Origin of the sequence: Pectobacterium sp. A5351, from assembly GCF_028335745.1 — a bacterium.
In the GTDB taxonomy this organism is placed as follows: Bacteria; Pseudomonadota; Gammaproteobacteria; order Enterobacterales; family Enterobacteriaceae; genus Pectobacterium.
In genome coordinates this window covers 1,211,098-1,326,440 of the sequence record NZ_CP116477.1, presented here as the reverse complement: position 1 = coordinate 1,326,440, position 115,343 = coordinate 1,211,098, and the positions used below count along the sequence as shown (strand labels likewise).

Genomic DNA, 115,343 nt, shown 5'->3' with positions numbered 1-115,343 from the left:
ACCGAGGATATTCGCTGGCACCGCCGAGATATCAAAACCGTCAGCCTGCTCGCTGCCAGCCTGGCAAAAGAGTACGCCCATGCCAATCAGGCTGATGACGCCTTCTTTGTCGAAGAGGGTTTCATTACCGAAGGCAGTTCCTGCAACTGCTACATCGTCCTGCATGACAACACGGTTGTAACCCGCCCACTCAGCAACGATATTCTTCACGGTATTACCCGTCAGTCTCTGCTCAAGCTGGCAGAAAAGGATGGCATTACGCTGGAAGAACGGTGTTTTACACCGGAAGAGGCCTATCACGCCAAAGAGATGTTTGTCAGCTCAGCCACCATGCTGGTCCTCCCCGTCGTGATGCTGGATGGAAAAACGATCGGTGATGGCAAACCCGGAAAAATCACTCAGCGGTTGCGTGAAATCTATCTTGATATGATTAAACAGCAGGGAAAATAGCCGCGCGTCACATCCTGTAAGCACGGCTTCGATATTCATCCGTTACCCGTTCAATGCCGGATAACGGATGACTGAGCGAACTACTTATCGTCACCCGAAATGCTGTCAGGCAGCGCAAACCCCGAGTTCTCCAGCACCATCTTCTGCGGTACGGCCAGCGGAATATTAGATTCCCGCAGCCGCTTGATGATCGCAAACAACAGATCGCTTTTCGCTTCCGATACCATTCTCGGGCTGCTGACATAGCCCGTTACGCTCAGCACCATGCCCGTTGGGTTCAACTGGCTGAACTTCACTGACGGTGCTGGTGATTCCAGAATCGCATCGTGGTTGATATAGGCATCCAGTAGCAGTGCCCGGACTTCTTCAGGATCGATATCCAGCGGGAACGTCAGCGCCAGCGTGGCAACCCCAAACGGATTCCCCATCGTAATATTGCGCACATTCTGTGAGATAAATTGAGAGTTCGGCACGATCACCGTCGAACGGTCACCCAACTGAATTTCCGTCGCACGCACGTTAATCCGCCGGATATCCCCTTCAACCCCGCTGATGCTCACCGAGTCCCCCACTTTCACCGGGCGCTCCGTCAACAAAATCAGGCCGGAGATAAAGTTCTTCACTATCTCCTGTAAACCAAAACCGATACCCACCGACAGCGCGCTGACAATCCATGCCAGCTTGTTCCATTCAATCCCCAATGTCGCCAACGTCAACAGGATAATCAGGATGTAGCCGATGTTGCTGAACAGCGTCACCAACGACGCACGGATTCCGCGTTCTAACGTCGTTTTAGGAAGGAATTCATCTTCCAGCCAGCGTTTTGATGAGCGTAAAACATAAACCCCCACGACCAGAAATAGCACGGCATTGACCAGATGCGCAGGCACGATGCTCAGCGTTTCCAGCCCTTTTCCGCCCCAGATTTCAACGGCTTTTTGCACCAGTTCCAGAGGCGTAGTGGTACCAAATGTACCGTTAAGTAAGGCAACCGCCGCCATTAAGATTAAAAGCACTTTGCCGCTGGCAGACAGAATCAAAGTGGCCTGAGCCAGATGGCGGTCGTCCAGATTGAGCGAATTCTTCATCCGCTTGCCGCTGGCATTGTTAGGGGAAAAGAGACTTTCGCAGATATCAGTAATAAACGTTGAGAACAAATACAGGCAGGAAAACACCATACCAATCCACACCAGCTCGAACGCCAGAAAACGAGCCAGTGAAATATAACCGATGACCAGCGACACCAAAATCGAGAACGATGTCGCCAATACCGCAAGATGAATCACGCCGGATAACGTCGAACGGGCCTCCGGCTGCTCCCCTGAATGCACCATATGCCGACGAATCTGATCGCTTTTCAGCGTTATCGTCCCTGCGGTGAACGCGAGGAACAGCGCAGATAAGCCGTTCACCATAATAGTTGCCGCGACCGATGTCCCCACCGTCGCGGTCACTTGTTCAATAAAACCGAAGATCAGAATAATGCCTGCGGCAACCACAGGAAACGGCTTCATGGCTTTTGCTACAGGGTTAGCAATCGCAGGCAAACGCCAGGAAGGACGCTGATTCGAAAGAAACGCTCGCCCTAACCCTGCTACCATCGAGCAGAAAATGGCCTGTCTCACCAGCGCATCAAGGAATGACACGACGCGTTCAGAAGCCTCGCCGTGACGCGTAAACGTAAAGTCGATCAGATTTACCGCAATACCGATCGTGACCACGGTTGAAATAACCGACGCTATGGCTAAAAAACTCCGCCGCAGACGCCCTTCCGGCAGCCAGTGAATACCCGCCCAGGCCAGATATTTCTCCAGATACCGACGGCCTGCCGAACTCATGACTATGGCGATCAAAATCAGGAATGCAGAACCGTAACGCCAGTCAGGTTCCCAGGCGACAGTAAAGGCATCACTGATTTGATCCTGAAAGGCACTCAGGCGACGGGCATCTTCGGCCTGTGGAGTCACAACCGGTGCCCAGAAGCGCCCGCCCAGAATGCTGCCGGAATTCAATGCCAATTGCGTTTTCAGTGCATTACGACGTAGAGTGACAATTTGCGCTGATAGGTTGGCCGCACTGGTGCGTAACGCCTGAATCTGCTCGCTCTGCGCATCCATTTTTGCTTTTTGCGCATTCAAACTGTTTCGCTTACGCGTCACCTCACTGGTTTCAGTAATGCTAGAGCCGGGTTCTGGCGCTGGCCCTAAAACATCCAACTGAGCCTGAATTTGAGCGCGCTGCGGTGCCACTGCATTGGCAAGCTCATTGGCGTTATTCACCAGCTCTTGCGCGGTGTCATTCAACGCGCCAAATTTGCTGTCGTTATTGGTGCCTGAGACCTGCTGCTTAATGTTATCTAACTGTTTTTGCAGCTTGATCAACTCGGCATCAACATTGATTTTTACTGGTGCATCGGTCTGTGCAGGCTGTGGATCAGGATCCGCACTCGCCGCCGATGCATACCCAACAGGCAGCATCAACATTGCCAGCAAACAAACGCGCAAGAATGCGGATGAAAGAATATTCATAAATCAGAAGGTTCCAAAGTTCGACAAAATAGCGGATCCACAAATGACCGAGGATAAACCCGGTGCGTGAAAGCAGCCCACACTCATCCAAAACCCAACGAATGCGGGCATAGTGTACCAACAGCGCAGGATGCAGAATACGTCCGATCATAACTTGAAAAGAATTACTGAACGTGTCCAGCAGACAAAACTGAAATTTTCACTGCCCTATGTTGTTCATGTGGAGGATGCTCGCAATTGTGCAAAAAAATTACACCAGAAAAAGCGACATTCGCCAAAGTTGTACAGGGATTCACCGTATAGCGTAAATCCAGCGCCAACCCGTTGACTCATTGGGACGTGTGGGTATAATCCAGCCCACTGTTGTGACAAGCAGCAGCCACTTCTTTGCGCAATGCGCCCTTAGCTCAGTTGGATAGAGCAACGGCCTTCTAAGCCGTAGGTCACAGGTTCGAATCCTGTAGGGCGTACCATTTTAAGTTCTCCCAGACTCTACCGAATTCAACAAAACCCCGTTATATTCATTGATACCATTAGGATTTTCTGTCGCTGAGCTCCACCGAGGTCAACCCAGCCTACCGGAAATCAAGTCGATGTTGGGGGCCTCTATGGGGGCTCTTCTTGTTCAATGACTATTAGGGGCCCCCACCATGCCACTTAATGCTCGACAGATAGAAACCGCCAAGCCACAAGATAAAGAATACAAACTCACTGACGGCGCAGGCCTTTATCTTCTGATAAAGCCGAACGGAGCCAAATACTGGCGTTTGAAGTACCGCGTTGCAGGCAAAGAGAAAAAATTATCTATCGGCGTTTATCCCGATATCTCGCTAGCTGAAGCAAGACTAAAACGGGAAGAGGCTCGAAAAATCGTCGCTTCTGGTGGCGATCCTAGTGAACAAAAGCAGGTCGAAAGACAGGCAAAGAAAACCAATATCGATAACACCTTCAAGGCCATCGCATTGGAATGGCATGAATATAAACGCCCTAATTGGTCGAAGGGTTACGCTGAAGACCTGATGGAAGCGTTTGAGAACGACATCTTCCCTGATATCGGCAAACGCCCTGTCGCTGAGGTTAAGCCGCTGGAAATGCTAACCACGCTGCGCAAACTGGAAAAACGCGGCGTACTCGATAAGCTGCGCAAAATCCGCCAAGCCTGTAATCAAGTATTCCGCTACGCCATCGTCACTGGCAGAGCGGAGAACAACCCAGCATCAGAACTGGCAAGCGCCCTTCCTCCACCCAAAGCCACGCACTACCCTCACCTGTTATCGGATGAACTGCCGGATTTTCTACGTGCTTTATCAACTTATTCGGGTAGTAAGGTCACACAACTTGCTACACGTATCCTGATGCTTACCGGCGTTCGCACCATCGAATTACGGCAAGCAGAATGGAAGGAGTTTGATTTTGAAAAACAGCTCTGGGAAGTGCCGAAAGAACGCATGAAAATGCGCCGCCCTCACCTCGTTCCCCTTTCCGATCAAGTGATCGATGCGCTGCAACAACTCTATGCCGTTACCGGGCGCTACAATCTGGTTTTCCCTGGACGTAACGACATCACCAAACCGATGAGTGAAGCTAGTATTAATCAGGTACTGAAACGGATTGGTTATCATGGCAAAGCAACAGGACACGGCTTTCGCCACACAATGAGCACCATACTGCACGAACAAGGCTATAACACTGCCTGGATCGAATTGCAGCTTGCTCATGTGGACAAAAACACGATTCGTGGAACATATAACCATGCACAGTATTTGGAACAACGAAGGGGAATGTTGCAGTGGTATGGGGATTTTATTGATGGGCTGGAACATGGGGATGCAAGGAAGGTTGTGGTGATGGGTAAGCGAAAGTAGGTAGGAAAACAATTGTTCGTAAACCCCTCCGTACAGCAAGTGAAAAACTACCGCTGAAAATGTACTCGGAGCAGAATCAGGCGGTGGCACACCAGCGGCTAGCGGGTGGAGGAAGTCTGCAGATGGATGGGGATTCCAGAAGCCACCGTTTACAACTGGGAGAAAAGATTTGGAGGGAATGTCTGGCAATCCAGATAGATGTGGTAGCGGTGATGGAGCGCCTAAAGAAGTTACAGAAGCGGGTGCAGGGATGGCTGCAGACAGGCAATGGCAGCGAGTTTATTTCTAAGCTGCTGGATCACTGGGCCTATGAAAACAAGGTGACAATAGACTTCTCCCAGCCCGAAAATCGACAGATAATGCCATAATCAAGTCATTTAATAGCAGTGTTCGGGCCGAATATATGAATGTCCACTGGTTCCTGTCACTGGAAGATGCGCAGGAAAAGGTCGGATGTCAGCAACACTGATATAAGACCGGAAAACAGCATGAATTTTGTCCACTCCATCCAACATGGGCTTCTCTTAAGATTCCTACACCAGACGGATAAGCCACATGTTAAGCAGAGGGGACCTTCTCATGATAAAGCAGATGCGTATTCACGGCGCGCATATTATCGACATCGCTCACCATGTTGGATGCTCGGAGCGCTCGGTTCAACGGCATCTCACTGAAAAACTAGTTAACGCTCGACGGAGTGAACCGATGAGAAAACTTCGTCCGTTCATGGACTATGTTGATCTGCGCCTGCGCGAGCATGTCTGGAACACTGAAGTGATTTTTCAGGAGATAAAGCAACAGGGTTATGACGGCTGCCGCTCCACGTTACGTCAGTATGTGCATCCCAAACGCATACTGCGTGCGTCCAAACAGACCGTACGCTTCGAGACTCAGCCCGGCCAGCAACTCCAGCGCGACTGGGGTGAAATCGAGACGGTTGTCAACAGCCAGCGCTGCAAAGTGAACTTCGCCATTAACACCCTCGGTTACTCCCGGTACTTCCATGCATGGGTTACTGATAGCCAAGATGGACTGACCCCATAAAGTTGGACGGTTCATGTTACGCGGCTTTTAAGGCCTGATTCAGGTTTAGCCTCGGTTCTCTTCAATATAGCGAGCCAAGTCCGCCGGGGTCTTCAGGACGGTAGCGACTTCGGTCGGTGGGATCACACAACCGTAAACGTCCTGCACTTCCAGCACCAAGTCGACCGCCAGAATAGAGTCGAGAATATCAGACTCAATCAACTCATCGTTAAAGCCCACTTTACGGGATAAGATCTTTTCAAACAGCGCGAGTATTTCTTGTTCCATCATTTTTCCTAAGTCATTAGATCGTGCGGGCATGGGTGTCCAGCAGCTTACGGTCGATTTTGCCGTTAGGATTAAGCGGCAACGCATCTTTGATAATAATTTGGGAAGGTACCATATAGGGCGGAATCACCTTCGAGAGCGATGTTTTAATCACTTCTGGCGCTAAGTTCGTCACGCAGAACGCCGCGATACGCAGCACACCGCCGCCCGATTTCATCAGCGGCAGAACCACCGCTTCGCTGATATCAGACATCGCCAGCAGGCGGTTTTCAATCTCGTTGATTTCAATACGGTAGCCATTAAGTTTGATCTGGCTGTCATTGCGCCCCTGACAGTATAACAGCCCATCCTCGTAGCCCAGATCGCCGGTTCTGTAACCCCGATACGCTTCGCTTTCCCGATGCAGCAACTTCTCGGCATTCTCTTTCGCCAGCCCAAGGTAGCCGCGCATTACGTTCTTACCCCAAATGATCAGCTCACCTTCAGCGGTAATTTCCATTCTGGAGTCCGGCATCATCGCGCCGACCGGCAGCAGATCGTTGTCGCTGTGCAGGATTTCATCGGTGATTTCGATGACGGTGGTCGCGATAGTCGCCTCCGTTGGCCCATAGGAGTTGAGAATTTTGGCGTGCGGGAAACGGCGGCGTAGCTGTTTGACCAGCGCTTTATTCAGCACTTCACCAATGAACACAAAGACGTTGAGTTCAGGTAAATATTCACTGTTGAACTGGGGGGAAAGCAGCCTCTGGTAAGCGAAAGACGGCGTTGATACCCAGGCGGAGACGCCGTTGTCTTTCAGGCGATCGAGCCAGTTTTCTGCCGCGATATCCTCTTTCGCATTCAGAACGATATGTCCTCCGGTTGCCAGATTCGCCAGCAGCGGGATCAACGAGAGATCGAAGCTGAACACCGCATGGTTCATCAGCACTGGCACATCCGGTAGCGAAAAGTCCTGACGCACCCACTTCATGAAGTGCCACAGACTTTCACGTCCGATCTGCACCCCTTTCGGTTTTCCAGTGCTGCCGGAGGTGAACATAATATAGGCGAGATCCTGCTCGACCAACGGCTGTGCGGCTTCTCCGGTCGCAATGAACTGTCGGGTCGCGACATCGTAATAGTAAGAGGCGCTCGCCAGATGACAAATCTCGTTAAGCCTCTCCTGCGGATAGATGCAGTCCACCGGGATATACGGAATGTTATGCAGCAGGCAGCTATAGATCGCCACGGCAAACTCCGCCTGCTGGTGTCCATATAACACGACCGGCGGCCCCGCAGGTTGCCGACATTGCTGGTAGCGCTGCGCCCAGTCTGTCACCGCAACAGATAGCTGTTGCCAGGTCATCGCTTCATCGCTGCCACTAATCGCCAACCGATCTGGGTTAGCAGGGTTAAGCAATGCCGCACGGAGGAAATCTTGCAGTTCCTGAAGCTCACAGTGTTGGTTCATAGAGGAGACATTCCGCTAAAGATGTAGAGGGAGGCCGCAGCGCTTGCCAGCGTCAGAATGCGACCGATGAACGCAATAACCGGATGATGTAGACAATTGCTCAGCGCCGGGCTGCGTTTGGCTGACCACAGCAACATGTTATGAGCAACGGAAATGGCGCCAAACAGTGCGCCGCTGATGACATAGTGTCGTTCAAGCCCGTTCCATGCCCCCATACAAAACAGGGTGCAGAAGATGCCAATATTCTGCGCCAGCGTTTTGTTCTGTCGGAAAAAGTCGAGCTTCATCAGATTCATATAAATTGGCATAAAGACCACGTCCCTCAACCATTCAGACAGGCTGATGTGGAAGCGCCGCCAGAAATCCTGCGGATTTTTAGCCAGAATAGGCAGATTAAAGTTCGCTGGGATATTCAGGCCAAATAAGCGCCCTGCCCCAATAGCCATATTGCTGTAGCCGGCAAAATCAAAATAGAGATACGCGCTGTAGGCTAGCGACATCACGACGCCCACGCTTAACGTAAACGGGCGCTGGTTCCACGATTCAATCACCAGGTTATTGATCAGCATGGCAAATAAGAATTTCTGAATAATGCCGGTAAAAATTTGTTCCATCGCCACTAAAAACTGCTCACGGGTAATAATGAAAACCGGTTTAGCAATGTCATTAACCCATGTCCGCCAGCGATACATCGGGCCCGCCAAAATAATAAAAGGCATAAAGAGATAGCAGAAGTAATGCAGAAAATGCTGACCATCTTTTTTGCTGCGATAAAGCAGCACATCAATGGCGCGGAAAGTCATAAAGGACAGGCCGATCATGCCCCAGTGGTTGTTAAGGTGTAATTTCACCAAAAACAGCGGCAGCAGCGTCAGACTGACCGCCTGCCAGGTTTTTAACCAGCCTTTCTCTTTTAAGGTGACGAGAATATAAAAGCTCAGGAAAACCGCCACGGGAACAACATAATCCCCCTGGAAAATATATCCCCAGCCAAGTACCGCCAGCACGGAAAAAGCGGATAAATACGTCAGTCGATAACTGAATACGCGATTAACCAACGCAAACAGTAACGCTGATGAAAACAGAAGGAAAAAAAACATTCCGGAGCTGTACATCATTCATCCTTCAGAATTTTTGATATTCAAAATGCACTTTTAAACTCATGCTTTCATCAACAGAGGTCCATGCGACGATAGTGACTGCCAGAAAGAGATAAAGAAAAAAAAGGCGAATAGCGGTTTTCATCATTTAAAACTCTCAGCAATAAATTGATCTATCGCGACCCATGCCGGATCGGTTGGGTGCAGGCGATCCCAATTCCAGCCGTTCTGATAAGGCTGGGCATACATATCAAAATAGCGAACCTGATTTTCTTCCAGCATCGATCGGATCTGGCTGTCGACTGACTGGAATTTCTCGGAATTCTTAATCGCCCACGGATTAATAGGATCGACAATCACCACAAACTGGGCGTTACGCGCTTTCAGCAGTTGGATCGTCGCCCGCAATGCCTCCATCTGTGCAGGAACAATCGGCGCGTCGTCCCACTCTTCCCGCGTTGGATCGTCTGCAAAAACGGACTTATCCATCCACAATGTGTCTGCACTTTGCTCGCGGGATTGATTGAGCACGCGAGCCTGATCCAACTCGCGATTCCAGTCGGGGATCGTGTGGGCAATTGGCCGCTGGGGCCAAGGTTGTGCCGATTGAGGGGTAATGCCCAGCATCGCCAACCAGTCGTTTTTTATCAGCTCGCAGAAATTAGCAAATTGATAACTCACTTCCTGCCAGATAATTTGCGTATCCCAGCCATAGACTTTCATTTGGCCGAACGTTAAATGGCTGATCTCGTCTTTATCGATATCGTGTAAGTAATTGACCAAAAAGGAACGCGTCTGCTCATCCTGCATCAGGGGGTTAAAAATAGATGCCGGGAAATTGTTGGCAAAAATTGCAGGTGGAATACCGTCTGAATAAAAGCTATCAGGTGCCAACAGCAAAACAACTTTACTGTTCGCGTTAAGCTCATTTTTAAAACGTGAGAGCAGTAGAAAATGCGTAACGTTATCTACATAGCTATCGCCATAGGCCACGACAGGACGCTGTAGCTGATTATTAAAGTAATTATAGACAGCGTAAGGTTCATCTTCAGATGTGGAGACCTCGGACGCCCCGAGAAAGAAAATCGCATTGCCCTGCAACGCATGGGAAAGGGTGGCGATCTTTTCCTTTTGTTCTTTTGCCGTCCCTTCCATTGTTTTAATCAGCGGCTGGAATGTGAGTGCCGGATCAATACTCGTCACCACCGGGGGAACGCTAAGGAACAGGATAGCAAGGGTAGCCATCATGATATGTAGACAGAAAGTATTTTTGATTTTCATTATAAAGTAAGGCTACATGATATTTATTGTTTGAAATTCGTGAATTTTTATCTCCACGGTAAATAAATCCCTGCATTTTTTGGATTATATACCAGCCTTATCACCGATGATGAGCGTTGCTGTGTAACGGTATGTACAGTGTTTATGTCTATCACAATAATCAGGCTGGCGAGCAGTTCTCCACTATCTATGCTCGTTTATATCGTCTGCGGTATGGGGAAAAAAGCTCAGAGATTGCCACCTGACCAAGCGCTTTAGTTCCGATTTAGCTCCGGTTTAGCGCTGACCACCAACCGGTACGAAAAGGTTAAAAGGAGGAGTAATGAAGATTCAGGTACAGCATCGCTTTCGCTGGCAAAAATTTGCGGCGAACAGTACAGAAATAAACCATTATGACGGGGAAAAACGGCGATAAGGAAAAATAGTGGCGCACAAACAGCAAAGCCACTCAGCGTAAAGACTGAATGGCTTTTCTACTTGCTCTGCGATGCGGTTAGCGTATGTGGAGATTAACGCCAGAAACCTCTTTTCTAAGTTCAATAATCTCTTCAGCCAATTCACGGCACAACATCGCATTCATCAAGTGATCCTGTGCGTGCACCACGATAAGCTCGACAGTCGTTTTTTCCTTACTCTGGTTGCCAATGAATCCGGTCTGAATCAATTGCGCCCGGTTCAGCGCCACCGCAGCCATTTTTAATAGTTCATCGACATGATCCCATTCCCCTCGGCGAGCAGATCTCAGGGCTTCCATTGCGCAGGAACGTGTTTCGCCAGATTTAACGATAAGCTCAATCATCCGCGTTTCTACATCCATTTTTCCCTCCCCCGAATATCAGTTGCTGTGTCACCTTTTTACCGGTCAATTAACCCCAAATTGCAGACAAGCGCACGTGACACCTAAGAAATACGGTGCATTTATGGTATCGCTACTCACAGCCTGCACAGTAAATATAGATGATGAACCAGAATTTGTTACTGAAAATCATGACGTTATATCTCATTTCCGGTTAAATAAATTTCACAAACGCACCCGGTGGTCTTTTAAACGATGCATTTATACCATTTCACCCTGTGACACGTGCTGAAATAAAATAATGACCACCATGTTACACCCACCAGAACCTTAATTTAACCTTAAGAAATCGAAATAATAATAACTATCATTATTATTACCGACATGTAGAATCCTTCCTCGACTGCCACTACATATCGGCCGGTGTCGCTAAAATAGCGTGGCTATCGTGAGCGACACACGGGCTTACATGTAGGCCAGCAATACGCAAACACGACAGGTATTGATAAGGGTAAATATTATGAAGCTTGGTTTTGGATTACTGAGTTCAGCCGTTTTATTCGCTTCCGGTTTGGCTCTCAGCGCATCGGCAAATGCAGCAGAAAACGATGAAGGGATTGTGATTTACAACGCCCAACATGAAAACCTCGTGAAATCCTGGGTTGACGGTTTTACCAAAGAAACCGGCATCAAAGTGACGTTGCGCAATGGCAGTGACACCGAATTGGGCAACCAGTTGGTGCAGGAAGGGAAATCGTCCCCTGCCGATGTGTTCCTGACCGAAAACTCACCGTCGATGGTGCTGGTCGATAACGCCGATCTCTTTGCTCCACTGGATAAAGCCACCCTCGCGCAGGTACCGTCTGACTATCGTCCGTCCCACGGCCGCTGGATCGGGATTGCCGCGCGCTCCACCGTCTTTGTCTACAACCCAACCAAACTTACCGACGCGCAGTTGCCGAAATCCTTAGCCGATCTGGCGCAGCCAGAATGGAAAGGCCGCTGGGCCGCCTCCCCGTCTGGGGCAGATTTTCAGGCCATCGTCAGCGCCTATCTGGAGCTGAAAGGTGAGAAAGCCACGCAAGACTGGCTGAAAGGCATGAAAGAGAACTTCACCGCCTACAAAGGCAACAGTACGGTGATGAAAGCCGTGAATGCGGGTCAGATTGATAGCGGCGTGATCTATCACTATTACCGTTTTGTCGATCAGGCTAAAACCGGCGAAAACAGTAACAACACCAAGCTGTACTACTTCAAACATAAAGATCCGGGCGCGTTCGTCAGTATTTCCGGTGGCGGCGTACTGGCATCCAGCAAACATGCAAAAGACGCACAGGCCTTTATTAAGTGGATTACGGGCAAATCTGGTCAGGAAATCTTGCGCACCAACGATGCCTTTGAGTACGCTGTTGGCGTCAACGCGGCCTCAAATGACAAACTGGTTCCGCTGAAAGATCTGGATGCACCGAAAGTCGATGCTGCCAAGCTCAACAGCAAAAAAGTCGTGGATCTGATGACGCAAGCTGGCTTGCTGTAACGCATAGGTTTTAACGCGTAGTTTTTAACGCACAGATTGTCGCGCATGGGTTATAGCACATAGATGTCATGACCCACCTTTCGTCAGGGCGTTCGCGTCCTGACGAATCATCACCTGAATGTCCGCATATAGCGGCTTCACCGTTTTAACCTATCGTCCTGACGAGGCAGCTACAGGCCGTATGACAAACGTTAGCTACAGCGAAACGACCCCGTTCACCGCACCCTCTCCGCCATTACGCAAGCCAGCCGCGCTGCTTACCCTCATAGCCCTGACGCTATCCCTACTGGGGTTTGTTCCGCTCGGCTTTGTGATTGGCGTGAGTATTGATACCGGTTGGGAAACGGCGCGCGCCTTGCTCTTTCGCCCGCGCGTCGGCGAACTGCTGATTAACACGGTGCTGCTGATCGCCCTGACGCTGCCCATTTGCACCGTTTTAGGCGTGCTGCTAGCCTGGCTAACGGAACGTACCACCCTGCCCGCCCGGCGTCTGTGGTCACTGCTGCTCACCGCGCCGCTGGCGATCCCCGCATTTGTACAAAGCTATGCCTGGATCAGCACCGCTCCCGGTTTGCACGGTCTACCGGCCGGCGTGTTTTTATCTGTCGTCGCCTATTTACCGTTTCTGTATTTACCCTGTGCCGCGACGCTGCGACGGCTTAACCCCGCGCTGGAAGATGTCGCGGCTACGCTGGGCGTGCCTCCCGTGACCGTATTTTTCCGTGTGGTGCTACCGCAACTAAAGCTGGCTATCGGCGGCGGGCTGCTGCTGATTGCGCTGCATCTGTTGGCGGAGTACGGCCTGTTCGCCATGATCCGCTTCGATACCTTTACCACCGCGATTTTCGATCAGTTTCAGTCAACGTTTAATGGCCCGGCGGCCAACATGCTGGCTGGCGTACTGGCGCTGCTGTGTCTGTTTCTGCTGTGTGCGGATGCCCGCCTACGCGGCGTCACCCGCTATGCGCATGTCGGTTCCGGCGCGCCGCAGGCTGTCACACCGGTACATCTATCGCCGTTTCCGCTGTTACTGACTCTGCTGTTACTGACGACGCTGATACTGCTAACTCTCGGCGTGCCTTTTATTACACTGTTTCGCTGGCTGTGTTTTGGCGGCTGGGAAGTCTGGCAGCGCCGCGAGCTGCTCGATGCGTTTCGCCAGACCATGACGCTGGCGCTGAGCGGTGCCGTCCTGACGACGCTGGCGGCGATTCCGATGGCTTGGCTGACGATCCGCCACCCCAGTCGCCTGTATCGGTTTCTGGAAGGGTGCAATTACATCACCAGTTCTCTGCCGGGTATCGTCGTCGCGCTGGCGCTGGTGACCACCACGATTCACCTCATCAGGCCGCTCTACCAGACTGAATTCACCGTGCTGCTGGCTTACCTGTTGATGTTTATGCCACGGGCGCTGGTGAATCTACGCGCGGGTATCGCGCAGACACCCGTGGAACTGGAACAGGTCGCGGCCAGTCTGGGGCGTTCGCCGTTGCAGACGCTGATGACCGTGACCATTCGGCTGGCCGCGCCCGGCGTCGCCACCGGGGCAACGCTCGTCTTTCTGGCGATCGTTAACGAACTGACCGCCACGCTGCTGCTGGCTCCCAACGGCACCCGCACGCTGGCGACCGGATTTTGGGCGCTCACCAGCGAGATCGATTATCCGGCGGCGGCACCCTACGCGCTTATTCTGGTGTTACTGTCGCTGCCGTGGACCTGGTTTCTCTACACGCAATCACAAAAAATGGCGGGGCTGTAATCATGTTGGAACTTCATCGCGTCAGTAAAAGCTTTAACGGACGCACCGTGCTGTCTGACATTCATTTGACGTTGGAGAATAGCCGCCGCACGGCGATTGTCGGCCCGTCAGGCTCGGGAAAAACCACGCTGTTGCGCCTGATTGCCGGGTTTGAAAAACCGGATACCGGCGTCATCACGCTGAATGGACAAACGCTCTGCGATAACGGGCTTTCCGTCCCCGCCCATCAGCGTGGAATCGGCTATGTCCCGCAGGATGGCGCGTTGTTCCCGCATCTTTGCATCGCGGACAACATCGCTTTTGGGCTAAAAGGCTCGAAGGCGGAAAAGCAAAAGCGCGTGGATGAGTTGATGGCGCTGGTTTCCCTTCCCGCGCATTTACAGAAACACTCGCCGCATGAGATTTCCGGCGGACAGCAACAACGTGTCGCTCTGGCTCGCGCACTGGCACAGCGCCCTGCGTTGATGCTGCTGGACGAACCCTTTTCCGCGTTGGACACCGGCCTGCGTGCCACCACCCGTAAAGCGGTGATGGACGTATTACAACAGGCTAACGTGGCATCGATTCTGGTGACCCACGATCAGGGGGAAGCGCTGTCTTTTGCCGATCGGGTCGTCGTCATGCGTGACGGCCAACTGTCACAATCCGGCTCGCCGTGGACGCTTTACCATCAGCCCGCCAGCGAAGACATCGCGACCTTCCTCGGCGAAACGCTGATTCTCGATGCGCAGGTGACTGGCGGTCAGGCTGACTGCCTGCTTGGGCACATCGCGGTGGATCGCCCAACCGCAAGCGGTAAAGCCCGCATCATGCTCCGCCCGGAACAGATCGCGATTCACGATGCAGGGGTTGATAACGCTGAGGTTGATAGCACAGAGATAGGCCGAGCGGGGGAAAAGCGTGCAGCGACGATTCGCGCAACCATCCGTAAAGTTGATTTTTCCGGCTTCGTCTCTACGCTGACGCTGCACGTCCACCACGCAGAAGCTGAGATCATTGAACTGAAAACCGTCAGCCACGCCGCTTTCGCCGTCGGCCAACAGGTCAGCCTGAGCGTCACGGGTACCGCTCACGTCTTCAGTCAATGATCCCGCACTACCGCGCGCTCAGGCGGTTTATCGCGCCATCTGCGCGTGACGACTCACCAGCCAGACGCCCAGCATGATCATCAAGACACCGAGGTTTTTACGCAGACTCATCGGTTCATTTAGCCATGGTAAGAAAACCGCCGCCAGATAGACCACCGCATAGCTCAGGCTAATGAGCGGATAGGCGCGACTGAGCGACAGATAGCGCAGCACCATGAACCAGCACACCATCGACAGGCCGTAGCAAATCATTCCGCCGATCACTGCAACCACAGGCCAACCGCCCATTAAGGTACTCAGCGGCGGCCAGTGCGTCAGGGAAATGCTCGGCAGCCCCAGCATCCCGCTTTTCATTAACACCTGCGCGGCGCTGGCTAACACAATACTGCCAAGCGCCCAGACATAGCTTTTTTTCGCCATTATCCCCCCTGCATCAGATAGATACCGGTGACAATCAGCGCAATGCCCCACCAGTGGTGACGGTCCACACGTTCGCCAAACCAGTAGTGTGCCAGCAGCGTCACCAGAACAAAATTGATGCTCAGTAGCGGGTACGCCACGCCGAGCGGAATATGCTGCAACACCACCAGCCACAGCAATAGCCCGATACCCAGCAGCAACGCCGCCAGCATCAGCCACCCGAGCGTTACGCGCTGGCGTCGATCCGTCGGTAAACGCCGCCAGCACTCCGCCGCCTGTTTCTGGCACAGTTGTCCCAGGCTGGTCAGCAGGCAGACGATAGCCACCAGTAGATAACTCATGGCGCTATCTGCTTATAAAACAGCAGCACGTAGCGGTGCGATTTTTTCAACTGATCGGGGGCAGGCAGACTGCGGTACTCTTCATCGGTATCCCTATCGACCTTCAGCACCAGCGCGACATTTCCGCTACGCCGTTTCTCAGCCAGCCAGGCCGGAAAAGCCCCCTCATCTACAAAGCGGTCCGTAGAATCGGCGTAGTCCAGCCCATAGTTCAATTCGCCCCGCGCCTTGAATAAGGTGATATCGCTACGTTTGAGCTCCCACGCCAGTCCGGCAGCCAGCCCAACCTCATCGCTAAGCACATAGCGGCTGTCCTCCAGCAGTGGCTGGTGACTACGAATAAAGGTTTGAGGATTCTTTGAATCAACCACACTCGCCGGAATACTCCCGCCGACGAGCAGCGCCAGAAATAGCGGACAACCCGCGACCAGATACCCCCACGATCGCTGCTTTTTCAGGCTGACAGCGGCAAAGGCCACCCAGCCGATAAAACAGACGACACCTGATACGATGGTCAACCCTTCTCCCGGTTGATAGAGATGCGGCATGATAATACCGAGGCCCAGCGCCGCAACGGCGAGCGCCAGCAGGCTGCCAAACGCAATATTGAGCCAGCTATTGATGCGCAATAGACGCTCGCGTACCGCAGGAGCCAGCCCGGAAATCCATGCCGCCATCAGCAACGCCAGCGGGGCAAAGCACGGCAGAATATAAGTCAGCAGCTTGCCTTTAGCGATGCTGAAAAACAGCAACGGCATCACCATCCAGCACAACAGGAGGAACCGTTCCGGGTTCGCTTTTCGTTCCGTCCAACCGCTACGCAACGCGCCCGGCAGCAGCGCTAGCCAGGGGAATGCGCCGACAATCAGAACCGGCAGGTAATACCAGAACGGTGCTTTATGCTGCGCATCGTCTTCTGCAAAACGCTGGATATGCTCAATCCAAAAGAAGTAATGCCAGTAATCGGCTTCTCGCGCATGTACTGCCAGCGCCCACGGCGCACTCAGCAATACCGCGACGACAATCGCCAGCGGCCCGAACAGCAGCAATTCCTTCATCCGCTTTTGCGCCACCGCCACCGGCAGCACACTGATGACCGGTAAAGCCAGCGCCAGAAAACCTTTGGTCATAAACCCCATGCCACAGGCCAGCCCCATCAGCCCCCAGGCCATAAGCCGTTCACGCGTCAGCGTAGCACGCTGAATCAGCACGTGGCTGAACAGCGCCGCCGTCATCCAGAGCGTCACCATAGGATCGAGCACGCTGTACGTACCGATACCATACACAAGCAGCGATGTCAGATAGATCGTCGCCGCCAGTAGAGCAGTACGCCGGTTTTTCCACAGCAGCATCGCCAGCCAAAACACCAGCAGCGCGCTCATCGCAGTAGAAAATACCGAACCAAAGCGCACGGCAAAATTGGTATGACCCAATAACCCCTGGCTGATGTTGTTCAGCCAGTAGCCTGCAACGGGTTTCTCAAAGTAGCGGACGTCCAGCAAATGCGGCACGATCCAATCACCACGCTGAAGCATCTCGCGGCTGATTTCCGCATAGCGCGTTTCATCCGGTGACCACAGCCAGCGGCCGTTAAGCGGCAACAGGTAGAGCAAAGCAAATAACACCAGTATTACGGTACTTTTTAGCTTTATCATGCCTTTTTCCATGCTATCTCCTGCTTTATTTATTCTTCCGTTTGCACGCCAAGCCACCCTTCCCGTCCGGGAAACGGCGCACGGTCAATCCGCCCGACGGGCAGCGTGGCGCGGTCATCAGGCAGCAATGAGGAAAGCGGACAAAATTCGATGTGCTGCTGACGGGCACGAAGCAGCAATTGGCGGAACAGCGCCAGCTTCGCGCCCCCTTCTACCTCCGCATGGATGGTGTAGACCGGCACGCCGCGATCCTGTTGGATCGCCTCAAGAATAAAGTCGTTGAATTCACCGTCACTCACACGCTCACCGATAACTTCATCGTAGGTCGGCAACGTAACCGGAATCTGCACGGTACCCAACTCACCGTTTTTCAGGCGTGGTCGAAAAGGTCGGGTGCCGCGACAGTCGCTGTTATAGTCCAGATTCCAGCGCTGCTTCATCTCAACAACGCGCGAATCGGCTCGCCAGCCCGCCACCGCAGAACAGCGCACCGGTGATGGCAGCATCGGTGTCAGCGCATCTATTCCTTCACGGAACTGCGTGGCTAATTGCGCATCCGACCAGCGGGCGACATTCGCCTGCCAGCCGTGATGATCCCAGGCGTGTAACCCCACTTCATGCCCGGCATCGTGCGTCTGGCGGATTAACGAACCAAACCGTGCGCCGATATGGCGCCCCGGCCATGCCGTGCCAGCCAGCAAGATATCCCAGCCGTAGAGCGAGGCCGCGTTGGAGCGCAGCATCTTCCATAAAAAGCGCGGACGCAGCAGGCGCCACAGGTGACGCCCCATGTTGTCTGGCCCGACGCTAAAAAAGAAACTCGCCTGGATATCGAACTCCGCTAACACATCCAGCAGCGCGGGCACACCGTCCCGCGTACCACGCCAGGTATCGACATCAATTCGCAGGCCAACGCGCGTCATCCCTGCGTATCCGTGACGTCATCAGCGTGCTGGGGATCAACGGTACGCAGGAAATAGTCCAGCGTTTCCGCGACGGTTTGCTCCATCTTCACCGTCGGCTCCCATTCCAGCAGGCGTTTGGCGTTGCGAATGCTCGGCGTGCGGTGCGCCACATCCTGATAACCTTTGCCGTAATAGCTGCTGCTTTCCACTTCAATAAACCCGGCGAACGGCGGGAAGCGGTCACGCAGCGGATGGTCATTAAAGCTGGTCAGCAGCATTTCGCCCAGTTCGCGGATACTGGCTTCATTGTGCGGGTTGCCGATGTTGATAATCTGCCCGTCACACTGGCCATTGCGGTTTTCAATAATACGGAACAGGGCCTCGATGCCGTCGTGAATGTCGGTAAAGCAGCGTTTCTGCGCCCCACCGTCCACCAGTTTGATCGGCGATCCTTCCACCAGATTGAGGATCAACTGGGTAATCGCCCGGGAACTACCGATGCGCGCCGCGTCCAGCGTATCCAGACGTGGCCCCATCCAGTTAAACGGACGGAACAGCGTGAAACGCAGACCACTTTTCGCACCGTACGCCCAGATCACCCGATCCAGCAACTGCTTGGACACGGAGTAAATCCAGCGCTGCTTGTTGATCGGCCCGACAATCAGGCGTGAGTTATCTTCATCAAACTCTTTGTCATCACACATGCCGTACACTTCTGAGGTGGACGGGAAAACAATGCGTTTGTTGTAGCGCACGCAGTCGCGTACAATTTTCAGGTTCTCTTCAAAATCCAGCTCAAACACGCGCAGCGGGTTACGGGTGTATTCGATAGGCGTCGCAATCGCTACCAGCGGCAGAATGACATCGCATTTCTTGATGTGATATTCGATCCATTCGTTATGAATGCTGATATCGCCTTCCACAAAATGGAAACGCGGATCGCCAAGAAAACGGGCGATGGCATCCGAACTGATATCCAGCCCGTAGATTTCATAGCGATCGTCGCGCAGCAGGCGTTCAGTCAGGTGGTTACCGATAAAACCGTTCACGCCGAGGATCAGGACGCGCGTGCGGCGTCGTTGCACACGGCTGGCGAGGTTGCCCAGTTTCGCCTGTGGCACCATGCCCATTTCCGCTGCCAGTCGGCTACCCGACATATACAGCCCGGTCTCACTCTGTCCGCTGACGATCTCAAGCGCGTCTTCACCGCAGGCCACCACCAGCGGCGATGTCGAGATAATCGAGCCCGGTTTATGCTTCACGCCATTGGCGCTCATATCACTGTTTTTGAAACGATTAACCTTCACTACACGAGCACGCCAAATGATCACGTTGCGCTCACCGAGGAACGTAAACGCCCCTGGATACGGTTCCGTCACCGCGCGAATCAGGTTGTTGATCTCGCGGGCGCTTTTTTGCCAATCGATCAGCCCGTCTGCCGCCGTGCGGCGTCCGAAGTAGCTGGCCTGACTTTCATCCTGCGGCGTCAGCATAATCTCACGCGAGCGGATCAGGGGTAATTGCTGCGCCAGTAAAGCCGCCGCCGCGGTACGACATTTACCGTGCAGCGTCAGCGCGGTGTCTTCATCGTCAATCGCCACCACAGACTGAGCAACGATATCGCCAGCATCGGCGCGGGACACCATCTTGTGCAGCGTCACGCCCGTCTGCGTTTCGCCGTTCACCAGTACCCAGTTGACCGGTGCCCGTCCACGGTAGCGCGGCAGCAGCGACCCGTGCAGATTGAAAGCGCCAAACGACGGCAACTGAAGAATGTCGTCACTTAATAGCGTGCGGTAATAGAAGGAAAAAATAACATCCGGTGCCAGTTCGCGAATGCGGTTCACCCAAAGCGGGTGGTTAACGTCTTCCGGCGCAAACACCGGCACATCCATCCCGGCTGCCGCTTTCGCCACCGACGCATAGAAGTGATTCTCGCCCGGCGCATCGCTGTGCGTGAACACCGCCTGAATCTCATAGCCCGCGAGCTTTAACGCCTCAAGGCCGACGCAGCCGATATCATGGTAGGCAAATACGATCGCTTTCATTCTTCTTCATCCCGTAAACTGGTGGTCAGTGGCGTTGCCGCACTCACTGTTTTTTGTACAAAATAGCGTGGCCGGGCGCGCACATCGGTATAGATACGACCGATGTATTCCCCTAATAGCCCCATCCCGACGAACTGCGCGCCGATAAACATAAACAGCACGGCAAACAGCGTGAACACACCCTCGGCCGCCCATTCCGCTCCTAAGAACAAACGCAGGCCGATCAACAACAGCGCCAACAGGAAACCCGACAGCGCAACGACGCTGCCGATCAGGCTGAGTATGCGCAGCGGCGTCGTCGTCAGGCAGGTCAGCAGGTCGTACATCAGGTTAATCAGCTTCAGAAAGCTGTATTTGGACGTGCCGAATTCGCGCTCGGCATGCAGCACGTCGATCTCAATGGTTTTCCGCGCAAAGGTGTTGGCCAGAATAGGAATAAAGGTGCTGCGTTCATGGCAGTGCAGCATCGCGCTGACGATGTGGCGACGATAAGCACGCAGCATACAGCCGTAATCCGCCATAGATTTCCCGGTCGAACGCCGGATCATCAGGTTGATGGTTTTCGAGGCCACTTTGCGGAATAGTGAATCCTGCCGGTTGGCTCGCACAGTGCCGACCACGTCATAGCCTTGCGCGGCATACTCCACCAGCCGTGGAATTTCCTCCGGCGGGTTTTGCAAATCGGCATCCAGCGTAATGACCACATCGCCTACCGCTTGCTGGAATCCAGCCATGATGGCCGAGTGCTGACCATAGTTACGGTTCAGCAATACGGCAATAATGTGCTTTTCCGGGTCGCTCGCCGCCTCAGTCAGCAGTTCCGCCGAGCCATCGCTGCTACCGTCATCAACCAGAATAATTTCCCAGGGTTTACCGATCTGCCGACAGGCCGCCAGCGTGCGTTCAATCAGCACCGGCAGGCTCTCTTCTTCGTTATAAACGGGAATCACAACAGACACATTTTTGATGTCATCAATCACGAACAGACTCCAGAATCGAGGTTAGCGCCGCAACGACGCGATCGACATCGCTGTCCTGCATATCGGGGAACAGCGGCAGCGTCATAAGCGACGCCGAATTCCACTCCGTTTCCGGCAGGTGCAAATGGGGATAGCGCTCACGGTAATATTTCTGCGTATGCACCGCTCTGAAATGCAACCCGGTGCCAATGCCGCGCGCTTGCAGTGCCGCCATCAGGCTATCGCGCGATATGCCGCACCGCGTTTCATCCACACGCACCATAAACAGATGCCAGGCATGCAGGTGGGGATAATCAGGAACCGCCAGCGGCTGGAGCGGCAGCGCACGGAGTTGGGTGAGATAACGTGCGGCAAGCTGCTGACGGCGGGCGTTGATCGCCGAGAGTTTATCCAGTTGCACCAGCGCAATCGCCGCATTGATATCCGCCAGGTTGTATTTAAACCCCGGCGTCACCACCTCAGCCTGCGGCTTGCGTCCTTGTCGCTGCCTGTCGAACGCATCAACGCCCAGCCCGTGAAACTTCAGGCTGCGTAGTCGTTCAGCAAGAGCATTGTCGTCCGTCACCACCATGCCGCCTTCCGCACAGGTGATGTTTTTAATCGCGTGAAACGAGAAAATGGCGGTTCCACGTGCGCCGATCCACTCATCGCGATATTGCGTACCGACGGCGTGCGCCGCATCCTCAATCAGCGGGATGCCGTAGCGTTCACTGAGCGCACGCAGCGCATCCAGATCGGCAGGCGCACCGGCATAATGCACGGGAATAATGGCTTTTGTCTTCGGTGTGATGGCCGCTTCGATATCCTGCGGTCGCACCATCAGCGTATGCCGATCCACGTCAACCATCACTGGTTCCGCTCCCAGGAGCGTGATGATATTGACGGTTGAAACCCAGGTCTGGGACGGCGTAATCACTTCGTCACCGGGGCCAATGCCAAGCGCCATCAGCGTCACGTGCATCCCACCCGTCGCAGAGCTAACCGCAATCGCCTGTCGGCACCCTATCTGCTGGCAAAACGCCTGTTCTAATTGCTGACATTTCGGCCCTGTGGTTATCCAACCGGATCGTAATACTTCCGCCACGGCAGCAATTTCCTCTTCGCCCATATTCGGGCGGGAAAAAGGCAAAAAATCCGTCATAACGTATTCCCAAAATAAACAATGGTGACTAATCATCATTGAGCAGTCTAAATAACGAAGCCTTAAGCCAACCTTAATTTATTGCGACAACCATAAAACTACCGATAAACGATAAAACACGACAAGGCGGCACAAAGACATAATTAATTACAATGCCAAAATGAACTTTTAGCGAATAGCGAGATGTTGATTTATTGATTTACGAAAAGAAATCAATCTTCACCAAATAAGTCTCTGGTATAAACTTTCCCTATCACATCTTTTAATTCGTCGGCATAACGATTGGTAATAATAATGTCACACTGTTGTTTGAAACTATCGAGTTGGTGAATGACGGGAAAATCCAGAAAATCATCACCATCAATCCCTGGTTCATAAACCACGACATTGATTCCTTTCGCTTTTATCCTTTTCATAATGCCCTGAATGGAGGAAAAGCGAAAATTATCCGACCCCGCTTTCATGATAAGACGATGGACGCCGACCGTTTTCGGATGACGGCGGATAATCGTGTCGGCGATGAAGTCTTTCCGCGTATGGTTCGCGTCTACAATCGCCTTGATAAGATTATTCGGAACAGTGCGATAATTAGCCAAAAGCTGTCGGGTATCCTTCGGCAAACAGTAGCCACCGTAGCCAAAAGAAGGGTTGTTATAGTAGTTGCCAATACGCGGATCGAGGCACACGCCTTCAATAATCTGCCGGGTATTCAGCCCCAGCGATTCGGCATAGCTGTCCAGCTCGTTAAAGTAGGCGACGCGCATCGCCAGGAAGGTATTCGCAAACAGTTTTATCGCTTCAGCCTCTGTCGGGTCGGTAAACAGTACGCGAATATCTTTTTTTAATGCACATTCCATCAATAGGTTAGCGAAAAATCGGGCCCTTTCCGACCGTTCACCCACCACAATCCGCGACGGGTAAAGGTTGTCGTGCAGCGCCTTTCCTTCACGCAGAAACTCGGGGGAAAAAATGATGTTGTCCGTATCCAACTGCTGGCTGATTTTCTCGGTGAACCCCACAGGCACCGTCGATTTAATCACCATAATGGCCTGCGGATTAATCGCCAGCACATCGCGAATGACCGCCTCTACTGACGACGTGTTGAAATAGTTCGTCTGCGGATCGTAATCTGTTGGCGTCGCGATAATCACGAACTGCGCATCGACATACGCTTCATGTTTATCCAGCGTAGCGGAAAAATTCAGCGTTTCGTGTTGTAAAAAACGCTCAATCTCGGTGTCATTAATCGGCGATTTTCTTTGATTCAGCATCGCCACTTTCTCAGCCACAATATCTAACGCCACAACCTGATGCTGTTGTGCCAATAATAATCCATTCGATAAACCGACATATCCCGTTCCGCTAATCGCTATTTTCATGAAGGGCTCTTTATTTCATCACTGGCTGAAAACCATATTCCGCCGCAGTATCTTTCTTATTTTTCACTCTGAATAGCGGCGTTACATTTCAATTTATGTCTCTGTCTCACGATACCCCTCCACATTCACATAAAAACGTCACACCCATCAGCCAAACGTAAAAAACACAATAGCCTTATCATTAGCAATTCCAGTTAAACGCCAATTAAACATAGTGTATTTAATGCAAAATAAAAATTTCCTTACACCTTGTGACGATCTTTAATCATTAGCATAGAAACGAGCGTTCATGACATTATGTGACACAACGTCATTTATCTTAGAGGGTTTTCGTGAATAAACACGACAATACCGGTTTATTTTCGAGTTTTTATCAACGCAACATGGAGATAGTGTGTAGAGACGTTACTTTATTATCAAAGCGACTCATGATTCGATAAAACTCGCCAAAAAAGCATAAGCAATCCTCATCAATAACGGCGTAAATGGCAGAAACGTCTACACTTATCATCAGTCATCTCTCTGGCTAAGGATGGGAAGGACAATGAAGGTCAGCACGCGCGACAAGGCCAGCCACTATCAAATGCCGCTCCAAAAATTGATGATTGTTTTTATGCTATTCATCATCACCACTGTCGTGGCGCTGAACGGATGGGCAGTATTCAATTCTCACCAACAGCTTATCGATTCCACTGAGCGAAACGCCAAAAACCTGTCGTTGTCGCTGGCACGCCATGCCGAAGACACGTTTTTACAAGTCGATATCCTGTTACAGGACTTACAAGAGCGTATCGATAAAGATGGTTTATCATCTGCGCAAATCATTAGGCTAGGCGATATTTTAAAAAGCAGAAAAGCGACGCTGCCACAACTGCACGGCATCTTTATCTATGATGAGAAAGGTGAGTGGCTGGTCAATTCAGGGGTGACCAAACCAGCACAGGCGAACAACGCTGACAGAGAGTATTTCAAATATCACCAAAGCAACGTCGGCAAAGACATGCACATCGGCAGCGTGATCCAGAGCCGCTCCACGGGCGACTTGATCATTCCTGTCTCTATGCGTATCAACAAGCCCGACGGCAGCTTTAACGGCGTGTTGCTCGCCACCCTCTCGCTGAACTATTTCAAGCAGTATTACGGCTACTACGCCATGGGAAACATGGATGTGCTCGCCATTTTGCTTTCCGATGGTCGGATTCTGTACGGCCGCCCTTACGACGATTCATACGTCAACCGTAATGTGTCCAACGGCCCGCTGTTTTCAGAACATCTGAAACAGTCTGAAAGCGGAACAGCGACATTCGTCTCCACGCTCGATCACATCAAACGGATTTATGGCTATACCAAATTAAAGCGCTACCCCATCGTGATCGCCGCAGGCTACGACCTCAACTTAGTCCTCGAAAGATGGCGAACAGACAGTCTGATTTATGGCGCTATTACGCTCATCCTGCTGTTCACTATTACCCTGCTCGGCCTGATCGTTCTGAGACAGATTCGTATGAATCTGAAAAATCAGGTCGATTTAACCCTGGTGCGCGATGAACTCACGTCGGTTAACCATACCCTGCAAACGCTGGCGCTGTTCGATGGCCTGACGGGCTTAGCCAACCGCCGTCAGTTCGACATTTTCCTGCAACAAACCCTATTGCGGGCTGCGGAAATACGGCAGTGTATGGCGCTGATCATGATCGACATCGACGCCTTCAAGAAATATAACGACCATTATGGACACGTAGCTGGCGATGAATGCTTGCACAAGATTGGTAACATCCTGAACAGCATGCCGAGGTACAAAGAGGATTTGGTCGCCCGCTATGGCGGTGAGGAGTTCGCGATCATCATCACCGAGACGGATAAGCAAGGTGCCACCACGCTCGCTCAGCGTGCGCTGGATTTGGTACGAGCAGAAGAAATCCCTCATGAAATGACGCTGTTCCCGGAAAAAATCGTCACCATTAGCGCCGGTGTCTACGTGTTCTGTGCGGATAACCCACCGCCAACAGCGTCGTCCGTTATCGATATTGCCGATGCCGCACTGTATCGCGCCAAAAATGGCGGTAAAAACCGTATCGAGGTGAGTGAATAGCGAAAGCAATCTCAATAATATTGATGCAATACCTGACAGCACGCACAGCTTCTGACAGAATAGCGGCCATCTCCCCCCTATTTCAAACTGATGGGTCTCATCTCAGATGGCAGCAAAGATTATTGATGGTAAAACGATTGCGCAGCAGGTCAAAGACGAAGTTGCCGCACGAGTCACGCAGCGTTTAGCCGCAGGAAAACGCGCACCGGGTCTGGCTGTTGTGCTGGTCGGCGAAAATCCGGCATCACAGATTTATGTCGCCAGCAAACGTAAGGTGTGTGAAGAAGTCGGCTTTATCTCTCGCTCTTATGATTTGCCCATCACCACCACGGAACCCGAGCTGCTGGCGCTTATCGACCAGCTCAATGCCGACCAGACAATTGACGGTATTCTGGTTCAGCTTCCTTTACCGGAAGGCATTGATAACACCAAAGTGATCGAACGCATCGCGCCAAGTAAAGATGTTGATGGCTTCCATCCTTACAATGTGGGTCGGCTGTGCCAGCGTGCTCCGCTACTGCGCGCCTGTACGCCACGCGGCATCATCACCCTGCTGGAACGTTATAATATCGACACCTTCGGGCTGAATGCCGTGGTCGTCGGCGCATCTAATATTGTTGGCCGTCCGATGAGCCTGGAACTGCTGCTGGCAGGCTGCACTACGACCGTCACGCACCGTTTCACCAAAAATCTGCGTCACCATATTGAAAACGCCGATCTGCTGGTTGTCGCCGTGGGTAAACCGGGCTTCATCCCTGGCGAATGGATTAAACCGGGCGCGATTGTGCTGGACGTGGGTATCAACCGTCTGGAAAGTGGCAAAGTGGTCGGCGATGTGGAATTTGACACCGCGCAGGAAAGAGCGTCTTACATCAGCCCCGTACCGGGCGGCGTCGGCCCAATGACCGTTGCCACACTGATTCAAAACACGCTACAGGCGTGTGAAGAGTATCATGACCACGCCGAGTAACGCCGTGGGTAGAACACCGATAAGCAGGAATTTATGACAACGTTTCATCTTGAAAAACATCCGCACGTTGAACTGTGCGATCTCTTGAAATTGCTGGGCTGGAGTGAAAGCGGCGCAGCAGCCAAACTGTCTATCGCCGCTGGCGACGTGACCGTTGACGGCCAGACGGAAACGCGTAAGCGTTGCAAAATCGTCACGGGTCAAACCGTTCAGTTCGATGGTCAAACGGTAAAAATTGCCGACTAACGCTAAGACATCGATCATTTAAGACATCGATCATTGAAGATATCGACGATGGTGAAAAAAAGCCCGCAATGTAGACGTTTGGACTGCACCCCAAAAGTTGGACACCCAACTGAGTAAGGTGCAGTTTTTTATGGCAAAGCCAAAATATTCCCTCGAAACCAGATTAGCTGTAGTTAATCACTACCTCGCCGGAAAAGATGGAACACATCGTACAGCTGAACGCTTTGGTGTTGAGAGAACATCAGTGCGACGCTGGGTAAGAGCCTGGCAACTCCATGGTATTGATGGCATTACCTGGAAAAATGACCGCCATTCTCCGGCGTTCCGGATGACTGTTGTCCAGACTGTTCTCAATGAAGAACTTTCGATGCGTGAAGCTGCCGCACGGTTTAATATCTCAACTGAAACCGTTGTCCGGCACTGGGTGAATGTATACAAAGACGCAGGTGAGAAAGGACTTCTGAGCATAAAACCAGGCCGGAGCAAGGACATGACAAAACCCAAAAAAACACCTCCACTTACCGATGCTGCACTGGAAAAGTTATCTCCCGAAGAACTGCGGGCTGAACTTCGTTACCTGCGCGCAGAGAATGCCTATCTAAAAAAGCTGAAGGCCTTAGTTCAAAGCGAGAAAAGCGGCAGAAAGCCGGAATAATCAGTGAGCTAAGGCTGGAGTATGCGCTCGGTGATCTTCTGCGTGCAGCGGGTATGTCCCGTAGTACGTGGTATCACAATATGAATGCGCTGAAGCGAGTGGACAGGCATGCCGGGCTGAAAGATAAAATCAGAGAGATTTACCACTATCACAAAGGGCGTTATGGCTACCGCAGGATCACACTCTCACTGAGAAAACAGGGGTTGTTGGTAAACCATAAAACTGTGCAGAGACTGATGGCGGAGCTGTCACTCCGCTCTCTGATAAGGGTGAAGAAATATCGTGCCTGGAAAGGGGAAATGGGCAAGGCTGCGCCCAATATCCTGAGCCGGAACTTCAGTGCATCGAAAGCCAACGAAAAATGGGTCACGGATGTTACAGAGTTCTCGGTGCAGGGTAAAAAGCTGTACCTGTCGCCGGTTCTCGATCTGTTTAACCGGGAGATTATCTCCTACAGCCTGTCGGAAAGGCCGGTGATGGAGATGGTTAATACGATGCTGCACGATGCGTTCTCAGCGCTCGGACCGGAGGATACACCGCTGCTGCACACGGATCAGGGCTGGCAATACCGAATGGCAGGCTATCAGGCAAAGTTAAAGGCACAGGGTATGACGCAAAGCATGTCACGCAAGGGAAACTGCCTGGATAACGCGGTGATGGAGAACTTCTTCGGCACACTGAAATCGGAGTGTTTTTACCTGAACAGGTTCAGCGATCTGAATGAACTGAGGAAGGCGATAGAGGACTATATCCATTACTATAACAACGAGCGGATCAGCCTGAAATTAAAAGGCCTGAGTCCGGTAGAATACCGAACCCGGGCCCTGATAGCCGCTTAACATGAACTGTCCAACTTTATGGGGTCAGTCCAGTTGCGGGCTTTTTATTGACAGAAAGATCGGCGTTACTTACGGCGCCAGATGGTTCCTTGCGGGCCGTCTTCCAGCACGATCCCCATTTCATTCAGTCGATCGCGTGCCTGATCTGCCAGCGCCCAGTCTTTCGCCGCGCGTGCATCTTTACGCTGCTGGATTAACGCTTCGATTTCTTTCACTTCATCATTATCCACCTGCGCGCCGTTTTGCAGGAACTGCTCAGGATCCTGTTCCAGCAGACCAAGCACGCCAGACAGTTTACGCAGTGCCGACGCCAGCTGATTCGCCGCCTGCACGTCTTCCGCTTTCAGGCGGTTAACTTCACGCGCCATATCAAACAGCACTGAGTAGGCTTCCGGCGTGTTGAAATCGTCGTCCATCGCTTCGCGGAAACGGGCTTCAAACTCGTCACCACCGTGCGCCGTAACGCTAGCATCCGTCCCACGCAGCGCCGTATACAGACGTTCTAACGCCGCACGCGCCTGTTTCAGGTTGTCTTCGCTGTAGTTCAACTGGCTACGATAATGGCCTGACATCAGGAAGTAACGCACCGTTTCCGGGTCGTAATACGCCAGCACATCACGAACGGTGAAGAAATTGTTGAGCGACTTTGACATCTTCTCGCGGTCAACCATCACCATGCCGGAGTGCATCCAGTAATTCACATACGAACCGTCGTGTGCACAGCTGGACTGCGCGATCTCGTTTTCATGGTGCGGGAACATCAAATCGGAACCGCCGCCGTGGATATCAAAATGCGTGCCCAACTGTTTGCAGTTCATGGCAGAACATTCGATATGCCAGCCAGGGCGCCCCTCTCCCCACGGAGAAGACCAGTGCGGTTCACCCGGCTTGGACATTTTCCACAGTACGAAGTCCATCGGGTTACGCTTCACTTCGGTAATTTCAACGCGCGCGCCAGCCTGCAATTGCTCCAGATCCTGACGAGACAGCACACCATAGCCCGGCGCGGTATCAACGGAGAACATCACATCGCCATTACTCGCAACATAAGCGTGGCGACGGGCAATCAGCGTTTCTACCATTTCGATGATATCGGCAATATGGTGCGTCGCACGCGGCTCGGCATCCGGGCGCAGAATATTCAACGCATCAAAATCGGCGTGCATCTCTGCAATCATACGGGTCGTCAGTTGGTCGCTGGTTTCCCCGTTTTCGGCGGCACGTTTGATAATTTTGTCGTCAATATCGGTGACATTACGCACATATTTCAGTGAATATCCCAGATACCGCAAATACCGCGCCACCACATCAAACGCCACGAAAGTACGCCCGTGACCGATATGACACAGGTCATAAACGGTGATGCCACACACATACATTCCCACCTGACCGGCGTGGATGGGTTTAAATTCCTCTTTTTGGCGACTCAGCGTATTAAAAATCTTTAGCATCAGGGCGTTCCAGTGTTTTTATAAAAATGGTTTTCACAAAAAAATGGTTTTCAAAGAAATGGTTTGCACAACCGCACAACGTTCAAAAGGCATCGTGTTAAAAAACATAGCACTCAAAAACGTAGCATACACACGATAGGTCAATCACAGCCGCCGTTAGCGACAGTAACATCAATGCATTCAGGGTTGATACCCAACGGCGTATTGAAACCTGAACCCTACTGTATTGCAAGGTTAATAAGAAGAGGGAATCGGCGAGAAAGGATAAAAATGAAATGACCCGGAAAATCCGGGCCATTTCGCACCATTAGCGGCGACTGACAAAAAAGAATCCGCCGGCAGAAAACCATTAACGCCAGCGCGGATTCGACATCACAGAGTATTTACCGCTGCCGAGCAGGGCAATGGCGATGCCCGCAAAGAAGAACACCGCGGTGCCTTCAACACCCCAGGCACCGGTTTTTGCCAGCGTGACGAAACCATCTGGGTGAACCAGCAACGTCGCCACTACCATCGTGAAGGAGAAGATCAGCGCAGAAGGACGTGTAAGAATCCCGAGAATCATCAGAATCGGGGTGATGACTTCTCCGACATAGACGCCGTAACCAATAAAAGCAGGGAGCCCCGCCGAGGTCAGCATACCTTCAATAGCACCGATTCCACCGTGTACCTTATGCCAGCCATGAAACAGCATCAACACGCTGAAAGATACGCGCAAAAACAGTTTGCCAAAGTCCGGCTTGTCTAATAAACGGTTAACACCATCCAGAATACCCAGCATAGTTCACCTATCTCTTTAGAGTTATGTAGGAAGAATAAGAATTACTCTCAGATTAATCTGAGCCACAAAAAAAGAATACGTTGATTACGCAAAATATTGATCTGGGGCAACAAAAATCTCATTCAAATTAATTAACTTTCACTTGAAATTTTGATCAATTTATTTGTTTTTAAAAGTCCCTGTTGCCTGATTAACACCTTATTGCGCAATATTCTTCAGCACACATATTATTTGACACCTACCAAAATCAGAGTAGTAAACCTTTTTATACGATTTTCTCATCCATCCAACCACCAACAGTGGTGCGGTAAGCGCGAAGTACTGACTCAATCGACCAGTTATGCTATAACAGCGCTCTTGCTGTTCACCGCCTTTTGTGAGCAGCACTCTTATCACTAAGGCTATCTAGGGTTCATTATTATGATTACGCTTCATACCAATCACGGCGATATCGTTATTAATACGTTTGCAGACAAGGCGCCGGTTACCGTAGAAAACTTCCTGAACTACTGCCGCAGCGGTTTTTATGACAACACGATCTTCCACCGTGTGATTAATGGTTTCATGATCCAGGGCGGCGGCTTCGCTCCCGGTATGGATCAAAAAGAAACCAACGCGACAATCAAAAATGAAGCCAATAACGGCCTGAAAAACGCGCGTGGCACGCTGGCAATGGCTCGTACCAACGATCCACACTCTGCCACTGCCCAGTTCTTTATCAACGTTGTTGATAACGACTTCCTGAACTTCCGTTCAGAGCGCGCTGATGGCTGGGGCTACTGCGTTTTCGCTGAAGTTACCGAAGGTATGGACGTCGTTGATAAAATCAAAGGCGTGGCGACTGGCCGCAGCGGCATGCATCAGGACGTACCGAAAGAAGACGTGGTGATTACCCACGTAACGGTCAGCGAATAATCTGACTGGCATGGCAACGCTGTTCATTGCCGATCTGCATTTAAGTCTTCATGAACCGGCGATTACCGCCGGTTTTCTGCGTTTTTTACGCCATGATGCGATTCATGCCGATGCGCTTTACATTCTTGGCGATTTGTTCGATGCCTGGATCGGCGACGACGATCCCCAGCCGCTGCATGCGACCATTGCTGCGGAACTCTATGCCTTACATCAGCGCGGTATTCCCTGCTATTTCGTACACGGTAACCGTGATTTCCTGATCGGTAAGCGTTTTGCCAGACAAAGCGGAATGACGCTGCTACCAACGGAAACCGTGCTCGACCTCTACGGCCAGAAGATCCTTATTCTGCATGGTGATACGCTGTGTACCGACGATCATCACTACCAACAATTCCGTCACCGGGTCCATAACCCGTTTATTCAGCGACTCTTCCTGCTATTGCCTTTATCATTACGCATGAAAATCTCGGCGAAAATGCGTGCGACCAGCCAGCAGGAAAACCAGAAAAAATCGCAGCAGATTATGGATGTCAATCACGACGCCGTGCTTGAACGCCTACGGTATTATCAGGTGAAGACGATGATCCACGGCCACACACACCGCCCCGCCATTCATCAGGTCGATCTCGGTGAATCTTCTGGTCGGCGTGCCGTTCTGGGTGCCTGGCATGAAGAAGGGTCGATGATTAAGGTCACACCACAAAATATCGAACTGATTTCCTTCCCATTTTAATGCGTTTCCTGACATTGACTTAACGGCCTCTCACCTCATTCCCCCAGCATTTCCGCATACGCAACCGTTTTCCTCGCCATAATGGCGTGATATGCTCTACGCCCTCAACGCCAGACCCTCCCTGTCTGGCCGACGCGAACGCGTCACGAACACGTACAATCACAGGAGCGTTACAGGCATGTCATCCAACGTTGCCCCGGCTAAAATTGCCATCGTCATGGGTTCAAAGAGTGACTGGGCCACCATGCAGTTTGCTGCGGAAATCCTCACCACGCTGAACATTCCTTTTCATACCGAAGTCGTTTCCGCACACCGGACGCCGGATAAGCTGTTCAGCTTTGCAGAACAAGCGGCACAGAACGGTTTTGATGTGATTATCGCTGGCGCAGGCGGCGCAGCACACCTGCCGGGTATGCTGGCAGCGAAAACGCTGGTTCCCGTGCTTGGCGTACCGGTACAAAGCTCAACGCTGAGCGGTGTAGACAGCCTGTATTCTATCGTCCAAATGCCTCGCGGTATTCCGGTCGGCACGTTGGCCATTGGCAAAGCGGGCGCAGCGAATGCGGCTCTGCTGGCCGCACAAATTCTCGCCCTGCACGATCGTGGCATCGCCACCCGACTGACCGACTGGCGTCAGGCGCAAACCGATGATGTGCTCTCTCATCCCGATCCGCGGGAGGAGGCATGAAACCGGTCTGCGTATTAGGCAATGGTCAGTTGGGCAGAATGCTACGTCAGGCTGGCGAACCGTTAGGGATCGCCGTTTATCCCGTGGGGCTGGATGCTGAGCCGGAATCGGTGCCGTTTCATAACAGTGTGATTACCGCCGAGATTGAGCGCTGGCCGGAAACCGCCCTCACTCGTGAGTTGGCCGAACACACGGCGTTTGCGAACCGTGATATTTTCCCGCGTCTGGCCGATCGCCTGACGCAAAAACAACTGCTGGATTCGCTGAATCTGGCAACCGCACCCTGGCAATTGCTGGCCTGTGCCGATGAATGGCCACACGTCTTCGCCTCATTAGGTGAATTGGCTATCGTTAAACGCCGCGTTGGTGGTTACGACGGTCGCGGACAGTGGCGCTTGCGCGACGGCGAGCAACAGACGCTGCCCGCTGACTGCTACGGCGAATGCATCGTTGAGCAAGGCATTAATTTTTCAGGCGAAGTCTCGCTGGTTGGCGCGCGCAATACGCACGGTAAATGTGTGTTCTATCCGCTCACCCATAACCTGCATCAGGATGGCATTCTGCGTACCAGCGTCGCTTTCCCTCAGCCCAACCCGCAGTTGCAAGCACAGGCCGAGCAGATGTTGTCCGCGATTATGAATGCGCTGGGCTATGTGGGCGTGATGGCAATGGAATGCTTTATCGTCGGCAACCGTCTGCTCATTAACGAGCTGGCTCCACGCGTACACAATAGCGGACACTGGACGCAAAATGGTGCATCGATCAGCCAGTTTGAACTGCACCTGCGCGCCATTCTCGACCTGCCGCTGCCGGAACCGGTCGTCGAAACGCCTTCGGTGATGGTCAACCTGATTGGCACCGACGTGAATATCGACTGGCTGACGCTGCCGCTGGTACATCTGCACTGGTATGAGAAAGCCGTTCGCCCTGGTCGCAAAGTGGGGCATCTCAACCTATCATCGTCGAACGCCGCACAGTTAAGACACTCGCTGCAATCGCTGGCACCTCTCTTACCCGAGGAGTACCACAGCGGTCTGGAGTGGGCAGAAGAAAAACTCATCGCCTGACAGCTCGGTAACTGTTATCCGGCAGGTTACCGCCTGTCGGATAACCGCCTCGTGTGTTAATCGTCCACGGTGAATAACAACGCGATTCGATGCGTGCGCAGGAAGCACGCTCGCGATACCGCACCGTAAAAAAAGAGAAAAACCATCATTGCGCGTGACATCAGAAAAATTGCGTTTATTATTTTAGCTACCCTTTATTTTATTTATTGTTCATTTTTTATCATTCAGCAATGAAATAAAGTATCAATAACGAGCCGTTAAAAATATTTAAAATAAAGTATCAGGATTGATGTTTTAATTTTCGCGGAAATTTATTAAAATATTTCCCGTCAATTCATTTCTGTGATCGCCTCAATATTATTCGCTGACCACCACGATATAGAATGCCGCCACAAAACAGTATTGACCTGTTGACATAATTAGCAATATGTCTTGTTCGTTTTTCAAACTCTGTAACGGCAAGTTGCCGGTACTGTAATTTTTATACCCCTGTACGACGGGTATTAATGTGTTCACCGAGGAGAAATCAGTATATGAGCACAATTCAAGATAGCAGCCAGGTGTTAGAACAGACTTCAGGATGGCGTAAAAGCGATACCGTCTGGATGCTGGGCCTCTACGGCACAGCCATCGGCGCTGGTGTGTTATTCTTACCTATCAACGCGGGTATTGGTGGTTTAATTCCGTTAATTATCATGGCGCTGATTGCTTTCCCGATGACATATTATTCTCACCGTGCTTTATGCCGTTTTGTATTATCAGGCAAAAAAGGTGGCGAAGATATTACCGAAGTTGTTGAAGAACATTTCGGCGTTGGTGCAGGTAAATTAATCACTTTGCTTTATTTTTTCGCTATTTATCCGATCCTATTAGTTTATAGCGTCGCCATTACCAATACGGTAGATAGCTTTATTACTCACCAATTACATCTGCCTTCTCCACCGCGTGCCCTGCTGTCATTAATATTAATTCTCGGGCTAATGTTTATTGTTCGCTTCGGTGAAGCGATGATCGTTAAGGCAATGAGCATTCTGGTTTATCCTTTTGTTGCCGTGCTGATGTTGCTGGCGCTTTATTTAATTCCTAATTGGAATACCTCTGTTTTTGAAAACATTTCTCTGAGTTCCAGCGTCACGGGCAACGGTCTGTTGGCGACATTATGGCTGGCTATTCCGGTGATGGTTTTCTCCTTCAACCACTCGCCGATCATCTCTTCTTTCGCCGTTGCCAAACGGAAAGAATATGGCGATGACGCAGAGAAAAAATGCTCACGCATTTTGTCTTACAGCCACATCATGATGGTCCTGACCGTGATGTTCTTCGTCTTCAGTTGCGTACTGAGCCTGTCTCCGGCTGAGCTGATGGAAGCAAAAACACAGAACATTTCTATTCTGTCCTATCTGGCGAACCACTTTAACAACCCGGTCATGGGCTATCTGGCACCGGTTATTGCCACCATCGCGATCTCTAAATCGTTCCTGGGTCACTATCTGGGTGCAGGCGAAGGCTTTAACGGCATGATCGTGAAGTCCCTGCGCAGCAGAGGAAAAACCATTTCCCACACCAAATTGAACCGCATCACTGCGCTGTTCATGCTGATCACGACCTGGATTGTGGCAACACTGAACCCAAGCATTCTGGGTATGATCGAAACGTTAGGCGGCCCGATTATCGCATGCCTGCTGTTCCTGATGCCGATGTATGCTATTCAGAAAGTCCCGGCAATGAAGAAATACAGCGGCCACATCAGTAACGTCTTTGTCACCCTGATGGGACTGATCGCTATTTCCGCCATCGTTTACAGCCTGCGCGATCTGCTGTAACCCCCCCACTCGACTTTAACGCCGATACGTTATTTTCTAGTCATACCCTAAATAATTCGAGTTGTAGGACAAAACGTTAACGTTTTGAACAACGCGAAGTGTTGGCCCTTTAGGGCGATGCTCAGCAATGAGCATCGTAACGCGGCAACCACACGAATCCCCAGGAGCTTACTCAAGTAAGTGACTGGGGTGAGTGGGGACAAATCGGCTTAACTGATTTGAACGCCGCTTGCGGCGGCCCTGCAAGGCTGAGGGATCCCCACAAAATCATCGCTAATAAACCAGCACCATATTTCGGTAGGTGCTGGTGAGTTGGGCTAAAATACTCTCCAGCTTCACTCGCCTGATTATTCGCGGTGAATGCCGCAGTACATTTTCCGCCAGTGTCAAAAACGATATCACTCTTCGACTTTTAAGGCTGTTCGCCTGATAATGAAGATGAAGACCTTTATTTTCAAAATGATATCCTAATAACCAGAGAACAATTGATGCCAGTGTTGCCAGCAAACTCAGCACCCAAAGCCGCTCACCCGTTTTGCTTCCACAGGCGCGTAAGCCAAAGCCAAATCTCTCACTCTTTTCATCGCGAAAGTTTTGTTCAATCTGCATTCTCCTGCTGTAGAGTTTCATAATTTCATGGGGCTTGAATTCATCAGTACTGGTAAATAGCAGCCACGGCTCTTTAGCTGACGCACGCTGTTCTTTTTCTGTTGTGGGATGGCTCGGTTTCCCTTTGCGACGTTGGCTTTTTCGGCCTTTCGGCGCTTTTTTATAAAGATAAAAATGTCCGTTGCATTGCGCCTTTTTTGAACGCGCCAGCGTTCCGGCTCCCAGATATTCCGCGCGCGCCGTGCCAGTACAGTCTTTCACGTTCAGCCAGCGTTCCGGGCCATGATGAAGGCAAAATTTTACGTTTCCCCGGATGCGACCAATAAAGTCCCATCCCAGTGCTTTGATATGCCGAAACCATTCATTGTGGAAGCCCGCGTCGGTGATGAGGGTGACTTTCATTTGCGGGGCAATAGCACAGGCAAGCGCGTCAAGAAAGGCTTTCTGTATCAAAATATTGTTTTGCTTTTCTGACGGAACCACCTGACTCATCAAGGGGATAGCGCGGCCATCACAGACAAGGCTGGCACGCAGGACATGAAAATCCTGAGAGGGATAGCCACTCCAGTCGACGGCAATAACACACCACGGCATGTTTTTGGTCATCATGGATGTAATCTGATTAAATATTTTCGGGATATCGTGATGAAGCGCAGTGTTTCCCAAAAGGCGGTCAACCCGTTTTATTTTATCTTTCACGCGAGCAGGGCCGGGTAAATAACGCCCGATGCAGGTGAGTGAAAGCGTGGCACCGCTTATCAACGCAGCGGTGGAATCAATAAGCGCATGTTGTCGATATTGATGTGTTGAAGCTAAAGCGTGACGGAAAAAAGTCTGGCATACTTTACGGACAGGCATAGGGTGATCTCATTGAATTTTTTGGCGAAAATCAGTAGATCATAAAACTCTATGCCTGTCTTGTTTTCTGGGGATTCCTCAGCCTGCAAGGGTGAATCTCAGGGATGAGATTCATATCTGCGCAATCCGAGCGTACAGGGATGTATTTACAGCATCTTTACGATCTATCCGTTACTACCGCCATACGGACTTTGTTAGCAACCTCATTAACCCTTTATTTTTTATCGCTTTCAGGCAGTGACCAGACAATATTGTTTTCGGCCGCCGCGATGTACCAGTCCACGGTGCTGTTAGCTGGCCTCTTGATATTTTCATGCTTCGCGAGCGCCTTGGCGGGAAAGGCTGCGGCTTTCTTTCTGATACGCAGCGGCGTCTGTTTTTTCTCACCGCTGATCTGTGCATGGAAAGATTCCACTTCAGCATCGAAGAGCACGCCTTCAATCTGATGCAGACGATTCAACCCACGCAGGATGGAAAGCAGGCTGCTGAGCGTAATAGACTCGCCCATTTCAGCACGTTTGATCGTCGCAATCCCTAGCCCTGCTCTCTCGGCAAGATCGACCTGCGATAAGCGCTGCTGGATTCTGGCGTCTTTTATTCTCCGGCACAGCTCGGTAATAATTTCGCGTTCGTTCATGGTGCTAAATTTCATCTTACCCGCCACTTACCAGAGTCAAAAAATTTGCGCGCATTTTATCATCACTTTTTCAAATGGCACGGACAATTGATGAACGGTATCCATAATTTTTTTAAGCCCTTTCGCGCCGTGGCTTGATGAAATTTCAGCCAAATCGCCCAGTGATATAATCCTCAGTACGGCGCTGCGTCGGCGAGGTAAACAGATCGTCCGTACGGTTATACTCAATTAACTTACCCTGATTGATAAACGCGGTGTAATCCGACACGCGGGCCGCCTGCTGCATGTTGTGCGTCACTAGCACCAGCGTGAAATGCTGCTTTAGCGTTCCCATCAGCTCTTCAACAATCAACGTCGAAATCGGATCGAGCGCGGAGGTCGGCTCATCCAGCAACAACACTTCCGGCTCAATAGCGATCGCCCGGGCGATCACCAGACGCTGCTGCTGTCCGCTCGATAGCGTCAGCGCGTTGTCGCTCAGCCGATCCTTGACTTCATGCCACAGCGCGGCTGCCCGCAGCGCTCGCTCAACGGCATCATCCAGAAAACGGCGATCGCGCAGCCCCTGCAATCTCAGGCCATAAATCACGTTTTCATAGATCGATTTGGGAAACGGATTCGGTCGTTGAAAAACCATGCCGACCCGACGGCGCAACACGGCAACATCCAACTGCGGATCGTTAATGGGCATGCCGTTCAGCCAGATATCGCCCTCGGTACGGCAGTCTTCCACCAGATCGTTCATGCGATTAAAACAGCGTAACAGCGTGGATTTGCCACAGCCCGACGGCCCAATCAGCGCCGTGACCTGCTTCTTCGGAATACGAATCGAAATATCGTTCAGCGCCTGCTTGTTGCCATAGTACAAATTCAGATGTTCCACGGTTAACATCGTCTGTTCATCACTCAGTTGATGAACATCAGGTAGCGGTGCCATCTCCTTGTGTGTCATAAATCCCATAACTTCATCCTACTTTCAAAGTGATAACGAACGATATTTCTCACGCAGAACGTGGCGGATGCCAATCGCCGCAAGGTTCAACCCAACGACAATCAACACCAGCAGCAGCGCAGTAATGTATACCAGCGGCCTGGCGGCTTCCACGTCCGGGCTTTGGAACGCCAGATCGTAAATCTGGAATCCCAGATGCATAAATTTTCGCTCAAGATGCAGATAAGGGAAAATATCATCAACCGGTAAGACTGGCACCGACTTCACCACGCCGACCAACATCAGCGGTGCAGTTTCCCCTGCGGCACGCGCCACAGCGAGGATTAAACCGGTCATCATCGCGGGAACCGCCATCGGCAGCACGACGTGCCACAGCGTTTCAGCTTTGGTAGCGCCTAACGCCAGTGAGCCGTGGCGTACTGACATCGGGATACGTGAAAGTCCTTCCTCCGTCGCCACCACCACCACCGGCAGCGTCAGCAACGCCAGCGTCAGCGATGCCCACAACAGCCCCGGCGTACCAAATGTCGGATTCGGCAGCGCTTCAGCATAGAACAACTGATCCAGCGTGCCGCCGATGAGATAAACCAAAAAACCTAACCCAAACACCCCGTAAACAATGGAAGGTACCCCAGCCAGATTGACCACGGCAATCCGCACCCAGCGCGTTAGGCTATTTTTCCCTGCGTATTCATGCAGATAAACCGCAGCGATCACGCCCAGTGGCATCACCACAATAGACATCAGCACCACCATCAAAACGGTGCCAAAGATGGCAGGGAAAAGGTGGCCTGCGCTGTTGCTATCCGGCGAGTAGTGCGCCAGCATATATTTTGCCTGACTGCCCCAGTGGCTGACTTTTTTCCACAGGTTCATCGCATTCGGATACCAGGCCTGCTCAATGTCTCTGAGCGGAATAAGATGAATGTTGCCGTTCGCATCCCGTAGCTGGACGGTATCGCGATTAATGTCCAGATTGAGTGCAGTTAATTGACGCGACAGCTCATCAAAACGATGTTGCAGCTCAATACGTTCAGCCTGAAGACGAGCCAGCGCCTGATTATCCAACGTTCGGGTCTGCTGCCGCTTTTTCTCCTCCAGCCGTAGCGCTTCAAACTGCTGGTTGATCTTCGCCATTTCCCCCATACGGATGGCCTGCGCCTTCGTGAGCAACCCCTGCACCTGCTCGACGCGATGCTGTAAGGTCGCCGGGAGATCCGTCGCCACCAGCGGCTGTTCCCCCTCCAACATGCCGGCAAGGTAACCATAGGCGGTGCCGTTGTTGGTTCGCTTTAACACCAGAATGTCGGCAGGTTTATCAAAACGGACAATGTCGCGTGACAGCAACGAACGAAAACTTTGACCATGAATTTCACGCTGGCCAATCTTAATCAAATAGCGTGTTTCAGTTTCCCCAGACGCAGAGGTTAAATCAGCCTGTTCCAACTGTTGGGGTGAAAACGTCTGCTCGGCATAAATTTCCCCCATTAGCGCGCGCTGCACACCCTGTTCCGGCTGTAATGTCAGCAACCAGACAGGCTGCGGCCACAAATAGCGCATCCCCTGCCCCGCCAGCAGCACGATGATTGCCAGCATCGCCAGCAGGCTAATGGAAATGGACGATGCGGTCAGCCATACCCAGGGCCTTCCCGAACGGAACCAGCGCTTCACGCGTTTTCTCCTTCGTCACGGTAGCGTTGACGTAAACGCTGCCGGATAGTTTCAGCCAGCGTATTCACGATGAATGTGAACACAAACAGCGTTAATGCCGTTAAAAACAACACCCGATAGTGACCGCTATTCGTCACGGCTTCCGGCATTTCGATGGCAATATTCGCCGCCAGCGAACGCAAGCCCTGAAGCAGGCTTTCATCCATAATCGGCGTGTTGCCCGTCGCCATCAGCACAATCATGGTTTCCCCCACGGCACGGCCAAAACTTAGCATCAGCGCGGCGAAAATCCCGGCACTGGCAGACGGCAGCACGACGCGCCACAGGGTTTGCCACGCCGTCGCGCCCAGCGCTAACGATCCCTGACTTAAACGAGCCGGTACGCTGAACAAGGCATCCTCTGCCAACGAAAAAATCAGCGGGATCAGCGCGAAACCGAGAGCAACGCCCGCCACCAGCGTATTGCGTTGCACAAAATCATCACCCAGCCACTGGTACAGCGGCTGCCCCAGCACCCAGATCTCCATCCGTGGTGCAAGCCAACAGCCGATCACAAATGTCAGCAAGATCGTGGGGATGAGGAATAGCACGTCCCAGCCCGCAGGGAAACGGACGCGCCAGCGCGTCGGCAGGCACTCAATCAGCCAGCCGCAACCGAGCACCGCCAGCATCCATAACATCGGCATAATCAGAATGGCGGACAGATACGTCGCAAAATGCGGGGCCAGCCAGATGGCGGCAATCAAGCCAACGACGACCGTCGGCAGCGCGCCCATGATTTCCAGCGTGGGTTTTATCCAGCGTCGTAGCGTCGGCGACATAAAGCAGGCGGTGTAAATCGCGGCGGACAGCGCCAACGGCGTAGCAAACAGCATGGCGTAAATCGCCGCTTTCATCGTACCCAGCATCAGCGGCATCATACTGAATTTGGCCTGATAACTGTCATCCGCAGACGTGGATTGCCAGATATAGGCAGGCTCTGGGTAATTCTCATACCACAATTTTTGCCACAGCCCGCGCCAGCCGATATCGGGATACGGGTTATCAACCTGATAACGATGCCACCCCTGCGCCGTTTCAACCAGCATGGCAGATCCGTGCGGCGAAAATGCCAGTCCCTGCGCATGAGCCGGCAACGTCTGCGTCAGCAGCGCATGCGACTGCTTGCTGGCAAACAGCGACAGTTCACCCTGTGCATTCAATGTGGCGAAGACTCGCCGCTGCGCCTCCGTTGCCAACAGCACCGATTCCCCCGCAACATGCGGAAACTGGCGAATCTCTGTCAGCGTCGCGCCCTTGTCGCTCGGCACCTCAAACCATTGGCTAATCTGCCCGTCGGCGGTTTGTACCAACAACGACCGACCGCCGGACAGCAGCGCCAGATGCAACGGTTCCGCCAGCTGCAATTGCCGCTCTTCCCGCAGCGCCAGCGCGTTTGCTTCCATCTGCCACAGCGTTAATGTGTTGCCGCTGAGCAAATACACCTGCTGTCCGTCTGGCGTCAGCAGCAGTTGGCTAACCGCGCCAGCCGGAAGTGTAATCTGTGCCCGTTGCCGCACGCCGTTTTCATCAACATCGGCAATAATCAACGCATTTTCCTGCCCGATAGCCGCAACAACGGCATGCGTTTCGTCCACCGCCGCCACCGCCAGATGGCGCAACGGCTGCGCAGGCAACCCAAGCGAATAGGGCTGTTCACCGAGCGGATAAACCCAGACGGGAGAACGGTTTTCCGTACGCGATAACACGGGCTGCACGAAAACTAAGCGGCCATCGGGCTGGCTCAGGGCGTAAGTCTGTCGCTCTCCCTGACTTTGCGCCACTAAACTCAGCGCAGGAATCAGCCGAATGCGCGACATAGGCTGGTTTTCCGCAAACGGAATAAACTCCCCATAGCCCTGACGGTCGATACGAAATCCAATCTGCCCGTTGTCGCTAAGTCCCAACGCCAGCGACGGTTCTGTACCGTGGCGCTGCACCGTTTTTTGGCTGTTAACCGTGGGGGAGAGGAACAGTGGCGTCACCACATACAGGAGATAAAAGAAGATTAACAACAGCATAGCCAGCACCAGCAGCCCGCTGCCCGCCACAATGCGGTGAACCAAACGATCTACCCACGCTCGTCGACGATCCCGATACTGTGATGTGTTGACTGTTTTTACCATTATTCTCGCCGTTAGAGTGAAGCTGCCAGAGTCGTGTTGTTAAGGTATTGCGGGTAGCATATGTTGCCTTTACGCCCATAATATGACAATGGTAAGTCTGTCTATGAATTAGATTTTATACCCTAAATAGTTCCAGCCGTATGACAAAACGTTAGCGTTTTGAGCAACGCTTTAGCGTTGACCCTTTAGGGCAAGGCTCATGAATGAGCCTTGTAATGCGGCAACCGATGGAGTCCCCAGGAGCTTACTTTAGTAAGTGACTGGGGTGACAAATCTGCCGGGAGCAGATTTGAACGCTGCTTGCAGCGGCCCTTTAGGGCGAGGCCTAGGATGGGCCGAGTATTTTGGGGTAGCCAACGTACAGACGGCTCGAAATATGACGGGTATCGTCATCAACACGCCATAATGTTGTTGTACCCTATCTCCACAAAGGAAGGGTATGAATATTGGATGAACCTTCAGTACATGAGTTGAGCGGAGTGACAATGGGTCAGGACAAACTCTACATAGAGAAAGAATTAAGTTGGTTATCCTTTAATGAGCGAGTACTTCAGGAAGCAGCAGATAAAAGCAATCCGTTAATCGAACGCATGCGCTTTCTGGGCATCTACTCCAGCAACCTTGATGAATTTTATAAAGTCCGTTTTGCCGATTTGAAAAGACGCATTCTGATTAACGAAGAGCAAGGTCTGGACGGCAATCTGCGACATCTTTTAGGCAAAATTCAGGCGCGTGTTCTCAAAACCGATCAAATCTTTGATAGCCTGTACAACGAACTGCTGCTGGAGATGGCGCGTAACCAGATTTTTCTGGTCAATGAGCGTCAGGTTTCCCCTAATCAGCAAGAGTGGCTGAGAGATTACTTCCGGCAATATCTGCGCCCGCATATCACGCCAATACTGATCTTTGACGAAACCGATCTGGTGGAGTTCCTGAAAGATAACTATACCTATCTTGCCGTCGAAATTATTCGTGGCGATGAGATCAGTTACGCCCTGCTGGAAATTCCTTCGGATAAAATACCGCGCTTTGTCAACCTGCCAGCGGAAGCGCCGCGCCGTCGTAAGACCATGATCCTCATCGATAACATTCTGCGTTACTGTCTGGATGATATCTTCAAGGGCTTCTTTGATTATGATGCACTGAACGCGTACTCCATGAAGATGACGCGCGATGCGGAATACGATCTGGTGACGGAAATGGAATCCAGTCTGCTGGAGCTGATGTCTTCCAGCCTGAAGCAGCGTCTGACTGCCGAGCCGGTGAGATTCGTCTATCAGCGCGACATGCCGGATGCGATGGTCGCCATGCTACTCGATAAACTGGGGATCTCTTCTTATGATTCCGTTATCCCCGGCGGGCGTTATCATAATTTCAAAGACTTTATCTCTTTCCCGAACGTCGGCCGCGCCAATCTGGTCAACAAACCGTTGCCACGTCTGCGACACACCGGATTCAACCATTTTCGCAATGGGTTTGATGCGATCCGTGAGCGCGACGTGCTGCTCTATTATCCGTACCACACCTTCGAGCACGTATTGGAACTGCTGCGACAAGCCTCTTTCGACCCCAATGTGCTATCCATCAAAATCAATATTTACCGCGTCGCCAAAGACTCGCGCATCATTAATTCAATGATCCATGCGGCACACAACGGTAAGAAAGTGACGGTTGTGGTCGAGCTACAGGCACGCTTTGACGAAGAAGCCAACATTCATTGGGCCAAGCGCCTGACGGAAGCCGGCGTGCACGTGATTTTCTCGGTGCCAGGGTTGAAGATTCACGCCAAGCTGTTCCTGATTTCCCGCCGCGAGGGGGAAAACATTGTGCGTTACGCGCACATCGGTACCGGTAACTTCAACGAGAAAACCGCCCGCCTGTATACGGACTACTCGCTGCTGACCGCCGACGAACGTATTACCAACGAAGTGCGCCGCGTCTTCAACTTCATTGAAAACCCCTACCGTCCGGTTAGCTTCGAACATTTGCTGGTGTCGCCGCAAAACTCCCGCGACAAGCTCTACCAACTGATCGATATCGAGATCGAGAACGCGCTGGCGAACCGTGATGCAGGCATTACGCTTAAGGTAAATAATCTGGTGGATAAGGGGCTGGCGGAAAAGCTGTATCAGGCTTCCTCTGCGGGCGTGAAAATTAATCTGCTGGTGCGCGGCATGTGCTCACTCATTCCTAATTTACCGGGGATCAGTGAAAATATTCAGGTCATCAGTATTCTTGACCGCTATCTGGAACACGATCGGGTGTATGTCTTCAACAACGGCGGGGACAAGAAAGTCTACCTTTCTTCCGCAGACTGGATGACACGCAACATTGATTATCGCATTGAAGTTGCAGTGGAAATTCTCGACCCCACGTTGAAAAACCGCGTGCTGGAAACGCTGGATATCTTGTTCAGCGATACGGTGAAAGCCCGTGTCGTTGATAAAGAATCGAGCAACCGCTATGTATCCCGCGGCAACAAGCGTAAAGTACGCGCGCAAAATGCCATTTACGACTACATCAAGGCGTTGGAGCAACCTGGAGATAAGCCTGAATAATGCCGTTAACGAACAATGAAAAAACCGAGATGAAGCCGCAAGAATTCGCGGCCATCGACCTGGGTTCCAATAGTTTTCACATGGTGATCGCACGCGTGGTAAACGGTGCGCTTCAGGTATTGGGGCGTTTAAAACAGCGGGTACATCTGGCCGACGGGCTGGACAACAAAAATGTACTCAGCGAAGAGGCCATTCAACGCGGCCTGAGCTGTCTCGCGCTGTTTGCTGAACGCCTGCAAGGCTTCCCCGCCGTGAACGTGTCCATCGTCGGCACGCACGCGCTGCGTCAGGCGGTCAACGCGCAGGAATTTTTGCGCCGCGCGGCGGATATCATCCCCTATCCGATAGAGATCATTTCCGGCCACGAAGAAGCCCGTCTGATCTTTATGGGCGTGGAGCATACGCAGCCGGAAAAAGGCCGTAAGCTGGTCATCGATATCGGCGGCGGTTCTACCGAGCTGGTTATCGGTGAAGATTTCGAGCCGATGCTGGTGGAAAGCCGTCGTATGGGTTGCGTTAGCTTTGCACAGCAGTTTTTCCCGAACGGTGAAATCAGCGAAGCCAACTTCAAGCGCGCCCGACTGGCCGCGGCGCAAAAGCTGGAGACACTGTCCTGGGAATACCGTATATACGGCTGGAAATTCGCCCTCGGCGCGTCTGGGACGATCAAAGCCACGCACGAAATTCTCGTGGAGATGGGAGAAAAAGACGGTCTGATTACCCCCGAACGACTGGAAATGCTACGCACGCAGATCTTGCAGTTTAAGCATTTCAAATCACTGAGCCTACCGGGTCTGTCCGAAGATCGTCAGTCGGTGCTGGTGCCCGGTCTGGCTATTTTGTGTGGCATTTTCGATGCGCTGGCGATCAAAGAACTACGCCTGTCCGATGGTGCACTGCGCGAAGGCGTGCTGTACGAAATGGAAGGCCGTTTCCGCCATCAGGATATTCGCATCCGTACCGCGCAGAGTCTGGCGACCCATTACAATATCGACCGCGAGCAGGCGCGACGCGTGCGGGAAACCACGCAGCAGCTTTATGCGCAATGGGCAGAACAGAATCCTAATCTGGTGCACCCACAGTTGGAAGCCATCTTAAACTGGGCTTCCATGCTGCATGAGGTCGGATTGGGCATTAATCATAGCGGCATGCACCGCCATTCCGCCTACATTCTGCAAAATACCAACCTACCCGGCTTCAATCAGGAACAGCAGCTTGTGCTGTCGATGATCGTGCGGCTGCACCGTAAGGCGATCAAACTGGAAGAGTTGCCGCGGTTGAACCTGTTCAAAAAGAAACAGTATTTGCCACTGGTGCAACTTTTACGCCTTGCCACACTGTTGAACAACCAGCGTCAGGCGACGACAACGCCGGAATTCTTACGGTTGCATACCGATGATAACTACTGGACGTTGACCTTCCCACACGACTTCTTTACCAACAACACGCTGGTACAGCTCGATTTGGAACGGGAACAGGAATATTGGCAGGACGTCACCGGTTGGAAGTTGATGATTGAGGAAGAAAAAGCCTGATTGTTGGAAATGTTGTCGGGTAATGCAGGCACGAAATAGTAACGCAAAATCGTGTACTCAGGCTGGCCGCTGACATCCAGTTAACGTAAAGTTTACAGGGATAGCGCCGATACCAAAATGATGGCTGGCGAGAGTTTCACCAACATCATACCACTTCGGCGGGACGGCACGTTTGCTTTCCGTCGGATAGGAATCCCACTCAGCTATGAGGAGAGTAAAATGGATGTATCACAGATTGCATCACTCGCGACCGATCTCACTAACCTGCGAACCAGTAGTGAGGCCAGTACACTGGTGATGAAAAAAGCGCTCGATAACCAAGAAGCCGTTGCTGTTGGTCTTTTACAGGCGTTGCCGCCTCTGCCAGCTAATCCGGCGATTGGGCGTAACGTTAATACCACGGCGTGATACCTTTGCACCACACAACCCGCTTACCCGCTGTGGTTTGAGCGGGTTTTTGATGCCACTTGCTATCCCCTCTGACGCTCTCCCCCTCGTCACGCTTGTTCCTGCCCCCTCTTTCCTTGCACCGAACGTGCGAAAACCGGATCGGTCATCATTTTTTTCACTGCGACAGATTGACCTCTCCTACTGCTTGTGCCTAAATAAACAACAGCGAATGTTCGCTTTCACAAAGGATTCATCGGTAATGTCCACGCTTACCCACAGACGACGCTTATCAATACGCCCACGACGAAGTGGCTCCCGGATAGCACGTGCCGTTTTGCTCATCAGCTTCATGATTCTTTTAGGTCGCTTTGCTTACTCCACCATCACCGCGTTTGACCACCATCAAAACAAACAGCAGCAAGCTGAACAATTACTGCTCCCCACTAACGTACTCGTCAGTCAAAAAGAGTAGCATCTACCCCATCCGCTCTTCATAGTCGTCTACTTTTCTTTATCGGGCTTATTGTCTTTGTGTTCTCGTGCCTGTCATTCATGCCTGTGTCATCATCCATTCAGGCTATACCCGTCATACTTCAAGTTACACGTGCGTTGGCTACGTTACTCGGCCCACTCACGTAGTATCGCCCTATTGGGGCCGTTGTAAACAGCGTTCAAATCTGCCTCTGGCAGGTTTGCTAGTCACCCGAATATTTACCTGAGTAAGTTCATCAGGATGACATGAGAGCCCCCTGTCTCCACCGGAAGCCGGCCGTTGGCTGGTCAAATTTGTTCCCAACGAATTTGACTTTTGCTTCCCACATTACGAGTCACATAAATGAGCCTCGTCCTGGCGGGCCAACGCTTTGCGTTGTTCAACACGTTAACATTTTATCTTGAAACTCGAGTTGTTTAGGGTATCGACAGTACGAATATTCACAGCCACCGCTTTCATCAATCAGATGATATCAATACGTTTTTCAGACTGCGATTCGCCAGTAATCCTATTCTTAATCGACTGATTTTGCGCTACGTTTAATAAAATACGGACAAAAAACAGATCGAGCATAAAACATTATGTCGAGTGTAAAAAAACTTACCGACCTCCGGCGTCGCATCTCCCTTCTGCTGTTGGAAAATAAGGAACTGGTTGAAGACATCATCAACCGACAGCCGCGCGTGACAGAACGCGATGATACCCCGTTAAGCGACAACGCCGTATTAAGTAACAAAATCGGGCTGCGTGAAAAAAGCATCCTGCTCGACCAAACCGCAGAAATCAGCGAGCTTATCATCGGGCTGCACGCCGCTGACCTTGCCGATTTACTGGAATCTTTACCGCAAGATGAGCGTCTGGCGCTCTGGCGACTGATCCCCATAGAGAAGCGCGGTCGCGTGTTGATTGAGGCCTCCGACAGCATTTCCGACGACCTGATCGGCGATATGCAGGATAAAGAAATCCTGAGAGCCGTTCGAATACTGGATGTCGATGAACAGGCTCAGCTCTCTCGTCTCGTTCCGCGTCACCTGTTAGGCAGAATACTGACCTCGCTTGAGCCGAAGCAGCGTGCGCAGCTACGCGCCGCCATCAATTATGATGAAGACTGCCTCGGGCACATGATGGATTTCAAGCTCATCACCGTGCGCGCCGATGTCACGCTCGCAGCCGTACAGCGCTACCTGCGCTATCGCAAAACGATCCCTGAATCGACCGACAAACTGTTTGTTACCGATCGCAAAAATACGCTGATTGGCGAGCTGTCGCTGGCCAGTATTCTGCTCCACGCGCCTCAGACACAGGTTGGTGACGTCATGGACGATCAGCCGCTGAGGTTCCAGCCTGAAGATAAAGTCGAAGAAGCCGCGGGGGCGTTTGAGCGTTACGATTTAATCTCCAGCGCCGTGGTGGATAGCAAAGGAAAACTCATGGGACGCCTGACGATTGAGGATATCCTCGACGTCGTGAATCGGGAAAGCGATAGTAATCTACGGCGTTCAGGGGGGTTGACGCCCTCTGAAGATGTTTATGCTCCCGTGTATAAATCGTTCCGCAATCGTTGGGCATGGCTGGCCGTCAATCTCTGCACGGCGCTCATTGCCTCACGGGTTATCGGCCTGTTTGAGCACACATTATCTCATTTGGTGGCGCTGGCGACGTTGATGCCGATTGTCGCGGGAATTGGCGGGAATACCGGCAACCAGACGATCACCATGATTGTGCGTGCACTGGCGCTGCATCAGCTTGAACATGGTAAAAAATCGTACCTGCTGCTCAAAGAGCTCGGCGTCGCGCTGGTTAACGGGGTGATATGGGGCTCGATTATGGGTGTAGTGACCTTCCTGCTCTATGGTAGCCCCGCAATGGGAGGCGTGATGATGCTGGCGATTCTGCTGAATCTGCTGCTTGCTGCACTGATGGGGGTCGCGATTCCACTGATTATGATGAAACTCGGCCGCGATCCCGCCATCGGCTCCAGTGTCATGATTACCGCCATTACCGATACCGGCGGTTTCTTTATCTTTCTTGGGCTGGCAACCCTGTTTCTGCTGCCTTGAACGTATGCAGCGTAAAACGCATTCCATATAAAAAGGGCTTTAATCAAAGCCCTTTTTACTCACTTTCCCCAGCCAGAACTTAGCTTACGCGCCCGGCACCGCCGGATGCCTGACACAGATAGATGGACGGCTGAAGCCCGGTGCGCGCCGGATATTCACGTTCAATCACCTGTTTGACTTCGTCAGTCAGCGCTGAAGGGATAAGGGCGACAATGCAGCCGCCGAAACCACCGCCAGTCATGCGCACACCGCCCCGCTCGCCGACATAATCCTGAATCAGCGCGACCAGTGTATCGATCGGCGGCACGGTGATTTCAAAATCCTCGCGCATGGAGACATGGGATTCCGCCATCAGCGTGAACAAACGGTGCGCATCCTGACGCGCCAGTGCATCGGCCGCTTCCAGCGTGCGGCGGTTCTCGGTAATCACGTGGCGCGCGCGGCGAACCGCCACCGGATCCAGACCCGCGATTCCCGCTTCAAACTGCGACAGGGAAACATCACGCAGCGCCTTGACGTTAAAGTGACGCGCTGCCGTTTCACACTGCTGGCGTCGCGTATTGTATTCGCTGTCCACCAGCCCACGACGCACGTTGGAATTCACGATCAGAACATCAACGCCGTCGAGCATACGCACCGCACGCCCTTCCAGAGAGCGGCAGTCGATCAACATCGCTTGCCCCGCACGCCCTTGAGCGGAAATAAACTGATCCATAATGCCGCAGCTACAGCCGACAAAATCGTTTTCTGCCTGCTGCCCATTTAACGCGATATCCAACTGGCTGATGTCCAGATTATTCAGCTCTTTGAACGTTTGCCCGATCGCCACTTCCAGCGAGGCCGATGAGCTTAGCCCTGCGCCAGACGGCACGTTGCCGGAAACCACCATATCCATGCCGCTGAGCGGCAGGCCGCGCGCCAGCAAAAACTTCACCGTGCCGCGGATATAGTTAGCCCAGGTATATTCCGGGTGAGGCTCGATCGCTTTAGCAAGATCGAACTCATCCTGCTGGTTGTCAAAATCCACCGATACTACCCGCACGATGCCATCCTGACGCACCGCAGCGCTGACCACCGTCTGGTAATCGATAGCACACGGCAAAACAAAGCCATCATTATAGTCGGTGTGTTCACCAATCAGGTTGACCCGGCCGGGCGCCTGGATAGCGGCATGCGGCGCATAGCCAAATAATCGGACAAAAACAGACTCGGTTAACTGACGTAGAGAATCAATACGGCTCATAAAATGACCTCAAATTTGCTCACGAAAATGGATATCACTTACGCTGCGTAAACGTTCAGCGGCCTGCTCTGCCGTCAGATCACGCTGTGCCTCAGCCAGCATTTCATAGCCGACCATAAATTTGCGCACGCTGGCGGAACGTAATAGCGGAGGATAAAAATGGGCATGCAGTTGCCAGTGCGCAATGTCGTCATCTTTAAATGGCGCGCCATGCCACCCCATCGAATAGGGGAATGAGCACTGGAACAGGTTGTCATAACGGCTGGTCAGCTTTTTCAGGAGCAGCGCCAGATCGTCACGCTGAGCGTCATTCAACTGCGGTAACCGCTGTACGACGAACTTGGGCAACACCAGCGTTTCAAACGGCCACGACGCCCAATAAGGGACCACCGCTAACCAGTGATCCGTTTCCACCACGATGCGCGAGCCGTCAGCCTGTTCGCGGCGAACGTAGTCCAGCAGCAACGGCGAACCGTGACGGGAGAAATAGTCTCGCTGTTGCTCATCCTCACGCTGTACTTCGTTCGGCAGAAAATCGTTAGCCCAAACCTGCCCGTGCGGATGGGGATTAGAGCACCCCATCATCGTCCCTTTATTCTCAAAGACCTGAACCCACGGATATCGCTTGCCCAGTTCCTCGGTTTGATCGCTCCACGTATCAATCACCGCTTTCAACGCTGGCAGCGAAAGCTGCGGCAGGCTTTTACTGTGATCGGGAGAAAAGCAAATGACGCGGCTGACGCCACGGGCTTGCTGAACGCGGAAAAGCTCGTCGTCGCCCGACGGTGCATCCGGCGTATCTTCCATCAGTGCCGAAAAGTCATTCGTAAAAACAAAGGTGCCCTGATAGTGCGGGTTGATATCGCCAGTAATACGTTTGTTGCCCGCACACAGGTAACAGGTCGGATCGTAAGACGGCGGCGTGGAACGATCCGGTTCATCCTGCTGGCCCTGCCAGGGGCGCTTCGCACGATGCGGAGAAACCAGAATCCATTCGCCCTTCAGCGGGTTAAAACGACGATGCGGATGTTCAGTTGGCTCAAACTGCATAAGCTATTCCTCAATACAAAACACAAATTCGGTACAACGGCGTCGCCATCCGCGGCCAATTGTATGGCGCTAACAGCCCGTCAGCGGCCTGGAAGAGGCATCTGGCCAGCCTGTAAACACAGCCAGAAAACCCTCTAAATGTAATCAGTTTCACTATATGTTATGGATAAAATAGCTGTTATGAAGCCAAATATCGATAGTTAGCTATCGTTTAGTCATCGCACAAGTGTAATCGGTTACCCTAAATTTAAACCTCAGGATGGTATTTTGGAAGAGAGAAATGACCGATGATTGTTGATAGCGATCACATAAGTACGGTCTGGATCAAAAAGGCAAGGAGGTCGGATAGGTAACATCCCCCAAAAACCTGTACATTTATAAATATAAGTCATCGATTTTTTCTTTTAACTTCTGCGTTAGGCTGCGGTTCGCCTCACAGCGCATTTGACCGTTCAGGAATGCCAATGGCCACAATAAAGGATGTCGCTCGTCTATCAGGTGTATCAGTCGCTACGGTTTCGCGCGTAATTAATAATTCGCCCAAAGCCAGTACCGCCTCAAGGGAAGCCGTACACAAGGCCATGGCGGAACTGCAATATCATCCGAACGCCAATGCCAGAGCACTCGCGCACCAGAGTGCAGAAACCATGGGGCTGGTTGTTGCGGATGTCTCCGATCCCTTTTTTGGGACGATGGTTAAGTCTGTCGAACAAATTGCTCAGGCAACGGGCAACTTCTTACTGATTGGCAACGGCTATCACAATGCCGAGCAGGAAAAGAAAGCCATTGAGCAGTTGATTCGCCACCGCTGTGCGGGGCTGATCGTGCATGCCAAAATGCTGTCGGATGAAGAACTGGCCGCGTTGATGAGCCACATTCCTGATATGGTGCTTATCAACCGTACCTTACCCGGCTATGAAAGCCGCTGTGTTGCGCTCGATGACCGCTATGGTTCCTGGCTGGCAACGCGTCATTTAATTCAGGAAGGGCACCAAAAGATCGGTTTCCTCTGCTCTAATCACCAAATTTCCGACTCCGCCGATCGCCTGCAAGGTTATATGGATGCGCTGCAAGAGCACGGCATCCCACGGGATGAACGCCTCATTGCGCGTGCATCACCGGACGAAGTGGGCGGCGAGTCCGCCATGATGGAGCTCCTGAGCCGAGGCGGCAATATGACGGCGGTGGTGTGCTACAACGATTCCATGGCTGCTGGCGCCCTTTCCGTCCTAAGCGACAACAGCATCAGCGTACCGCAGGATATGTCAGTGGTCGGGTTTGATGACGTATTGATCGCCCGTTACCTTCGCCCTCGCCTGACAACCGTACACTATCCGGTTTCCGCCATGGCCATTCAGGCGGCAGAATTAGCCATCGCGTTATCCCACGGCAAACAACTTAGCGAAACCACGAATATGTTTAGCCCGACGCTGGTACGCCGCCATTCTGTCAGCCCCCCAACTCGTAAGAAGTAACCACCTCTTATCAACGCCGCTTGCCTGATGCAGTATCATTCGCATCAGGCAAATAAGGCTGCTGAATCCCCTTTTTTTCGATTTCTCTTCCTCAGGGATCCTTTCTCTCTTTTCCTGAAACGTTTCCTACTCCGCATCGCGTCACATCTTTTATGCAACGTTTCCGATTCTGCTATAAAAAAATTTTATGCTGCATTTGAGGCATACCGGCAAAACTTGTAACCAGTTACACACCATTACCTAGCGAGTAACATCACAATAAGACTAATAAATATGCAAAGCACTACCTGTAACATCGTTAATTCAGTGTAAATTTTGGTGTAACTCTTTTGTATTTTGTGAGAACAATCATGTCGCGCACCGTTTTATTCCCCCATAATCCCTCGCCATGAGTGGAAACGTTTTACCTCCGTTCACGTCATGTTATTTGGAACATCCACATTCTTACCCGAATAAGCGAAAGGTATATTATGAAAAGAAAACTGCTGACAACGTCCATTGCGCTGAGTTTGGCAATGCTGGCAACCCCTTCTTATTCCGTTGATTTTTCAGGATACTTCCGTTCTGGCGTGGGTGTATCAAACCACGGAAAACAACAGACCGCCGATAAGCAGTATGTAGGAAGATTGGGTAACGAAGATGACACCTACGGTGAAATTCAATTAGGACAGCAGCTGTATAACGAAAATGGGAAAACGTTTTACGTTGATAGCATGGTATCCATGTGGTCGAACAGTTCAAATGGTGACGAATCCACAAAAAATGATGATGCAGAATTCGGCTTGCAGCAGTTTAATTTGAAAGCGAAAGGCTTTGTACCTGGGTTGCCGGACGCCACAGTCTGGGCGGGGAAACGTTACTACCAGCGCCATGACTTGCACATCATCGATACCAAATACTGGAATATCTCCGGTGCGGGCGCCGGGATCGAAAACGTCAAAGCCGGTGAAGGCGCGTTCTCGTTTGCCTGGATCCGCGCCGATGCAGAAAACATGGACATTAACTTAGGCTGCGACACCAGCACTCAAGCATGTAAAGACAGAATAGACACCTACAACGACCTGAATATCAACTTCCTGGATGCACGCTATGCAGGCTGGAAGCCGTGGGACGGCGCGTGGACAGAATTCGGTATCTCCTACGCGATGCCGAATGAAGCGGACACACAGAAAAATATCTTCCTCGCAGAAGGCCAAAAATTCGATCCTAAAAACTCAATGATGATCACGGGTGAACTCAGCCATTACTTCTCTGGCCTCAAGTCCAATCAGAAACTGGTGCTGCAATATGCCGACAAAGGGCTGGCGCACAACATGGTCGATCAGGGCGGCGGCTGGTATGACGTCTGGAGCATCAATGACAGCGCCAAAGGCTACCGCGTCATTCAGGCCGGTGACCTGCCAATCACTGATAATATTTCCCTTAGCCATGTTCTGACCTACGGTAAAGCGGATGAAATCAGCCGCTGGCGCGACAGTACGGAATTACTGTCTGCGGTAGGGCGCGGTCAATATGCCTGGACCAAGAACCAGAAAACCTATCTGGAAGCGGGCGCTTATCAGAAAAAAGATAGCTGGACGAGCGGCACGGAAAGCAAATACAGCGGCCAAAAATACACGCTGGCGCACGCCTTCAGCGCTGATATTCCGATGCTGACCCGTCCAGAGCTGCGCTTCTTTGTTTCTTACCTGAACGGCGGGAACGAAAACAAAAACCGCTTCAACGACGATCGCAGCAATTCAGTGAACTTCGGTATTCAGGCAGAAGCCTGGTGGTAATACAGCACTAACCCTCAGCTCGGCGGGCTCATCATTCCCGTCGGGCATTTCCCAAAAGGCCTTCTACCGAAGGCCTTTTCCCGTTTCCGATATCTACGCACTCACTGTTTTTCTTATATCGGCGTAAAAAGTCGCGCTGAGGTGTACATGGCCGTCGGATGAGCGGCATGGACGCCGCGAAAGCCTGCGCCGTGCTGGGAGCACGTCGCAGGCGGTCCGAGCAGCGGACATGAACACCGAAGGAACCGCATAGCGGCGCGAATCACGCCGAAAAGCCAGTGGTCAAGGCGCTGCGGCGATTGAGCGCGCCTTGTCGGGCGTGTAACGATGTTACAGAGAAATAAGATGCCTAACACGCACGAAACACATACACCGCATCAGCATAAAGAAAAACAGTTTCTACAAGAGGCCGTAGACAGCGGAAGCAAAGCCAGCGCCCGCTAAGGGCGCTGTTTATGTTTAGAAGGGATTTTAGCTATTGAGATTCAGCGATGCAGCCGCTTACTACGCGCTGATGCGCAACCCATCGGCGTTAAACACCAGACAGTTACTGGGCGAGAAGAAGACCTCGATATGTTCATAAGGCTTGAAGGCGCTGTCGCCCGCCAGCAGCAGTTTGAAGTTATCAATCCCACAGCATTGGCCGAACAGATAGGTGCTGTTACCTAAACGCTCGACGACCTCACAGCCGAACGACAGGCGAATCCCCTCGCCTTCCGGTGACACATGTTCCGGCCGCAGCCCCAGCGTTACCGAGCTGCCAACACTCAGCTCGCCAGTACGAATCGGCAGTTCAAGCTGTAGCTGTTCGGCAATATTCACCGTTAGGCTCTCCGGCGTCCAGTCGATCACCTGCGCAGGCAGGAAGTTCATTTTCGGCGAACCGATAAAGCCCGCCACAAACTGGTTAACCGGATGATAATAAAGCGCCATCGGCGATCCAACCTGCTCGACTTTGCCATAGTTCATGACCACGATTTTATCCGCCAGCGTCATGGCCTCAACCTGATCGTGCGTCACGTAGATCATCGTCGTTTTCAATTCCTGATGCAGCTTGGCAATATGTAACCGCATATCCACACGCAGCTCGGCATCCAGGTTCGACAGCGGTTCATCAAACAGGAACACTTTCGGATTACGTACGATGGCGCGCCCGATCGCCACACGCTGGCGCTGGCCGCCGGACAGCTCTTTCGGCTTGCGCTCCAACAGGTGAGACAGTTGTAGCGTCTTCGCCACCATCTCGATCTGGTGCTTAATCTGGTCTTTCGGGACACCATTCACGCGCAGGCCGTAGCCCATATTCTCAGCGATGGTCATGTGCGGGTACAGCGCATAAGACTGGAACACCATCGCCACGCCACGGTGAGCAGGGGCAACATCATTCACCACGGCCTCATCAATCATGATTTCACCGCCTGTGACATCTTCCAGCCCGGCAATCATTCTCAGCAACGTCGACTTACCACAGCCAGACGGCCCGACAAAAACAGCAAACTCACCATCTGCAATCGTCAGATTCACATCGTGAAGCGTAATCGTTTTGCCAAAATGCTTACTCACTTTATCCAACTGGATAGATGCCATAACGGTAACCTCTTGATAATTTTACTTTTCAGTATATAAGCGTTGAGTCGAGATAGCCTGGTGCTCACCCACTCAAAATGGCTCGGCAGCCCTTCCAGACGCGTCCGCATCCGGCCAGGCTGACCTGCACGCTGGTCATAATCCCAATATAACAGCATGGTGTAACCGCTTGCACAAACAGGGGGTTACTTTTGTGCATGAGATCACAGCCTTTACATGTTTCGCTGGCAGACGTGGCGCACTCTGCTTAATGTAATCGCAACTGGTGTAACCGTTACCCTACATTGTGGAAAACGCGCAATAAAGCGCCAACCGCTATACAGAGACGATAACCAGAAAACGCGTACCGTCAGATGCCTCTCTTCCTGTTTTGTACTGCGGTGCGGTGTAACGTTACACCAACACCGCACAGAGACCGCAAAAAGGGCAAAAGAGAACAGAGTACGCGACGATTTCCGACCATGATGGGCCCACCAGGGCTTTGAGGACTAATGATGAAAATGAAAACACTGACCACCGTCATTATGATTTCACTGGGTATCACTGGCGTACTCAGCAAATCAGCGCTGGCAGCCGATAAAACACTTCTGGTATGGGAAGATATCAAGAAATCCGACGGTATCGCCGATGCGATCAAAGCCTTTGAAAAACAGAACAATGTCAAAATCAACGTGCTGGAAACGCCTTACGCTCAGCAAATTGAGAAACTCCGCCTGGACGGCCCGGCGGGTATCGGCCCGGACGTGATTGTCATGCCGCACGATCAGGTGGGTACCGCCGTCGTCCAGGGGTTGATTAGCGAACTGAAACTGGATCAGACGTTCCTATCAAGCTTCACCAAACCTGCTCTGGAAGCCCAGACCTATAACGGGAAGCTGTACGGCGTGCCGAAAGCCGTTGAAACCACCGTGCTGGTGTACAACAAAGATCTGATGCCACAGCCGCCGGAAAAATTCGACGACCTGTTTACCTTCTCCAAACAGCAACGTGCAGAAGGCCGCTATGGCCTGCTGGCGAAATTTGATGAAATTTATTACGCCTATGGCGTCATCGCCGGAATGGGCGGCTACATTTTCGGACAGAACAGCAACGGTTCACCGAATGTAAAAGATATCGGTCTGGATAAGCCAGCCACCATCGATGCGGTGAACTACATCAAGAAATTCTATGCCGATGGCCTGTTCCCACCGGGCATCGTCGGTGAAACCGGCGCTAACGCCATCGATTCCCTGTTTACCGAGAAAAAGGCCGCGGCGGTGATTACCGGCCCGTGGGCGTTCCAGCCGTACAAGAACGCCGGCGTAAACTATGGCGTGGCACCACTGCCGCTGCTGCCAAACGGTGAGCATCCACGTTCGCTGCTGGGCGTGAAAGGCTACAGCATTTCTACCTACTCCAAAAACAAAGAGCTAGCGCAGAAATTCATTGAATTCATCAATCAGCCTGAATACGCCAAAGTTCGCTTCCAACTGACAGGTGAAATCCCACCGATCGCCGCGCTGATTGACGATCCGCTGATTAAGGACGACGAAAAATCCCGCGCTGTCGCGATCCAATCCGGCTATGCCGTCCCTATGCCAAGCGTACCGGAAATGCAGGAAGTCTGGACGCCCGCTAACAGCGCGCTACAGCTGAGCGTGACCGGCAAGCAGGACACCAAAGCGGCGCTGGAATCCGCCGTGAAAGTCATAAAAATGCAGATCGAAGCTAACCACAGTAACCAGTAATCCCCCTGCTCCACCGTGGGTCAACATGGGTTTCCTCCTTTATCCCCCAATAAATTTCGGGGTGTGGGGATACCCATGTTTTTAAGAAAATGGAGGTAGATGTGACCGTCAACGCCAGCGGCCTTGCGCCACAAGAGAGAGAACGTCGCCATGCCAGAACAGCGGTATTGTTGGCGATCATCCCCGGCCTTGGGCAGATTTATAACCGCCAGATCGTCAAAGGCGCGTTTTTCTTTATCGTCATGGTCTGCTTCATCAGCGTATTCCATGATTTCCTGCGAGACGGCGCGTGGGGGCTGATTACGCTGGGCACCGAGCTGCCGCGCGATCACTCTATTTTTCTGCTGGCAAAAGGCATTATCAGCCTGATCGTCGCCGCTTTTGGCATCGGTGTTTACTATTGCAGCCTGCGCGATGCCTATGTGTGTGGCACCCGACGCGATAAAGGCCTGCCGCTGAACAGCGTGAAGAAGCAATATCAGATGCTGCTGAGCGAAGGCTTCCCTTATCTGATGATCACGCCTGGCTTCATCCTGCTGGTATTTGTCGTGGTGTTCCCGATTATTTTCGGTTTCTCCATCGCCTTTACCAATTACGATCTCTACCACACGCCCCCTGCCAAGCTGGTCGACTGGGTCGGGATAAAGAACTTTATCAACATCTTCCGGCTCGACCTCTGGCGATCGACGTTCTTTGACGTGCTGCAATGGACGGTTATTTGGACGCTGATTGCGACCACGCTTCAGTGCGCCGTAGGCATCCTGCTGGCGATTCTGGTGAACCAGAAAGGCCTGCGTTTCAAACCGCTCATCCGCACCATCCTGATCCTGCCGTGGGCAGTACCGGGTTTCGTCACCATTCTGGTCTTCGCGGGGATGTTTAATGAAACGTTTGGCGTGATTAATAACGGCATTCTGGCCGCGCTGGGGATTGAACCCAAGGCGTGGATGACCGATCCGTTCTGGACCAAGACCGCACTGATTTTGATGCAAACGTGGTTAGGCTTTCCGTTTGTGTTCGCCATGACCACCGGTGTCTTACAGGCGATTCCTGACGACTTGTACGAAGCCGCGACGATTGACGGCGCCAGCAGTTGGTACAAGCTGACCACCATCACGCTTCCGCTGGTGCTCTACTCCATTGCGCCCATCATCATCACGCAGTACACGTTCAACTTTAATAATTTCAACATCATCTATCTGTTCAACAACGGTGGACCGGCGGTAATCGGTTCCAACGCGGGCGGAACGGATATTCTGGTGTCCTGGATTTATAAACTGACTATGTCTTCTTCCCAATATGCGATCGCAGCCAGCATTACCATTCTGCTGTCGATCTTTGTCGTGGGAATCGCGCTGTGGCAGTTCCGCGCCACCAATTCCTTTAAACAAGACAACATGGCCTAGGAAAGCGCGCAGATGAAAAAACACAGCGTTAAACGCCAGAATTTTATCAAACTCGGCCTGACCTACCTGCTGCTGACGATAGTGGCCATCATCATTATTTATCCGCTGATCTGGACGGTAGGCGCGTCGTTGAATCCCGGCAGCAGTCTGCTCAACACGTCAATCATCCCGGATAACTTCTCCTTTATTCACTATGAGGAGCTGTTTAACGGCCAGATTGACTACGCCGCCTGGTACTGGAACTCGATGAAAATCAGCTTCCTGACCATGATTCTGACGCTCGTCAGCGTCAGTTTCACCGCGTATTCCTTCTCCCGCTTCCGCTTTCGCGGTCGCCAGAACGGGTTGATGCTGTTTCTGCTGTTGCAGATGATCCCGCAGTTCTCCGCACTGATCGCCATCTTCGTGCTGGCGCAGATGTTAGGGCTGGTGAACAGCCATATTGCGTTGGTGCTGGTTTACGTCGGCGGCATGATTCCGATGAATACCTACCTGATGAAAGGCTATCTGGATGCCATTCCCAAAGATCTGGATGAGTCCGCACGGATGGACGGCGCAGGCAACTTCCGCATTTTTATCGAGATCATTATGCCGCTGTCCAAGCCGATCATCGCGGTAATTGCCCTGTTCTCATTTACCGGTCCGCTGGGCGACTTCATTCTCTCCAGCACCATTCTGCGTACGCCGGATCAATACACGCTCCCCATCGGGCTGTACAACCTGGTCGCACAGAAAATGGGGGCGAGCTACACCACCTACGCCGCGGGCGCCGTGCTGATCGCGGTGCCGGTCGCCATTCTTTATCTTTCCTTGCAAAAGTACTTTGTCTCCGGCCTGACGTCAGGCGGGACCAAAGGGTAATTATTCAACATCTGTACAACTCCAGGAACGTAAAATGAAAATGAAAAAACGCGTACTGATGGCTGCCATGCTCGCAACGGGCCTGCTGACCTTCTCCCTGCCGCAAGCCCTGTATGCTGCTGAGAATGTGACAATCAATAAGTTGACGAACGTCCCTGCCGACTTCATTAAGGGCGCGGATATTTCCATGCTGAGCGAGGTGGAAAAGCACGGCGGAAAATTTTATGACGAGCATGGCAAACAGAAAGACGCCATGCTGATTCTGAAAGAGAACGGCATTAACTATATTCGCCTGCGCATCTGGAACGATCCGAAAGATGCGGCAGGCAACGGTTACGGCGGCGGTAACAACGATCTGGCGACCACGCTGGCGCTGGCTAAACGCGCCAAAGCGAACGGCATGAAAGTGCTGCTGGATTTCCACTACAGCGATTTCTGGACCGACCCGGCTCACCAAAACAAGCCTAAAGCCTGGTCTGGCCTAGACATGGCAAAGCTCACCACGGCCGTACATGACTTCACTAAAGCCACGATTAGCGAATTCCAGAAAGCGGGCATCATGCCGGATATGGTGCAAATCGGTAACGAACTGAACGGCGGCATGCTGTGGCCGGAAGGAAAAAGCTGGGGCCAGGGTGGCGGCGAGTTCGATCGCCTCGCGGCGCTGCTGAACGCCGGTATTCAGGGTGTTAAGGACGTACAAGGTTCGAACAACGTCAAAATCATGCTGCATCTGGCAGAAGGCACCAAAAACGACACCTTTATCTGGTGGTTCGATGAAATCGTCAAACGTAATGTGCCGTTTGATGTCATCGGTGCCTCGTTCTACACCTACTGGAACGGCCCCATCAGCGCGTTGCAGTACAACATGAACGACGTCACCAAACGCTACAATAAAGACATCATCGTGGTGGAAGCCGCCTATGCTTACACGTTGGAAAACTGCGATAACGCGGAAAACAGCTTCCAGCAAAAAGAGTTGGATGCTGGCGGTTACCCCGCTTCCGTTCAGGGTCAGGCCAATTACCTGCACGATTTGATGCAAAGCGTCATCAACGTCCCCAATCAGCGCGGCAAAGGCATCTTCTATTGGGAGCCCATCTGGCTGCCTACTCCCGGCGCAACCTGGGCGACGAAAGCCGGTATGAAATACAACAACGACGAATGGAAAGAAGGCAACGCGCGAGAAAATCAGGCGCTGTTCGACTGCAAAGGCAACGTCCTGCCTTCCATCAAAGCGTTTAAGTAAGCCGTATTCAACACGTTGACAACCCGTTTAGGAGAGAACGATGTTCAAATTCCCCCCGCTAAGCAGCAAAGTCCCTGTTCTGCTGCACGGTGCTGACTATAACCCTGACCAATGGCTGGATAACCCAGAAGTGCTGGAAAAAGACATTGAAATGATGAAGCAGACCCAGTGCAACGTCATGTCCGTGGGGATTTTCAGTTGGTCCGGGCTTGAGCCGGAAGAAGGTCGCTACGAATTTGGCTGGCTGGACAGCCTCCTCGACACGCTGTATGCCAACGGCATCTTCGTTTTTCTGGCCACGCCCAGCGGAGCGCGCCCGGCCTGGCTGTCGCAGAAATACCCCGACGTGCTGCGAGTGGGTAGCAACCGCGTACGGGCGCTGCACGGCGGTCGCCACAATCACTGCCTGAGCTCGCCGAATTATCGCGAAAAAGTAAAACAGATGAACACCCAGTTGGCAAAACGCTACTCGCACCATCCTGCGGTGATCGGCTGGCATATTTCCAACGAATACAGCGGCGAGTGCCACTGCGATACCTGTCGCAGCACCTTCCAAAGCTGGCTGAAAGCCCGCTACGGTACGATTGACGCGCTGAATAAAGCATGGTGGAGCACCTTCTGGAGCCACACCTATACCGACTGGTCACAGCTAGAACCCCCGTCGCCTATCGGTGAGGTGTCGATTCACGGCCTGAATCTGGACTGGAAACGCTTTAACACCTCACAGGTCAGTGATTTCTGTGCCGCAGAAATTGCCCCGCTCAAAGCCGAAAATCCGTCTCTGCCAACCACGACGAACTTCATGGAATACTTCTATGATTACGACTACTGGCAATTAGCGAAGGTGATCGACTTCATCTCCTGGGACAGCTACCCACTGTGGCATAACGCGGAAGATGACTGCACGCTGGGCGCCTATACCGCGATGTATCACGACCTGATGCGTACGCTGAAAGGCGGAAAGCCTTTCTACCTGATGGAGTCCACGCCGAGCCTGACCAACTGGCAGCCGATCAGCAAGCTGAAAAAACCGGGTATGCATATCCTGTCTTCCCTTCAGGCCGTCGCGCACGGTTCAGACTCGGTGCAGTATTTCCAGTGGCGTAAGAGCCGCGGTTCCGTCGAGAAATTCCACGGCGCCGTGGTCGATCATGTCGGGCATATTGATACCCGCGTCGGACGTGAAGTGCAGGAGTTGGGTGACATACTCAACAAACTCGCTCCCGTGGCAGGGAGTCGGGTTGACGCCAAGGTCGCCATCATTTTCGACTGGGAAAGCCGCTGGGCGATGGATAACGCCCAAGGGCCACGCAACGCGGGGCTGTTCTATGAAAAAACCGTCACCGAGCATTATCGAACGTTTTGGGAACAGGGCGTCGCGGTGGACATCATCAATGCTGATGCCGATCTCAGCGGCTATCAGCTTGTAATTGCCCCCATGCTCTACATGGTTCGTGATGGCTTTGCCGAACGCGTCGATGCCTTCGTCAAACAAGGCGGCCGCTTCGTCACCACCTACTGGTCTGGCGTCGTTAACGAAACCGATCTGTGTCATCTGAACGGTTTCCCTGGGCCGCTTCGCCCGATCATGGGTATTTGGGCGGAAGAGATCGACGGACTGTACGATCATGAAAGCAACAGCATCAGCGGCCTGAGCGGTAACGAGCAGCGTCTGGTCGGCCCGTATCAGGTCACGCACCTGTGCGAACTGATTCACCTTGAGGGCGCGAGAGCGCTGGCGGCCTATGACAGCGATTTCTATGCCGGGCGTCCCGCCGTTACAGTCAATGATTACGGCGAGGGTAAGGCCTATTACATCGCCTCACGCAACGACCTCGCCTTCCAGCGGGATTTCTTCACCACGCTAATACAGGCGCTGGATTTGCCGCGTGCGCTGCCGACCGACCTGCCTTACGGGATTGTCGCTCATCGTCGCGATGACGGGGAAAGTGAATTTATCTTCGTACAGAACTACACGGCAACGCCGCAGCAGGTCACGCTGCCTGCCACCTACGAAGAAATGACCACCGGTAGTACGCTTTCAGGGTCTATCGACCTGTCAGGCTATGGCTGTCGGATCCTACGCCGCGCGTTGCAGTAAATACGCCTGCTTGCCGGTTAAGCATCACGGGACTGGGCGGTCACGGTGATAGGTGTACTTACGAAACCTCATCACCGTGTGTCGCCTAACAGTAATGTCAGGTGAACGGCATTATCCTATGCACGCTGATAAACAAACGAAGAGGTGACTACGATGGGCAAGATTCACAATTTTCGGAAATTGTTCGCGTCAATGTTGGGTAAGCAAATTACCGAGATTGAAATCGCTTCACCGCTAGATAAAGAGAATTTGCAGCAGTTGGTGAGCGCCTTTGGCGGCAAAGAAAATATCGTCAGTCTGGATGCCTGCATCACCCGCCTGCGGGTCGAGGTGCACAGCCTGCGGTTGGTCAACAGCGACAGCCTGCAAAAACTGGGCGCTATCGGTGTGATCATCGTCGGTCATCAGGTACAGGCTATTTTCGGTACGCAGTCAGATAACCTGCGCCGCGAACTAGCCGCCTGGTTTGAGGATGATGGCGCAGAAGTGCGGTAGTGGTTTTAAGCATGGTCTCTTAGTCACTTTTCATGTCACTATTGAGGCAGTTTCGTGCGCGATAAATATTGTGAATGTATGAGTACCTTGCCGTTATCCGGCGTAAAAAATTATGCTGAGGAGATAGCAGGCTTAGGATGAGCCGCATGGACGCGGCGAGAGCTTGCGCCACGTATGGAACGTGTCGCAAGCGGTCCGTTAAGCCAGATATCGACGAAGGCACCGCGTCAGCGGCATAATTCCCGCCAAAAGCCGGGGTTCATAGGGGGCTGGCGAGCCCCCTATGTCGGGCGCATGCTACGAGGTAGCATGAAAATGGCGGTATGATGGCGCACGAAACCATCTTCACGTCTGCATAAAAATGCAACGAAATACCGCTGCAAAGATAGCAATTTCCTAATAGCGACTCGCACGATCCAGCAGCTCAATATCTTTTGCCGGCAGCACCAGCCGCGTGGCACTCGCGAGTTCGGCTACCTGCTCCAGCGATGTCGCACTGGCGATCGGGGCGGTAATACTCTGACGTGCAATCAACCAGGCCAGCGCCACCTGCGACGGCGTCGTCTGGTGTGCATTCGCCACGCTATCCAATGCCTCCAAAATGGTGCGGCCGCGCTCGTTGAGGTATTTCTCCACCACGCCCTGTCCGCGTGCACTTTTCGTTGCATCCTTCGGCTGACGATACTTGCCTGACAAGAACCCGCTCGCCAGCGAATAATAGTTAATGACCCCGATCCCTTGTTCGCGCACCAGCGGTTCCAGCGCCGCTTCATAGCCCTGCCGATCGTACAAGTTGTATTCCGGTTGTAGCGTTTCATAACGCGCCAGATGGTTGGCTTTACTGATCTTCAGCGCCTCAACCAGACGCGTCGCGCTGTAGTTAGACGCGCCAATCGCGCGCACTTTCCCCTCTTTAATCAACGCATCAAACGTGGCCAGCGTTTCTTCCAGCGGCGTATCTTTGTCGTCCGTGTGTGCCTGATAGAGATCGATATAGTCCGTTTGCAAACGCTGTAATGAAGCCTCGACCGCCTGACGAATATAGCGAGGAGACAGCCCTTTCTTGTCGTCCCCCAAGTCCATCCCCACCTTGGTCGCGATAATGACCTTGTCACGCTGGCCACTTTTTTTCAGCCAGTTACCGATGATCGTTTCAGACTCACCGCCCTGATTACCGGGTGCCCAGCGCGAATAAACATCAGCGGTATCAATGAAATTCAGCCGATGTGCCAGCAGCGCATCCAGCAGGCTGAATGATGTCGGCTGGTCAACCGTCCAGCCAAAGACATTACCGCCGAACGAGAAAGGTGGAACCACGATCCCAGAACGTCCAAGCTCACGTGTGGTATTTGATACTGACATAATCACTCTCCTTTTGAATCATGCAGAAAACATCATAAAAAAAACCCGCCTACCTGACATCTACGGTAGGACAATGCCACTTTCTGTTTGGGATAAGAATAATGAATGACCAGAAAAGTGCGAATAACGAGACGTAGCATTTAGTTTAGATAAAATCCCAAGGTATAATTGTTTTTTTGCGTTCTTCCTCTCACTTTTAATACACGCGTTACATAAAATGACGTGGAAAATTTGGCCTGCCTCATATTTGGAGCACACATGTCCTTGTCCCATATCGCGCAATTTATTCTGGCGCTGGTTGTTGTTACGGCGCTGGCGCTGCTTGTCTGCCGCGATCGTAAAAGCATTCGTATTCGTTTTATTATTCAGCTACTTGTCATCGAAATTTTGCTCGCTTACTTCTTCCTGTACTCAAACGTTGGGTTAGGGGTCGTCAAAGGGTTCGCAGCGGTATTCGACAAATTACTCGGATTTGCAGGCCAGGGGACGGACTTCGTATTCGGTGACATGGTAAATAGCGAGAAGAACCTGATTTCTTTCTTCTTTAAAGTGCTCTGCCCTATCGTCTTCATTTCCGCGCTGATCGGTATCCTGCAACACATTAGGGTGTTGCCGATCGTCATCCGCGCCATTGGTACGCTCCTGTCCAAAGTGAACGGCATGGGCAAACTGGAATCCTTTAACGCGGTCAGTTCACTGATTCTCGGCCAGTCCGAAAACTTCATTGCCTATAAAGATATTCTGGGCAAGATGTCTGAAAAGCGCATGTACACCATGTCTGCTACTGCCATGTCGACCGTGTCGATGTCTATCGTCGGGGCGTACATGTCGATGCTGGATGCCAAGTTCGTCGTTGCTGCGCTGATTCTGAACATGTTCAGTACCTTCATCGTGCTGTCGCTGATTAACCCCTACAAAGTCGGTGAAGAACCGGAGTTGCAGTTGGGTAATCTGCATGAAAATCAGAGCTTCTTTGAAATGCTGGGCGAATACATTCTGGCGGGCTTTAAAGTCGCCGTTATCGTTGCAGCCATGCTGATCGGTTTCATTGCACTGATTGCCGCGGTCAACGCCATTTTCAGCGCCATTTTTGGTATCAGCTTCCAGGAAGTGCTCGGCTACGCGTTCTACCCGTTTGCCTGGATCATGGGTATTCCGTCTCACGAAGCCCTGCAAGTTGGTAGCATCATGGCAACCAAACTGGTTTCTAACGAATTTGTGGCAATGCTGGAACTGCAAAAAGTCGCAGGCGAACTGTCTCCACGCAGCGTGGGCATTCTGTCTGTATTCCTGGTGTCCTTCGCTAACTTCTCGTCCATCGGGATTATCGCTGGCGCGATTAAAGGCCTGAACGAGCAACAGGGCAACGTGGTTTCCCGTTTCGGTCTGAAACTGGTTTACGGTTCTACGCTGGTGAGCATCCTTTCCGCCGCTATCGCGGGTCTGGTACTGTAACCTTCCATTGTGTTATAGAATTTTTATCCCTATCCGGCAGCCTTGTGCTGCCGGATTCTTTTCCTACAAACCCTGACATATCTTCCATATTTCCTTCATTTTTGTCCGGCATCCCTTGTTTAAACTAGTAAAATGCGGCCATTGGTCCAATAACGCGCTGGGTATGACAGCCAACGCACATGCAGCGTGAAGTATGCGGCTACGCCGTGCTTCCCGCGCAACCTGGAGAGAGTAATCCATTACTATGAATGCCAAACGTATCCGAGGCCTGCTGATACTTGCCGCCGTTATCGCTATTGCCGTGCTGATCTGGCACCACTTTACCCAGACGCCCCCTGCCGCCCCCGGCACGAGTGAACAGCACGCCGCCCGTACGTCACATTCGGGAAGCGGCAATGGCGGTGGACGCCGGGCGGCTATGCGCACGCTGGCTCCCGTGCAAGCGGCAGTAACGCAATCCGCATCCGTGCCCTACTATCTGTCCGGTTTAGGCACCGTCACCGCAGCCAATACCGTCACGTTGCGCAGCCGGGTGAACGGAGCACTGATGGCGCTGCACTTTCAGGAAGGGCAACAGGTTAAGGCTGGCGACCTGCTGGCGGAAATTGACCCGCGTCCTTTTCAGGTTGAACTGACGCAAGCACAAGGGCAGTTGGCAAAAGATCGGGCCGTGCTGGCTAATGCTCAACAGGATTTAGCGCGCTACCAACAACTGGTGAAAACCAATCTGATCTCCCGTCAGGAGCTGGATGCGCAAACTGCCGCCGTTCGTCAGGCGGAAGGCACGCTAAAAGCCGATGAAGGCGCCGTCGCCAGCGCACAGCTCCAGTTGGATTACAGCAAGATCACCGCGCCGATCAGCGGTCGGATCGGCTTAAAGCAGGTCGATGTCGGGAATTACATCACCAGCGGCGACACCAATGGCCTTGTCGTGATTACGCAGACCTACCCGATTGATGTCGTCTTTACCGTACCGGAAGCGGAAATCGCCACCATTCTGAGCGCGCAGAAATCAGGCCAGCCGCCTGTAGTGGAAGCCTGGGATCGTGCCAATCAAAAGAAACTCTCACAGGGCACGCTGTTGAGCATGGACAACCAGATCGACACCACCACAGGCACGATCAAACTCAAGGCGCGTTTTGATAATCTGGACGATGCCCTGTTCCCGAACCAGTTCGTGAATATCCGCATGAAGGTCGATACGCTGAAAAACGCGGTCGTCGCCCCTTCCGCTGCCGTGCAAATGGGGAATGAAGGCCGTTTCGTCTGGATTCTGAATGATAAAAACGAAGTCAGTAAACGTCAGGTTACCACCAGTATTCAGTACGGCCAGTTGGTTGTGGTGACGGCCGGATTAGACGCCGATGTGAAAGTCGTCACTGACGGTATCGACCGCCTGACCGAAGGGGCGAAAGTGGAAGTCGTGCCCTCAGCGCTGACGGAGAAAACGCCCGCCATCACTGGGGAGAAATCCTGATGCAGGATACCGTTCCAGCCAGCGGCGGTGGCCCGTCGCGCCTGTTTATTCTGCGTCCGGTCGCCACGACGCTGCTGATGATCGCCATTCTGCTGGCCGGAATCATCGGCTATCGGGCGCTGCCGGTATCCGCGTTGCCCGAAGTCGATTATCCGACGATTCAGGTTATTACCCTGTATCCCGGTGCCAGCCCCGATGTGGTGACCTCCGCAATTACCGCGCCGCTGGAGCGGCAGTTCGGCCAGATGTCCGGGCTGAAACAGATGTCGACGCAGAGCGCAGGCGGCGCATCCGTCATTACGCTTCAATTCCAGCTTGAGCTATCGCTGGACGTCGCCGAACAGGATGTGCAGGCCGCCATCAATGCGGCCAGCAACCTGCTGCCTAACGATCTGCCCTACCCGCCAACCTACAGCAAGGTGAATCCGGCGGATCCGCCGATTATGACGCTGGCCGTCACCTCCAGCGCCATGTCGATGACGCAGGTGCAGGACATGGTGGACAACCGCATCGCGCAGAAAATCTCTCAGGTGGCGGGCGTCGGTCTGGTGTCATTAGCCGGTGGGCAGCGTCCGGCCGTGCGGGTCAGGCTGAACGCGCCAGCGCTGGCGGCATACGGCTTGACCAGCGAAACAATCCGCACCGCGATTACCGCCGCCAACGTGAATTCTGCCAAGGGGAGTCTGGACGGTCCGACGCGCTCGGTCACGCTCTCCGCCAACGATCAAATGAAATCCGTTGATGATTACCGCAGGCTGATTGTCGCGTGGAAGAATGGCGCACCGATACGGCTTCAGGATGTCGCGACGATTGAACAGGCCGCCGAGAATATTCATCTCGGTGCCTGGGCGAATCGGCAGCAGGCGATCATTATCAACGTTCAGCGCCAGCCGGGTGCCAACGTCATCACGACCACGGACAGCATTAGCAAGATGCTGCCCGCGTTAAAAGCGAGCCTGCCAAACGCTGTCGAAGTCACCACGCTGACTGACCGCACCACCAGCATTCGCGCCTCGGTGAAAGACGTCCAGTTCGAACTGCTGCTGGCTATCGCGCTGGTCGTGATGGTGATTTACCTGTTCTTGCGTAACGCCGTCGCCACGCTGATCCCCAGCATTGCCGTGCCGCTGTCGCTGATTGGCACCTTTGCCGCGATGTACTTTCTCGGTTTCTCCATCAATAACCTGACGCTCATGGCGCTGACCATCGCCACCGGTTTCGTGGTGGACGATGCCATCGTGGTGATTGAAAACATCGCCCGCTATATCGAAAAAGGGGAAAAACCGCTTAACGCGGCGCTGAAGGGCGCAGGAGAAATTGGCTTCACCATTATCTCCCTGACCTTCTCACTCATCGCCGTGCTGATCCCGCTGCTGTTTATGGGCGATATCGTCGGACGCCTGTTCCGCGAATTCGCCGTCACGCTGGCGGTGTCTATCCTGATTTCCGCCGTCGTTTCGCTCACGCTGACACCCATGATGTGCGCCCGAATGCTGAGCCATCAGTCGCTGCGTAAACAGAACCGCTTTACCCGCGCCAGCGAACGTTTCTTCACTCGCCTGATTGATGCCTACGGCGTCTGGCTGCGCAAGGTGCTGAATCATCCGTGGCTGACGCTCAGCGTCGCACTTGGTACGCTGCTGCTGACAGTTTTGCTCTATATCTGGATCCCGAAAGGCTTCTTCCCAATACAGGATAACGGCATCATTCAGGGCACCGTGCAGGCTCCGCAGACGGTCTCGTTCAGCAATATGGCCGACCGCCAGCAGCGCGTTGCATCCATCATCATGAAAGATCCGACGGTGGAGAGCGTGTCCTCGTTCATCGGCGTTGACGGCACCAATGCCGCGCTGAACAGCGGCCGACTGCAAATAAACCTGAAACCGCTCAGTGAACGCAGCGAACGTATTCCAGAGATCATCAGTCGCCTGCAACAGCAAACCGCCCAGATCCCTGGCATCCAACTGTATCTGCAACCGGTGCAGGATCTCACCATCGACACCCAGATCAGCCGCACGCAATACCAGTTTACGTTGCAGGCGATGTCGCTGGACGAACTGAGCGAGTGGGTGCCCAAGCTGATGATTGAGTTGAAAAAGCTGCCGCAGCTAGAGGATGTCAGCAGCGACTGGCAAGACGGCGCAGCGGTCGCCTACGTCAACGTGAACCGCGACAGCGCCAGCCGTTTGGGTATTACAATGTCACAGGTCGATAGCGCGCTGTACAACGCCTTTGGTCAGCGACTGGTTTCCACCATCTATACGCAAGCTAGCCAGTACCGCGTGGTGCTGGAACACGATACGACCAACAACACCGGTCTGGACGCGCTGAACGACGTGCGCCTCATCAGCAGCGACGGCGGAACCATTCCGCTCAGCAGTATTGCCACCATTGAAGAGCGTCAGGGGCCGTTGGCGATCAACCATATTGACCAGTTCCCGTCGACGACGATCTCCTTCAACGTCGCTAAAGGCTATGCGCTGGGCGAAGCCGTTGATGCCATCACGCAGGCCGAGCAGCAGATGAACCTGCCTGCGGATATCACCACGCGTTTTCAGGGCAGTACGCTGGCGTTCCAGTCAGCGCTGAGCAGCACCGTATGGCTCATCGTCGCGGCGATTGTCGCGATGTACATCGTGCTCGGCGTGCTGTACGAGAGCGTTATTCACCCTATCACCATCTTGTCCACGCTGCCCACGGCGGGCGTCGGTGCGCTGCTGGCGCTGATGATGGCGGGGAATGAGCTGGATGTGATCGCCATTATCGGAATCATTTTGCTCATCGGGATCGTGAAGAAGAACGCCATCATGATGATCGACTTCGCGCTGGCGGCGGAGCGAGAACAGGGCATGAAACCATATGACGCGATTTATCAGGCCTGTCTGCTGCGTTTCCGGCCGATTTTGATGACCACTATGGCGGCGCTGCTGAGTGCGCTGCCGCTGATGCTGAGTACCGGCGTCGGCGCAGAACTGCGCCAGCCGCTGGGGATCTGTATGGTCGGTGGCCTAATCATGAGCCAAATTCTGACGCTGTTTACCACACCGGTGATTTATTTGCTGTTTGACCGTCTGGCGACGCGTTTCCGCCGTTTAGCGCGTCAGGAGGAAGAAACCGAGTGAAGTTCTTCGCCCTGTTCATTCACCGGCCCGTCGCCACCCTGCTGCTGACGCTGGCCATCGCGCTCTGTGGCGTACTGGGTTTCCGCCTGTTGCCAGTGTCACCGCTGCCGCAGGTGGATTTCCCGGTGATTTCGGTCAGCGCTTCGCTGCCCGGTGCCTCGCCGGAAACGATGGCCTCCGCCGTCGCGACGCCGCTGGAACGGGCGCTCGGCAGGATCGCAGGCGTCAGCGAAATGACCTCCACCAGTTCGCTCGGCAGCACGCGCGTTATTCTGGTGTTTAACCTCGACAGGGATATCAATGGCGCAGCGCGTGATGTGCAGGCGGCCATCAATGCGGCACAGAACCTGCTGCCGTCCGGTATGTCCAGCCGCCCGACCTACCGCAAAGTCAATCCGTCCGACGCCCCCGTCATGATTCTGACGCTGACCTCGGACACCTACAGTCAGGGACAGCTGTACGACTTTGCCTCTACCCAGCTGTCGCAAAAAATTTCGCAGATGGAAGGCGTTGGCGATGTCTCCATCGGCGGGAGTTCACTGCCCGCCGTGCGCGTCGCGCTGAATCCAGTTGCGCTGTTTAATCAGGGAATTTCCCTCGATGAGGTGCGGCAGGCCATCGCGCAGGCGAACGTGCGCCAGCCGCTGGGGAATGTGGAAAACAGCCAGAAAAGCTGGCAGATACAAACCAACGATGAACTCAAAACTGCCGATGCCTACGCGCCGCTGATTATCCACTACAACAACGGGGCCGCCGTCCGCCTGAGCGACGTCGCCACGGTAGAAGATTCGGTGCAGAACTCCCGTAACGCAGGGATGGCGAACTCGAAGCCTGCGATTCTGGTGATGATTCGCCGCGCGCCGGATGCCAACATTATTACCACGGTAGACAATATCCGCGCCGCCATGCCGGAACTGCGCGCCAGCCTGCCTGCCGAAATACAGTTGGATGTCGCACAGGATCGTTCTCCCACCATTCGCGCGTCACTGGCAGAAGTGGAACAATCACTGGTGGTCGCCGTCGCGCTGGTTATTTTGGTCGTCTTCCTGTTCCTACGTTCCGGCCGGGCAACCGCCATTCCGGCACTGGCCGTACCGGCATCGCTTATCGGCACCTTCGCAGCGATGTACCTGTGCGGCTTTAGCCTAAACAACCTGTCGCTGATGGCGCTGACCATTGCCACCGGTTTCGTGGTGGATGACGCCATCGTGGTGCTGGAGAATATTTCCCGCCACATCGAAGCTGGCATGAAGCCGCTACCGGCGTCGCTTCAGGGCGTGCGTGAAGTGGGGTTCACCGTCTTATCCATGAGCCTGTCGCTGGTGGCGGTGTTCATCCCCCTGCTGCTGATGGATGGCTTGCCGGGGCGGTTATTCCGCGAATTCGCCGTCACGCTGTCGGTGGCAATCATGATTTCGCTGCTGATCTCGCTGACGCTGACGCCGATGCTGTGCGCCCGCCTGCTACGTGCCGTTCCCAAGCGTAGCCAGCCACGCACCCGTGGTTTTAACCGCGTGCTGTTGGCGATGCAACAAGGCTACGGGCGCTCGCTGAAGTGGGTGCTCAACCATGCACGCTGGGTGTTGCTGCTCCTGCTGGGCACGATCGCGCTCAACGTCTGGCTGTATATCAGCATTCCCAAGACCTTCTTCCCAGAGCAGGACACGGGCAGGCTGATGGGCTTTATTCAGGCAGATCAGAGTATTTCTTTTCAGGCCATGACGGTAAAACTCCAGAACTTCATGACCATTGTCAGCAGCGACCCGGCGGTGGATAACGTGAACGGGTTTACTGGCGGATCGCGCACCAACAGCGGCTCAATGTTTATCTCGCTTAAGCCGCTGTCCGAGCGAGATGTATCGGCACAGCAGGTGATCAGCCGCCTGCGCATCAAGCTGGCAAAAGAACCCGGCGCTAACCTGTTTCTCATGCCGGTGCAGGATATTCGCATCGGCGGTCGGGAAGCGAATGCCGGGTATCAGTACACGCTGCTGTCTGACGATTTGAGCGAGCTGCGCATCTGGGAACCCAAGATTCGCACCGCTTTCAGCAAACTGCCTGAATTGGCCGACGTGAACTCCGATCAGCAAGATAAAGGCGCGGAAATGGCGCTCACCTACGATCGCGATGCGATGGCGCAGCTCGGCATCAGCGTTTCTGCCGCTAACGCACTGCTCAATAACGCCTTCGGACAGCGCCAGATTTCAACCATTTACCAGCCATTAAACCAATATAAGGTGGTGATGGAAGTGGACGATGCCTACACGCAGGACGTCAATTCACTGAACAAGATGTTCGTGATCAATAACGAAGGTAAGCCTATCCCGCTCTCTTATTTCGCCAGTTGGAAGCCGATCAACGCGCCACTATCGGTGAACCATCAGGGGTTGTCTGCCGCCTCGACCATCTCTTTCAACCTGCCGGAAGGCACCGATCTGTCCAGCGCCACGGCGGCGATAGAAAGAACCATGACGTCGCTGGGCGTGCCACCCGCAGTACGCGGAAAGTTCTCCGGTACGGCGCAGGCGTTCCAGCAATCACAGTCTTCCCAACTGTTGCTGATTCTGGCGGCGATTATCACCGTGTATATCGTGCTGGGTATGCTGTATGAGAGCTATGTGCATCCGCTGACGATTCTGTCTACCCTGCCCTCGGCGGGCGTGGGGGCGTTGCTGGCGCTGGAGTGGTTTGGCGCACCGTTTAGTCTGGTCGCGCTGATTGGCATCATGTTGCTGATTGGGATCGTGAAGAAGAATGCGATCATGATGGTGGATTTTGCGCTGGTGGCGCAGCGCAGCGGCGGGTTGAGCGCACAGGACGCCATTTTTCAGGCCTGCCTGCTGCGTTTCCGCCCGATTATGATGACCACGCTGGCCGCGCTGTTTGGTGCACTACCGCTGGTGCTGACCAGCGGTGATGGTGCCGAGCTGCGCCAGCCACTCGGCATCACGATTGTCGGCGGGCTGGTGATGAGCCAAATCCTCACGCTGTACACCACCCCGGTGGTGTATCTGTTTTTCGACAAGCTGAGGCATATTCGTCGCAAAGCCCCGGAGAAGGATTTGTCACTATCATGACTGAATATGAGCAACGGTAAAGATCTAATAACATGCTATTTCTGGGGAGGTTTCGTGCGCTTAACTCGCAACGTACTCCCACCTTGGCGTAAATTATGCTGAGGGAAAAGCATACTCTCGGATAAGCGGCATGGATGCCGCGCAAGCCGATGCCGCGTAGGGAACGCGTCAGCGGCGGTCCGCAAAGAGGATGCTTTTCCCGAAGGCACCGCATAGCGGCATAATTTCCCGCCAAAAGCCAGGGTTCCAAGGGCGACGGCAATTGAGCCGCCCTTGGTCGGGCGCGTTCGGAACGCTACTAGAAAAACGGTGATACTTGAGCGCACGAAACCTCGCCGAGATAAAAATATTCACAATGTGAGGACACCACCGACGATGCCGAATATATCCAACTATCCAGAGGGTCATGGAAGATGACCCAACCAGCCTCCGTCCGCTGGCAGCTCTGGATTGTTGCCTTTGGCTTTTTTATGCAAACGCTGGATACCACCATCGTGAATACCGCGCTGCCTTCAATGGCCGCGAGTCTAAATGAAAGCCCGCTGCATATGCATTCGGTGATTGTTTCCTATGTGCTGACCGTTGCGGTGATGCTGCCTGCCAGCGGCTGGCTGGCCGATCGTATCGGCGTGAAGAACATCTTTTTCACCGCGATTTTGCTGTTTACGCTCGGCTCACTGCTGTGCGCCCGTTCGGAAACGCTGAATGAGCTGCTGGCCTCACGCGTCATTCAGGGCGTCGGCGGTGCGATGATGGTGCCGGTAGGCCGCCTGACGGTGATAAAGATCGTCCCGCGCGATCAGTATATGGCGGCGATGACATTCGTGACGCTACCCGGCCAGATTGGCCCGTTAATGGGGCCCGCGCTCGGCGGCTTTCTGGTGGAATATGCCAGTTGGCACTGGATCTTCCTCATCAACCTGCCCGTTGGTATTATCGGCGCGCTGGCAACCTGGTTCCTGATGCCCAATTACACTATGCGGACGCAGCGTTTTGACATCAGCGGCTTCCTCTGGCTTGCAGTTGGCATGGCCACCTTAACGCTGGCGCTGGACGGCAACCGCAGCCTGGGCATCCCACCGATTGCCATTTTCGCGTTAATCGCCGTCGGGCTGATCGCGCTATTAAGCTACTGGCTGCACGCGCGCCACAACAAACGGGCGCTGTTTAACCTGCATCTGTTCGACACATCCACCTTTTCTATCGGCCTGACAGGTGGGCTCTTGGCGCGCATCGGCAGCGGCATGTTGCCGTTTATGACGCCGCTGTTTTTACAGTTGGGAATGGGGTTTTCTCCGTTCCACGCCGGGCTGATGATGGTGCCGATGGTACTAGGCAGCATGGGAATGAAGCGGATCGTGGTGCAGGTCGTCAACCGACTTGGCTACCGCCGCGTGCTGATTGTCTCCACGCTGCTGCTGGCGCTGGTCACGGCGCTGTTCGCACTGGTCGCGCTGATGCAATGGATCTGGATGATCCCAATTGTCTTGTTCTTCCTTGGGATGGTGAACGCCGTTCGTTTTTCCACCATGAACACACTGACGCTGAAAGATCTGCCGGATACGCTCGCCAGCGGCGGCAATAGCCTGCTGTCGATGACGATGCAGTTATCCACCAGCCTCGGCGTCAGCATCGCAGGCATTCTGCTGGGCATGTTTTCCCAACCGCATATGGCGGCGGGGAGCGGGGAAACCCATATGGTGTTTATTTACACCTATCTCAGCATGATCGTGATCATCGCCCTGCCCGTGTTGATTTTTAATCGCGTGCCAATGGACAGCGTCAAGCAGTCAACGCTGCCGCGCAAATCGTGAGGTCGTTATGAAATTCGGAATCACCGCCAAGCTGTTTCTCGCGATTTTCGCCACCTGCATGCTGGTACTGATTACCATGCATTGGGGTGTGCGCGTCAGCTTCGAACGCGGCTTTATCGACTACATTAAGCGCGGCAACGAACAGCGGGTCACGCAACTGCGCGATGCGCTGGCGGAACAATATCAGCAGCACGGCGACTGGTCATTCCTGCGCAACAATGACCGGCTGGTGTTCAAAATGCTGCACTCGCTGGATCAGAACAACGACACCGACAACAGTATGCAGGGGCTACGCGTGCGCCTGTGGGTGCTCGATACCGGCAAACGCAAGCTGTTTGGATCTCCCGCCCCCATCCCGAACGAAGGCACCTGGCAACCGATTGAGGTACAAAACCAAACGGTCGGCTGGATTGTCGCCTCGCCCGTTGAACGCCTGACCCGCAACGCCGATATCAGTTTCGATCAACAGCAGCAGCGTACCAGTTGGCTGATTGTCGCGCTCTCAACGCTGCTCGCGATCATCGCCACCTGGCTGACCGCGCGTGGCCTATTCGCCCCCGTCAAACGACTGGTCAACGGCATGCACAGTTTGGCATCGGGGGATTTCAGCACGCGGGTAGTGGCAAGCTCGCACGACGAACTGGGCAGGCTGGCGCAGGATTTCAACCAGCTTGCCATCACGCTGGAAAAAAACGAACAGTCTCGCCGTGCGTTTATGGCCGATGTCTCTCACGAGTTGAGAACGCCACTGGCGGTACTGCGCGGCGAGTTGGAAGCCTTGCAGGATGGCGTACGTAAACCCGACTCGAATTCCCTGCATTCGCTTCAGTCTGAAGTCGCGACGTTGACCAAACTGGTGGACGATCTGCATCAGCTTACGCTGTCCGATCGTGGGGCGCTGGCCTACCGCAAAACGTCTGTGGACGTGGTGCAAATTCTGCATATTGCTATCGCCGCGTTTCATGAGCGTTTCCAGAAAAAGCAGATTACGCTCACCACCGATTTACCGACTCAGGCTGGCGTCTTTGGTGACCCAGACCGGCTGAGCCAGCTATTTAACAATCTGCTGGAAAATAGCCTGCGCTACACTGACGAGCAGGGACAGTTGACCATTACCCTCATGCAGCAGCATAAACGCTGGGCTATTATCTGGCAGGACAGCGCCCCCGGCGTGACCGACGAGCAGCTCACGCTGATTTTCGAGCGCTTTTACCGTGCGGAAAGCTCACGCAACCGCGCCAGCGGCGGCTCTGGGCTGGGGTTGGCTATCTGCAATAATATCGTTGAGGCGCATAGCGGACGGCTGTATGCTGAGCATTCGCCGTTAGGGGGAGTGATGATTACCATCGAGTTCCCCTTGCACGAACCTGATTAAGATCCACTCCAAATAAGCAGAACTATGACAACCGCACCCGATTTCGCTATGGCATCACCTATTCTGATTGTCGAAGATGAGCCCAAGCTGGGGCAACTGCTGGTGGATTACCTTCAGGCGGCGGACTACGCGACGCATTGGCTGTGTGACGGTCACGATGTCGTCGAGTGGGTGCGACAGCACTCTCCTGCACTCATTTTGCTGGATTTAATGCTGCCGGGTTGCGATGGCCTGACGCTCTGCCGCACCATCCGTCAGTTCTCCAACGTGCCAATTATTATGGTCACCGCCCGTAGCGAGGAGATCGATCGCCTGCTGGGGCTGGAAATTGGTGCCGATGACTATATTTGTAAGCCCTTCAGCCCACGCGAAGTCGTCGTGCGCGTCAGAACGCTGCTGCGTCGCTGCGGCTGGCAGAACGACGGTATGAAAGCCATCGAGAAAACCGAAACGGCTCTGCTGATTGATAAAAGCGGCTTTCAGGCCAGCTATCTGGGGCAGAACCTTGACCTGACGCCAGCCGAGTTTCGCCTGCTCAAGACGCTTTCCACCGAGCCGGGTAAGGTGTTTTCCCGCGAGGCGCTGCTGGATAAGCTCTACGACGATTATCGCGTCGTGACCGACCGCACCATCGACAGCCACATCAAAAACCTGCGTCGCAAGCTAGAGCAGTTGGACGAAGAGACCTCATTTATCCGCACGGTATACGGCATCGGCTATCGCTGGGAAGCGGCACCCTGCAATGAGGTATAACGCCAATCGCGCGATGCTGTTATTGGCACTTATGCTCTTATGGAGGCCATGTTGAACGGACCCGATCCGGATAACCGCTACCCCATGGCCGGTTTTCCCCAAGTGTGTTTCATCAAAAATATTGTCACCAACCCGAATATCGAAATTGGCGACTACACCTATTATGACGATCCCGACGGCGTGGAAAATTTCGAGCAAAATGTGCTCTACCACTATCCGTTTCTCGGCGATAAATTAATCATCGGTAGGTTTTGCGCCATCGCGCATGGCGCAAAATTTATCATGAACGGCGCTAACCATCGGCTCTCCGGACTGTCGACTTACCCGTTTCAGATTTTTGGCAACGGCTGGGAAAAAGTGACACCCAAGCCTGGCGATCTGCCTTACAAAGGCGACACGATCATCGGCAATGATGTCTGGATTGGCTATGACGCCCTGATCATGCCCGGCATCCGCATTGGAAATGGTGCCATCATTGCGTCACGTGCCGTGGTCACCGCCGATGTGCCCGCTTATACGGTCGTTGGCGGCAATCCGGCCAAAATACTTAAATCCCGTTTTGCGCCGGACGTCATCCATGCACTGGAAACGCTGTGCTGGTGGGACTGGCCGATAGAAAAAATCACCCGTCATCTGGAAGCCCTCGCGGCTGGCGATATTGCGGCACTGCAAACCGGCCATCTGTCCGAATAACCGTCTTCTATTCCACACGAATCCGTTCCACACAGAAGAGGCTTTCACGATAATGACTGCATTTTCCGAAACCACCAAAATCGAGACACCTCGCCTGCTGCTGCGCCCGCTTTATCGTGATGATGCTCCAGCGCTGTTCGTCTTTATGTCCGATTCCGTCGTGATGCGCTTCTGGAACCATCCGCCCTGGCAGCACATCGAGCAGGCGCACGACGCGATTGACGAATACTGGAGCGCGCTATGCGCCGGGCAATACATGAAGCTGGGTCTGGAGGTGAAAACGAGCGGCGAACTGATCGGCACCTGCGTGCTGTTCAACCTTGAGATTGAGTCTAAGCGCGCCGAAATCGGCTACTGTCTGGCGGCGAGTGCGCAAGGCAAAGGCTATATGGCGGAAGCGCTCTCTGCCCTGCGGGATTTTGCCTTTGAAACGGCGGGACTAAGTCGATTGGAAGCCGAAATCGATCCCCGAAACGTGGCCTCAGCCCGCTCGCTGGAACGACTGGGATTCACGCAGGAAGGGCGGTTAAAGCAGCGTTGGATTGTGGACGGCGAGGTGTCAGATTCCGCGCTGTACGGCCTGCTGGCGGCTAAGCGTTAGCCTAATGTTGATCGTTTAAGGATCGAGATACCGGGGCGACCACGGTGTGAGGCATCCCTGCGGGAACCTCCTCACCGTGTTTCCCCTAAATCCATGCTTAAGTGACTGGTACTAGGCTCTAGCTCCCCAACCCCTTCCCATGCTGGTCAAAAATACTGTCTGACTTAATGAAAATTTTGTCATTTTCTCTTTTCCCAAGGCTGTTACTCTTTTAAGCCTACAATAATAACGGGTATCACCCCGCACACCGTGCGGGACATTGGTCACCTGCAACAGAACGGACAAGGGGAAAAGAGATGTCAGGCTTAGTGAATGGCAAATGGGTTAACGGCGATGTCGCGGCGGAAGAGATCAAAAACGGCGCATTCCACCGCGAAGAAACCAAATTTCGGCAAACCGAGCTGGTGCCAGAGGCGGGGCGTTACCAGCTTTTTGTCTCCTATCTCTGCCCGTGGGCGTCACGCACGCTGATTTTCCGCAAGCTGAAAGGGCTGGAGAACATCATTTCGCTTTCGGTTGCCAACCCACGCATTGCCGATAACGGCTGGGAATTTGCCACCCCGCAGGATGCGGGTGAGCATGTGGGGGAGATTCACTACCTGCACCAGTTGTACACCGCCAGCGTGCCCGACTATACCGGAAAGGTATCGGTCCCTGTGCTGTGGGATCGGGTGGAAGGCCGCATCGTGAATAACGAATCGGCGGATATCATCCGTATGCTGAACAGCGAATTTAACGACCTGACCGGCAACTCCCTCGATTTCTATCCGTCAGAGCTGCGCAGCGAGATCGACCGCTGGAATGAAACCGTGTATCGCAACGTCAACAACGGCGTGTATAAGACCGGGTTCGCCAAAACGCAGGAACACTATAACGCTGCCGTCACCACGCTCTTCACCACGTTGGACGAGCTGGACGATCATCTGGGCAGCCATCGCTATATGCTCGGTGACACGCTGACCGAAGCCGACTGGCGCCTGTTTGTGACACTGGTACGTTTTGACGTGGCCTACCACGGCGCGTTCAAATGCAACCTGAAGCGTATTGCCGACTACCCGAACCTGTCGAATTATCTGCGCGAGCTGTACCAGTGGCCAGGCGTCGCAGAGACGGTCAATATCGACCACATCAAAGCGGGCTATTACGGCATTGCCTGGCTGAACCCGACGCAAATTATACCGGTTGGCCCATTGGTCGATTTGTCTCAGCGCCACAACCGTGAAACGGTTGGAAAATCCCGTCTCGCGACGCGTTAATACGACGAGATCTGGCCTGCTCGATTAATGGCAGGCCATTCTTTATTTAGGTCAAAAAAATTGATTTGCATCAAACGATTGATTTACGTCAAACGATTGATTTATGTCAAACAAAGTCCCCACTTTTCGTGTGTCGTCTACTGCAATTTTCCCCTATTAGCGCTAGAATCCTCCGCCTTTACTGCTCCCGCCGCGGAGCAGCCTGACTTGTGATCAGAATCGAGAGATACCATGTTTAAACCGGAACTGCTTTCTCCGGCCGGTACGCTGAAAAATATGCGCTACGCCTTTGCCTATGGCGCGGACGCGATTTATGCCGGTCAACCCCGTTACAGCCTGCGCGTACGCAATAACGAATTCAACCATCAGACGCTGGCGCAAGCCATTAACGAAGCGCATGAACTGGGCAAGAAATTCTACGTGGTCGTTAACATCGCACCGCACAATGCCAAACTGAAAACCTTCCTGCGTGACCTGCAACCCGTGATCGAAATGGGGCCGGATGCGCTGATCATGTCCGATCCGGGCCTGATTATGCTGGTGCGGGAAAACTTCCCACAGATAGATATTCACCTTTCCGTTCAGGCCAACGCGGTCAACTGGGCGACGGTGAAATTCTGGCAGCAGATGGGGCTGACGCGTGTCATTTTGTCCCGCGAACTGTCGCTGGAAGAGATTGCAGAAATCCGCCAGAACGTGCCGGATATGGAACTGGAGATCTTCGTTCACGGCGCGCTGTGTATGGCCTACTCTGGCCGCTGCCTGCTGTCCGGTTACATCAATAAACGCGATCCGAATCAGGGTACCTGCACTAACGCCTGCCGCTGGGAATATAAGGTTCAGGAAGGTAAAGAGGACGATATCGGCAATATCGTTCATCAGCACGAACCTATCGCGGTGAAGAATGTTGAGCCTGCGTTGGGCATCGGCGAACCGACCGACAAAGTCTTTATGCTGGAAGAAAGCATGCGCCCCGGCGAATACATGAGCGCTTTTGAAGACGAGCACGGCACCTACATCATGAACTCCCGCGATCTGCGTGCCATCCAGCACGTTGAACGCCTGACGCAGATGCAGGTGCACTCGCTGAAAATCGAAGGCCGCACCAAGTCATTCTATTACTGTGCCCGTACTGCGCAGGTTTATCGCCGCGCCATCGACGATGCTGTCGCGGGTAAACCGTTCGACCCGACGCTGCTGGAAACGCTGGAGGGCTTAGCACACCGTGGCTACACCGAAGGCTTCCTGCGTCGCCACGTGCATGAAGATTACCAGAACTACGATTACGGCTATTCCGTTTCCGATCGTCAGCAGTTTGTCGGTGAATTCACCGGCGTGCGTCGCAATGGGCTGGCGGAAGTCGAGGTGAAGAACAAGTTTTCCTGCGGCGACAGCGTGGAGATGATGACGCCAAACGGCAATATTCAATTCACCATCGAATCCATGCAAAATATCAAAGGGCAACCCGCCGATGTGGCACCGGGTAACGGCCACATCGTCTATCTGCCCGTACCGGACGATGTCTCGCTGGATTATGCGCTACTGCTGCGCAATCTGCCGGGCACCACCACGCGTAACCCTAACGCGGAATAAACCGGTCATACCGCCGGATGTCCCGTACATCCGGCAATGCCTCCCACAAGGCGATCCCTTCCTTATAGTATGCTCCCCTATTATCGACCTTTCTCAACCGCGACTCGGTACGTCAACCGCCCGAAGGTATCGTTACAAAGCTCAGGGTTTTTTAACGAATATTAGAAACAGATCACATCAATTCGCCGGTCTTGTGGTTAGTATTGCGTCGCTGAGAAAACATAGAACGAAAAATAAGCGTAGTGATACTACTAGGAACCACCTCCTTGGCCAGCTCAATCTCCCTTGAGCTGGCTTTTCTTTTTCTCCCGCCCACGCATTTTCCCCACGAACACATTCACCGACTCTTCTGATGTCTAGCTATCGATTTAGTGACTATTATTAATCCCACGATCCTGCTTAGGAGAAATGGCCATGGAAAAAAATCCGGTGACACTGCTGATTCTGAATGGAAAGAGTGCGGGTAATGAAGAACTCCGCGAGGCCATTGATGCGTTGCGAAAGGACGGCTATACGCTGCATGTCCGCGTGACCTGGGAATACGGCGATGCTAAACGCTATGTGGAAGAGGCAATCCAGCTCAACGCGGATAACGTGATTGCCGCCGGTGGCGACGGCACCGTCAATGAAGTCGCCGCCGCGTTAGCGGTGCAGCCGGAAGCGGTGCGCCCGTGTTTGGGGATTGTCCCGCTGGGTACGGCCAACGATTTCGCCACCAGTTGTCAGATTCCGATGGAGATGCACAACGCGCTAACGCTGGCGATCAAAGGCCGCGCCACCGCCATTGATATCGCCAACGTGAACGACAGCCACTATTTCATCAACATGGCAACGGGCGGCTTCGCCACGCGCATTACCACCGAGACACCCGCCAAGATGAAGGCCGCACTGGGAAGTGCGTCTTACGTGCTACACGCGCTCTTTCGCATGGACATGCTGCAAGCCGAGTGCTGTGAGATTCGCGGGCCGGATTTTCACTGGTCAGGTGATACGCTGGTCATCGCGGTGGGAAATGGTCGTCAGGCTGGCGGCGGACAGGAACTTTGCCCAGAAGCCCTAATTAACGATGGGCTACTGGAACTGAGCGTGCTATCGGCAACCGAGCTGCTGCCGAATATGCTTCAGGCCTGGTTTACCGGCAGCGAAAACCAGAACATGATTTCCGCTACCTTGCCCTGGCTGGAGATCACCGCTCCGGATGATATGACATTTAACCTGGACGGCGAGCCGCTCACCGCCAAACGCTTCCGTATCGAGGTGCTTCCCGCCGCGATTCGCTGCCGCCTGCCGCCCCAGTGCTCGCTGCTGGAATAGCGGCGAATTTCGATTATTCCTGTTTCAACTATTCCCGTTTCAGGCGATTACTGTTTGCCAGATACAGTGTTACCACAAGCAGCAGAATCGCCGCGGAATAAATCAGCGTATCCGATGGGCTTTTGTGATCGACAATAATCAGGCGAATGATGGCCGTAATGCCGATGTAGATAAAATAGCGCAGCGGGAAGTGATAGCCGGACTGAAAATACTTCACGATCAGCGCAATGAATTCAAAATACAGGAAATAGATCACAATGCCTTCTATCAGTTGATAGGAGGAATCTTTCTCGTTGGAGATCAGCAACACTTTCGCCAGATGAAACGTTTCCTTGACCAAAAAAATCACCAGAATGGTCGCCAGCACCAGCAGGCCGATATTGAGTATCGTCTGAAGCGCCTTGGCAGCCATCGCACTGCGAGCAGAACCTGCCATATATTATCCCCACATCCTATTTCACATTAACGCCAAGAATTCACTGCAAAGTAACCGGATGCCCCCGCACTGTCACGCCCAAATACGCTTAATTTAGTTTGAAATTACTGGCAAATATGTCACGTAAAGTACAAGTCAATTTACTTATACCTGCCATACTTCAAGCTGCATGTGCGTTTTACCACCAGCGGTGGAAGTGATGAACGGGGCCGATGCCGTGCCCGACCTCCAGCGTGTCGGCCTGTTGTAATGCCTGCTGTAAATAGTCCTTCGCGGCGTAGACCGTCTCACTCCAGCTATCGTGGCGCGGTCGCAGCGCGGCCAACGCGGCAGACAGCGTGCAGCCGGTGCCGTGCGTATGGCGGGTATTCACGCGCGGGGAACTAAAGCGCTGCGGTTCGGCCTGTCGGCTGAACAGCCAGTCCGGGCTTTCCGCTTCGCTCAGGTGTCCGCCTTTCATCAGCACCGCCTGACAGCCCATAGCCAGCAGCGCTTCACCTTGTTCGCGCATTTCCCGCTCGTTGGTGGCCGGTGACGTATTCAGCAGCGCCGCGGCTTCCGGCAGATTGGGCGTAATCAGAGAAACCAGCGGCAGCAGTTCACGACGGATCGACTCCACCGCCTCCGGTGCCAATAACGGATCGCCACTTTTCGCCAGCATCACCGTATCCAACACCACGAAAGGCACGGCATAATGGCGCAGGCGTTCGGCAACCGCGTCAACAATATCGGTCTGCGCCAGCATGCCAATCTTGGCGCTGTCGATACGTACATCGCTCAGCACCGAATCCAGCTGCACCGCGACAAAATCCGGTTCAATCCGGTAGACAGACTGCACGCCGCGCGTATTTTGCGCCACCAGCGCAGTAATGACTGACGTCCCATAAGCCCCTAACGCGGAAAAGGCTTTTAAATCCGCCTGAATACCCGCACCGCCGCTCGGATCGGTGCCTGCAATCGTCAACGCATTGATACGCTTCATGCCAGATCCTCCGCGCGCAGGGTATAGAGCCTATCAAGGAAATTGGGTATAAAACTCCCCGTTCCTTGCGATGTCAAAGCTGCCTGCTGCCCCGCTAATGCCATGACATAGCACGCCGCCGCCACGTGGGATAATCGTTCCCCTTCCAGAGCACAGAAACCCGCGACGACCGCCGACAGCGCACAGCCCGTACCAACCACGCGCGTCATCATGCTATCGCCGCCGCTTACCGCAATATCACGTTCGCCGTCCGTGACATAATCCACCACGCCAGTCACCGCAACGATCGTCCCCACCTTTCTCGCCAGTTCACGCGCAGCAGGAAGCGCCGCCAGCGAATCGTCGGCGCTATCGACGCCACGCCCCTGTGCGGCTAACCCCGCCAGCGCCATGATTTCAGATGCATTGCCGCGAATCGCCTCGGGTTTCCATGCCAGCAATTCCCGACAAAATTCGCTCCGAAAGGTCAAGCCGCCTACGGCAACCGGATCGAGCACCCACGGTTTCCCCGCCAGATGCGCGCTGTTTACCGCCGTCCGCATCGCATCGGCACGTGTACGCTCCAACGTCCCGACATTAATCAGCAGCGCATCCGCCACCGCGCTGAACTGCGCGGCTTCTTCGGGATCGACCACCATCGCAGGCGACGCATTCAGAGCCAGCAGCACGTTAGCAGTAAAAGATTGCACCACATCGTTGGTCAGGCAGTGCACCAGCGGCGAGGCAGAACGGAATTGAGTAAGTGATGTTGCTGCCTGAGCGGCAGAAAAGTCGGCAGGTCGAGTGTTCATAGGTCTCCCAACCGGCGTGGAAGAAGGCGGCAACCGGTGGGGCATACCGTGACTTCCCTACGCTGGCATTATCCAGATCAGGTGGTACGGGTATTTCTCAGCCTTCACAAAGAAGGGCACCCCGAGTCATGTACTTAGACTTCGCAGCATAAGTAAGTGACGCCAGTAAAGCAAGCCATCGCCCGTACGACTCTCCCCGACACAAAATGAAAAACCACAGGCACGTTGTGACATAGAGAAAAACGCCATAACCCTTTAGACTGGTTAATCAAACCCATACTGAGGAGATTGTGATGACGATAATCAAGAGTTATGCCGCACCGGAAGCAGGCGCAGCGCTGGAGTTGTATGAGTTTGATGCGGGTGAACTGCATGCGGAAGACGTCGAAGTCGTGGTTGATTATTGCGGCGTATGCCATTCCGATCTGTCGATGATCGATAACGAATGGGGCATGTCGAGCTATCCGCTGGTTGCCGGGCATGAAGTGATTGGCCGCGTTCACGCACTGGGCGATGCGGCGAAAAACAAGGGACTAAAGATTGGTCAGCGCGTTGGTATTGGCTGGACGGCACGTAGCTGTGGGCACTGCGATGCCTGTATCAGCGGCAGCCAAACCAACTGCCAGCAAGGCAGCGTACCAACCATCCTGAATAAAGGCGGTTTCGCCGATAAGATTCGCGCAAACTGGCAGTGGGCGATCCCGCTTCCTGAGTCCATTGATATCGAATCAGCAGGTCCGTTGCTGTGTGGCGGCATCACCGTATTCAAACCGCTGTTAATGCACCATGTCACCGCAACCAGCCGCGTCGGTGTGATCGGCATCGGTGGACTGGGGCATATCGCGATTAAACTCCTGCACGCGATGGGTTGTGAAGTCACGGCATTCAGCTCGAATCCAGCCAAAGAGCAGGAAGTATTAGCGATGGGTGCCGATAAGGTCGTCAACAGTCGTGACCCGCAGGCGCTGACCGCACTGGCAGGCCAGTTCGATCTCATCATCAACACCGTGAGTGTCGATCTGGAATGGCAACCTTACTTCAACGCGCTCGCCTATAACGGCAAATTCCATACCGTCGGTGCAGTGATGAAGCCATTTAGCGTTCCAGCCTTTACGCTCATCGCAGGCGACCGCAGCGTTTCCGGCTCTTCTACTGGCTCGCCGCATGAGCTTCGTTCTCTGATGAAACTCGCCGCTCGTGCCAAAGTTAAACCGCAAACGGAGCTATTCCCGATGTCGAAAATCAATGAAGCTATCCAGCACGTGCGTGACGGCAAAGCCCGTTACCGCGTCGTACTGAAAGCCGATTTTTAATCGGTAAAGACGCCTGAGCGATCGGGCGTCGACTTTTGAGGTGATGCAAGAGGAGATCCGCAATGCCTTTCAAAGAATATAACCACGATTTTATTATCAATAACAAATATGTCGAAGCCAGAATACAGTCATTTAGCGGTGAACTGACTCAACGCCCTAATCATCGATTTTTATTAATGAATTAAAAAACTCGACGCGAAAACGCGCTATTTATTATCGACATCGATAATTTCAAAGTCATTAATGATAAATATGGCGATACAAAAAGCGATGACATATTAAGTAAGTTCGGCCATATTCTTTCCCGTTTCGATAACAGTGAGGTCGTGGCAACTCGAATCGGGGGCGAAGAGTTCACAATTATTCTGTATGCAGGAAGGCAAGACCGGTATTAAAAATACGCGAACAAAATCATTATCAAGAATATGAACCACCTTTCTGTCAGCATTGGCGCGGGTAAAAACACCACAGAGCACGTTATGAAACGCGTGGATATCGCACTTTAGCAGACTAAAAACACCGGTACAGGCAAAGTGGAATGGGCTACTGAGCCGAAAGAAAAACCCCTTTAGCCCGAACCAATACACGGTCGCACGAACGCACCGCTTTCTTAATCATCATAAAAGCTACTGAAAATGATATTCCCCTCACCATGACTCACTCGCCAACCATCTATCATTTTGTAACAAAATTAAACACTTCCTGATTAATCAACTCGTCGGCCAGCGTGTACCCTTTTATAGGTAGAACAAAATACATTACCCCCACAACACATTCAGTAAAAGGAAGACGAATGAAAGCAGCCATCGTAACGAAAGATCATTCCGTTGAAATTCAGGACAAAAAACTGCGCCCCCTCCAGCACGGAGAAGCCCTGCTGAAAATGGAATGTTGCGGCGTGTGCCATACCGATCTGCACGTCAAAGACGGGGACTTTGGCGATGTTACCGGCATTACACTGGGTCATGAAGGCATCGGTATCGTCAAAGAAGTGGGCCCTGGCGTAACATCACTGAAGCCCGGCGATCGTGCTAGCGTCGCCTGGTTCTATCAGGGCTGTGGCCACTGTGAATATTGTAATAGCGGTAATGAAACCCTGTGTCGCAAAGTAAAAAATGCGGGCTACTCCGTTGATGGCGGGATGGCTGAAGAATGTATCGTCGTTGCCGATTACGCGGTAAAAGTGCCGGATGGCCTGGATTCTGCTGCCGCCAGCAGCATTACCTGCGCGGGCGTGACAACCTACAAAGCGGTGAAGGTCTCGCAAATCAAGCCAGGACAGTGGATCGCCATTTATGGGCTGGGCGGGTTGGGCAACCTGGCGCTGCAATACGCCAAAAACGTCTTTAACGCGAAGGTCATCGCGATTGATGTCAACGACGCCCAACTGGCCTTTGCTAAAGAGATGGGCGCAGATCTGGTCATCAATCCAGCCAAAGACGATGCCGCCAAAATCATTCAGGAAAACGTAGGTGGTGCGCATGCGGCCGTGGTCACTGCCGTGGCGCGTGCGGCATTTAACTCCGCGGTCGATGCCGTTCGCGCGGGCGGGCGAATTGTCGCCGTCGGTCTGCCGCCGGAATCCATGGATCTGAATATTCCACGTCTGGTGCTGGATGGCATTCAGGTCTTGGGATCGCTGGTCGGTACGCGTGAAGATCTGAAAGAAGCGTTTCAGTTTGCAGCCGAAGGGAAAGTGAAACCGAAGGTGACGCGTCGCCCGCTGAAAGACATCAACGCCATTTTCGCTGAAATGAAAGGTGGGAAAATCACAGGTCGCATGGTGATTGATCTGTCAATGTAAACGACGTTCTGTATATAAACGGGATAGCACTACGCTATCCCGTTTTATTTTCTTTATATCAATGGAGAAAGCGCTGAAAACTTTAGGACGAATGCCTCTCTATTTAAAGGAATAAATAGGAATTAAGAGCGATAACGATGATGTCTCACGCCATTATCTCAGCACCAGCATAGTGATACCCACACCGACCAGCATAAGACAAAACGCGCGGCGCAAATAAGCGACCGGAAGTTTGTGAGCAACAGCGACCCCCCAGGACACACTGATGATCCCCCCCAGCGACAGTGGTAAACCGATACTCCAGTCAACATTACCCGCCTGCGAATAAGACAGTAGCGCCGCCAGCGCCCCCGGAATCACGAGAATCAACGCCATGCCCTGCGCCTGCGTTTGCGCAAAGGCAAAGAGTGTCACCAGCACTGGCACCACCACCAGACCACCGCCAACGGTAAAAATACCGGACATAAACCCACTCGCCACGCCAATCAACGGCAGATATTTGGGCGACAACACAATCTCAGGCTTTTTGCTGCGCTTCTTGTTATACCACTGCCACATATAGTACGCCGCCAGCACCAGCAGGAAAGTGGCGAAAGCGCGCTGGAGGTGGTGAACATCAATCGATGACGCAATGTGAGCGGCAAGGTAGGCAGACCCCGTCGCAAAAGCGCACATAGTTAATGCGACTCGCGTATCAATACGGTTACGTTGGCGATAGCGTAGAAAACCAATCAGCACGTTAGGCGTAATCATCACTAACGCAGTTCCCTGTGCCATATGCTGATCCATCCCAAAGAGCACACCCAGAATAGGAATCGCAATAAGCCCACCGCCGATCCCCAACATGCCTCCGCAAAACCCCAGCCCAATCCCCAAAAGCAAACACAACAACATATCGCTGAACATCATTAAGCTAAACATAACGTAACCAGGTAACCCGTAAGGTAAAAAGAGAGAGGACAACGTCATCCTAGGCGCAGAGCCGCATCTTGATAATCCCTGAATAGTCAATAACCCTTTCCTGTCAGGAAAACCTCCAACTGTGTTAACGTATAGATTGACATAAGACATGTGACGACATGCTGCGCGGAATCAAACTGCCAGCTATTGTGCTGGTTTCCCGCTCTGCTGAGGACTCTCAATACATCATGATTAATCCTGCGCATTTTGACCTTCAGTCGCTCCGCATCTTTTTGCAGGTTGCCCAGACGGCGAAATGGACGACTACGCCGTTGGCGTGCGCGGCCACGTACATATGTGGGCCAATACCTCGGCGGTTATTCAGTTTCTTCCACAGGATCTGGCATCATTCCTCCAGACCCGCCCACTCATCCGTATTAACCTGGAGGAAAAGCTCAGTAAAACCGTGGTGACAGCGCTGGCGATGGGGAAGCGGATATCGGCATCTTCGCGGACAACGTCGGCTCACAGGGCGTCGAGAAGATTCCTTACCGTCAGGACAAGCTGGTTGTTCTCGTTCCTCCTCAACATCCGCTTTCCGCACGGTCAGAAGTGAGCTTTAACGACACATTGCACTACGATTACGTCAGCCTCAATAGCGGCAGCTCTCTGCTGAAACAGCTGAGAGATGCGTCGGATGAACGAGGGAGAGTGCTGCGCCTGCGGGTTCAGCTCAGCAGCTTTGACGGTATTTGCCGGATGATAGAAGCGGGACTGGGGATCAGCGTCTTGCCGGAGGGCGCGATTCGCCCGGAAGTGCTGGGAACCGGGTTACGCGCCATCAATCTCACCGACGAGTGGGCTTCACGCCAGCTCTGGCTGGGCGTGAAATCCGGCGCGATTCTGCAACCCGAAGTCGCCAATCTGCTGACACACCTGCGACAATGCGGAACGTAAGGAAGAGATGCTACGCTTAGCCTTCTTCGCGGCCCGTTTTTTCATAGCCGAGACGGCCAACAAAAGGCAAGCGCAGCGCTGGCGGGTTCATATCCACGCCCATGTTCAGCCCCAAAATATTGGCTTCGATGCCCTCTTCAACCCCCATCGTGATACCCAGCACGCCTAACAGCGAGATCTGCACGCCGCTTCCCGATGGCGACAGTCCAACCGGACGCGTGATCGGGCGGTAATCCTTACCAATGGCATTAGCTGGCATGTCCAGCTTGAGAGCAGGCACTTCGCGGCCAATGTGTGCGAGAAACGTATTGCTATTCGGCCCCGGCCAAGCGTGGTAAGTCTTTGGCCACGGATAGCTTTTAATCGCAGCCTCAATCTGCGGAATCATGGCTTCCGCCTTGTCGCCACGGTGTTCCGCCAACAGTTTCGGCATCGCCCCGTACCAATATGCATCCGCCGCCGAACGGTTCAGGCGGACAACGTTATCGCTCCCCCAGCTCACCACTTCATAGCGACGATATTGGGTTTCCCCCGCGTTCTTGAAAATGATCCACGGATGCACGGCTACCAGTCCCCTCCAGCCGTAAGTCGGTGCAGCATAAACCTGCACGATAGCCGTTTGGCGAAATTGCACAGGGTTCGGCGCTAAGCCGGAAGAATCACGTTTGGCAGACCACCAGCTTTGCCCGCTAAACGTTTCACCGTTACGCGTTGACTGCGCCCAGCTTTGCCAAAAAGACAGCAACAGCACACAAATAAACCCAATCCCCAAGAATTTGAGGTACGTCATAGGCCAGCTAGCTCACAGAAAAGAGATGGAACGGAATCGATACGCCTGCGGACGAGCGCCCACAGTGAAAATCGGTCAAAAAAGCATTCCGTCAGTTTACTGCCAGTTGTCGGTAAGGTTAAGATAGCAGGTGAAATATTGACCTATTTTTACGTTGCGTGGGTACAGCAATCACCGTCTCAGCGTTCTATACAAAATTTGATCTACTGTGAGACGGTATTGCAAATAAAAAAACCACCAAAAAAATCGTATTCTCATTTAATTATTAGAAATAAATTAATCAGCACGTATCGTTATATTTATTTTTAGACCACCGCCTCCCATAAATAAATCACTGACTATAATCAGCACTAGGATTAGTGAATCTACGCCCCTCTGAGAATAAACGTGGAGAAATTAAATGATAAAAAATAATAAGCATCTTAAGTCTACGGTATGCGCGCTGTCATTAGCAGCATTAACGCTAGGGTCAGCGGTTTCACTCGCCTGCACACGGCTTGTTTATAAGGATCAAAATAACCCCGATTATCCCATTACCGCCCGTTCCATGGACTGGGCCGATGATACCGAGACCAACCTGTGGATTTTCCCTCGAGAATTAAAGCGCTCTGGTGCCGCAGGCCCACATTCTCTGGAATGGACGTCAAAATATGGCAGTGTGATTGCCTCTGCTTTTGATAGCAAAGAGAACATGGCTTCCACTACTGATGGCGTTAATGAAAAAGGGTTAGCAGCAAACGTACTCTGGCTGGCAGAGTCTGAATATCCCAAAACTGCACCGACAGCAAAAAAACCGGGCTTAAGCGTCGCCGCCTGGGCACAATACGTGCTGGATAATTTTGCCACCGTTGATGAGGCTGTAAAATCATTACAGCAGGAGAAATTCATTGTCGTCACTAAACCTGTAGAAGGGCAGCATCGGGATGCGACACTCCATCTTTCTTTATCTGATTCATCTGGCGACAGTGCGATTATTGAATATATCGATGGCAAACAAGTCATTCATCATAGTAAAGACTATCAGGTGATGACCAATTCTCCCACCTTCGATCAACAGTTAACGCTGAATGCCTATTGGGATCAGATCGGTGGCAATGTGATGCTACCGGGAACAAACCGCGCTGCCGATCGCTTTGTTCGCGCGTCATTCTATGTGGATAATGTTGCCCCTAATAAACTTATTCCTGGGGTCGCAGAGAAAAGTAAAATAGAGAAAGATAAAGCGGATTTAGCCACCGCATTCAGTATTATACGTAATGCCTCCGTTCCTTATGGTTATTCGTTACCGAACATGCCAAATATCGCTTCAACACGCTGGCGTACCGTTGTCGACCATAAATCGCTACAATATTTCTTTGAATCTGCCGTCTCCCCCAATATCTTTTGGGTTGATTTGAAAAAAATTGACTTTGCGCCGCGTGGAAACAACGCTAGCAAGTTAGAGTTAGGGCCAAACCAAAGCACCATCTATTCTGGTCAAGCTTCAGAGCACTTTAAGCCCGCTACACCGTTTAAATTCGCCGGACTGTAAATCGGGAAATTATTTTCCCGACATTCTGTTTATTTCACGATAATGTTAAAGCATGAATCTAGCCCATACGGTGGAAATAATAATCCCTATAAATGCGAGCTGAATTTCTCTATCAATACGAATAAATTAGGCGAAGTCGCCAATTTTCGCGCCACGCTGCGACTCAAAAATAGTGAAGGCGCTTCGGCCGAACAAACACTCGCCTTCCCGCCTTTTGGATCGAGTAGCCTTGATGTTGGAATGATGGGAGAAAAATTCATTTTTTCCCAGGAATCAGCCCTGCTCCCGCAGTACCAATCCGATTTTTGCCAGTTCCACGATTTGGAATATCAGGTCACCGCCGCTACCGCTACGATCAACGGCAAGGAGGTAGATGTGCTTAAGACGGAGATTTTGAAGCAACAGGAAAAGCGTTAGCACTCAAGATTAATAGCGTTAAAGTCGTGTTTGCGTGATTTCATTGCACGATAGGGCTTACGACTGACATGAAAAAGCGCCATCGATGAATGTAATGCCGATCGTTTAAAGATCGAGATACCGGGGGCTACCACGGTGCGAGGTATCCCTGCGGAAACCTCATCACCGCGTTTCCCCCTAAATCCATGTTTAAGTGAACAACATTACATCGAGGAATAGCGCTTTCACCTTTTTCTACCCTACTCCCCGCCCTCACTTCACGCCTGAATAACGCGACGGCCAAATCTCTTCCGGCCTTTTCCGCATCGCTTCGGCAATCAAGCGTTCTCCTTTCGGCCAATGTCTGGTGAGCGCATTCGCCAACGTAGATGACGCCAGCCCCGCCGCTCTGGAAACCGCCGCCAGCGTCGTCCCTTTCTTCCGTAATCCCGCGATGATATCCGCCGGGTGCCAATCAGTGTGATTCATTCCATTTCCCTCCACCTATCAAAAACCCTTTTTGATTTCCGTGTGGGCAGGATCGCGCTTTGTGATGAGTAAGACCACGGACGATGAGTCACATCTTTCAAGGCGTTAGACGAGCGTTATGACTCTGGCTATCTATTATGTGAATAGGTACAAAAGTTTCGTTCGTGATAACCGCCGTATTTCTCTGTCATTTCATCACACACCCGACAAGGCGTGCTTGTGCAACAGGGCATTCATTACCTATCACGCACGAAACCGCCCCCTATTCGTAAATAAAAAACTTAGTTCCAAAGCCTGATGTACCAATACGCTCGAAGGCATCCTTGCAGAACTGTCGTTTTTAAGTTACAAAAATTAAAGGACTAAGGACTTCGATAAGATGATTTTGCTCTTCACCGGTGGCGATAAATCAAGCCAAAGCAAAGATTTAGATAAAGCGGTGCGATACTGGCGGGATTATCAAAAGAGGTAACATTATGGCAATCATCACCCAATCCACTACATTCGAAAAAGCCATTAGCCACGATGATGCAATGGTTGCGGAACTACGAGAAAATCCTGAATACGCAGAAATATACCTCCAGACAGCACTAGAGGATATTTATGAGGAAGGTGGCATCGCGGCATTCCTGACAGCATTACGCCGTGTTGTTGAAGCGCGTGGCGGAGTGGGCGAAATAGCCAAAAAATCGGGACTGTCTCGCCAACAACTGTACAGAACATTGTCTGAAAATGGCAACCCGACGCTGACGACGCTCACCGAAATCACCAGAGCCGCAGGCGTTCGACTGATTCCCTATACTCACAATAACTAAAAATATCAGTCACTCAAGAGCGCAGAAAGACGTAAAAAAACCCGCAGTCACGCGGGTTTTTGCTGTTTAGCACAACACTATTTCAGCGCAGGATTATTCCCACTCAATCGTGGCCGGTGGCTTACCCGATACGTCGTAAACGACGCGGGAGATGCCGTCGACTTCGTTGATGATGCGGTTGGAGACGCGGCCTAAGAAATCGTATGGCAGGTGTGCCCAGTGCGCGGTCATAAAGTCGATGGTCTCTACCGCACGCAGCGAGACAACCCAATCGTATTTACGGCCATCGCCCATCACGCCCACGGAACGGACTGGCAGGAAGACGGTGAATGCCTGGCTAACCTTGTTGTATAGGTCAGCTTTGTGCAGTTCTTCGATGAAGATCGCATCCGCACGACGCAGCAGGTCGCAATATTCTTTCTTCACTTCACCCAGTACGCGCACGCCCAGACCAGGGCCCGGGAACGGATGGCGGTACAGCATGTTGTACGGCAGACCCAGTTCCAGACCGATCTTACGCACTTCGTCTTTGAACAGCTCTTTCAGCGGCTCAACCAGACCCAGCTTCATCTCTTTCGGCAAGCCACCTACGTTGTGGTGGGACTTGATCACGTGCGCTTTGCCCGTGGCAGATGCCGCGGATTCGATCACGTCTGGGTAGATGGTGCCTTGCGCCAGCCATTTCACTTCGGCTTGCTTGCTGGCTTCTTCATCGAACACTTCAACAAACACGCGACCGATGATCTTACGCTTGGCTTCTGGATCATTTTCGCCAGCCAGTTCGCTCAGGAAGCGATCTTCCGCTGCCACATGCACAATGTTCAGACCGAAATGATCGCCGAACATTTCCAGCACCTGATCGGCTTCATTCAGGCGCAGCAGGCCGTTATCGACAAACACGCAGGTCAGGCGGTCGCCAATCGCGCGGTGCAGCAGCATCGCGGTCACAGAAGAATCCACGCCGCCAGACAGACCCAGAATCACTTTGTCGTTGCCGACCTGCTCACGAATACGGGTCACCGCATCGTCGATAATCTTGGCGGGCGTCCATAGTGCTTCACACTGGCAGATGTCACGGACAAAACGCTCCAGCATGCGCTGGCCCTGGCGGGTGTGCGTCACTTCCGGGTGGAACTGCACGCCGTAAAAACGTTTTTCTTCGTTCGCCATGATGGCAAACGGACAGGTATCGGTACTCGCAACAGTCTCAAACCCTTCTGGGATTGCCGTCACTTTGTCGCCGTGGCTCATCCAGACATCCAGCAGCGGTGCACCTGCGGCGCTCAACGCATCCTGAATATCACGCACCAGCGCGCTCTCGGTCTTCACTTCTACCTGCGCATAACCAAACTCACGCTCGTTGGAACCTTCAACGTGGCCGCCCAGTTGCATCGCCATCGTCTGCATGCCGTAACACACGCCTAATACCGGTACGCCAGCGTTGAACACGTATTCTGGCGCACGTGGGCTGCCAAACTCGGTGGTGCTTTCCGGGCCGCCGGACAGGATGATCCCGTTCGGATTAAACCCGCGAATCTGCGCTTCCGTGACATCCCATGCCCACAGTTCACAGTAAACGCCCAGTTCACGCACGCGACGTGCCACCAGTTGCGTGTACTGCGAGCCGAAATCCAGAATAAGAATGCGGTGTTGATGAATGTTTTGAGTCATGAGGAGCATGTTCCAAAAAGCAAAAGACAAAAGCGAAAGAAAAAAGTAAACCCATCTGGCCGCTCGGCCTTACGCAAAGGCAGAGCGGCGCAAAATAGTACAGGGTTTATCGCGTTAAATCACCTTATGAACCCATACGGTAGTTCGGTGACTCTTTAGTAATGGTAACGTCGTGAACGTGGCTTTCCTGAATGCCCGCGCCGCTGATGCGTACAAACTCAGCCTGCGTGCGCAGCGCATCGATAGTCGCGCAGCCGGTCAGCCCCATACAGGAGCGCAAGCCGCCCATCTGCTGGTGAACGATCTCTTTCAGGCGACCTTTATAGGCTACGCGGCCTTCAATACCTTCCGGCACCAGTTTGTCGGCCGCGTTATCGGTCTGGAAGTAACGGTCTGATGAACCTTTGGACATCGCACCCAATGACCCCATACCGCGGTAAGATTTGAATGAACGCCCCTGATACAGTTCGATTTCGCCCGGGGATTCTTCCGTACCCGCCAGCATGGAACCGACCATGACACAGGCTGCGCCTGCGGCGATGGCTTTAGCGATGTCGCCAGAGAAACGGATACCACCGTCGGCGATGACCGGAATGCCCGTGCCTTCCAGCGCTTCAACCGCATCGGAGATCGCCGTAATCTGCGGTACACCTACGCCAGTCACGATACGCGTCGTACAGATAGAGCCCGGGCCGATACCCACTTTGACTGCACTAACGCCTGCTTCAACCAGCGCTTTCGCACCTGCGCCCGTCGCGACGTTACCGCCGATAATTTCGAGGTTCGGGTATTTCGCACGCGTTTCACGAATACGCTGCAATACGCCTTCGGAATGGCCGTGTGAGGAGTCGATCAGCAGAACGTCAACGCCTGCGGCAACCAACGCATCAACGCGCTCTTCGTTACCCGCACCTGCGCCAACCGCTGCGCCTACGCGCAGACGACCGTGTTCGTCTTTACAGGCGTTCGGTTTACGTTCTGCTTTCTGGAAATCTTTTACCGTGATCATGCCGATCAGGTGGAATTTGTCGTCAACGACCAAGGCTTTTTCGACACGTTTTTCGTGCATTTTTTGCAGCACGATATCGCGCGCTTCGCCTTCTTTGACAGTGACCAGACGCTCTTTCGGCGTCATGAACGCGCTAACCGGTTTTTCGAGATCGGTAACAAAACGCACGTCACGACCAGTGATGATACCGACCAGTTCGTTGTCTTTTGCCACGACAGGATAGCCAGCAAAGCCGTTACGCTCGGTCAGATCTTTCATTTCACGCAGCGTCGTTTCTGGAGTCACGGTCTGTGGATCAACCACAACGCCGCTTTCGTGTTTTTTCACGCGGCTCACTTCTTCAGCCTGGCGCTCAATCGACATATTTTTGTGAATAAAGCCCAGACCGCCTTCCTGCGCCAGCGCAATAGCCAGACCAGATTCGGTAACGGTATCCATCGCTGCGGACAGCATAGGAATGTTCAGGCGGATGTTTTTCGTCAACTGCGTGGACAGATCGGCAGTGTTAGGCAGAACAGTAGAATGAGCGGGAACCAGGAGGACGTCATCAAACGTCAGTGCTTCTTTAGCGATACGTAGCATGGGCAATATCTCACCAAGGTGGATGTAAGAATAGATAAAATATTGCCGTGGCATTATACAGAGCGTAATCGGTTGCCTCCAGCATTATTTTACTAAAATGCTTGATTACCTGTTTCAGGTAGGTAGTATCGATCAATTAAGTGACTGTTTTAAAATTTGATCTGGCTCACAATGTCTCAATTTCCCTCCTCTGCAATTTTTACCGTTAGCCGCCTGAATCAGACGGTTAGACAACTGTTGGAAATGGAAATGGGCCAGATTTGGCTCTCCGGCGAAATCTCCAACCTCTCTCAGCCCTCATCCGGCCACTGGTATTTCACGCTGAAAGACGAGCGTGCGCAGGTGCGCTGCGCGATGTTCCGCACCAGCAACCGCAGGGTGACGTTCCGTCCGCAAAACGGCCAACAGGTACTGATTCGCGCCACCATTACGCTGTATGAACCGCGTGGCGACTATCAGTTGCTGGCGGAAAGTATGCAGCCTGCCGGCGACGGTCTGTTGCAGCAGCAGTTTGAACAGCTCAAGCAGAAACTCACCGCAGAAGGGCTGTTCGACCAGCAGTTTAAGCAAGTGCTCCCCTCTCCCGCCAGACAGGTCGGCGTAATTACGTCAACCAGCGGTGCCGCCCTGCACGATATTTTACAGGTATTGCAGCGCCGCGATCCGTCGCTGCCGGTGATCGTGTATCCCACGTCAGTGCAAGGCGCGGACGCGCCGCTACAGATTGTTCGCGCCATCGAGCTGGCTAACCAGAGAGATGAGTGTGATGTGTTAATCGTCGGGCGCGGCGGCGGTTCGCTGGAAGATCTGTGGAGCTTTAATGATGAACGGGTGGCTCGTGCCATCTTCGCCAGCCACATTCCTATCGTCAGCGCCGTCGGCCATGAAACCGATGTCACCATCGCTGATTTCGTCGGCGACCTGCGCGCGCCCACGCCGTCCGCTGCTGCCGAGTTAGTGAGCCGTAACCAACTGGAGCTATTGCGCCAGATACAGTCCCAGCGTCAGCGTCTGGAAATGGCGATGGATTATTACCTTGCCCGGCGCAACCGAGACTTTACCCGTCTGCACCACCGTTTACAGCAGCAGCACCCGCAGTTGCGGCTGGCACGTCAGCAGGCACAGTTGGTCAAACTGCGTCAGCGGCTGGATGACGCCATGCAGCAGCAACTTCGACAGACCTCACGCCGAAGTGAACGCTTACAACAGCGTCTGATGCAACAACAACCGCAGGCCCGTATTCATCGGGCGCAGCAGCGTTTGCAGCAGTTGAGCTACCAAATGCAAAGCGCGGTGGAACGCCAGTTAAATCAAAACAAACAGAAGCTGGGTATCGCCAGTTCAAGGCTGGAGAGCGTAAGTCCGCTAGCAACGCTGGCACGCGGCTATAACGTCACCACCGCCTCAGACGGTAAGGTATTAAAAAACGTCACACAAATCACCCCCGGTGAAACGCTGAAAACCCGTTTGCAGGACGGCTGGGTAGAAAGTCAGGTCACGACGCTGGCACCGAATCCAGACTCCATGAAAAAGCAGAGAAAATCCTCATCCCGGACACCAAAATAGGGCGTTCGTCATCAAAAGCGTTGAATGGGGATTTATCCTAAAACGACGGTGCACCCCCATTCTTGCCCCCGGTATCTGAACTATACTCATTTCCAGTTCACTAATTTATATTAACCGTTTTCACCATACGGGTTCCGGCCTCTGCATGATGAAGCGGATTAGAGACAAGACAGTGAACTTTGTTGATCGTCTGTGTTACCCCTGATGAGCGTTTTCAAGGAGATGAGGTATGAAGTCCAGACCGATTTGTAGCGTAATTCCCCCTTATATTTTGCATCGCATTATTGCAAACGGCACAGACGAACAGCGCCACTGCGCGCAACAAACGCTGATGCACGTTCAGTCATTAATGGTCAGCCATAATCGTCGGCCAGAACCCCATGAGAAGTTACCCGCCGAACAGGCTAATCGCAGCATCCACGATGCCGAACAGCAGCAACAGTTGCCCGGCAAGCAGGTACGTGCGGAAGGCCAGCACAGCAACGGTGATATCGCCGTCGATGAAGCCTACAACTATCTGGGCATCACCTATGATTTTTTCTGGAAGATTTTCCAACGCAATTCGCTGGACGCTGAGGGGCTGTCTCTGACGGGCACGGTGCATTATGGTCAGGATTACCAGAACGCCTTCTGGAACGGGCAACAAATGGTATTCGGGGATGGTGACGGCAAAATATTTAATCGCTTCACGATTGCGCTTGATGTGATCGCACATGAACTCACTCACGGCATTACCGAAAACGAAGCCGGACTGATTTATTTCCGCCAGTCCGGTGCGTTAAATGAATCGCTGTCTGATGTCTTTGGTTCCATGGTCAAACAGTACCATTTAGGTCAAACCGCGGAGCAAGCCGATTGGCTCATCGGTGCCGAACTGCTGGCAGACGGCATTCGCGGCATGGCGCTACGCTCGATGTCTCAGCCGGGCACGGCGTATGATGATGAATTGTTGGGTATCGATCCTCAGCCCTCTCATATGAGCGAATATGTGAACACACGCGAAGACAACGGCGGCGTTCACCTGAACTCAGGCATTCCCAACCGGGCATTCTATCTGACATCCATCGCGCTGGGCGGGCATTCCTGGGAAAAAGCCGGTCGCATCTGGTACGACACACTCTGCGATAAAGCGCTGCCGCAAAATGCAGACTTCGAGATTTTCGCGCGCCATACCATTCAACATGCCGCCAAGCGTTTTAACCACACCGTTGCCGACATCGTCATGCAGTCGTGGGAAACCGTGGGCGTGGAGGTTCGTCAGGAGTTCTTATGAAGACGTTGCCGGAGCTCAACGAGGACGCCATCATTGAGCTGGCGCGTGAAGGGGGATTCGCCTGGATCCCCAAGCTGGCGGGGCCGCGACGCTTCGCGCTCGCCAGCGTGCCGCCATCCGAACGGGATCGCATTTGTCATGCGGTCCGTAATGCCTTTCCTCAGGCTCGCGAACCCGGCGAACCAGATGGCCCAGGTCGTGGCGACCAATTCTATTACCGTATCCACATCAGCTACCGTCACCCACAGCAGAATCAGTATGCCGATGTCATTTTGCTGATCCCCGAAGACCGCGCGCCACCAGAGCTGACCGAGCTGTGGCGCAATGGCGTACAGGAGTAGCCAATAGGCTTAATCAGCAGGTAAATAGCTAAACACAACCCGCCGTTTGGAAATCATCCCGTGCTGCTGGCAGAAGTAATCCACCGCCCCACAGGCTTTCAGCTCCTGAAGCAAGCGCTTACATTCAGGGCACGCAGTCTCACGCAGATAACGCTGTTGGCACTCTTCACATCGGAATGAACCATCAGGCTGCCACAGCATCACGTGGTGACAATCAGGACAATGTGCATCCATCTTTTCTCCTCCATTTTGCTATCAATAACGAACGGTGTCAGACGTTAAATCACACCGAGTGAACGCAGCACATACAGCCCAATGGCAATCATGAAAAACGCGCCAACTGTCGTCAATCCGATAATATTCGCTGCCAGCGTGGCGTTTCCGCCCATCGCGCGAGTCATGGCATAGCTACCTGCTGCGGTTGGCGTTGAAGAAAACAGAAAGATAATCCCCAGCTCAACACCGCGAAATCCAACCAGCCATCCACCCAACGTGAGCAACCCCGGCACCACCAATATCTTCGCCACCGAAGCCAGCACGGCAACATTGGACGAACGGAACATACTGCGCCACTCCAGACTGGCTCCGGCACATAGCAGCGCCAGCGGCAGCGCCATTGAAGAAATAAAGCCACCGGTCTGCTTAATGACGCCAGGCATCGGCAGTTGGCTTTGCCCATAGGCCGCGCCAAGAAGCAGACCGATAATCAGCGGATTGGTCACAATGCCCCGCAGCAATTGGCTTACCGGAATCTTCTGTTCAGGTGATTGCCGCTGCAAGCTGCGCGTCAGCGTAATGACAGACAGAGCGTTAAACATAATGACCGTCACCATCAAATACAGTGAGCCAATCGCGATGCCTTCATCGCCATAGGCGCTCATTGCAAACGCCAGCCCCATTACACCGGTATTCGAACGGAACCCACCTTGCACAAAGATGCCGCGTTCCTTTGGATCCTTGACCAACTTCACTGCTGCGATTTCCAACAGCAGAAATGTCGCCAATGTCCCTACCGTGCCATACACCACCAGCGGCCACTGACTCGCGAAAGACTGGTGATTGCCTGCAACACTAAAAAACAGCAGACAGGGAAGTAATGCTGATCAGTTAAGGATCAGTTGAACGATCCAATAGCTGTGTAAGAATCCGGAAATGTTCTTCATTTCCGGATTTTTTTATGCGTATTTCTCAGGCCATCGACCTCGTTTCACGTTACGACTCGACCCGTAACCCTTTGACTTCTCTTGGCGACTTTCTTGACCCAGAACTTATTGCTCGTTGCCTTGCTGAGTCCGGCGTGGTCACCCTGCGTAAACGCCGTCTTCCTCTCGAAATGATGGTCTGGTGCATTGTCGGCATGGCGCTTGAACGTAAGGAGCCGCTTCATCAGATTGTCAATCGGCTGGATATTATGCTGCCCGGTAACCGTCCCTTTGTTGCTCCCAGCGCGGTTATCCAGGCCCGCCAGCGACTCGGAAGTGATGCCGTTCGACGGGTGTTCACGCACACTGCTCACTTGTGGCACAACGCTGTGGCACATCCTCACTGGTGTGGATTGACGTTACTGGCGATGGATGGCGTCGTCTGGCGCACACAGGAAACACCTGAAAATGATGCCGCCTTCCCGCGCCAGACTTACTGCGGCCAACCTGGCCCCTACCCGCAGGTCAAAATGGTCTGTCAGATGGAGCTGACCAGCCATCTGATAACCGCCGCAGCCTTCGGTACGATGAAAGACAGCGAATATACCCTGGCTGAGCAACTGATAGACCAGACCGCAGATAATACGCTGACGCTGCTCGATAAAGGGTATTACTCATTAGGGTTACTGAATGCCTGGAAGCGTGCGGGAGAACACCGACACTGGATGATACCGCTTAAGAAAGGTACCCGTTACGAGGAGGTCCGGAAACTGGGAAAAGGCGATCATCTGGTACAGTTGAAAACGACGCCACAATCCCGCAAAAAATGGCCGGGACTGAGTACAGAAGTGACAGCCCGATTACTGACCTATAGCCGTAAAGGCAAAACCTATCAGTTACTGACCTCGATGACCGATGGCATGCGTTATCCGGGAGGTGAAATGGTTGAGCTTTACAGTCACCGTTGGGAAATCGAGTTGGGTTACCGTGAAATCAAACAGACAATGCAACTGAGCAGACTGACACTGAGAAGCAAAAAACCGGAACTTGTGGAGCAGGAGTTATGGGGTGTGCTGCTGGCGTATAATCTGGTGCGTTATCAGATGATTAAAATGGCCAGTCAACTGAAAGGTTACTGGCCAAATCAGCTGAGCTTCTCAGAATCCTGCGGGCTGGTCATGAGAATGTTGATGACGCTTCAGGGCGCATCGCCGGGTCGTATCCCTGAGCTACTGCGAGATCTGGAAAGTATGGGGCAGATGGTGAAGCTGCCGATAAGAAGGGAAAGAGCCTTTCCGAGAGTGGTGAAAGAGAGACCTTATAAATATCGAAAAGCTGAGAAAAAATGCCAGTCAGTTGCTTAACTGACTGGCATTACAGACAGGGAAGAGAAAGATTAAATACCACCCGCATTGCCGTATCACAAAACGCATCATTCAGCAGGTTGAGCTTGCGTAGCGCAATACCTATCAACAACATCAGCACATTAGGCATCGTGACGTTGAATGCAAAACTCCAGGTTTCCCAGGACATGACTTTCCTTGATGATTATTGGTTTTGTTAAGCAGGCTTCGTCTATGACAAAACGGGGCGAATATCACTATTCGCCCCGTTAATACATCACTTACCTTTTTTAATGTGTGACATCAAACGCTTACGCTTGCGTAACTGGTTTGGTGTCAGCGTGTTGCGCTTGTCTGCAAAAGGGTTTTCCCCTTCTTTAAACTGAATACGAATCGGCGTGCCCATTACATCCAGCGAACGACGATAGTAGTTCATCAGATAACGCTTGTAAGAATCCGGCAGGTCTTTCACCTGATTACCGTGGATCACCACAATCGGTGGATTGTAGCCACCGGCGTGCGCATATTTCAGCTTCACGCGACGGCCACGCACCAGTGGCGGCTGGTGATCGTCTGATGCCATTTGCATGATACGGGTCAACATTGCCGTGCTCACGCGACGGGTGGCGCATGCATAGGCTTCGGTGACGGACTCAAACAGGTTACCCACGCCGCTACCGTGTAGCGCGGAAATGAAGTGAATACGGGCAAAGTCGATAAAGCCGAGGCGTAGATCCAGCGTCTCTTTCACCTGTTCACGTACTTCCTGCGACAGGCCATCCCACTTGTTCACCACGATCACCAGTGAGCGCCCACTATTGAGGATAAAGCCCAGCAGCGAGAGATCCTGATCGGAAATACCTTCACGCGCGTCGATCACCAGCAGTACCACGTTGGCATCTTCAATCGCCTGCAACGTCTTGATGACGGAGAATTTTTCTACCGTTTCCGTCACTTTGCCGCGCTTACGAACCCCGGCAGTATCAATCAGAATGTATTCACGTTCGTCGCGTACCATCGGGATGTAGATACTGTCGCGCGTCGTGCCCGGCATGTCGAACACCACCACGCGCTCTTCGCCCAGAATACGGTTAGTCAGCGTGGACTTACCCACATTCGGACGCCCGACAATCGCCAGTTTGATCGGCAGATCTTCAGGATTGAAATCGTCTTCGGCTTCTTCTCCGCTGGCCTGCCCTTCCGCTTCTAATTCAGCCCAGTAAGCCGCGTTCTCTTCTTCTTCGGTCAACTCGACCGGCTCTTCGATGCCATCCTGTACAAACGGCAGCAGAACCGTTTCCAGCAATGAAGTCACTCCACGGCCGTGAGATGCCGCGATAGGGTACACTTCGCCCATTCCGAGCGAGTAGAAATCTGCCGTGACCATATCGGGGTCAAGGCCGTCGGTTTTGTTAGCCACCAGCACTGTCGTTTTTTCGCGGCTGCGCAAATGCTTGGCAATGCCTTCATCCGCAGGCATCAGTCCCGCGCGGGCATCCACCATGAACAGCACGATATCCGCTTCTTCAATCGCTACCAGCGATTGACCCGCCATGCGGGTTTCCACACCATCTTCCGTACCGTCGATCCCACCGGTATCAACGATAATAAATTCGTGCCCTTCCACTTCTGCACGACCATACTTGCGGTCACGAGTCAGCCCAGGGAAATCCGCCACCAATGCATCACGAGTGCGCGTTAAGCGGTTAAATAGCGTGGATTTCCCCACATTCGGGCGCCCGACCAGCGCGACGACAGGTATCATTGTTACAACCTCATTACTTATATTTCAATACGTTACAGCGAAACGCTCGCTGACGATAAAAAGACGAAACGGCCCCTGATAGTGTCAGGAGCCGTTATATGAGCACATCCAAAAATGCTGTGCTCCACATCAATCGGGGTTACCTAGCGGGTGAACGCGTAAACGTCACCGTTTTTCGCCTGAATCAGCAGCTTGTCGCTGGCAATCACAGGCTTGCTCAGGAAGCCAGAACTGTCCACTTTTTGCTGCGCGACGAAGCGACCATCCGCCGTATTCAGCCAGTGCAGATACCCTTCGGCATCACCCACCACCAGATAACCGTTATACAACGCCGGGGCCGTTAAGTTGCGGTGCAGCAGATCGCTTTGACGCCACAGGCTTACGCCACCGTTAGTATTCAATGCAACAACGCGATCGTCCTGATCGACCAGATAGATACGGTCGCCGTCAATGATGAAATCATGCACTGAGCCCAGTTCACGTTTCCACAGAATCTGACCGGAACGCAGATCCAGCGCGGTCATGTTGCCATTGTAGCCCAACGCGTAAACCACTTCGCCCGCGACAACCGGCGTCGTGTCGACATCGTTCAGACGATCGATTTCGGTCGCACCACTCGGCTGCGAAATACGCTGTTGCCAGATGAGCTGGCCCTGATTAATCATCACGGCGTTCACACGGCCGTTGTCACCGCCCACAATCGCCGCACCAAATGCGGTTGTCGGGGCTGATTCGCCGCGCAGAGACAGCGTTGGCATATCCAGGTTGACGCTCCATTTGATGGAGCCATCCGCTTCATTCAATGCCTGCAACATACCGTTGCCAGTGTGAATCAATACCACACCGTCGCTAACGACAGGGCGAGACAGCGCTTCACCTGCCACTTTCGTCTGCCATACCGACGTACCATCTTCTGCATTCAGCGCATAGACCTGCGCCTTTTCACTACCGACATAGACATGGTTGCCAGAAACCGTTACGCCGCCGGACAGCAGCGCTGGGTTATTGCGAGAGAAGAAGTTAGTCTTCTCCGACAGGTCGGCACGCCAAATTTCTTTGCCGTCATTCAGATCCATCGCTTTCACTGTGCCACGACGATCGGCAGCAAAAACGCGGTTATCCTGCCATGCGGGGTGAAGATTGGAATAAAACTCGCCAATACCACTCCCAACCGAGCTGTTCCACACCTTGGTTGGCGTGAACTGGTTTTCCACCTGCGGCAGTGGAGACATAGTGACGACATCTTCTTCGCTGTTAAACAACGAGCATCCGCTCAGCAGGGCAACAGAAACCAGTCCTACCAAAAGTGTTTTACGCAATTGCATGGAATTCCTCTTAGCTGGACAGGTTATTCAGTTTCATACGCAGTAACGCTTGCTGTGCCTGCGATGGATTGGAAGACAACCCTTTGTTGTAGGCATCACGCGCAGCCTGATTATCCCCTTTGCTCGCCAGAATATCGCCACGAACTTCAGCCGCCTGTGACGCCCAGCCTTCCAGCTTGATGGCATCCAATGTTTTCAGCGCGTCATCCGCTTTGTTTTCCTGTAACTGAATCCGCGCCAGACGCAGATTCACCACCGCCAGCAAGTCAGCGTCTTTCGTCTGCGACTGTGCTTGTACCAGTTGCTGTGCGGCTTTAGCAAAATCTTTCTGATCAACGTAATGACGAGCCAGTTCCAGAGAAGCCAGCGCGCCATAAGCGTTTTTATTCTCAGCCGTAAATTTCTCGGTTGCCGCAATTGCCTCGGCTTTGCCTTCGGCCAATTGCTCCGTCACCTGCTGATAAGATGCAGATGCCGCCATCACGCTGTCATTTTGGTGACTTTGCCAAAAACGCCAGCCAACCAGAGCGCCGACGCCCAACACAACACCGACAACTAACGCCTTTCCGTTCTCCGCGAGGAAACGACGTAGTGCATCAACCTGTTCATTCTCTGTGGTATAGACTTCCACGGTGTCTCTCTCCTCAATCCAGTAACGTTGCCAGCCGCGATGCGACGTCGGCCTGTGCCAATGTATCCTGCTCGCCATTGCTCAGGTTTTTAACCACAACCTGACCGGCCGCCACTTCATTTTCGCCTAATACCAATGCGACGCGTGCGCCCCATTTATCTGCACGGGCGAATTGCTTCTTAAAGTTGCCACCGCCGTAGTTGGTCATCAGTTTCAACTGCGGCAGCGCGTCACGTAATTTCTCCGCCAGTTGCATTGCGGCAACCTGCGTTCCAGCACCGGAAGAAATCAGATAAGCATCTACGCCTGACTGCGCGTTGAAATCCGGGTTCACCGACTGCACCAGCAGTACCAGACGCTCCAGCCCCATCGCAAAACCGACCGCCGGCGTCGCATGGCCGCCGAGTTGTTCCACCATACCATCATAACGCCCACCGGCACAGACCGTGCCCTGCGCGCCCAGACTGGTGGTGACCCATTCAAATACGGTGCGGTTATAGTAATCCAGACCACGAACCAGACGCGGATTAACGGTATATGGGATACCGGACTGCGTTAAAAGTTCACCCAACGCCTCAAAGTGTTCACGCGATTCGTCATCCAGATAGTCCGTCAGCACGGGTGCGTCGTTCAGCAGCACCTGAATTTGCGGATTTTTCGTATCCAGAACGCGCAACGGGTTGGTGTACATCCGGCGCAGGCAGTCTTCATCCAACTGATCTTTATGCTGTTCGAGGAACGCAACCAGCGCTTCGCGATAGCGCGCGCGCGCATCTAATGAACCGATCGAGTTCAGTTCCAGCTTCACGTGATCGGCAATCCCCAGCACACGCCACCAACGAGCCGTCATCAGGATCAGTTCGGCATCAATATCCGGCCCTTGCAGACCAAACACTTCACAGCCCAACTGATGGAACTGGCGATAGCGCCCTTTCTGCGGACGCTCGTAGCGGAACATCGGGCCGACATACCACAGGCGCTGTTCCTGATTATAGAGAATACCGTGCTCAATACCGGCACGGACGCAGCCTGCCGTCCCTTCCGGGCGCAGGGTCAGGCTGTCGCCATTGCGATCGTCAAAGGTATACATCTCTTTTTCGACGACATCAGTCACTTCGCCGATAGCGCGCTTAAACAGCGGCGTTTGCTCGACAATCGGCAAACGAATTTCATTGTAGCCGTAGCTGCTGAGCACCTGTTTCAGGCTGTTTTCAATACGCTGCCACAATGCCGTTTCGGCTGGCAGGTAATCGTTCATGCCGCGAATGGCTTGAATATTTTTTGCCACGTCAGTTCTCTATGCGTTTTTCAAAAAATAAACCCGATTATAGAGGGATTGTCGTCGCATCTTCAATGCGGGGCATCCCCATCGGGTTCAGGAATCGTGAATTAGGCGGGTGACGGCATGCCGCCACGCCGTCAGGGTTATTTATCCACCAGATTGACGGTAATACGCTGATTTTCGTCCATCATGGAGGCTTTCGCGCGGATCTTGGCTTCTAACTGATCGATCATCTGTTCGTTATCGAAGCGTTCTCTCTGCCGCACGCCGTCTTCATAGAAGCCGCTCTTGTTATGTCCACCGGTGACGCCAATGGTCGACACCAGCGCTTCACCAGGGCCATTCACCACGCAGCCGATAATCGACACATCCATCGGCGTGATGATGTCTTCCAATCGTTGTTCCAGCGCGTTCACCGTCCCGATCACGTCAAACTCCTGACGGGAGCAGGTCGGGCAAGCAATAAAGTTGATTCCGCGTGCACGAATACGCAGCGATTTCAGGATATCGAAGCCGACTTTCACTTCCTCAACCGGATCGGCCGCCAGCGAGATACGCAGCGTGTCGCCAATACCTTCCGACAGTAACAGTCCGAGGCCGATAGCCGACTTCACCGCACCACTACGCGCGCCACCCGCTTCGGTGATGCCGAGGTGCAACGGCTGATCGATACGGGCCGCCAACAGGCGATAAGACTGCACGGCAAGGAAAACGTCCGAGGCTTTGACGCTGACCTTAAACTGATCGAAGTTCAGGCGATCGAGAATATCGACATGGCGCATCGCCGATTCCAGCAGCGCTTCCGGCGTTGGTTCGCCGTATTTTTCCTGCAAATCTTTTTCCAGCGAACCGCCATTCACGCCAATACGGATCGGGATATTGTTGTAACGCGCACAATCGACAACCGAGCGGATACGCTCCTCGTTACCAATATTGCCAGGATTGATACGTAGACAGTCAACGCCGTACTCCGCGACTTTCAACGCGATGCGGTAGTCAAAATGGATGTCGGCGACGAGCGGAACATTCACCTGCTGTTTGATAAGCTTAAAGGCTTCCGCCGCGTCCATCGTTGGCACGGAAACGCGGACAATATCCACCCCCACGCGCTCCAGCGATCTGATTTGATTGACGGTAGCTTCAACGTCGGTGGTTCGGGTGTTGGTCATGGATTGCACTGCAATCGGCGCACCATCACCTACAGGCACCTTGCCGACGTAAATCCGTTTTGATTTTCGACGGGTTATGGGTGCAGCGTTATGCATTACTTCATCTCCAACATTGCAGTCTTACCTAAACAACACGTTATTCTGCGGTCAGCGTCAGGCGTGCAACCTGATTGCTGCGCACAAAGCGGCTTAAATCAACCGGCTTGCCTTGAAATTGAATCTGTACCGCAGCAGGTGCGCCAATTTTAAGTTTATAGGGTGACTGACCATCCAGATTCAGCGTGCCACCATTACGCTGCATACCGCTAAACAGTTTTTTGCCGCTGGCATCCGTCACTTCCAACCAGCAATCGGCCGTGAAAGTCATTACCAATGCATGCGTAGCAGAGACGGAATTGCTCTCCGCTACCGTACCCGTAGCGGGTGCCACTGCCCCGGCACCTAACAGCGCACTACCCGCAGCCTGAGACTGTGCGGCGTTCTCCTGTGAAGGCGATGGGCTAGAAGGTACCGTTGACGGCGTCGTTGCGGAAGCGGAAGAAGAAGGCGTTGAAGGTGTCGCCGCGACAGTCGCAGACAGGTCGACTGGCGTAGAAGTCGGTGCCGCAGCGGAATTCTGTGCCGCTGTTTCCTGCGAAGCGCTGTTGTCCACCAACGGGACGGGCTGTCCTTCCGTTTGCGCCTGCATAGAACTGGCGTGATCGACCATGCTGTTGATTTCCGCCTGCTGAGCCTGATGGTTTTGCCACCACCATGCGCCCGTTAGCCCCAGAACAACCAGCACGACCAGCCAGGTGATTGTCATCAACCAGCCATCACGCTTTTTGCGGCTTTTTTTCAGCGAAAAACTCTGCATCGGCGAGACAGAGATCGTTTTAGGTATGGCCTGTTTATCCACAATGGGAAGCAGCTCATCTTCGGGTAAATGAACCAGCTTGGCATAAGAACGGATATAGCCGCGCAGAAAGGTCGGCGCTAAATCGGCAGGCGTCGTACCGTCTTCAATATCACGAACGGTGGAGATTTTAAGGCACAAACGCTCGGCAATAGTTTGCTGGGTAAATCCAAGACGTTCACGCGCCTCACGCAGACGTTCGCCGGGTAGTTTTGCTTCTGTTGTATCTTGGGTGGCTTCAGTATTCATTAGCTAAGAAGTGCTGGTACTGTTTAGATTGTGGAAAACTTCGCGCCAGCACGTTGCCATAACGTTTTTTATCGCCATCATGGCCCGCCAACGCGGCGAAACGAATCTGTAACCATAAGCTTTCGGCACTGGCCGGAAGAGTATGCTGATAAACATCAAGCAGCAGCCGCGCTTGCTCATTTTTCCCGGCATCAAACTGTTTGTTTGCTTCCGCCAGCAAGGCACTGCCTTTCGTCGGGTCATATTTCAGCGCCCGACTTAATAAATTGCGCGCGTTTTCAGTCTGTCCGGCATGGAAAAAGCAGTATCCAGCATTTTCCAACGCATCAGCAACCTGACTGTAATCAGGAAGTTGTGCAGCCGCACTAAACTGTCGCTGCGCCGCTACATACTGCCCTAAACTACACAGAAACGCACCGTAATTATTCATGACGCTGCCATTTTCCGGCACCATGTTCAACACATGCTGATAACGCTGTTCAGCAAGACGGTTTTCACCTATCCGCTGCTCGTAAAGCGCCATCCCCAATTGTGTTCGATAATCCTGCGGAGCAATCGCCACCGCCTTTTCAAGATTCTGTCGAGCTGAATCCAGATTATTGTGCGCCAGATATGCCAAGCCCAGCTGCAAGCGGGTTTGAGCAACCGCTGGATTTGTCGCTTCCTGAGGCGAATGCACACATCCCGCCAACAACAGCACCGCGAACAGGCCACTCAGCCAGTACGTTCCCTGTAATAACGCTATTCTCCGTGATAGAGACGCCACCATCCCTGTTTCCTCGCCTTGTCATCCTTGCCAGACCAGAGAGGTTACCTGAATATGAACAGAGTGGCAGTCAGATCGGGCAACAACGCGGCGCGCCTCGCAATTTGCTCACGTTTGTTCTGCAAATTACCTCAGCGGCAGACAGCGGGTTAGCACTTCCACCGGGTTAGCAATTCCACGCTAACCCGCGCGCCATTCGATCTTAGACCGCTTTCACTGCGATAGGTTCACCGGCCATTTTCTTCTTCAGCGTACGTTTAGTTCTGTCCACGACTTCGCCCGCCAACTGGCCGCAGGCCGCATCAATGTCATCCCCACGGGTTTTACGTACGATCGTCGTGAAGCCATACTCCATCAGCACCTTGGAGAAACGGTCAACGCGGCTGTTTGAGCTGCGGCCATACGGCGCGCCCGGGAACGGGTTCCACGGAATTAGGTTGATCTTGCACGGTGTATCTTTCAGGCATTCAGCCAGTTGATGCGCGTGTTCGGTGCCGTCATTGATATGATCCAACATCACATACTCAACGGTAACACGTCCCTGATTCGCATTGGATTTTTCCAGATAGCGACGCACCGAGCTCAGAAACATCTCGATATTGTACTTTTTGTTGATCGGCATGATTTCGTTACGAATGTCGTCGGTCGGTGCATGCAGAGAAATCGCCAGCGCGACATCAATCATATCGCCCAGTTTATCCAACGCGGGCACCACGCCAGACGTAGACAGCGTTACGCGACGCTTGGACAGGCCGAAACCGAAGTCATCCAGCATGATTTCCATCGCTGGCACCACGTTAGTCAGGTTCAGCAATGGTTCGCCCATTCCCATCATCACCACGTTGGTAATGGGACGCTGGCCGGTGACTTTAAAAGCGCCGATAATTTTCGCCGCACGCCACACCTGGCCGATAATTTCCGATACACGCAGGTTGCGGTTAAAGCCCTGCTGCGCCGTTGAGCAGAACTTGCACTCCAGCGCGCAACCTACCTGAGACGATACGCACAGCGTGGCGCGATCTTCTTCGGGAATATAAACGGTTTCTACGCGCTGGCCGCCTACCAGAATCGCCCACTTAATCGTGCCGTCAGAAGAACGCTGTTCATCTACGACTTCAGGCGCGCGAATCTCAGCGACTTCCTGCAATTTGCTGCGGAAGACTTTGTTAATATCCGTCATCTGGTTGAAGTCATCACAGCAGTAGTGATAAATCCATTTCATAACCTGATCGGCGCGGAACGGTTTCTCTCCCATCGACATGAAGAGGTCACGCATTTGCTGGCGGTTAAGATCCAACAGGTTGATTTTTTCCGCACTGGCTTTGACGGATTGAGAGGCATCAACAGACGCCGGAGAGAATTCGGACACAGTTTGCTCGGATACGGTAGTGTTAGATGCGGTAGTGTTAGATGCCGTCGTTTCAGACACGACGGTTTCAGACGCGATTTGCTTAGACATTGTCAATCCTGGCCTCGTTATTACACGTTATGGCGCTAAAAAGAAGGTTGAATTCGATGGTTATGACCAAAGAAACGCCCCGGATAAGTGCAGGCTCATCCAGGGCGCAGCATTGTACAAAGTTTAAAACAGGTAAGCTACCATCACCGCTTTTTTTCTGTGTCATTGCTTCGACACTGCACACTAACACAACGAAAAAGAAGCAACATCACACGCGCTAACCTGTTTATCACACGCAACATTTTTATTACCCGCAAGATTACGCGCGCGGGCAGATTTCATCATCGCTGAAGAAATAAGCGATTTCACGCTGAGCGGATTCGATAGAATCAGAACCGTGTACCGCGTTCGCTGTGAAGCTATCCGCGTAATCAGCACGCAGCGTGCCCGCCAGTGCGTTTGCCGGGTTGGTAGCACCCATGATGTCACGGTTACGTTGAACGGCGTTTTCACCTTCCAGCACCTGCACCATAATTGGGCCAGACATCATGAATTCGACCAGGCCATCAAAGAACGGCTTGCCTTTATGCTCAGCGTAGAAACCTTCCGCTTGCTCACGGCTCAGACGCAGCATTTTAGCCGCAA

The 115,343-nt window shown here is 52.9% G+C and carries 94 protein-coding genes, 1 tRNA gene, 4 pseudogenes and 1 riboswitch (2 of these 100 only partly in view); of the genes and pseudogenes, 54 read left to right on the top strand and 45 right to left on the bottom strand.

The window, feature by feature from the left end; all coding sequences use genetic code 11:
• Positions 1-450 carry the 3' portion of a D-amino-acid transaminase gene (locus tag O1Q74_RS06220; protein ID WP_271877142.1) on the top strand. Its footprint begins 411 nt before the window's first position, so only the last 450 of its 861 coding nucleotides appear in the window; its start codon lies off the left edge, out of view; it ends in the stop codon at positions 448-450.
• Positions 451-530: 80 nt separating this feature from the next.
• Here O1Q74_RS06220 and O1Q74_RS06215 read toward each other — a convergent pair whose 3' ends face one another.
• The gene (locus O1Q74_RS06215) at positions 531-2,978 is read right to left on the bottom strand and encodes a DUF3772 domain-containing protein (RefSeq protein WP_271877140.1); all 2,448 of its coding nucleotides are present in this window, start codon (positions 2,976-2,978) and stop codon (positions 531-533) included.
• A 396-nt stretch (positions 2,979-3,374) separates the two neighbouring features.
• Here O1Q74_RS06215 and O1Q74_RS06210 point away from each other — a divergent pair.
• The 4 genes and pseudogenes from O1Q74_RS06210 to O1Q74_RS06195 form a co-directional block, all read left to right on the top strand.
• Positions 3,375-3,451 (top strand) — tRNA-Arg (locus O1Q74_RS06210).
• Between the two features lie 177 nt (positions 3,452-3,628).
• Entirely contained in the window at positions 3,629-4,843 is a 1,215-nt protein-coding gene (locus tag O1Q74_RS06205) for a tyrosine-type recombinase/integrase (RefSeq protein WP_271877138.1), read from the top strand.
• 137 nt (positions 4,844-4,980) lie between these two features.
• A pseudogene (locus tag O1Q74_RS06200) lies at positions 4,981-5,294 on the top strand (integrase core domain-containing protein); the annotation flags it as partial.
• Between the two features lie 104 nt (positions 5,295-5,398).
• Positions 5,399-5,872 (top strand): annotated as a pseudogene (locus tag O1Q74_RS06195) (hypothetical protein); the annotation flags it as partial.
• A gap of 60 nt (positions 5,873-5,932) precedes the next feature.
• Here the strand turns inward: O1Q74_RS06195 and O1Q74_RS06190 are convergent.
• The 5 genes from O1Q74_RS06190 to O1Q74_RS06170 all read right to left on the bottom strand — a co-directional run bounded on the left by O1Q74_RS06190 (position 5,933) and on the right by O1Q74_RS06170 (position 10,802).
• Entirely contained in the window at positions 5,933-6,154 is a 222-nt protein-coding gene (locus O1Q74_RS06190) for an acyl carrier protein (RefSeq protein ID WP_010300175.1), read from the bottom strand.
• Between the two features lie 16 nt (positions 6,155-6,170).
• Positions 6,171-7,604: an AMP-binding protein gene (locus O1Q74_RS06185; protein ID WP_271877130.1), complete on the bottom strand. Its 1,434-nt coding sequence runs from the start codon at positions 7,602-7,604 to the stop codon at positions 6,171-6,173.
• Positions 7,601-8,719, bottom strand: a complete 1,119-nt coding sequence (locus O1Q74_RS06180) for a membrane-bound O-acyltransferase (RefSeq protein ID WP_271878783.1) — start codon at positions 8,717-8,719, stop codon at positions 7,601-7,603. Before O1Q74_RS06180 ends, O1Q74_RS06185 begins: the two co-directional genes overlap by 4 nt.
• Positions 8,720-8,848: 129 nt before the next feature.
• Entirely contained in the window at positions 8,849-9,985 is a 1,137-nt protein-coding gene (locus O1Q74_RS06175; protein WP_271877128.1) for a D-alanyl-lipoteichoic acid biosynthesis protein DltD, read from the bottom strand.
• A 493-nt stretch (positions 9,986-10,478) separates the two neighbouring features.
• Positions 10,479-10,802, bottom strand: a complete 324-nt coding sequence (locus tag O1Q74_RS06170; protein ID WP_271877125.1) for a PTS lactose/cellobiose transporter subunit IIA — start codon at positions 10,800-10,802, stop codon at positions 10,479-10,481.
• 499 nt (positions 10,803-11,301) lie between these two features.
• Here O1Q74_RS06170 and O1Q74_RS06165 point away from each other — a divergent pair, with 499 nt between their 5' ends.
• The 3 genes from O1Q74_RS06165 (at position 11,302) to O1Q74_RS06155 (ending at position 15,165) form a co-directional block, all read left to right on the top strand.
• Entirely contained in the window at positions 11,302-12,318 is a 1,017-nt protein-coding gene (locus tag O1Q74_RS06165) for an iron ABC transporter substrate-binding protein (RefSeq protein ID WP_271877123.1), read from the top strand.
• Positions 12,319-12,499: 181 nt separating this feature from the next.
• Positions 12,500-14,077, top strand: a complete 1,578-nt coding sequence (locus tag O1Q74_RS06160) for an ABC transporter permease (RefSeq protein ID WP_271878781.1) — start codon at positions 12,500-12,502, stop codon at positions 14,075-14,077.
• Between the two features lie 2 nt (positions 14,078-14,079).
• Positions 14,080-15,165 carry an ABC transporter ATP-binding protein gene (locus O1Q74_RS06155; protein WP_271877121.1) on the top strand — a complete coding sequence of 362 codons (1,086 nt, stop codon included), beginning with the start codon at positions 14,080-14,082 and terminating at the stop codon, positions 15,163-15,165.
• Positions 15,166-15,192: 27 nt separating this feature from the next.
• On the opposite strand, the gene arnF is transcribed toward O1Q74_RS06155, so the two are convergent.
• The 8 genes from arnF to O1Q74_RS06115 all read right to left on the bottom strand — a co-directional run bounded on the left by arnF (position 15,193) and on the right by O1Q74_RS06115 (position 24,034).
• Complete coding sequence (gene arnF / locus O1Q74_RS06150) at positions 15,193-15,585, bottom strand: 4-amino-4-deoxy-L-arabinose-phosphoundecaprenol flippase subunit ArnF (RefSeq protein ID WP_271877118.1); 393 nt, start codon at positions 15,583-15,585, stop codon at positions 15,193-15,195.
• Positions 15,585-15,926 (bottom strand): 4-amino-4-deoxy-L-arabinose-phosphoundecaprenol flippase subunit ArnE, encoded by a 342-nt coding sequence (gene arnE / locus O1Q74_RS06145; RefSeq protein WP_271877115.1) that lies wholly within the window; start codon positions 15,924-15,926, stop codon positions 15,585-15,587. Before arnE ends, arnF begins: the two co-directional genes overlap by 1 nt.
• Positions 15,923-17,593 (bottom strand): lipid IV(A) 4-amino-4-deoxy-L-arabinosyltransferase, encoded by a 1,671-nt coding sequence (gene arnT / locus O1Q74_RS06140; RefSeq protein ID WP_271877112.1) that lies wholly within the window; start codon positions 17,591-17,593, stop codon positions 15,923-15,925. The genes arnE and arnT overlap by 4 nt, the downstream gene beginning before the upstream one ends.
• A 17-nt stretch (positions 17,594-17,610) precedes the next feature.
• Positions 17,611-18,504: a 4-deoxy-4-formamido-L-arabinose-phosphoundecaprenol deformylase gene (gene arnD / locus O1Q74_RS06135; RefSeq protein ID WP_263057766.1), complete on the bottom strand. Its 894-nt coding sequence runs from the start codon at positions 18,502-18,504 to the stop codon at positions 17,611-17,613.
• Positions 18,501-20,534, bottom strand: coding sequence for a bifunctional UDP-4-amino-4-deoxy-L-arabinose formyltransferase/UDP-glucuronic acid oxidase ArnA (gene arnA / locus O1Q74_RS06130; RefSeq protein ID WP_271877109.1), 2,034 nt, complete (start codon positions 20,532-20,534; stop codon positions 18,501-18,503). The genes arnD and arnA overlap by 4 nt, the downstream gene beginning before the upstream one ends.
• Entirely contained in the window at positions 20,531-21,514 is a 984-nt protein-coding gene (gene arnC / locus O1Q74_RS06125) for an undecaprenyl-phosphate 4-deoxy-4-formamido-L-arabinose transferase (protein WP_271877107.1), read from the bottom strand. Before arnC ends, arnA begins: the two co-directional genes overlap by 4 nt.
• A complete protein-coding gene (arnB, locus tag O1Q74_RS06120) occupies positions 21,507-22,655 on the bottom strand; it encodes a UDP-4-amino-4-deoxy-L-arabinose aminotransferase (RefSeq protein ID WP_271877105.1) in 1,149 nt (382 codons plus the stop codon). The genes arnC and arnB overlap by 8 nt, the downstream gene beginning before the upstream one ends.
• A 212-nt stretch (positions 22,656-22,867) precedes the next feature.
• A complete protein-coding gene (locus O1Q74_RS06115) occupies positions 22,868-24,034 on the bottom strand; it encodes a nucleotide sugar dehydrogenase (RefSeq protein WP_271877103.1) in 1,167 nt (388 codons plus the stop codon).
• 544 nt (positions 24,035-24,578) lie between these two features.
• Here O1Q74_RS06115 and O1Q74_RS06110 point away from each other — a divergent pair.
• The 4 genes from O1Q74_RS06110 (at position 24,579) to O1Q74_RS06095 (ending at position 28,836) form a co-directional block, all read left to right on the top strand.
• Entirely contained in the window at positions 24,579-26,126 is a 1,548-nt protein-coding gene (locus O1Q74_RS06110) for a sensor domain-containing diguanylate cyclase (protein WP_271877100.1), read from the top strand.
• A gap of 106 nt (positions 26,127-26,232) precedes the next feature.
• Entirely contained in the window at positions 26,233-27,096 is an 864-nt protein-coding gene (folD, locus tag O1Q74_RS06105; protein ID WP_271877097.1) for a bifunctional methylenetetrahydrofolate dehydrogenase/methenyltetrahydrofolate cyclohydrolase FolD, read from the top strand.
• A gap of 33 nt (positions 27,097-27,129) precedes the next feature.
• A complete protein-coding gene (ybcJ, locus tag O1Q74_RS06100) occupies positions 27,130-27,342 on the top strand; it encodes a ribosome-associated protein YbcJ (RefSeq protein ID WP_263057771.1) in 213 nt (70 codons plus the stop codon).
• Between the two features lie 130 nt (positions 27,343-27,472).
• A protein-coding gene (locus tag O1Q74_RS06095) for an IS3 family transposase (RefSeq protein WP_271873361.1) occupies positions 27,473-28,836 on the top strand; the annotation gives its coding sequence in 2 pieces (ribosomal slippage) (positions 27,473-27,950 and positions 27,950-28,836; 1,365 coding nt in all).
• A gap of 65 nt (positions 28,837-28,901) precedes the next feature.
• On the opposite strand, the gene cysS is transcribed toward O1Q74_RS06095, so the two are convergent.
• Positions 28,902-30,287 (bottom strand): cysteine--tRNA ligase, encoded by a 1,386-nt coding sequence (gene cysS, locus O1Q74_RS06090; protein ID WP_271877094.1) that lies wholly within the window; start codon positions 30,285-30,287, stop codon positions 28,902-28,904.
• A gap of 349 nt (positions 30,288-30,636) precedes the next feature.
• Positions 30,637-31,068, bottom strand: coding sequence for a DoxX family protein (locus O1Q74_RS06085; protein WP_271877091.1), 432 nt, complete (start codon positions 31,066-31,068; stop codon positions 30,637-30,639).
• A gap of 420 nt (positions 31,069-31,488) precedes the next feature.
• Here O1Q74_RS06085 and ppiB point away from each other — a divergent pair, with 420 nt between their 5' ends.
• From ppiB to O1Q74_RS06060, 5 genes are all read left to right on the top strand, one after another.
• Entirely contained in the window at positions 31,489-31,983 is a 495-nt protein-coding gene (gene ppiB, locus O1Q74_RS06080) for a peptidylprolyl isomerase B (protein ID WP_180741836.1), read from the top strand.
• Positions 31,984-31,993: 10 nt separating this feature from the next.
• Entirely contained in the window at positions 31,994-32,716 is a 723-nt protein-coding gene (lpxH, locus tag O1Q74_RS06075; RefSeq protein WP_271877087.1) for a UDP-2,3-diacylglucosamine diphosphatase, read from the top strand.
• Positions 32,717-32,894: 178 nt separating this feature from the next.
• On the top strand, positions 32,895-33,404 hold the full coding sequence (gene purE, locus O1Q74_RS06070; protein ID WP_271877085.1) for a 5-(carboxyamino)imidazole ribonucleotide mutase: 510 nt from the start codon (positions 32,895-32,897) through the stop codon (positions 33,402-33,404).
• A complete protein-coding gene (gene purK / locus O1Q74_RS06065; protein ID WP_271877082.1) occupies positions 33,401-34,471 on the top strand; it encodes a 5-(carboxyamino)imidazole ribonucleotide synthase in 1,071 nt (356 codons plus the stop codon). The genes purE and purK overlap by 4 nt, the downstream gene beginning before the upstream one ends.
• Positions 34,472-35,004: 533 nt before the next feature.
• On the top strand, positions 35,005-36,294 hold the full coding sequence (locus O1Q74_RS06060) for an HAAAP family serine/threonine permease (RefSeq protein WP_271877079.1): 1,290 nt from the start codon (positions 35,005-35,007) through the stop codon (positions 36,292-36,294).
• 273 nt (positions 36,295-36,567) lie between these two features.
• Here O1Q74_RS06060 and O1Q74_RS06055 read toward each other — a convergent pair whose 3' ends face one another.
• From O1Q74_RS06055 to O1Q74_RS06035, 5 genes are all read right to left on the bottom strand, one after another.
• On the bottom strand, positions 36,568-37,761 hold the full coding sequence (locus O1Q74_RS06055) for an IS4 family transposase (protein WP_271874016.1): 1,194 nt from the start codon (positions 37,759-37,761) through the stop codon (positions 36,568-36,570).
• Positions 37,762-37,975: 214 nt separating this feature from the next.
• Positions 37,976-38,413: a helix-turn-helix domain-containing protein gene (locus tag O1Q74_RS06050; RefSeq protein ID WP_271877076.1), complete on the bottom strand. Its 438-nt coding sequence runs from the start codon at positions 38,411-38,413 to the stop codon at positions 37,976-37,978.
• 130 nt (positions 38,414-38,543) lie between these two features.
• Complete coding sequence (gene pstB / locus O1Q74_RS06045; RefSeq protein WP_271877074.1) at positions 38,544-39,359, bottom strand: phosphate ABC transporter ATP-binding protein PstB; 816 nt, start codon at positions 39,357-39,359, stop codon at positions 38,544-38,546.
• A gap of 15 nt (positions 39,360-39,374) precedes the next feature.
• Positions 39,375-41,021: a phosphate ABC transporter permease PstA gene (pstA, locus tag O1Q74_RS06040; protein ID WP_271877071.1), complete on the bottom strand. Its 1,647-nt coding sequence runs from the start codon at positions 41,019-41,021 to the stop codon at positions 39,375-39,377.
• Positions 41,018-43,186, bottom strand: coding sequence for an ABC transporter permease subunit (locus O1Q74_RS06035; protein ID WP_271877069.1), 2,169 nt, complete (start codon positions 43,184-43,186; stop codon positions 41,018-41,020). The genes pstA and O1Q74_RS06035 overlap by 4 nt, the downstream gene beginning before the upstream one ends.
• A 485-nt stretch (positions 43,187-43,671) precedes the next feature.
• On the opposite strand from O1Q74_RS06035, the gene ppk1 reads away from it, so the two are divergent.
• The 5 genes from ppk1 (at position 43,672) to mgtE (ending at position 50,222) form a co-directional block, all read left to right on the top strand.
• Positions 43,672-45,744 (top strand): polyphosphate kinase 1, encoded by a 2,073-nt coding sequence (ppk1, locus tag O1Q74_RS06030; protein WP_271878779.1) that lies wholly within the window; start codon positions 43,672-43,674, stop codon positions 45,742-45,744.
• Positions 45,744-47,279, top strand: a complete 1,536-nt coding sequence (ppx, locus tag O1Q74_RS06025) for an exopolyphosphatase (protein ID WP_271877066.1) — start codon at positions 45,744-45,746, stop codon at positions 47,277-47,279. The genes ppk1 and ppx overlap by 1 nt, the downstream gene beginning before the upstream one ends.
• A gap of 219 nt (positions 47,280-47,498) precedes the next feature.
• Positions 47,499-47,687, top strand: a complete 189-nt coding sequence (locus tag O1Q74_RS06020; protein WP_271877064.1) for a YjfB family protein — start codon at positions 47,499-47,501, stop codon at positions 47,685-47,687.
• 241 nt (positions 47,688-47,928) lie between these two features.
• Positions 47,929-48,141: a YfgG family protein gene (locus O1Q74_RS06015; protein ID WP_271877061.1), complete on the top strand. Its 213-nt coding sequence runs from the start codon at positions 47,929-47,931 to the stop codon at positions 48,139-48,141.
• A 602-nt stretch (positions 48,142-48,743) separates the two neighbouring features.
• Positions 48,744-50,222 (top strand): magnesium transporter, encoded by a 1,479-nt coding sequence (mgtE, locus tag O1Q74_RS06010; protein WP_271877058.1) that lies wholly within the window; start codon positions 48,744-48,746, stop codon positions 50,220-50,222.
• A gap of 79 nt (positions 50,223-50,301) precedes the next feature.
• Here the strand turns inward: mgtE and galK are convergent, their stop codons facing one another.
• Together galK and galT are read right to left on the bottom strand one after the other, a co-directional pair.
• Positions 50,302-51,465, bottom strand: coding sequence for a galactokinase (gene galK, locus O1Q74_RS06005; protein ID WP_271877055.1), 1,164 nt, complete (start codon positions 51,463-51,465; stop codon positions 50,302-50,304).
• 9 nt (positions 51,466-51,474) lie between these two features.
• Positions 51,475-52,515, bottom strand: coding sequence for a galactose-1-phosphate uridylyltransferase (gene galT / locus O1Q74_RS06000; RefSeq protein ID WP_271877052.1), 1,041 nt, complete (start codon positions 52,513-52,515; stop codon positions 51,475-51,477).
• 464 nt (positions 52,516-52,979) lie between these two features.
• On the opposite strand from galT, the gene galR reads away from it, so the two are divergent.
• Positions 52,980-53,990 (top strand): HTH-type transcriptional regulator GalR, encoded by a 1,011-nt coding sequence (galR, locus tag O1Q74_RS05995; protein ID WP_271877049.1) that lies wholly within the window; start codon positions 52,980-52,982, stop codon positions 53,988-53,990.
• Between the two features lie 470 nt (positions 53,991-54,460).
• A complete protein-coding gene (locus tag O1Q74_RS05990; RefSeq protein WP_271877046.1) occupies positions 54,461-55,768 on the top strand; it encodes a maltoporin in 1,308 nt (435 codons plus the stop codon).
• 504 nt (positions 55,769-56,272) lie between these two features.
• Here the strand turns inward: O1Q74_RS05990 and O1Q74_RS05985 are convergent.
• Positions 56,273-57,355 carry an ABC transporter ATP-binding protein gene (locus O1Q74_RS05985; protein ID WP_271877043.1) on the bottom strand — a complete coding sequence of 361 codons (1,083 nt, stop codon included), beginning with the start codon at positions 57,353-57,355 and terminating at the stop codon, positions 56,273-56,275.
• Between the two features lie 494 nt (positions 57,356-57,849).
• On the opposite strand from O1Q74_RS05985, the gene O1Q74_RS05980 reads away from it, so the two are divergent.
• The 6 genes from O1Q74_RS05980 to O1Q74_RS05955 all read left to right on the top strand — a co-directional run bounded on the left by O1Q74_RS05980 (position 57,850) and on the right by O1Q74_RS05955 (position 65,194).
• Positions 57,850-59,082: an extracellular solute-binding protein gene (locus O1Q74_RS05980; RefSeq protein WP_271878778.1), complete on the top strand. Its 1,233-nt coding sequence runs from the start codon at positions 57,850-57,852 to the stop codon at positions 59,080-59,082.
• An 89-nt stretch (positions 59,083-59,171) separates the two neighbouring features.
• A complete protein-coding gene (locus O1Q74_RS05975; RefSeq protein WP_271877041.1) occupies positions 59,172-60,488 on the top strand; it encodes a carbohydrate ABC transporter permease in 1,317 nt (438 codons plus the stop codon).
• 12 nt (positions 60,489-60,500) lie between these two features.
• Positions 60,501-61,349 (top strand): sugar ABC transporter permease, encoded by an 849-nt coding sequence (locus tag O1Q74_RS05970; RefSeq protein ID WP_181829074.1) that lies wholly within the window; start codon positions 60,501-60,503, stop codon positions 61,347-61,349.
• Positions 61,350-61,383: 34 nt separating this feature from the next.
• Positions 61,384-62,598: a glycoside hydrolase family 53 protein gene (locus tag O1Q74_RS05965; protein WP_442953128.1), complete on the top strand. Its 1,215-nt coding sequence runs from the start codon at positions 61,384-61,386 to the stop codon at positions 62,596-62,598.
• 40 nt (positions 62,599-62,638) lie between these two features.
• A complete protein-coding gene (locus O1Q74_RS05960; protein WP_271877035.1) occupies positions 62,639-64,699 on the top strand; it encodes a beta-galactosidase in 2,061 nt (686 codons plus the stop codon).
• 153 nt (positions 64,700-64,852) lie between these two features.
• A complete protein-coding gene (locus O1Q74_RS05955; RefSeq protein WP_271877032.1) occupies positions 64,853-65,194 on the top strand; it encodes a glucose PTS transporter subunit EIIB in 342 nt (113 codons plus the stop codon).
• Between the two features lie 396 nt (positions 65,195-65,590).
• Here the strand turns inward: O1Q74_RS05955 and O1Q74_RS05950 are convergent, their stop codons facing one another.
• On the bottom strand, positions 65,591-66,556 hold the full coding sequence (locus O1Q74_RS05950; RefSeq protein ID WP_271877029.1) for an aldo/keto reductase: 966 nt from the start codon (positions 66,554-66,556) through the stop codon (positions 65,591-65,593).
• Positions 66,557-66,820: 264 nt separating this feature from the next.
• On the opposite strand from O1Q74_RS05950, the gene O1Q74_RS05945 reads away from it, so the two are divergent.
• The 12 genes from O1Q74_RS05945 to yegS all read left to right on the top strand — a co-directional run bounded on the left by O1Q74_RS05945 (position 66,821) and on the right by yegS (position 85,086).
• Positions 66,821-68,011 (top strand): NupC/NupG family nucleoside CNT transporter, encoded by a 1,191-nt coding sequence (locus tag O1Q74_RS05945; RefSeq protein ID WP_271878774.1) that lies wholly within the window; start codon positions 66,821-66,823, stop codon positions 68,009-68,011.
• A gap of 244 nt (positions 68,012-68,255) precedes the next feature.
• A complete protein-coding gene (locus tag O1Q74_RS05940; RefSeq protein WP_271877026.1) occupies positions 68,256-69,488 on the top strand; it encodes an MdtA/MuxA family multidrug efflux RND transporter periplasmic adaptor subunit in 1,233 nt (410 codons plus the stop codon).
• Complete coding sequence (locus tag O1Q74_RS05935; RefSeq protein ID WP_271877024.1) at positions 69,488-72,610, top strand: MdtB/MuxB family multidrug efflux RND transporter permease subunit; 3,123 nt, start codon at positions 69,488-69,490, stop codon at positions 72,608-72,610. Before O1Q74_RS05940 ends, O1Q74_RS05935 begins: the two co-directional genes overlap by 1 nt.
• Positions 72,607-75,687 carry a multidrug efflux RND transporter permease subunit MdtC gene (mdtC, locus tag O1Q74_RS05930; protein ID WP_271877021.1) on the top strand — a complete coding sequence of 1,027 codons (3,081 nt, stop codon included), beginning with the start codon at positions 72,607-72,609 and terminating at the stop codon, positions 75,685-75,687. The genes O1Q74_RS05935 and mdtC overlap by 4 nt, the downstream gene beginning before the upstream one ends.
• Positions 75,688-76,100: 413 nt before the next feature.
• Positions 76,101-77,501 (top strand): MFS transporter, encoded by a 1,401-nt coding sequence (locus tag O1Q74_RS05925; RefSeq protein ID WP_271877018.1) that lies wholly within the window; start codon positions 76,101-76,103, stop codon positions 77,499-77,501.
• Positions 77,502-77,508: 7 nt separating this feature from the next.
• On the top strand, positions 77,509-78,876 hold the full coding sequence (gene baeS, locus O1Q74_RS05920; RefSeq protein ID WP_271877015.1) for a two-component system sensor histidine kinase BaeS: 1,368 nt from the start codon (positions 77,509-77,511) through the stop codon (positions 78,874-78,876).
• Between the two features lie 24 nt (positions 78,877-78,900).
• Positions 78,901-79,629: a two-component system response regulator BaeR gene (baeR, locus tag O1Q74_RS05915; RefSeq protein ID WP_271877012.1), complete on the top strand. Its 729-nt coding sequence runs from the start codon at positions 78,901-78,903 to the stop codon at positions 79,627-79,629.
• 48 nt (positions 79,630-79,677) lie between these two features.
• Entirely contained in the window at positions 79,678-80,322 is a 645-nt protein-coding gene (locus O1Q74_RS05910; protein ID WP_442953127.1) for a Vat family streptogramin A O-acetyltransferase, read from the top strand.
• Between the two features lie 52 nt (positions 80,323-80,374).
• Positions 80,375-80,923 carry a GNAT family N-acetyltransferase gene (locus O1Q74_RS05905; protein WP_271877006.1) on the top strand — a complete coding sequence of 183 codons (549 nt, stop codon included), beginning with the start codon at positions 80,375-80,377 and terminating at the stop codon, positions 80,921-80,923.
• A gap of 296 nt (positions 80,924-81,219) precedes the next feature.
• Positions 81,220-82,179: a glutathione S-transferase family protein gene (locus tag O1Q74_RS05900; RefSeq protein ID WP_271877003.1), complete on the top strand. Its 960-nt coding sequence runs from the start codon at positions 81,220-81,222 to the stop codon at positions 82,177-82,179.
• A gap of 231 nt (positions 82,180-82,410) precedes the next feature.
• Complete coding sequence (gene trhP, locus O1Q74_RS05895; RefSeq protein ID WP_271877001.1) at positions 82,411-83,772, top strand: prephenate-dependent tRNA uridine(34) hydroxylase TrhP; 1,362 nt, start codon at positions 82,411-82,413, stop codon at positions 83,770-83,772.
• A gap of 414 nt (positions 83,773-84,186) precedes the next feature.
• Positions 84,187-85,086 carry a lipid kinase YegS gene (gene yegS, locus O1Q74_RS05890; protein WP_271876999.1) on the top strand — a complete coding sequence of 300 codons (900 nt, stop codon included), beginning with the start codon at positions 84,187-84,189 and terminating at the stop codon, positions 85,084-85,086.
• 28 nt (positions 85,087-85,114) lie between these two features.
• On the opposite strand, the gene psiE is transcribed toward yegS, so the two are convergent.
• The 3 genes from psiE to thiM form a co-directional block, all read right to left on the bottom strand.
• Positions 85,115-85,522 carry a phosphate-starvation-inducible protein PsiE gene (gene psiE, locus O1Q74_RS05885; protein ID WP_010305490.1) on the bottom strand — a complete coding sequence of 136 codons (408 nt, stop codon included), beginning with the start codon at positions 85,520-85,522 and terminating at the stop codon, positions 85,115-85,117.
• Between the two features lie 178 nt (positions 85,523-85,700).
• Positions 85,701-86,504, bottom strand: coding sequence for a bifunctional hydroxymethylpyrimidine kinase/phosphomethylpyrimidine kinase (thiD, locus tag O1Q74_RS05880; RefSeq protein ID WP_271876993.1), 804 nt, complete (start codon positions 86,502-86,504; stop codon positions 85,701-85,703).
• Positions 86,501-87,295 carry a hydroxyethylthiazole kinase gene (gene thiM, locus O1Q74_RS05875; RefSeq protein WP_271876991.1) on the bottom strand — a complete coding sequence of 265 codons (795 nt, stop codon included), beginning with the start codon at positions 87,293-87,295 and terminating at the stop codon, positions 86,501-86,503. Before thiM ends, thiD begins: the two co-directional genes overlap by 4 nt.
• A 37-nt stretch (positions 87,296-87,332) precedes the next feature.
• Positions 87,333-87,429: riboswitch (TPP riboswitch) on the bottom strand.
• A 159-nt stretch (positions 87,430-87,588) separates the two neighbouring features.
• Between thiM and ahr the strand changes: the two genes are divergently transcribed.
• The 3 genes from ahr to adhP all read left to right on the top strand — a co-directional run bounded on the left by ahr (position 87,589) and on the right by adhP (position 90,412).
• On the top strand, positions 87,589-88,608 hold the full coding sequence (ahr, locus tag O1Q74_RS05870; RefSeq protein ID WP_271876988.1) for an NADPH-dependent aldehyde reductase Ahr: 1,020 nt from the start codon (positions 87,589-87,591) through the stop codon (positions 88,606-88,608).
• Between the two features lie 212 nt (positions 88,609-88,820).
• Complete coding sequence (locus O1Q74_RS05865; RefSeq protein WP_334311405.1) at positions 88,821-89,003, top strand: diguanylate cyclase domain-containing protein; 183 nt, start codon at positions 88,821-88,823, stop codon at positions 89,001-89,003.
• Between the two features lie 398 nt (positions 89,004-89,401).
• A complete protein-coding gene (adhP, locus tag O1Q74_RS05860; RefSeq protein WP_271876986.1) occupies positions 89,402-90,412 on the top strand; it encodes an alcohol dehydrogenase AdhP in 1,011 nt (336 codons plus the stop codon).
• A 153-nt stretch (positions 90,413-90,565) separates the two neighbouring features.
• Here the strand turns inward: adhP and O1Q74_RS05855 are convergent, their stop codons facing one another.
• On the bottom strand, positions 90,566-91,333 hold the full coding sequence (locus O1Q74_RS05855; RefSeq protein ID WP_271876984.1) for a sulfite exporter TauE/SafE family protein: 768 nt from the start codon (positions 91,331-91,333) through the stop codon (positions 90,566-90,568).
• A gap of 295 nt (positions 91,334-91,628) precedes the next feature.
• On the opposite strand from O1Q74_RS05855, the gene O1Q74_RS05850 reads away from it, so the two are divergent.
• Positions 91,629-91,928, top strand: coding sequence for a hypothetical protein (locus O1Q74_RS05850; RefSeq protein WP_271876981.1), 300 nt, complete (start codon positions 91,629-91,631; stop codon positions 91,926-91,928).
• Positions 91,811-92,269: a LysR substrate-binding domain-containing protein gene (locus O1Q74_RS05845; RefSeq protein ID WP_334311404.1), complete on the top strand. Its 459-nt coding sequence runs from the start codon at positions 91,811-91,813 to the stop codon at positions 92,267-92,269. The genes O1Q74_RS05850 and O1Q74_RS05845 overlap by 118 nt, the downstream gene beginning before the upstream one ends.
• Before the next feature lie 16 nt (positions 92,270-92,285).
• Here the strand turns inward: O1Q74_RS05845 and O1Q74_RS05840 are convergent, their stop codons facing one another.
• Positions 92,286-93,059 (bottom strand): DUF3750 domain-containing protein, encoded by a 774-nt coding sequence (locus O1Q74_RS05840; protein ID WP_271876979.1) that lies wholly within the window; start codon positions 93,057-93,059, stop codon positions 92,286-92,288.
• A 400-nt stretch (positions 93,060-93,459) separates the two neighbouring features.
• On the opposite strand from O1Q74_RS05840, the gene O1Q74_RS05835 reads away from it, so the two are divergent.
• On the top strand, positions 93,460-94,590 hold the full coding sequence (locus tag O1Q74_RS05835) for a linear amide C-N hydrolase (protein ID WP_271876976.1): 1,131 nt from the start codon (positions 93,460-93,462) through the stop codon (positions 94,588-94,590).
• Between the two features lie 42 nt (positions 94,591-94,632).
• Positions 94,633-95,007 (top strand): hypothetical protein, encoded by a 375-nt coding sequence (locus tag O1Q74_RS05830; RefSeq protein ID WP_271876974.1) that lies wholly within the window; start codon positions 94,633-94,635, stop codon positions 95,005-95,007.
• Between the two features lie 252 nt (positions 95,008-95,259).
• On the opposite strand, the gene O1Q74_RS05825 is transcribed toward O1Q74_RS05830, so the two are convergent.
• Positions 95,260-95,475: a helix-turn-helix domain-containing protein gene (locus O1Q74_RS05825; protein ID WP_271876972.1), complete on the bottom strand. Its 216-nt coding sequence runs from the start codon at positions 95,473-95,475 to the stop codon at positions 95,260-95,262.
• A gap of 476 nt (positions 95,476-95,951) precedes the next feature.
• Between O1Q74_RS05825 and O1Q74_RS05820 the strand changes: the two genes are divergently transcribed.
• Positions 95,952-96,290 carry an addiction module antidote protein gene (locus O1Q74_RS05820; protein WP_109224869.1) on the top strand — a complete coding sequence of 113 codons (339 nt, stop codon included), beginning with the start codon at positions 95,952-95,954 and terminating at the stop codon, positions 96,288-96,290.
• Between the two features lie 93 nt (positions 96,291-96,383).
• Here the strand turns inward: O1Q74_RS05820 and guaA are convergent, their stop codons facing one another.
• Positions 96,384-97,961 (bottom strand): glutamine-hydrolyzing GMP synthase, encoded by a 1,578-nt coding sequence (guaA, locus tag O1Q74_RS05815; RefSeq protein WP_271876967.1) that lies wholly within the window; start codon positions 97,959-97,961, stop codon positions 96,384-96,386.
• 124 nt (positions 97,962-98,085) lie between these two features.
• Positions 98,086-99,552, bottom strand: coding sequence for an IMP dehydrogenase (gene guaB, locus O1Q74_RS05810; protein ID WP_271876965.1), 1,467 nt, complete (start codon positions 99,550-99,552; stop codon positions 98,086-98,088).
• A 171-nt stretch (positions 99,553-99,723) separates the two neighbouring features.
• On the opposite strand from guaB, the gene xseA reads away from it, so the two are divergent.
• From xseA to O1Q74_RS05795, 3 genes are all read left to right on the top strand, one after another.
• Positions 99,724-101,118, top strand: coding sequence for an exodeoxyribonuclease VII large subunit (gene xseA / locus O1Q74_RS05805; RefSeq protein WP_271876962.1), 1,395 nt, complete (start codon positions 99,724-99,726; stop codon positions 101,116-101,118).
• Positions 101,119-101,347: 229 nt separating this feature from the next.
• Positions 101,348-102,391 (top strand): M4 family metallopeptidase, encoded by a 1,044-nt coding sequence (locus O1Q74_RS05800; protein ID WP_271876959.1) that lies wholly within the window; start codon positions 101,348-101,350, stop codon positions 102,389-102,391.
• Positions 102,388-102,732, top strand: a complete 345-nt coding sequence (locus O1Q74_RS05795; RefSeq protein ID WP_271876956.1) for a protealysin inhibitor emfourin — start codon at positions 102,388-102,390, stop codon at positions 102,730-102,732. Before O1Q74_RS05800 ends, O1Q74_RS05795 begins: the two co-directional genes overlap by 4 nt.
• Before the next feature lie 9 nt (positions 102,733-102,741).
• Here the strand turns inward: O1Q74_RS05795 and O1Q74_RS05790 are convergent, their stop codons facing one another.
• On the bottom strand, positions 102,742-102,966 hold the full coding sequence (locus O1Q74_RS05790; protein ID WP_271876953.1) for a zinc ribbon domain-containing protein: 225 nt from the start codon (positions 102,964-102,966) through the stop codon (positions 102,742-102,744).
• Between the two features lie 44 nt (positions 102,967-103,010).
• Positions 103,011-103,826: pseudogene (locus tag O1Q74_RS05785) on the bottom strand (AEC family transporter); the annotation flags it as partial.
• A gap of 83 nt (positions 103,827-103,909) precedes the next feature.
• Between O1Q74_RS05785 and O1Q74_RS05780 the strand changes: the two are divergent.
• A complete protein-coding gene (locus O1Q74_RS05780) occupies positions 103,910-105,238 on the top strand; it encodes an IS4 family transposase (protein ID WP_271874802.1) in 1,329 nt (442 codons plus the stop codon).
• 13 nt (positions 105,239-105,251) lie between these two features.
• Here O1Q74_RS05780 and O1Q74_RS05775 read toward each other — a convergent pair.
• From O1Q74_RS05775 to ndk, 10 genes and pseudogenes are all read right to left on the bottom strand, one after another.
• Positions 105,252-105,407: pseudogene (locus O1Q74_RS05775) on the bottom strand (AEC family transporter); the annotation flags it as partial.
• Between the two features lie 87 nt (positions 105,408-105,494).
• A complete protein-coding gene (gene der, locus O1Q74_RS05770; protein WP_271876950.1) occupies positions 105,495-106,982 on the bottom strand; it encodes a ribosome biogenesis GTPase Der in 1,488 nt (495 codons plus the stop codon).
• 143 nt (positions 106,983-107,125) lie between these two features.
• Positions 107,126-108,307 (bottom strand): outer membrane protein assembly factor BamB, encoded by a 1,182-nt coding sequence (gene bamB / locus O1Q74_RS05765; protein WP_271876947.1) that lies wholly within the window; start codon positions 108,305-108,307, stop codon positions 107,126-107,128.
• Positions 108,308-108,317: 10 nt separating this feature from the next.
• Positions 108,318-108,938: a YfgM family protein gene (locus O1Q74_RS05760; protein ID WP_271876945.1), complete on the bottom strand. Its 621-nt coding sequence runs from the start codon at positions 108,936-108,938 to the stop codon at positions 108,318-108,320.
• Between the two features lie 13 nt (positions 108,939-108,951).
• Positions 108,952-110,226 (bottom strand): histidine--tRNA ligase, encoded by a 1,275-nt coding sequence (gene hisS / locus O1Q74_RS05755; RefSeq protein ID WP_271876942.1) that lies wholly within the window; start codon positions 110,224-110,226, stop codon positions 108,952-108,954.
• Positions 110,227-110,363: 137 nt separating this feature from the next.
• Positions 110,364-111,485 (bottom strand): flavodoxin-dependent (E)-4-hydroxy-3-methylbut-2-enyl-diphosphate synthase, encoded by a 1,122-nt coding sequence (gene ispG / locus O1Q74_RS05750; protein WP_271876940.1) that lies wholly within the window; start codon positions 111,483-111,485, stop codon positions 110,364-110,366.
• A 40-nt stretch (positions 111,486-111,525) separates the two neighbouring features.
• Complete coding sequence (gene rodZ / locus O1Q74_RS05745; RefSeq protein ID WP_271876937.1) at positions 111,526-112,533, bottom strand: cytoskeleton protein RodZ; 1,008 nt, start codon at positions 112,531-112,533, stop codon at positions 111,526-111,528.
• Positions 112,523-113,302 carry a type IV pilus biogenesis/stability protein PilW gene (gene pilW / locus O1Q74_RS05740; RefSeq protein WP_271876935.1) on the bottom strand — a complete coding sequence of 260 codons (780 nt, stop codon included), beginning with the start codon at positions 113,300-113,302 and terminating at the stop codon, positions 112,523-112,525. The genes rodZ and pilW overlap by 11 nt, the downstream gene beginning before the upstream one ends.
• 199 nt (positions 113,303-113,501) lie before the next feature.
• A complete protein-coding gene (locus tag O1Q74_RS05735; protein ID WP_271876933.1) occupies positions 113,502-114,758 on the bottom strand; it encodes a bifunctional tRNA (adenosine(37)-C2)-methyltransferase TrmG/ribosomal RNA large subunit methyltransferase RlmN in 1,257 nt (418 codons plus the stop codon).
• A 259-nt stretch (positions 114,759-115,017) separates the two neighbouring features.
• Positions 115,018-115,343, bottom strand: partial view of a nucleoside-diphosphate kinase gene (ndk, locus tag O1Q74_RS05730; protein WP_039360680.1) — the 3' portion only. 103 nt of this gene lie beyond the right edge of the window; only the last 326 of its 429 coding nucleotides appear in the window; its start codon lies beyond the right edge, outside the window; the stop codon is at positions 115,018-115,020.

What these genes read in the sequence shown, in the direction of transcription:
- O1Q74_RS06215 (WP_271877140.1), bottom strand. Translation starts at nt 2,978, where the DNA reads ATGAATATTCTTTCATCCGCATTCTTGCGCGTTTGTTTGCTGGCAATG.
- O1Q74_RS06205 (WP_271877138.1), top strand. Translation starts at nt 3,629, where the DNA reads ATGCCACTTAATGCTCGACAGATAGAAACCGCCAAGCCACAAGATAAA.
- O1Q74_RS06190 (WP_010300175.1), bottom strand. Translation starts at nt 6,154, where the DNA reads ATGGAACAAGAAATACTCGCGCTGTTTGAAAAGATCTTATCCCGTAAA.
- O1Q74_RS06185 (WP_271877130.1), bottom strand. Translation starts at nt 7,604, where the DNA reads ATGAACCAACACTGTGAGCTTCAGGAACTGCAAGATTTCCTCCGTGCG.
- O1Q74_RS06180 (WP_271878783.1), bottom strand. Translation starts at nt 8,719, where the DNA reads ATGTACAGCTCCGGAATGTTTTTTTTCCTTCTGTTTTCATCAGCGTTA.
- O1Q74_RS06175 (WP_271877128.1), bottom strand. Translation starts at nt 9,985, where the DNA reads ATGAAAATCAAAAATACTTTCTGTCTACATATCATGATGGCTACCCTT.
- O1Q74_RS06170 (WP_271877125.1), bottom strand. Translation starts at nt 10,802, where the DNA reads ATGGATGTAGAAACGCGGATGATTGAGCTTATCGTTAAATCTGGCGAA.
- O1Q74_RS06165 (WP_271877123.1), top strand. Translation starts at nt 11,302, where the DNA reads ATGAAGCTTGGTTTTGGATTACTGAGTTCAGCCGTTTTATTCGCTTCC.
- O1Q74_RS06160 (WP_271878781.1), top strand. Translation starts at nt 12,500, where the DNA reads ATGACAAACGTTAGCTACAGCGAAACGACCCCGTTCACCGCACCCTCT.
- O1Q74_RS06155 (WP_271877121.1), top strand. Translation starts at nt 14,080, where the DNA reads ATGTTGGAACTTCATCGCGTCAGTAAAAGCTTTAACGGACGCACCGTG.
- arnF (WP_271877118.1), bottom strand. Translation starts at nt 15,585, where the DNA reads ATGGCGAAAAAAAGCTATGTCTGGGCGCTTGGCAGTATTGTGTTAGCC.
- arnE (WP_271877115.1), bottom strand. Translation starts at nt 15,926, where the DNA reads ATGAGTTATCTACTGGTGGCTATCGTCTGCCTGCTGACCAGCCTGGGA.
- arnT (WP_271877112.1), bottom strand. Translation starts at nt 17,593, where the DNA reads ATGGAAAAAGGCATGATAAAGCTAAAAAGTACCGTAATACTGGTGTTA.
- arnD (WP_263057766.1), bottom strand. Translation starts at nt 18,504, where the DNA reads ATGACGCGCGTTGGCCTGCGAATTGATGTCGATACCTGGCGTGGTACG.
- arnA (WP_271877109.1), bottom strand. Translation starts at nt 20,534, where the DNA reads ATGAAAGCGATCGTATTTGCCTACCATGATATCGGCTGCGTCGGCCTT.
- arnB (WP_271877105.1), bottom strand. Translation starts at nt 22,655, where the DNA reads ATGACGGATTTTTTGCCTTTTTCCCGCCCGAATATGGGCGAAGAGGAA.
- O1Q74_RS06115 (WP_271877103.1), bottom strand. Translation starts at nt 24,034, where the DNA reads ATGAAAATAGCGATTAGCGGAACGGGATATGTCGGTTTATCGAATGGA.
- O1Q74_RS06110 (WP_271877100.1), top strand. Translation starts at nt 24,579, where the DNA reads ATGAAGGTCAGCACGCGCGACAAGGCCAGCCACTATCAAATGCCGCTC.
- folD (WP_271877097.1), top strand. Translation starts at nt 26,233, where the DNA reads ATGGCAGCAAAGATTATTGATGGTAAAACGATTGCGCAGCAGGTCAAA.
- ybcJ (WP_263057771.1), top strand. Translation starts at nt 27,130, where the DNA reads ATGACAACGTTTCATCTTGAAAAACATCCGCACGTTGAACTGTGCGAT.
- cysS (WP_271877094.1), bottom strand. Translation starts at nt 30,287, where the DNA reads ATGCTAAAGATTTTTAATACGCTGAGTCGCCAAAAAGAGGAATTTAAA.
- O1Q74_RS06085 (WP_271877091.1), bottom strand. Translation starts at nt 31,068, where the DNA reads ATGCTGGGTATTCTGGATGGTGTTAACCGTTTATTAGACAAGCCGGAC.
- ppiB (WP_180741836.1), top strand. Translation starts at nt 31,489, where the DNA reads ATGATTACGCTTCATACCAATCACGGCGATATCGTTATTAATACGTTT.
- lpxH (WP_271877087.1), top strand. Translation starts at nt 31,994, where the DNA reads ATGGCAACGCTGTTCATTGCCGATCTGCATTTAAGTCTTCATGAACCG.
- purE (WP_271877085.1), top strand. Translation starts at nt 32,895, where the DNA reads ATGTCATCCAACGTTGCCCCGGCTAAAATTGCCATCGTCATGGGTTCA.
- purK (WP_271877082.1), top strand. Translation starts at nt 33,401, where the DNA reads ATGAAACCGGTCTGCGTATTAGGCAATGGTCAGTTGGGCAGAATGCTA.
- O1Q74_RS06060 (WP_271877079.1), top strand. Translation starts at nt 35,005, where the DNA reads ATGAGCACAATTCAAGATAGCAGCCAGGTGTTAGAACAGACTTCAGGA.
- O1Q74_RS06055 (WP_271874016.1), bottom strand. Translation starts at nt 37,761, where the DNA reads ATGCCTGTCCGTAAAGTATGCCAGACTTTTTTCCGTCACGCTTTAGCT.
- O1Q74_RS06050 (WP_271877076.1), bottom strand. Translation starts at nt 38,413, where the DNA reads ATGAAATTTAGCACCATGAACGAACGCGAAATTATTACCGAGCTGTGC.
- pstB (WP_271877074.1), bottom strand. Translation starts at nt 39,359, where the DNA reads ATGGGATTTATGACACACAAGGAGATGGCACCGCTACCTGATGTTCAT.
- O1Q74_RS06035 (WP_271877069.1), bottom strand. Translation starts at nt 43,186, where the DNA reads ATGGTAAAAACAGTCAACACATCACAGTATCGGGATCGTCGACGAGCG.
- ppk1 (WP_271878779.1), top strand. Translation starts at nt 43,672, where the DNA reads ATGGGTCAGGACAAACTCTACATAGAGAAAGAATTAAGTTGGTTATCC.
- ppx (WP_271877066.1), top strand. Translation starts at nt 45,744, where the DNA reads ATGCCGTTAACGAACAATGAAAAAACCGAGATGAAGCCGCAAGAATTC.
- O1Q74_RS06020 (WP_271877064.1), top strand. Translation starts at nt 47,499, where the DNA reads ATGGATGTATCACAGATTGCATCACTCGCGACCGATCTCACTAACCTG.
- O1Q74_RS06015 (WP_271877061.1), top strand. Translation starts at nt 47,929, where the DNA reads ATGTCCACGCTTACCCACAGACGACGCTTATCAATACGCCCACGACGA.
- mgtE (WP_271877058.1), top strand. Translation starts at nt 48,744, where the DNA reads ATGTCGAGTGTAAAAAAACTTACCGACCTCCGGCGTCGCATCTCCCTT.
- galK (WP_271877055.1), bottom strand. Translation starts at nt 51,465, where the DNA reads ATGAGCCGTATTGATTCTCTACGTCAGTTAACCGAGTCTGTTTTTGTC.
- galT (WP_271877052.1), bottom strand. Translation starts at nt 52,515, where the DNA reads ATGCAGTTTGAGCCAACTGAACATCCGCATCGTCGTTTTAACCCGCTG.
- galR (WP_271877049.1), top strand. Translation starts at nt 52,980, where the DNA reads ATGGCCACAATAAAGGATGTCGCTCGTCTATCAGGTGTATCAGTCGCT.
- O1Q74_RS05990 (WP_271877046.1), top strand. Translation starts at nt 54,461, where the DNA reads ATGAAAAGAAAACTGCTGACAACGTCCATTGCGCTGAGTTTGGCAATG.
- O1Q74_RS05985 (WP_271877043.1), bottom strand. Translation starts at nt 57,355, where the DNA reads ATGGCATCTATCCAGTTGGATAAAGTGAGTAAGCATTTTGGCAAAACG.
- O1Q74_RS05980 (WP_271878778.1), top strand. Translation starts at nt 57,850, where the DNA reads ATGAAAATGAAAACACTGACCACCGTCATTATGATTTCACTGGGTATC.
- O1Q74_RS05975 (WP_271877041.1), top strand. Translation starts at nt 59,172, where the DNA reads ATGGAGGTAGATGTGACCGTCAACGCCAGCGGCCTTGCGCCACAAGAG.
- O1Q74_RS05970 (WP_181829074.1), top strand. Translation starts at nt 60,501, where the DNA reads ATGAAAAAACACAGCGTTAAACGCCAGAATTTTATCAAACTCGGCCTG.
- O1Q74_RS05965 (WP_442953128.1), top strand. Translation starts at nt 61,384, where the DNA reads ATGAAAATGAAAAAACGCGTACTGATGGCTGCCATGCTCGCAACGGGC.
- O1Q74_RS05960 (WP_271877035.1), top strand. Translation starts at nt 62,639, where the DNA reads ATGTTCAAATTCCCCCCGCTAAGCAGCAAAGTCCCTGTTCTGCTGCAC.
- O1Q74_RS05955 (WP_271877032.1), top strand. Translation starts at nt 64,853, where the DNA reads ATGGGCAAGATTCACAATTTTCGGAAATTGTTCGCGTCAATGTTGGGT.
- O1Q74_RS05950 (WP_271877029.1), bottom strand. Translation starts at nt 66,556, where the DNA reads ATGTCAGTATCAAATACCACACGTGAGCTTGGACGTTCTGGGATCGTG.
- O1Q74_RS05940 (WP_271877026.1), top strand. Translation starts at nt 68,256, where the DNA reads ATGAATGCCAAACGTATCCGAGGCCTGCTGATACTTGCCGCCGTTATC.
- O1Q74_RS05935 (WP_271877024.1), top strand. Translation starts at nt 69,488, where the DNA reads ATGCAGGATACCGTTCCAGCCAGCGGCGGTGGCCCGTCGCGCCTGTTT.
- O1Q74_RS05925 (WP_271877018.1), top strand. Translation starts at nt 76,101, where the DNA reads ATGACCCAACCAGCCTCCGTCCGCTGGCAGCTCTGGATTGTTGCCTTT.
- baeS (WP_271877015.1), top strand. Translation starts at nt 77,509, where the DNA reads ATGAAATTCGGAATCACCGCCAAGCTGTTTCTCGCGATTTTCGCCACC.
- baeR (WP_271877012.1), top strand. Translation starts at nt 78,901, where the DNA reads ATGACAACCGCACCCGATTTCGCTATGGCATCACCTATTCTGATTGTC.
- O1Q74_RS05910 (WP_442953127.1), top strand. Translation starts at nt 79,678, where the DNA reads ATGTTGAACGGACCCGATCCGGATAACCGCTACCCCATGGCCGGTTTT.
- O1Q74_RS05905 (WP_271877006.1), top strand. Translation starts at nt 80,375, where the DNA reads ATGACTGCATTTTCCGAAACCACCAAAATCGAGACACCTCGCCTGCTG.
- O1Q74_RS05900 (WP_271877003.1), top strand. Translation starts at nt 81,220, where the DNA reads ATGTCAGGCTTAGTGAATGGCAAATGGGTTAACGGCGATGTCGCGGCG.
- trhP (WP_271877001.1), top strand. Translation starts at nt 82,411, where the DNA reads ATGTTTAAACCGGAACTGCTTTCTCCGGCCGGTACGCTGAAAAATATG.
- yegS (WP_271876999.1), top strand. Translation starts at nt 84,187, where the DNA reads ATGGAAAAAAATCCGGTGACACTGCTGATTCTGAATGGAAAGAGTGCG.
- psiE (WP_010305490.1), bottom strand. Translation starts at nt 85,522, where the DNA reads ATGGCAGGTTCTGCTCGCAGTGCGATGGCTGCCAAGGCGCTTCAGACG.
- thiD (WP_271876993.1), bottom strand. Translation starts at nt 86,504, where the DNA reads ATGAAGCGTATCAATGCGTTGACGATTGCAGGCACCGATCCGAGCGGC.
- thiM (WP_271876991.1), bottom strand. Translation starts at nt 87,295, where the DNA reads ATGAACACTCGACCTGCCGACTTTTCTGCCGCTCAGGCAGCAACATCA.
- ahr (WP_271876988.1), top strand. Translation starts at nt 87,589, where the DNA reads ATGACGATAATCAAGAGTTATGCCGCACCGGAAGCAGGCGCAGCGCTG.
- adhP (WP_271876986.1), top strand. Translation starts at nt 89,402, where the DNA reads ATGAAAGCAGCCATCGTAACGAAAGATCATTCCGTTGAAATTCAGGAC.
- O1Q74_RS05855 (WP_271876984.1), bottom strand. Translation starts at nt 91,333, where the DNA reads ATGTTTAGCTTAATGATGTTCAGCGATATGTTGTTGTGTTTGCTTTTG.
- O1Q74_RS05850 (WP_271876981.1), top strand. Translation starts at nt 91,629, where the DNA reads ATGGACGACTACGCCGTTGGCGTGCGCGGCCACGTACATATGTGGGCC.
- O1Q74_RS05840 (WP_271876979.1), bottom strand. Translation starts at nt 93,059, where the DNA reads ATGACGTACCTCAAATTCTTGGGGATTGGGTTTATTTGTGTGCTGTTG.
- O1Q74_RS05835 (WP_271876976.1), top strand. Translation starts at nt 93,460, where the DNA reads ATGATAAAAAATAATAAGCATCTTAAGTCTACGGTATGCGCGCTGTCA.
- O1Q74_RS05830 (WP_271876974.1), top strand. Translation starts at nt 94,633, where the DNA reads ATGTTAAAGCATGAATCTAGCCCATACGGTGGAAATAATAATCCCTAT.
- O1Q74_RS05825 (WP_271876972.1), bottom strand. Translation starts at nt 95,475, where the DNA reads ATGAATCACACTGATTGGCACCCGGCGGATATCATCGCGGGATTACGG.
- O1Q74_RS05820 (WP_109224869.1), top strand. Translation starts at nt 95,952, where the DNA reads ATGGCAATCATCACCCAATCCACTACATTCGAAAAAGCCATTAGCCAC.
- guaA (WP_271876967.1), bottom strand. Translation starts at nt 97,961, where the DNA reads ATGACTCAAAACATTCATCAACACCGCATTCTTATTCTGGATTTCGGC.
- guaB (WP_271876965.1), bottom strand. Translation starts at nt 99,552, where the DNA reads ATGCTACGTATCGCTAAAGAAGCACTGACGTTTGATGACGTCCTCCTG.
- xseA (WP_271876962.1), top strand. Translation starts at nt 99,724, where the DNA reads ATGTCTCAATTTCCCTCCTCTGCAATTTTTACCGTTAGCCGCCTGAAT.
- O1Q74_RS05800 (WP_271876959.1), top strand. Translation starts at nt 101,348, where the DNA reads ATGAAGTCCAGACCGATTTGTAGCGTAATTCCCCCTTATATTTTGCAT.
- O1Q74_RS05795 (WP_271876956.1), top strand. Translation starts at nt 102,388, where the DNA reads ATGAAGACGTTGCCGGAGCTCAACGAGGACGCCATCATTGAGCTGGCG.
- O1Q74_RS05790 (WP_271876953.1), bottom strand. Translation starts at nt 102,966, where the DNA reads ATGGATGCACATTGTCCTGATTGTCACCACGTGATGCTGTGGCAGCCT.
- O1Q74_RS05780 (WP_271874802.1), top strand. Translation starts at nt 103,910, where the DNA reads ATGCGTATTTCTCAGGCCATCGACCTCGTTTCACGTTACGACTCGACC.
- der (WP_271876950.1), bottom strand. Translation starts at nt 106,982, where the DNA reads ATGATACCTGTCGTCGCGCTGGTCGGGCGCCCGAATGTGGGGAAATCC.
- bamB (WP_271876947.1), bottom strand. Translation starts at nt 108,307, where the DNA reads ATGCAATTGCGTAAAACACTTTTGGTAGGACTGGTTTCTGTTGCCCTG.
- ispG (WP_271876940.1), bottom strand. Translation starts at nt 111,485, where the DNA reads ATGCATAACGCTGCACCCATAACCCGTCGAAAATCAAAACGGATTTAC.
- rodZ (WP_271876937.1), bottom strand. Translation starts at nt 112,533, where the DNA reads ATGAATACTGAAGCCACCCAAGATACAACAGAAGCAAAACTACCCGGC.
- pilW (WP_271876935.1), bottom strand. Translation starts at nt 113,302, where the DNA reads ATGGTGGCGTCTCTATCACGGAGAATAGCGTTATTACAGGGAACGTAC.
- O1Q74_RS05735 (WP_271876933.1), bottom strand. Translation starts at nt 114,758, where the DNA reads ATGTCTAAGCAAATCGCGTCTGAAACCGTCGTGTCTGAAACGACGGCA.